Raw genomic sequence first — 115,343 nt, 5'->3', positions numbered from 1 at the left:
TCAGCGGTGATATTTCCTGAGAAGGATGATCAATATCTTCAGTAAAGTTTATGGTAAGGTGACGGTGGCGGATTTTCTGGATCTGTATATAATCCTTAATGTTTTCAATATCCTTAGCTATGGAAATGCTTTTTTCTGCGGCTTCATAGATATTATAACGCATTACCTTGGAAAGCTGAAGAATAACATCAGGAGTTTCATCGGCTTTTTTCAGAGCCATTCCGTAGATGTTATTAAGTGTATTGAACAGAAAGTGAGGATTGATCTGTGCTTTCAGCATAGTGAGTTCCTGATCCAGCTTTTCAGACTTTAATTGGGAGATCTGTTCTTTCAGCAGATTTTTCTGCCGGGTAATTTCAACCCCGAAAATCAAACCCACCATGAAAATCAGATCCATAAAAGAGTTGAATGCCACATAACCATTGATAAACCCCGACGGATACTTTCCATCCAGAGTTTCTGTAACCTCATAGATATAAGGATAAATGATATAATGCGTTAAAAAACGGTGCCCAAAAACAGCAGTTATTACAATGAAAATATAGAGAAGGTCTTTGAAAATTCCTTTCATATTGACCTTTTCAAAGACATACAGCAAAGCATAGGCAAGCGGTATTTTAATCAAAAGATAACCTAGCTCCAGGATCAGGGTATTTTGAAGTCTTATTGGCCATTTGAAATCCGGAAACTGATATCTGGACCAGTAAAAGTCAAGGTAAACTTCCAGGATATAATACAATACCCAAAAAAGCAAATGAATCTGCCATTTAGATCTGCTGTCTGGTTTCAAGTTGATCATAATGTAAGAGTACAAAGTACGAGTTGTTCAATCAAATATAAAAATATAAGTTGATCAAATTAAGGTAATGATCTACAAACTACCATTTTGAATCGTCATCAGGGAAAAACTTACATAAAAACTAAAGATTTTCAGGAAGCTTACATATCTCTTGTATGTCGAAAACGATTCTTTTTAATCAAATAAATTTCAGGATACATCAGGTTCAGAAAACTGAAGATCAGTAAGACATTGAACTCAATTCCATTAGTTCCGCCCCCCACTACAAACCAGCCGTTTTGCCAATGAACGAAATAAATTCCACAAACAAAAATGAGGATATTACAAATAGCCACTGGCTTTACATATCGGTCAAGCCAAAGTAACGGCACAGAGAGAAGATGGGTCAGCTTTACAGCCCATGCAATATAAACTCCAAAGGGACTGAACCCTATAGTGTCCAGATAAAAATGCCCAAAATTGTTAACATCTCCACTGAAAATAGAAACTACACTATGCATCAGCAATATCACTGATAACCCCAAGCGAAGGAAGAAACTTTTTTTCATCCATCGAAGCTATAAAACAAAAGAAAGGATTGTTCTGTGCTGTATATCAATTACTTTAAAGTGTATATAAAAAATAAAGAGCAGTAACTTATTTACCGCTCTTTCAATATCTGTAAGATTTTATATTCTTAATTCTGACTTAAAGTTTTCTTTAAAAATTCTTCCAGTTCTTTACCATGAAGGTTTTTAGCTAAAATCGTTCCCTGTCCGTCGATGATGACATTAAAAGGAAGTTCATCAATTTCATAAAGCTTTGCTACAGGACTTTTCCAGAATTTTAAATCACTGATCTGTATCCATTTGATCTCAAATCTGTCAATTGCTTTCTGCCAGCTTTCTTTATTTTTATCTAAAGAAACACCCAGAATTTCAAACATATTGTTTTTACCTGTTCAGAATACGTATCATACAATGTTTTCAGCTCAGGCTGTTCTTCTACACAGGGAGCGCACCAGGTAGCCCAGAAATCTATCAGAACCACCTTTCCTTTTAATGTTGAAAGGGCAAATGAAGTTCCGTCTGCCTTGGTCATTGTAATTTCAGGAGCTTTCTTCCCTACTTCTATTGTACTTTGGGCAGCAATAGACACTGAGAATAATATTAAAAATAATAGGGTAAAACCAGTCTTCATATTAATCATTTGTAGGATAATCTTTATCTAGCCAATCTGTTTTGATGTTTTTCGGAAGATTTAAAAGCTTCGCATTTTTAAAGCCCATTTCCATTAGTAATGCAAACGCAGGACGTATATTAGGACATTTTACAAAAGGACAGCATCCGCAATAGATGACGATTTCCCTGTTCTTAGGAATATCTTTAAGGTAATTTCTCAGTTTTTCCAGATTTTCGGGCTCACGTGTTGGTCCGATATCTACAGAACCTTTGATGATAGCTTCCGGACCTACTGAAATAATCACCAGATCTTTTGTTGTATGCTTTACAATTCTGGAAGCTAATAATGCCGGATCCATCAGCTGACTGTCTTTCCACGGATCCTGTTTTTGCTGTGCCTGACTGAAAATGGAACAGACAAAGCAAGCAATGATAAACAAATACTTCATACTTCTATTTTTCACAAAGATAAAAATGTTTTATGGAGGGATTATAGGAAAATCAACATCTACGGGATATTTTGAAGAGATCAGATTTTTTTGGGAGTTACATGAATCACATTAGAGGCTCCAGGTTCTATAATGAACTGTGTTCCCCGTTCTCTTTCATGCTCTCTGCCCTGAATAGCTGATCCCGTAACGAGAGTTAATTTTCCCTGAAAGACAGGGTGTGGTACTAATGGAATTTCTATTTCCTCCTCTTCCAGCTGGATAATAATTGATTCTGCATCAATAGGCTGGCGTGTTCCGTCTTTTGCAACGGCGAATGCTTGATATTTATGGTTTTCTTTCATTTGTTTAGTACTATGTAAACCATAAAAGTATTAATATTTTGTCAGCTATATTTTTTTAATTTTAAATATTTAATACATTTATAGTTAAGTATCATTCAATAAAAACACCTAGAAAATGGAAGAAACATTCCAGCCTGATGCTATTATCATAGGAAGCGGACTGGCAGGGCTTACTGCTGCCATGGAAATTACCAATGCCGGGAAAAAAGTATTGCTTTTGGATCAGGAAACTGAACAGAATATCGGAGGACAGGCATTCTGGTCTTTTGGAGGCCTGTTCCTGATTAATTCTCCCCAGCAAAGGAGAATGGGAATTAAAGATTCTTATGAACTGGCACTTCAGGACTGGAAAGGTACGGCAGGTTTTGACCGTCCGGAAGATTACTGGCCTCGTCAATGGGCTGAAGCTTATCTGAAATTTGCTGCAGGTGAAAAGTATGAATACATTTCCAAATTAGGCATCAAGCTGATGTTTATGGTTGGCTGGGCAGAACGTGGTGACGGTTCAGCAACAGGGCATGGGAATTCGGTGCCTCGTTTTCATGTGAGTTGGGGAACGGGTACAGGCGTGGTAAAGCCTTTTGTGGAAAAAGCTTACAAAGCTCAGAAAGAAGGACTCCTTCAGATGAGATTCAGACATCGGGTGACAGAACTTGTAACAGAAAATGGAAAGATAAAAGGTCTTAAAGGAGATATACTGGAAAATGATACAAAGGAAAGAGGTGCTGAGACGAACAGAAATGTTCTCTCAACATTTGAATATTCTGCTCCAAACATCATCATAGCTTCCGGAGGAATTGGTGCCAATCATGAGCTGGTAAGGAAAAACTGGCCGGAAAGACTTGGTAAAGCACCGGAAAATATGGTTTGTGGTGTTCCTGCTTATGTAGATGGCAAAATGATTGGTATTGCAGAAAACTCAGGAGCTCATATCATTAATCCGGACAGAATGTGGCACTATACTGAAGGGTTGCAAAACTGGAATCCCATCTGGCCCAACCACGGAATCCGGATATTACCCGGGCCTTCATCTTTATGGTTTGATGCTAAAGGTAAACGGCTTCCCGCTCCCTTTCTTCCCGGATTTGATACGTTGGGAACTTTACAATATATACAGGAAACAGGATTTTCTTATTCCTGGTTTATCCTCACTCAGAAAATTATTAAAAAGGAATTTGCCCTTTCGGGTTCAGAACAAAATCCGGATATTACCAATAAAGATTACGCTCTTTTTGTGAAACGTATTTTTGGTAAAAAGGCTCCCGGACCGGTAGAAGCTTTTAAAGAAAATGGTAAAGACTTCATTGTTTCAGATAATCTGGAAGATTTGGTGAACAGGATGAATGAACTGGCTGGGAATAAGCTTTTGAACTATGAGAAAATAAAATCCCAGATTGAAGCCAGGGACAGAGAATTAGACAATAAATTTTCAAAAGATACCCAGGTTAATTATATCCGGAATACCCGGAATTATTTAGGAGATAAATTGGGGCGTGTAGCGGCTCCCCATAAGATTTTAGATCCTGAAAACGGACCTTTGATTGCTGTAAGACTCAATATTTTAACCCGTAAAACGTTAGGCGGTATAAAAACCAATCTGAATGGTCAGGTATTAAAAGATGATGACAGCATTATTGAAGGGTTGTATGCAGCCGGAGAAGCGGCAGGTTTTGGCGGTGGTGGAATGCACGGTTACAGAGCATTGGAAGGAACATTCTTGGGAGGCTGTATCTTTTCAGGAATGAAAGCCGGGAAATATATTGTGGAACTTAAAAATTAAATACTAGTAAAGTATGAGCAGTTATTTTGATGATAAAGTCATTTGGATTACCGGAGCATCATCAGGTATTGGGGAAGCCTTGGTAACAAGCCTGGCAAAGAACAGCCATGCAAAAATCATCTTATCATCCAGAAAAGAAGAACAGCTGCATCTGGTGGCTGAAAAAGCAGGATTGAGTACGGATCGGTATGCAGTGATTCCCTTAGATCTGAAGAATTATAAAGAAATGCCTGCCATTGCAGCGAAAGCATCTGAACAGTTTGGGAAAATTGATATTCTGATCAATAATGCCGGGCTTTCTCAACGTTCTTTAGCCATGGAAACGGATATTGAAGTGGATAAGCAGCTGATAGATATTGATTATATTGGAACGGTAGCTCTTACTAAAGCGGTTGTACCTTATATGATCAGAAATAAAGGAGGCCAGATTGCGGTTGTATCCAGTCTTATGGGAATATTCGGAGCTCCTATGCGAAGTGGGTATGCCGGAGCAAAACATGCTTTACATGGTTTTTTTGATGCTTTACGGGCGGAATTATTCAGTCAGAATATTAGGATTACGATCATTTGTCCAGGTTTTATACAGACCGATATTTCTATTAATGCTGTCACCGGAGATGGTTCGTCACAGGGTACAATGGATGATGCCACAAAAAATGGAATGCCGGTAGATATTTTCGCAAAAAAAATGCTCTATACCATTGAAAAACAGAAGAAACAAAAAGCTATAGGAGGTAAAGAAGTAATGGCAGTGTATCTGAAGAGATTCTTTCCAAACTTATTGGCAAATATAATCCGTAAGGCAAAAGTGGTATAATAAAAGCACCATTCAATACTGAATCGTGCTTTTAAATTAAAAGGTTTTCACCAACCCTATTCCTACCATTTTATTCTGATAAAATGGCATCACCATCGTAGATGACAAGGTATTTTTACTTTTATTTTTTCCCCGCAATAAATTGTCAATTTTTGGAAACAGCCAGTACGCCAGTTCGGTAGAAAGAATTCCAAATCCGGCTCCCGCTACAACATCTCCCAGCCAGTGTTTATCATTCAGCATTCTGTAGACCCCTGTGAAAATAGCAAATGGATATCCTGAAAGGCTCAGCCAGAAATTACTGTCTTTATATTCCCTGAACATAAACTGTGCTGAAGAAAATGCTGTCGCCGCATGTCCTGAAGGAAAAGATAAGGTATTTGACGTGTCCGGTCTTTCCTCCTTTACAAGATACTTTAAAGGCATTGTAAAGGCTGCCGCAATCAATTGTGAAGAAGCATAAATGATAGTACGGTCTCTCAGGTTATGCTTCCCTTTTATCCCTGCTGCATTCAATCCGTATACAATGACCGCAGGAGCATACTGGGTATAATTATCCAGTTTTATCTGGGTGGGCTGGTGTTCGTTAATTTCAACTTTTGTAGAGATATTAAGTTTCTTCAGATTATTCATCGACAGGCCTGCTACCCCATAGGCAATGAATGCGGTAGGAATAATCAGGCTTTTATAATTCAGTCTGCTCTTTTGAATGTCTGTAGTGATCATACTGTCTTGTGCTGATTTCTGAGCTTCAATAGTGTCATTTATATTCTGAGCGTTTATTGTGCTTAAAGCCGAGCTCAAAACCAGGACATACATCAGTGTTTTTTGAAAGTACTTTTTCATCCTAAATCACATTTATAATTATTCAATTCTGTATTAAAATTTATAGCTGTACCCCAGTCGAATCACTTGGGTTTCATAATAATCATTGCTGGTATAAGCAAATCCGCTGCCCTGAATAGACTTTCTGATGACCATTGTGTTGAGTAAATCAGAAGCATTTAAAAACAGTTCACCCTTCCCTTTCTGAATGGATTTTTTCACTCCTGCATCCATAGAAAACCTTGATTTTATTCTTCCCTGCGGAATAATATCCGGTGCCAGATAAACAAGCGTGAACTGCATATCCAAGCCTTTTGAAAAATGAAAAACGTTATTCATCTTGACATTCCCTGAGATGGCAGTCTGCAGGTCTGCTGAGAAAGTATTAGGTGCAGGATATAGGTTTTCTACAGAAAATGCATTGATCTGATTACGGTATAAATTCCCGTTGACATTCAAGGAATATACATCAGATATCTTTTGGTTCCATATCGTTTCAATTCCTGTATTATAGCTTTTTCCGGCATTCTGAAATAGGGCATAAATAAGAGTGCTGTTCGGGACAATACTTGAAATTCTTGTAATAGTTCCTGTAGCAAAGCGGTGGTATAATGCAGAATATAAATATCCGTTATCCCAATTGTGTTTATATCCAAGTTCAATAGAGTTCGTAAATTGAGGACGCAGTGCCGGATTTCCTACCTTAATGATCTCTGCATCATCATACTTTGGAAAAATACGGATATCAACCTCATTAGGACGGTCTACCCTTCTGTTGTAAAAAACAGAGAACTTATTGCGGTCATCAAGCTTATAAGCAAGTCTGAAATTCGGAAATGGCTGGGTATAATTGTATCCGTCACTTTTATAAGTTGGGTGGTTAGGGTTTACATCATACTGAATTTTTACATATTCCAGCCTCAATCCGAGTTCTGCTTCCCATTTTTCATTTTCAAAAACATAATTTCCGTACACCGCAGGAATAAACTCTTTATAATCGGCTTTTCCTCCCGCAGAAACATCCAGCACAGAGTTGGCACCGGGAATAAAATTCATATTGGTAGGAATGCTTCTGTTTCGCAGCTTAATTCCGGTTTCTATCCGGCCATATTTCAGAGGTTTTACATAATCTACGTTGAAATCATACACCTGTTCATCAGATAGTAACTTGAAGGCATCAGTTCCTGTGGAAGAAGGAAGAGTATTATCATAGAAATACTTTTAATCCTCTCTGTGGAAAGTATAATTGAATCCTACATTCAAAACATGCCCGGCATCTTTGAATTTATGTTGATAAGAAGCGGTTCCCATCACGGTTGTTTTCAGTTCATCTTCCAAAAACTGCCACAGGCGCAGACGTTGCGACATATCACCATTGAAAAACGGCTGATCTCCCCTGTCGATGATCTTTTCGCTTCCATACATTCCTGAAATGGTTAATGTATTTTGCGGATCAATGCTCCAGTCTATTCCTGCTTTGGTGGTAAAGAAATTTGTATTTCTGTTTCTTTTCAGCTGAGAATTAATAACGGTTCCATCATCATAAGTACGGGTTACAAATTCATTTTTATTAAGTGTTTCGGTATATAAATTATCGGCCTGCAAAAATATATTTACCTTGTTTTTTCTGTAATTAACAGAAAGTGAAGGATTTATTTTAGGCGTTAGTGTATACTGTGGTCTTATCGTGGGAAGATTTTCTTTTCTTATCCAAAGAGAACCTAAACCTGTTGTAAATCCTGCTTTTCCGTTCCATCCGTTCTGTTTATTTTTTTTCATGATAATATTGATGATTCCTGCATTTCCATTCGCATCATATTTTGATGAAGGATTGTTGATGATTTCAATTTTATCAATAGCAGAAGCCGGAATATTATCTAACCCTGTCTGGCTTCCAAACCCGGTGAGAGCAGTCTGTTTACCGTCAATAAGTACCGTTACTTTATCATTTCCTCTCAGCTGTACTTTACCGTCCTGTACAGTGATTCCGGGAAGGTTCTGCATGCTTTGTAATACCGATCCGCCACTTTGGCTGATGTTGTCTGCTACAGAATACGTTTTTTTATCAAGGCGGCTGTCTATCTCATTCTTTTTAGATGCCGTAATGGTGATGGCTTCTATATTGGTTTCATTTTCCTGTTTCTGAGCCAGTTCAATAGCGGGGATTTCCAGAAATTCTGAAAGACTTCCTATGAAAACAGGCTGTGTGGAAGTATTATATCCGGTGATAGAGGTTTCCAAAAGATAATGGTCCGGTTTTATACCAGTAATAGAAAATCTTCCTTCTTCATTGGTAATGGTTCCGGCTGTAAAAGTGCTGTCTTTTTCTTTTTTTAAAATAATATGGGCGTAAGGTATTGCTGTTTTATCTTTATTGATGATTCTTCCGGATGCCGTCACAGAAGCTGTCTGCGCAGAAACGAGAGAAGAGATTACCATACAGGTTGGAAAAAATAACAAGGCTGTTTTATTCATTCTGCTAGTCTTTATTTTCTTTAAAAAGTTTGTTATAAGGAGAAATATTAATTATTCGTTTTGAAGAGGTAATTCCCGGCTGTGCTTTCTTTGTGAAATGACAATCATCAAAACCATCAGAGCAAGAGATATCAGGGAAGCATTCAGTGTTCCAAGATCCAGACCTCCTTTAGCTAAAGGTTTTGTTAAAAGATCTCCGAATGTAGCACCAAAGGGTCTGGTAAAAACAAAAGCAATCCAGAACAGGACAACATGATTGATCTTCGTAAAATAGTGAAGCGCCACCACCACTATTATGATCAGCCCTGTAATCAAAGCTCCTGTCATATATCCGAGTCCTAAATTATCACTCAGAAAATCCCCAAAAGCTGTCCCCAGACTATTGGAAAATAAAATTGCTGTCCAGTAATAGAATTCTTTATTTCTTTCAAAAATCGGATAAACCTCGAGGTTTTTATATTTTCTGTACCATAAGAATAAGGAGGTTAAAAGACCCAAAAACAAAATCAGACTTCCTATAAGATATCCGGTTTTTAAGGTCCGGTCGATAAAATCGGAGATTTCTGTTCCCAAAGTTGTTGTTCCGATAATCACAATCCAATAGACAGCCGGAATATATTCTTTTACCCGAAGCTGTACTGATAGTATGAGGATGAAAAATGCGAGTGTAACCAAAATTCCTACAACATACCCCAGATTAAGAGTCATAGAAATAAAATCTCCTAAGGTTTCCCCCAATGTAGTGGCTACAATCTTCATAAGCCAGAAAAGGAGTGTAACCGCTGCTACTTTGTTTGCTGTTCTCATTTTGCTTTGTTTTTTGATGCCACAAATGGCATTGATTCAGAAAACCAGATAGTTCCTGTGAATGAAAGGTTTGTTTTCCAGTCATTTGCAAATAAATATCTGCCTCAGTATTTTCTATACAAAGGTGCAATGCGATTTAGAAGAAATTTTGAATTGTCGGAACCGTGAAGTTTTTTAACTATAATTTAACAGTGAAGATATGACGATGGTTTTCAAACCGATAGCTGATCGCCCAATGGTGAAACCTGCAGATTTCCTGAATGATAGAAAGTCCCAATCCGCTTCCGTTGTTATCTGTTGAAAGTTTTGAAAATCTTTTGAACAGGAAATCTGTATTCAGTTTTTCAGCCCCTGAATTGGAAACTTCAAAGGATGAATTTGTAAGCTGTATAGAAATAGAACCTCCGGGAGAAGTATGGCGAATTGCATTGATGATGAGATTGTTGATCAGTATTTCTGTGAGAATGCTGTTTCCATTCACCTGCACACTACCTGAGATCTCTTCCTGAACGGAAATGTTTTTTTGCTCAAAATGTTCCCCGAGAGTATCAATACTTTGTTGAAGTAAATGGTCAAACAAAACAGTCTCCGAACCATCAAACTGGTTATTCTCAATTTTAGCAAGCAGCAAGAGGTTTTTATTGATGCGGGAGCTTCTTGTAAGAGCTTTGTTCATATCTTCAGCGATTCTGTACTGCTTTTCAGTAAGATTCTGATCCTGAAGCAAAAGATCAAGTTTATTCTTAATGATAGCCAACGGAGTCTGCAGCTCATGGGAAGCATTTTCTGTAAATTCTTTCTGGGTTTTATAAGTAGAAATATTACGTTCTATCAGTTTGTAAAGAGACTGATTAAGCTCTTCAAATTCTGTGGTGTCAGAAGCCGGAAATTGTATGGTATTCTGACTGTTAAGATTGAAAGTTTTCAGTTGATCCAATGTACCTCTGAATGGTTTCCAGATAGATGAAGAAAGCTTTCTGTTCAGATATAAAAGCCCTAAAACAATGATTACAAAGAAAAAAATGGTAATCATTGCAATCACTGCTATCGTCTCGTGTGATTCTTCAATATTAGTCTGTATTGTAAACAAATAAGGTTTTTTTTGCAGATAAATGACCTTTTTCAGGCATCTGTAACGTTCATTTTTTTGTTCTGAAATAAAAGGTAAATGCTTTTCATAAATATAAACCGTATCCCGTTTTATTTGTTGAGTTGAAATTTTCTCAATATTCGTTTCAGGCTGAATGTGATTCCATAGCGCAAGACTTTTGTCCAGTTCCTCTTCAGACAGCTTTAGCTGGTTGAACTCATAAGCTGTTTTCTCTACAATTATCTGATTATGTTCATCCAGTTCACTTTTCCAGATGGTGTCCACCACAAAATAATATACAGGAATACTTATCATCAGCACAATAAGTACGTAGATGAGAAAGGGTTTTGTGGTTTTTGTTAGTAGAGGTTTCAAGATAATGATGAATTATGAATTATGAATTGTTTTTTACGGAAGACTATTTGTTTTTTGATGTAATGATGATGCTTCGGATTATTTTTAATATTTCTATGGCTTCATTACTTATGCTTTCAAATTCAGTAGATGATAAATATTTAGTATGATATAAAAGCTCAATCCAGTAAATAGATTCATCACATTCTTTTTGAGCAACAGCGAGCTTATGAATAAAGTCTGCTTTACTTTCTGCATTCTGTGACTCTCTTATCAAGGCTCCTACTGCTGTTCCACTTCTTAATAGCTGTTTACTCAGAACATATTCATTCTTAGAAGTAGAAAGATATTTATAAAGATTAATAACCCTAATTGCAAAATTAAAGCTTTTATCTTTCAGCACATTTTTCTTTTCACTCATAATTTATAATTCATCATTCATAATTAATCTAGCTTTCCCACTTATACCCCGTTCCATACACGGTTTTCAGATAATGTCCGCATCCGGCATCATACAGCTTTTTCTTAAGGTTTTTTACGTGAGCATAAACAAAATCATGATTGTCGAGCATATCTGCAAGGTCTCCGGAAAGATGTTCTGCCAGCGTACTTTTGGAAATGACTTTATTTCTATTTCCGATAAAATAAATTAAGAGGTCAAATTCTTTTTTGGTTAATGAAATGGTTTCATCGTTTACAGCAACTGTTTTAGCCAGCAAATCAATCTGAAGTTCATTTTGTTTTACCACATTAGAACTGCTGAACTGCTTCCTGCGGATAATAGAATATACCCTTGCCATAAGCTCCGAGAGATGAAAAGGTTTGGTAAGATAATCATCTGCACCCAGTTTCAAACCTTCAATTTTATCGTCCAGCGCATTCTTGGCAGAAATGATAATAACGCCGTCCTGCTTCTGTTGTTTTTTTATTTCTTCCAATATTTTCAGACCATTTCCGTCAGGAAGCATAATGTCCAGTAAAATACAGTCATAATCAAATGTCTCTATTTTGTTCATCGCTTCACTGAATGTACTGGCAGCTTCACAGAGATAATTTTCTCCGGACAGATATTCGGAAATACTTTGGGTAAGTGCTGCTTCGTCTTCAACGATTAGGATTTTCATGGCATAAAACTATCATTAAATTTTGAAGAAATTTTGAATTTAAGAAAAACTCCATCTTAAGTTAATAAAAAAACAGTGAATTTATTCAGTTTCGATTCCTTTTTATAGTAGATTTTTAAATTATTAAAAACTTAAAAATAATAAGGTTAGCCAAGGTCTTGAGCTTTTTTTGAAGCAACTTGAATCGTAATGATATATTTTGAAGAGGACTCTTGTAGGTGTTTTTGTAAGATATTTCATAAATTTACGGAGCTGTATCCATTCACAACAGCATAAAAATGTTCCTAAAGTGAAAATTCACAACAAAAAAAAGTACCTGAGCTTCCTTAAATTTAAAAGAGATTTCCAGAAATACGGATTAGAAAAAGCACGCAGTTATGAGCTTATTCTGCATTGGCTGAACAACAGGCTGAGCCGAAATCAGTTTCTTGTTCTTTCCGGGATTCTGGTAGGCTGCACAGCAGGTCTTGCAGGAGTTATTCTGAAAACTTTAGTACACAGCATCCACAATTTTATTACCAATAAAGTCCACTTTGAATATCAGATATTATTCTATATTGTTTTTCCTTTTTTAGGAATTGTTCTTACTACCATGATCGTTTTAACTTTGTTCAAAGGACAGGATCGTAAAGGTATCGGAGCTATTTTATATGAAATTGCACAAAATTCCAGTATTGTAGCTTCCGTTAAAATGTATTCCCAGGTGATACAAAGTGCTGTTACCGTAGGATTGGGAGGTTCGGCTGGACTGGAGAGCCCTATAGCCGTTACCGGAGCTGCTATAGGCTCAAACTATGCGCAGACCTACAGATTAAGTTATAAAGAACGTACTTTATTACTGGCTGCAGGCGCTACAGCAGGGATTGCCTCTGCATTTAATGCACCGATTGCCGGGATTATGTTTGCCTTTGAAATTCTCCTGACGGGAGTGGTTTTTACAGATTTTATTCCTCTGGTGGTGGCAGCAGTTTGCGGAAGTCTTTTGTCGAGGATTTTGCTTCAGGAAGATGTTCTTTTCAGGTTTTATACAAGAGATCCGTTCAACTATAAAAATGTTCCTTATTACCTTATCTTAGGAATTGTAACAGGCTTGTATGCCCGTTATTTTGTAGTTATTTCTCAAAAAGTAGAACACTTTATAAAAGGCCTTCAGCTGTCCAGAATGCGTAAAGCAATGTTTGGAGGAGCTGTACTTTCATTATTATGTGTGCTTTTTCCACCTCTATTTGGAGAAGGTTATGAAACTGTGAAAGCCTTTACCAACGGAAATACCCATTCTATTATTGAAAACAGTTTTTTCAGATATTTTGAGATCGGAGACTGGACGATTATTGTATTTTTAATTCTGGTATTGCTTTTAAAAGCATTCGCCACTTCTTTTACCATATTCAGCGGTGGAAACGGAGGTAATTTTGCTCCGTCTCTTTTTGCAGGAGGAACCTTGGGGTATTTATTTGCTTTGGTTTGCCAGCACATAGGTTTTACAGATGTTCCGGTGACGAATCTTGTTTTGGTAGGAATGGCTGGAGCAATGAGCGGCGTATTGTATGCTCCTCTTACAGCGATATTTCTGATTGCTGAATCCAGCTTCGGGTATGATTTGTTCATTCCTTTGATGATTGTTTCTGTGATGTCTTACCTTATTGCCAAATGGTTTTCCCCAATTTCTCCGGAATTGAAATCTTTAGCGGATGAAGGAAAGATATTGACCAATAAACATGATAAAAACCTTCTTTTTGCTTTGAGAACAGAAGATTTTATAGATCAGTATTCTCAAACTATTAACGAAAATGCTTCTGTCACTGAACTATTTGAAATGGTAAAGAATGGAGATAAAAATATTTTTGCCGTTGTAGATGATAACAGAAAGCTGAAGGGAATCCTTACTCTGGATGATATACGACCTTATCTTTTTAACAAAGAAATGGATGCTTCCCAGCTGGTTATTCAGATTATGAAAACGCCACCAGCTATACTTCATCGTGAAAACAAGCCACTGGAAATTCTTCAGACTTTTGATGACACAGGCGTATGGAATCTTCCGGTAGTCAGCGAGAATAATGATTTTATAGGCTTTATTTCAAAATCTTCAATTTTAATGAGCTACAGACAGTTGTTGAAAGAATATTCTGATTAGTTAATAGCTGAATAATCACAATAGAAGAACTAAAATTCCCCTCCATTGGAGGGTGGCGAAAATTCAAAGAATTTTTGACGGGGTGGTTAGCGTTGTTAAATAATAAAAAAATCCGTTCATCGCTGAACGGATTTAATTTTAGTCTATAATGAAAGTTGAAAAATTAGTTGCTCGCCTTATTCAACAGATCGATATCTTCCTGATCCAGAATAAGTTTTGGGGCATTGAATACCGTTTCAAGCTGTGATGCACTTGTAGCACTTACAATGGGTGCTGTGATCAAAGGATTGGATAACAGCCAGGCCAGAGAAACCGTTCCTTGAGTGGTATTGTGTTTTGCACTTACCTGATCCAATGCTTTTAACACTTCAAGCCCTTTATCATTTAAATATTTTCTTACGCCCTCACCTCTCGCACTTTTTGCAAGATCTGCTTCATCACGATACTTACCTGTTAGAAAACCTGCTGCTAAAGACCAATAAGGAAATACGCTTACATCAAACTGTTCTGCCAAAGGTGCATAGTTTCCCTCAAATCCTTCTCTTTCCATCAGGTTATAATGAGGCTGCAATGCAACATATTTGGGAAGATTATTCTTTTCTGCAGCTTCAAATGATGCTTTTAAACGCTCAGGTGATAAATTAGAAGCCGCAATATAACGAACTTTTCCAGCCTTAATGATCTCATCATACGCTGAAAGTGTTTCCTCTACCGGAGTGATATTGTCGTCAAAATGTGTATAATAGAGATCAATATGATCAGTCTGAAGCCTTTGCAGTGATTCATCTACTGATTGTAAGATATGTTTTCTGCTGATATCATAGCCATGTTCTTTAGTTTCAGAACCTACTTTGGTTGCCAAAACAATATCATTACGGTTGGAACGGCTTTTCATCCACTTTCCGATAATCTCTTCAGACTGTCCTCCTTTCCCGTTCACCCACCATGAATAGGTATCTGCAGTGTCTACAAAATTGAATCCTGCTTCTGTAAAACGGTCCAGTATATCAAAAGACTGTTTTTCATCCAGCGTCCATCCAAAAACATTTCCTCCGAAATTGATGGGTGCAATCGTTAAATCGGTGTTTTTGATCTTTCTTTTTTCCATAAAAATAATTTTACTAAGTAACCTCTAAGGTAAGGAATATTCAACCTGATGAATATTCAAAATAGCCATTCCTGTTATAGTTATTATTAATGGAAATACTGATGTTTACACAGTTTTTTTGATTAGTATTTTATAAACCTTTGCGCCTTTGCGATATTCCAACAATATGTAGAAAAAGAGCCAATTTGTTTTCACATTTTATGAAATGATTTTGGATAAGCGCAAAGACGCAAAGAATTTTATTTGTAATATCGTTTATAAGGCGCAAGGATTTTATCGGAGATAAAATTGTGCTGTAAAAATTAGACATACGCTTGCCAAAGATCTTTGATTTTCTAGCGCCTAAAAATTAAACAGTAGGATTATAAACCTTTGCGCCTTTGCGTTTTTCCAACAAAAACAGCTAAAAAAACAAAAACAGCCTCCGCGTTGAAAGCTGTTTTTATTATCTATCAATTAAAAAATACGGTTATTTTTCAACCTGCGGAACCTCAATAGCAGTAAGCTGAAGTTTATATTCCTGTAATTGCAGGTTGATAGTTGATAATCCGTTGCTGAAGAATGATGATCCTTTAAAAAGATCATGATAATATTCTATTCCTTCCAGTACATTTTTCTTGAAGGCATTCCATTTTTTTGTTTGGGAATGGGTAATCTGTACTGATGATTCTGTAATTTCCTTTCTCAGATAATCAATATACATTTTCAGTTCATTGATGAACATATTCGGGCGTTGCGTATGAGAAAGAATATTGGTATTTCCATAAATATGTTTTACCATTTCCGAAAGTGATACTTCTTTATCAAAAAAGGCAATATTGGGTCCGGGACATATCACAACACCTTGCTTTTCACCTTTTATTTCAAGATTCTGCTCCATATATGCTGCATTCACAAGTCCTACACATAAGCAGGCTTTATCAGTAATTTGAGACTTTCTTTGCTCGAATTCCTTTTCTGTTAAGGTTTCCCGGTCTGCATACAATTCTTTCAGTTTGATATCCTGATACTTTTTAGAAGCGGTGCAGGTTCCTTCCGGAGAAAATTCTTTGCTTAGTGCCAGAAGCTTTTTGGGACACGAACTTCCATATTTGCCTTTAGCTTCTTTTTCATGCTTCAATGTTTCATTTGAGGTCCCTTTTACGGTGTTGAAAGGAACTCCCAGAGGTGAAATATTACTCAGATACAAATCCTGTTCTTTTGCTTTTACAAGCAGATTTCGGGTTTCTGTGTCTACAGAAGTGGCTTCAGGCACCAGTAAAAATGGTGAACCCCATCCTACGCTGTCTACATTATAATTAGCCAATAGAAACTCATGTTCTTCAGAAGTTCCTACTCCGCCCTGAACGGTAATTTTCATTTCCAAAGGCTCTGAAACCATTGATTTTCCTTTCTGTTCCAAAGCAGCTGTCATTAAGGTATGCGCTGATTGTATCAGATCATTTTTTTTCTGCTTAAATTCTTCCATAATCGGACCAAGAAGCATTCCTTCTGTTGCAAAAGCATGCCCTCCGCAGTTCAATCCGGATTCTATTCTGTATTCTGAAACCCACAGTCCTTTTTTAGCCAGAAAATTTCCCTGGATCATTGCAGAACGGAAGTCGCTTACTTTAAGAATGATCTTCTTTTTGATCTTTCCGTTTTCATCCGGAAAAAAGTCTTCAAACTCTTCCATATAGCTGTAGAGACGAGGATTCATCCCTGCAGAAAGAACCATTGATGATGACAGTTTGCTCTTGGCAAATCCGCGCAATGAAGCATGGGCATCGTTATACATTACCGGAAGCTGTTCGTTGTTCTGATAATTGTCCTTATCCACTTTCGTCATGATATTGACGTCAATACTTCCCGGTTTCAGATTGGATTCTATGAAGTTTTTGATATTGGTGCTCCAGTTATCTTTTTGATTAATAAGATTCTGAAGGCTTGTTTTAAGATCCGAAGTATTCGGAAGTATGGCCATGAAATCTTTTAGTGCCTCTGTATTTTTGCTGATTTCCTGTTTGAAAGATTCAAATTTTTCATTCACGATATCATCCACCATATCCAGATAGGCAGTAACTCTTCTCGCTCTGTAATCGTCTGTCTTTGTTGAGATTCCAAAATAGTCAAGATTAAACTTTTTGTTATAAAAGTTTTTCATCTTTTCCAGGATTTCATCATCAATGATGGAGATCACAGAAGAAATTCCATATTGTGCAACACGGATTGGGCTGTCTATTGTGTAAGCCAGTCCCATTACCGGAATATGGAAATTGTGCAAAGGTTTTTTTGTCATAAATTTTCGATAAAAGTTCTTTTCTTATTCATCTAAAAAATCCTTTAAAAACTATTCACTTCTTAAATATATTATTTTAAAATGAATTATGCATTAAATAATATTTTCTAAAATGAAAAACATGTCAAATGTCATTTTTTTCAATTGATTCAAATAAAAAAGATCAGCCGACTGACTGATCTTTTCGTATTGTGGTATGTTTTATTTTGACCACAGAAGGCACAAAAGTTTTGAACATTTCAATTTTTTAAGAGCCAGCTTTATGTATCATAAGTACACCTAAGTTTTATGAAAATCTTTGATTTTCGTCTTATGTGAAGTTATTTACGTTAGTATTTTAACCTTACTTGGACTAAAGTGTTTTAACATGAAAGCTTTTGTGACTTTTGTGGTTATATAAATTGAATAAAAAACCTTAGCTTAAATTATTCCGCTTTGTTTTTAAGCATCATCAAAAGGCTGTACGCCCCTTTCTGCACAATTTTTTTATCCTTTAAAGCATCTGCTTTTACAATCTCTGTAAACTGATCATCAGAAATTCCGGTTACCACTGGAATCATTTTGTAATTGGACTTTCCAAGATCTTCAAAAACATAATTTTTATTTTCAAAAGATACTACTGCTTCGTTTGGAAGTCCTTGTGTGTAACGGCTGCTGATATTGACTTCCGCATTGATATACATTCCTTTTACAAACTCAGAATTCACCGAAGACAACTTAGCAATTGCCGTTGCAGATCCCCCATTTTCAATACTTGGAACTACACTTACAATTCTGGCACTGGATTTCATATCTGGATTCTGATTGTTGTACACTAAAATTTCCTGGCCTACTTTTACATCATTCACATCATTTTCAAAAATTTTTAATTCCAAAAGCAGTCCTGCGGGGTTGATGAGCTCAAATAAAGTATCTGCAGGATTGATGTATTGTCCGTTATTCACAAGAATCTTACTTACAAAACCGGTAAACGGTGCATAAATATTGATCTTACTTCTGATATTCCCGGTATGTAAACCTTTGGCATTGATTCCGATGATTCTCAGCTTTTCTTCAAGCCCTCTTAAAGTGGCATTAAGAGTAGAATAATCTGCCTGAGCGGTCTGCATCGTCTTATCACTGCTTGCTTTACTTGTATTAAGGTCTTTCTGGCGGTTAAAGTTCAGTCTTGCGGCTTCAAGCTGTGCTTTTGTCACCAGATAATCCTGCTGAAGCTGTATAAACTGTGGATCTTCTACCACAGCAAGAACCTGTCCTTTGTTGAAATGACTTCCATTAATCACATTAATAGATTTGATATGTCCGCCCATAATACTGGAAACCGAACTGATGTGGGAAGGGGCAATTTCGGCTTTTCCATTCAGTCGTACCAGCTTTTCCATATTCCTTTTCTGAATGGATGTGGTGGTAATTCCTACAGACTGAACCTGTTTTTCCGTAAGATGAACCGAATTTTCATTGTTTTTGGTGAATTTTGTGTTCTCGTAAACTGTTTTTTCTTCCTCTTTTTTTCCTGAACATGAAGATAAAGTAAGGAGTAAAGCAAGGCTGTATATTGATATATTCTTGAAATGCATGACGTTATTATTTTGAAATTAAGAAATTAAGTTCGGCACTGATCTGATTCAGTTTTTCCAGCTGATCGATATAATCTGCCTTGGTTTTTACGGCCTGGTTCACCAATATGACCCAATCCAGATAATCAATTTCTCCTACTTCCATCTGTTTCTGAGCCGTTTTTAAAATAGTTTCAGATTTTGGGAGCTGTTTTTGTTGATAATTTTCAATGATTCTCTGTTGGTTCATATAATTATTCAGTTGTTGTCTCAATCTGTTTTTAAGTTCAATTTCTTTTCTCTGATATTGATTTTCAGAGATTGCGATTTTTGCCTGTGCAGCCTTTGCCATAGCCCTTTGCCCCTTTGTAAATAATGGAATTCCTACTCCCACCTGAACCGAATTGAAACGGTTGTTATTGATATTTTTCATACTCTGATTGGTATATCCAACAAGAAGATCCGGAAGAAGTTTGCTTTTCTCCAGCTGTACTTCGGCCTCTCCTACTTTGATCTGTTGCTGCAGATACTGAAGTTCGGGATGTTGTTTTACCATTTCCTCAGAAATCTGAAGGCCCATATTCATAATTGGTTGTTCAGAAATCGGCTGGTAAGAAGTTTCGGACTGAAGTAATAACTGAAGCTGAAGTTTCACCATATTCAGGTCATTTTCAAGACTGTTCAGCTGCACTTTTACCTGTTCATTCTGTATTTCAGCGGTTGATTCTTCCAAAATATTGGCTTCTCCTTTTTTTAATCTTAATCCCGCTTTATCAGCAAAATTATTGTACATCTGGCTGATATATCCCAATACTTTTTTCTTCTCCTGAAGTACCAATATTCTGTAGAAAACGTCTGTAACCTCTTTGGTGAGCTGTGTTTTGGTCAGATTCTGATTGATGATACTCGCAGACCATTCTGCATCCAGCATTTGTTTTCTTTTTGAATAGACTGTAGGGAAACTAAATCTCTGAGAGATTCCAAAAGAATTATCGGTTTCCTCTCCCTGAATCTGTCCAAATCCACCCGTAACTTCCATCTGTGGGATATCCAGATAGCTGGCTTTCAGTTTTTCCTGATATTCAGATACTAATTTTGAGTTTTTAAGGGTTCCATTTTGCTGATAAGCCTTTTCCAATGCCTGGTCATAAGTAATATTTTCCTGAGCCTGAAAACTTCCGAAAGAGATCAGTAGTAAGAAAACAGACAGTTTTTTATAGTTGGATTTTTTAGAGAATTTCATTTTATCTTTATTAATATTTTCGAATAAAACATAGAGAATAGGAAGTACAAAAAGGGTGAGAAGTGTAGCGAGCATCAATCCACCAATAACAACGGTGGCCAAAGGTCGCTGTACTTCTGCTCCGGCACCGTTGCTGATCGCCATAGGAAGGAATCCTAATGAAGCAACAAAAGCAGTCATTAAAACCGGGCGAAGTCTGATTTTTGTCCCTATCAGTACAATTCTGTTTGTGTTGGATATCCCGTTCTTTTTCAATCTGTTAAACTCTGATATCAAAACAATTCCATTAAGTACGGCAACTCCGAATAAAGCGATGAATCCTACCCCCGCACTGATACTGAAAGGCATTCCTCTCAACGCCAGAAAATAAACACCTCCAATGGCTGACAATGGAATGGCAGTATAGATCAGTAAGCTGTGTTTTACAGAACCAAAAGCAAAGAACAGCAACAGGAAGATCATCACTAATGAAATAGGAACAGCTACTCCGAGTCTGGCTTTGGCTTCATTTAAATTTTCAAAAGCTCCTCCATAAGAAACAGTATATCCAGGAGATAGCTTCAGGCTTTTACCAGCCTTTTGCTGAAGTTCTTCCACGATACTCTGAACATCTCTTCCTCTTACGTTAAATCCTACAATGATTCTTCGTTTGGTGTCTTCTCTCTGAATCTGATTTGGGCTGTTTTTAAGCTCTACATTAGCCAGCTGTGATAATGGGATCTGCTCTCCTGAAGCGGTCGGTATCAAAAGATTCCGGATACTGGTGATGTCTTTTTTATGTTCATTATCCATTCGGACAACGATATCAAACTTCTTCTCGCCTTCATATAAAGCACCGGCCGTCTGTCCTGCAAAAGCCATATTGACAGCCCTGTTAATATCAGCTACAGAAATATTATAACGGGATAGCTCTGAACGGTTATAATCAATCACAACCTGCGGTGCTCCTACAACGGGCTCAATATAAAGATCCTGAGCTCCTTTTACTGTATTGATGATACTTCCTATCTTTTTTGCGTAAGTGGCAAGGCTGTCCAAATCTTCTCCATAAATTTTACATACCACATCCTGTCTGGCTCCGGTCATCAGCTCATTGAATCGCATTTGTACAGGAAACTGGAAACTGGTGGTCAATCCTGGGATAACGCTTAATGCTTTACTCATTTTATCAGATAGTTCTGGAAATGTTTTTGCAGAAGTCCATTCCCTTTTTGGTTTTAAAACAATGATCATATCTCCGGAATCCATGGGCATCGGTTCTGTAGGGATTTCTGCGCTGCCAATCTTCATGACCACCTTCTCTATTTCTGGAAACTGGGTTAAAAGGATATTGGCTGCCTGAGTGGTTGCTTTTTTGGTTTCGTTAATATTGCTTCCCTGAAGGATTCTCATTTCAACCGCAAAATCACCTTCTTCCAAAGATGGAATGAATTCACCACCCATTCTGGAAAGGGTAAAAACAGCACCGGCAAACAGTATTAATACTCCCAGAATAATGGTTTTTCTGTATTTAAGAGCTTTTATCAGGAATTTCTGGTGGCCTGCTTCCACTTTGCCCATTACGCGGTCTGAAATATTTTCTTTTGCTTTCTTCTTTCTGCTCAATACCAGAGCGCTCATCATAGGAATATAAGTAAGGGAAAGAATAAATGCACCAATCAGGGCAAATGCAACGGTCTGAGCCATTGGTTTAAACATTTTTCCTTCAATTCCCTGAAGCGTAAAAATCGGAAGATATACAATTAAGATAATGATCTGCCCAAAAACCGCACTGTTCACCATTTTGGTAGCAGAACCGGAAACCTGGTCATCCATTTCTTTTTTGCTGAGCATATTGTCTTTTCCGAAATGCTTTTTGTGGGCCAGCTGATGCAGCACCGCTTCTACGATGATGACGGCTCCATCTACAATAAGTCCGAAATCAAGTGCTCCAAGACTCATCAGATTTCCTCCTACGCCAAAAATATTCATCATGATGATAGCAAAAAGCATGGCTAAAGGAATCACGGAAGCTACCAATAATCCTGCTCTGAAGTTTCCTAAGAATACAACCAGAATGAAAACAACTATCAAAGCTCCTTCCATCAGGTTTGTTTTTACCGTACTGATGGTATTATTTACCATTTTAGCACGATCAAGGAAAGGTTCAATGACCACGCCTTCAGGTAATGATTCCTGTATTTTTTCCAGTCTTTCTTTAATATTTCCAATCACTACGTTGGCATTCTCCCCTTTCAGCATCAATACAATAGCTCCGGATACTTCTCCGGTATCATTATAGGTCATGGCGCCATATCTTGTTGCATACCCTATCTTCACGGAAGCAACATCTTTAATGTGTACCGGAATACCTTCTTTGGTTTCTGCCACCTGAATACTTCCGATATCTTCCGTACTTCCCAGAAGTCCTTCACTGCGGATAAACAGAACGGTTTCTTTCTTCTCAATATAAGCACCTCCTGTATTTTGGTTATTCTTCTCCAATGCCCCAAAAACATCGTTGATATTGATATTGAATGCCTGAAGTTTGTTAGGATTAATGGCAATTTCATATTGCTTCAGTTTTCCACCAAAGCTGCTGACATCAGCCACTCCTTTAGTTCCCAGAAGCTGTCTTCTGACTACCCAATCCTGAATGGTTCTGAGCTCAGTTTCATCATAAACATTTTCATATCCTTTTTTGGCTCTTACAACATATTGAAAAATTTCCCCCAATCCTGTGGAAATAGGTCCCAGTTCCGGTTTTCCGATTCCGGCCGGGATATTGTCCTGAACAAGCTGTAAGCGCTCCTGAACCTGTTGGCGAGCCCAATAGACATCCGTTTTGTCGTCAAAGACTACCGTTACTAATGAAAGTCCGAAACGGGAAAAACTTCTAAGTTCAGTAATTCCACTGATATTGCTGGTAGCCTGTTCAATAGGAAATGTAACAAGACGTTCTATATCTGCAGCACCGTAAGAAGGCGCTGTGGTAATGATCTGTACCTGATTATTCGTAATGTCCGGCTGAGCATCTATGGGGAGTTTTGTGGTTTCATAGACCCCCAAAAGGATAAGCCCCACTGTAAACAGAGCAATGATGAGTTTATTCTTTACAGAAAACTCAATAATTTTATTTAACATGGAAAAAATTATTAATTGATAACCCGGAGTGTCTTATAAAAGTTGCTGAAGTCTTTATTTGTACAGTTACAGAAGTAAAGAAGATATCATACCATTCAGTAAGAATATCTACTTGATACTCATCTGTTTTGTTGTAAACTTATCATTCTGAAAAATTTAAACAAAATGTAGTAAAGACATCATAAACAGCGTTATAATGCACGAAAGGCTAAATTGATATGTAATAATAAATGGACTGCTTTAAAGCTAAAGCAATGTCAGTATAAAATCAGTTAAGAAAGCCGTGGAGGCTGGAAAATCTGAGAAAGGTAATGATTGGAAAAATCTTTTTCCTTATAAATACTGTTTTTTGGGGAAACAGTAATTTCTTTAGGTTTTTTTATTTCGAATGTCAGTTCCGGAAGCTGGGCATGTACAGTCAATACAATGGGAGGATTGATAAACGGCAGTTTCTGATCAGTATCCCAGTCAGAATCCTGTTTGTGATTATCATAATGTTCCATGACAAATTCTGATAAACTTCCGTGGTATTCCATAAAATGTTCCACAAACATAGGTACCTTCAGTACTTCCCCCGCATTGGTGGTAGCCAGCACATACATCATTGAGCATAATATGGAGAACCATTTTAACATGGCTGCAAATATAAGGCTTAAATTTTTCTTAAACAGGCTCCAGTATTAATTTTTTGATAATTTTAGCCAGTTTAAAAGTGGTTTAAATAAATACTAGCTATTCCTAAATAATGTTAGGTTTATCAAACAAAAAATCAAAGTCTTGACTTCAATCTGCTTAGAGTTTCCTGGGAGATATTAAGATAGGAAGCCACCATTTTATTAGAAAGTCTTCTTACTACAACAGGATTTTCATCCAGCAGCTGACGGTATTTTTCAAGGGCATCCTGAACCAGGAAAGACATCAGTCTCTTCGTATTATTCACATAAGCAGTTTCCAGATATATTCTGTAAAACTTTTCCCATTGCGGAATAATATCCAGGAGATGATAAAAATTTTTATGAGTGATATAATATACTTCGGAGTCCTCCACGGCTTCAATGAATTCATCGGAGGGTTCAGAAGTAATAAAGCTGGTAAGTGCTGTTGCAAACTGATTTTCAAAGGCAAAATAGCGGGTGGAATCCTGCCCTTCTTCATTGATGAAAAATATACGGAGACAGCCATTTACCACAAAAAATGTTCTTTGGCTGTATTGCCCATTAGAAAGGAGGATCTCATTCTTTTTTAATTGAGCAAGCCTGAAATAAGAAAGAATGGTTTCCAATTCTTTATCCGTTACTGATATTCTATTTTTGATATATGAAGTTAAAAGTTCCTGCATGTAAGCAAAAATAGCAATAAATGGCTTTGCTTACCTCTTTTATTCCATACTGTCTATGGGTTTTCTGCCTGTCCGGCTTTCCAGTATGAACAAATATACAAACCATGTGGATCCCACTGCAGAGTTGTTTTGAAATGGGTACGAAGTTCCTGTACGGTTGCATATTCTGCAGCGATATAGACATATTCTTTCAAAACTCCTGAGGGAAACTGAACAGATTTTACAACTTCTGCGAGCCGGCTTCCCTCTTCCGGATGAGGATTGTGAAGCCATTCAATTGAAATATTTGCTGCGGAACACAGAATAAGTTCATCATCCTTATCTGTAACTTCCAATATTATTTTTGCGGTCACATAAGGAGGAAACTGCTCTGCAATGGCACAAATAACGGGTAAGGCTGTTGCATCTCCTGCCAGCAGATAAAAATCGGCATCAGGAATCAGAGGCCTTGTACTTTCTTTCATTCCTATTTCCAAAGAATCGCCGGATTTCGCTTGTGATGCCCAGGCAGAAGCAGGTCCGTTATCACCATGGGCAACAAAATCTATACTTAATTCCCTATTTTCCAGATCAATTTTTCTGTTGGTATATGTTCTGATTAAAGGAACGTTTCCCTCTTCAGTTGGAATAAGGATTTTATTATTAGAACCTGAGCGTACATTGGCTAGCAGTTCAAGCTGATGTTCATTGATTTCAAATACTACACGGATAAGATGTGGAGTAAGATATTGTTTATTTTTAACGATAAATGCAGAACGTATTTTTTTAGTTTTCTCTGCCTGAGTGATTATAGATTTTTCCATTTTTATTTTTTATTAAATAGTAAAATAAGCATAGACAGAACACAGCTGATTCCTCCGAACAGATACACCGTCTGATAATCAAACCAGCCCGCAATCAGTCCTGCTATTGGCCCTGCCAGTCCTAATGAAAGGTCAACGAAAGCCACGTAGGCTCCTAATGCGGTTCCTCTCATTTGTGGTTTTACTTTTTGAATGGCAAGAACTCCCAAAGCCGGAAAAACCAATGAAAATCCCACCCCGGTTAATCCACATCCGATAATGGCTAATGTTTTGGAAGCAGATGTCCAGATCAGCAGCTGCCCTGCCACTTCGATGATCAGAGAGAGGAATGCAATCTTAAAACCTCCGTATTTATCAGGAAAAGAAGCAAAGAAAATTCGGGTAAGAACATAGCATATTCCGAAGACCATAAAAGTAAGTGAAGCATCTCCCCAATTCTTTTGTGAGAAAAATAAAGCAATAAAAGAAGCAATGCATCCAAAAGCCATTGATGAGAAAGCAAGACTCAGCCCCTGACCTGATACTGCACCAATTACTTTGTAGAAAGGCGTTCGTACGTGATCTTTATCTACAGGAATAGAAGGCAGTTTGGCGGTAGAAAGCCAGCTTACAAGAGGAAGCAGGGCCATAAGGATAAAGGCAGGCAGCATATTGTATTCTTTACTCAACCAGATGCTGACAGGAGCTCCCACCGCAATTCCTGCATACATGGCAATACCGTTCCAGGTCATTACTTTCCCGGAATTGGAGTGTCCTACCAGCCCTATTCCCCACGTTAATGCTCCGGTAACCAGAAAGCTCTCACCAACACCATGGATGATTCTTGCAAGTAAAAGAAAGATAAGTGCCATGAGCGGATGAGCCTGAAATAGTACCGCAAGTACATAAACAATCCCGGCAATAACAGCTAATACCATCCCGGACATTTTACTTTTCTTGGCACCTTTAGTATCTGTAATCTTCCCGGAATACGCGCGGGTCAAAAGTGTTGACAATGACTGGAGACCAATAACAAGCCCCACGATAACGCTGTCAAAACCTAATGTGTTCTGGACAAACCCGGGAAGTATTCCCAAAGCAATTCCTATCGTAAGGTAAACTCCGAATACCGAAATGATAATGGGAGCGGTCGCCTGATAAAAATTAATAGTCTGCCCTTTTTCTAATGTTGTACTCATAAATTTTGTTTAAAATATTCGGGTGCAAATGTCCCTGTACAACAAATACTAAACTTTGATCTAGATCAAAAAAGGCAGAAAATAGTTATTCAAAATCTAAAAAACCATCGGTAAGCTGTTTCCATTGTATTTTGGCGGCTCCCATCATTCCTCCTGCAGCGGTAACAAGATTCCTGATGATATCAAGGAACTTTGCATTCAGATTAGGTCTTTCATTTCGCCCGTATACTGCTGCTTTTAAATGAGCCGGACTTTTCGATATCATAAAGGTAGAGCTTGCTCCGGAACTGTAAAAATGAGCAATATGGCGGTTTTTTTTATTTTCAGGATTTCCGGATGGCCTGCAGGTCATTGTTATGCTTTCAGCAAAGCTGTTCTGGTAGAAGCAAATATCTGTAATCTCTACCCAATCATATCCTTTGGCCTCAGGTTCTCCCGGTCCCGGAATATCAATCCTGATGAAATCTCCTTTTTGTGGTTCACGATCTACCGGATTGCCACTGAAGTCATAAAGCTTAAATGCTGCAAATGCCTTCCCACAATAGCTTTCCCATTTATTGACTGAGAACAATCTTTCTTTTAATATTTCAAACTTCAACGACATCAAGTCCTGCTCAAATAACTTTCTGGTTTCTGTATCATGGAAACCTCCGAATTTTTGTTTAGGAACTCCTTTGAATTTTTTTGGACTCATGCAATAGGTTTTTTGAAAAAATACTGCAAAAAACTTATAGATTTTATGAGTAGAGTCATGAAAAAGTTAAACAATTGTTTGAGTATTGGTTTAAAGAGTCCTTTGTTTTGATCATAATTCACTTTTTGGGACTTCTCTGTTTGAACTAAAAAACAGTTCACAATTCATCAGGGCGCGAATTATATTTAACCGGATATGTTTTTGTATAAATAATTTCGAAATCCTAAGTAAAACTAAAATCATTTAGAGAATAATTTTTTTTACTTAAAATAAATAATTTTTAAAAAAAATAAGCTTATGATGTTTTGCATAATGTGATTTTTGTTTATATTTGTGAATCGAAATAATTTTTTTTCATCATTTGTGTTTTTTTAAGGTCTCCATTCGTGGAGACCTTTTTATTTTAAATTATGTCATAATAGAATATTGACTGCTGAAGTGGAAAAATTGACTAAATGTGAAATATCTCTTTTTTTTAACAAGCCAATTGCTTTTCTACAAAGGATTACTCAAAGTTTTAAGATCTCAATAAGTCTCTTTTTCTATATATTTCGACCCCCTCTGGAATTGCTTTAAACGGCTATTGAATCGTTTTAATAAAATCTGTAGGCCTGAACTGCATCACAGACAAAAAACTTCTGGTATAGGCCTGCACGCTCTTGTACCCTACTTCATAAGCTGTCTCTGAAATGGTAAGATGGCCAGCGCTCAGAAACTCCAGACTTTTAATGATACGAAGCATCTGTTGATATTTACTTAAGGTGAGCCCGGTTTCTTTTTTGAAAATACGCTCCAATGTACGAAAAGATAAAAGAGCTGTATCGCTGAGATCTCCCATCTTTATTTCATCCCGGTAGTGATTATGCAGATGTTCAATGACTTTTGTAAGGCGCTGATCTTTTGGAAGAATAATGTGAAGTGTCAATGAATGTTCTACAAATCTTGGAAGTTCGTTGAAGAGTGCTTTCAGAAATAGATTTTCATTATCATCTGAAATCATTTGCTTAGACCATTTTTCTGCATATTTTATCATTTCTTTTAAAACTGGAGGAACAGAAAACACGTTGATCTCGTGATAAAAGGGATTCTTTGTACTAATATCTGCAAACATGATCATCAGTTTGATCTTTTCGGAATGGGAATTGGTTTTGTGAACGGCATTCGGAGGAATCCATACGGCATGGTTTTGTGGGAGAAGGTAGATTTTCTCTTCAATGGTAATGTACTGAAAACCGCTTTCCACATATACCAGCTGCCCTTTCTGGTGGTTATGGAAAACATCATCATGAACCCAGTTTTCTTCAAACCAAACAAAGTAAGGCTTCTTCAGATCATCTATTTTTATATTGTCGATAGCATCCATGTCGTTTTAGGTTAAAACTTTGGCAAAATTAAACAAAATTACTATACTAATTTTGTGCAAAAGTTTTTATTATGATGAAGAATGAAGTAAAAAGGAATGCTTCGTATGTTTTATTAATCATTAATGTTCTGGTGGTTATATTAATTTCCAGCAACCTCCGTTCACCCATTGTGGCTGTGGCTCCAGTGTTGGGCGAAATAAGAGATGCATTGAAGCTGGATAATTTTCAGGTGAGTCTCCTTACCTCTATCCCACTGTTTATGTTTGCAGCCTGTTCTGTGCTGGTGAGTAAGTTTTCCAATAAGTTTGGAATCAGTAAACTCCTGATGTATTCCCTGATTATTTTAAGTTTTGGTTTATTTTTAAGAATCAGCGGATCTCTTTGGCTGTTGTTTTTAGGTTCTATATTTATTGGCTTAGGAATATGCATTGGAAATGTGGTCACTCCGGGATATGTTAAAAATAATTTCCCGAAGCAGATTGGGCTTATGACAGGAATTTTCGCTGTATCCATGAATCTTACAGCGGCTTTGGCTTCTGGTTTCAGTGTAAAAATCGGGGAACTGACCGGGTTTGGATGGAAAGGTTCTTTGGGAATCTGGCTGGTTATTGCAGCATTGGGTTTCCTTGTTTTAGCATTGGAATTTATCTTTAATAAAAGAAATCCGAATCAACCAAAAACGGCACTCAGTACTTCTGATTTTAATATGTTTAAATCTGCCCAGGCATGGAATATCAGCGTTTTTATGGGTCTGCAGTCTTTATTTTATTACTGTCTTGTGGCCTGGCTGCCTTCATTTCTTGCAGATTTTCATATGCAGGGAGAAAGCTCCGGATGGGTCTTCTTTGTGATTCAGATTACAATGATTCCGGTGACGTTCTGCTGCCCGATTATTGCCAGTAAAATGAAAGACCAAAGGGTAATGATACTTTTCATATGCGCTCTGATGTTTGGAAGTACGATGATGTTTGTGTTTCTGAAATCTCAGTGGATCTATGTGAATGCTGTTATCATCGGGATTTCTAACGGATTGTCTTTCAGTTTGTCTATCCTGTTTTTTTCTACGAGAACAAAAAGCAGTATCAATGCTGTTAAAATATCGGGAATGGCACAGTCTGTAGGATATATGATTGCTGCATTTGGACCTCCATTATTTGGAAAACTGCATGACTGGGATATTTCCTGGAACAGCTCCTTTTATTTGTTAAGTTTCGCGGTAATACTGATGTTGTATTTTGGACTGAAGGCTGCAAGAAATAAATGTGTAGAGGATTAAAAGTGATTATTCATACAATAAAAAGGATAGAATTCTGATTCTATCCTTTTTATATTTTGAGTGTCTTTAATTTTTACAGTATCAAAGTAAAAGACCTGTATATAAGTTAAAAATGAAGCTCCACTTCTTCTCCATTATCAGGAACAAAACATCTTTTGTCTAATCCATTTTCATTGATCTTTTCCCGGATGAATTTCCGATCTTCTTTACAATGGCTTACTGCTTCCAGGTGAGTGACCCAAACAGTGGATTCTGGAGCGTATTCACAGACTTTCATAATATCTTCACTAGTCATAATAATAGAATCTCCCACTGAAAAAGTGGCTGCTCCTCCTGCAACAATAATATGTTGTGGCTGATGCTTATCAATTTCCTGTGCAATTTCGTCATACCAGATGCTGTCACCTGCAATATAAACGGATTTATTTTCTGTTTTAAAAACAAAACCATTCACGAGTCCCATTTTTTCTCCAATTTCTCCGGTTCCATGCTTTCCTTTGGTTATAGATATTTCAATGTTTTTCCATTGGAGTTTATTATTTACAGCGATAACATTTGTAAAACCCTGTTCTATAATTTGTTCCGAAATAACATCCGAACAGATGATCGGAATATTTTTGTCAAGAAATTCAATAGCTGCGGTGTCCCAATGATCGGGATGAAGATGGGTAACCACTACAGCATCTACTGTTTCCAGTTTTAGCTTTAATTCTTCCTTGCTAAAAGGCAGGTCTACCAGAGGATTCAGTAATTCGTTGTCTACCATTGGGAATTTGCCAAGAGACCCTTTTTCGCCAAGCATTGGATCTACGAGGATAGAAAATCCATCAATATTCAATAGCAATGTTGCATTGCGCCATAATTGTAATTTCATTTTGACTAAGTTTGTACAGCAAAGCTATTGCCGGATTGAAGTAAAACAATCGAAGGTTACCAAAAGGTTAACCATAAATATTCATTGACTTATGAATTTTGAAGAATTTAAAAACTGTGGATTGAGACGGAGTCTGAATATCCTTTCAGGGAAATGGAAACCGTTGATTCTGCACAATCTTTTTGAGAAAGATAAAGTACGTTTTGTGGAACTTTGGCGAAGCATGCCCCGGGTTTCCAAAAAAGTACTTGCAGAGCAATTGAAACAGCTTGAAGACGACCTTATTATTGAACGGATTGAAGTCTACAATTTTCCGCCCGAAGTATACTACAAGTTAACCGGAAAAGGAAAAAAACTTGGTCCTATTCTTTCTGAGTTACATTTATGGGGAAATGGACTTGGGTAAAGATAGGTCTTGTAAAGCAAAAATCTAAGCTTCTTTTTACTTTTATAAAATTTTATCATACATTTGAAAACACAACCTAAAAATTATAAACTTACACAGGTTACATTATAACCTCAAAAATTTTTATTAAAAAAACCAAACAATGAAAAAACAATTATTATTTGTGCTTACTCTCGTGGCACAAGCTTCCTTTGCACAAATTATTTCTAAAGATCCTACGTTTGCTTCAAACGGAATTCATACTCTTCCAGTAGGAAGCTCATATTTAGGAACGGGAAGCACTTATGCAGGAGAATTAACTGCAGCAACAACTTCAGTATTTTATAAATCCTATAATACCAGCACTAACCAATTAACTATTTCTAAAGCGACAACTTATAGTGGCCTTTTAGATTTGACTTTTGGTACGAATGGTAAAATTGCCTTGAACTACAATGACGGTTCTCTTGTTGGATTTCTAAGACATACCGATGATAAATTAACTTTACTACTCAAGCGATATGACTCTACAAACAGTACATATTATTTGGATGTAGTTCAATTACTTTCCAATGGACAATTAGACCCTTCATTTGGAAATGGAGGAATAAAGGCATTGGCCAATTTATCCGTTTCTTTTGAATCAACTAATCTTATACAGCAGGGAAATAAAATTCTTGTTTCAGGAATTAGTATGGATTCTTTTGGTCAGACTGATTCGAAAACTCATACATTGAGATTAAATTCTGATGGTACATTAGACAATAGCTTTGGGAATAACGGAGAAATACTGACTTATCAACAAAATCCTTTTCAAAGCTCTTATCTTCCTCGTATCATTTTAGATAATCAGTTTAATCTTCTTTTTTTCGGAAATGGCACAATAAAAAAATACACTGTTAACGGACAGCCTATGATTGGCTTTGGTAGCAATGGAGAAGTTTTGTTTAGTGGAGAAGCCAGTATTGTAAAAGTAGATTCTGCTGATAAAATTGTATATGCAAAGAATGATTTATCGTGGCAGACTCCACCTGTTTTAGGAAGACTTAATGCCGATGGTACACCAGATACCACATTCAATTATAATGGGATTGTTGGCCTTGAATTTCGGGATATCTATGAAAAAAATGGTTCTTATTATATCGCGGGCTATGCTGAACTCAATAACAGCGGATACACTTATTATTATATCTCTAAGCTTAATCAAAATGGAGCTGTTGATCCTGTATTTGGAGAATATATAGAAAATGATCCTAATTTAATTTATCACAGCATTAATTCAATAAAGGTTTTTGATGATAATATCATGGTGAGCACTGATGGAGAAACATTTAATATTGTTAAATATCTTGTAAATGGTACTGCCACATTAGCAACAAAAGGAATTATAAAAAATAATCCTGAAATTACTTTTGAAAGTCCTGTAGAACATCATTTAATGTTCCAATCAAAAGAAAAAATTGATAAAATAGAGATCTATTCTGCTGGTGGAAAATTAGTGAAAACAGTAATAGAAAATAAGTCTGATATTTCTGAACTTTCTGAAGGGGTTTATTTTGCAAAAGCTATTTTTGAAAATGGAAGATTTTCTACAAAAAAACTAATTAAGAAGTAGAAAAAATATATATTTAAAAAACTAATAACAATTCTATTAATGAAAAGAATCATCATTGTGATTTCCTTTGTATCAAGTGCATGGGCAGCTGCTCAAATCACACCTCCTCCTATTCAAAGATCTATACCGACATCTCGCGGGCTTACCATCAATTCAAGAAAAGGGACATTAATTGAGAAGAAAATTATTGATGTAGGTAAGTTTAAAAACCTAAATATTCAAAAAATTGCAACGAAAGATGCTTCGGATAATTCATCAGAAACTTTTCTGGGGATGATGTATGAATATGAAACTTTTGATGAAATATCGAAAAGGACTCTTACAATAGATAAGAATGAACTAGGAAAGCTCATTCAGGCTCTTCAGACTGTAGAACAGAAAGAAAATGAAAAATCAAATCAGGAAACCAAATATAAGTTTGTCACCATGAGTGCTATTGAATTCGGAAGTGTTTATCGGGAGAAACGTTCATCCTGGGTCAACTATATAAAAATTCCGTCAAGTCATTATAATCAGAATTTACTTGAATTCAGTAAAGAAGAATTGAGAGAATTGATTGGCATTTTAAAGAAAACGGAGCAAGAGCTTTAAATGATCGGGTTAAGATAATCTGATTAATCGCTTTATTATTAAATAATTACACATTAAAAACCTTATAGATTTTAGAAATCTATAAGGTTTAAAAAATTAAAAAAAATTATTACCTGAAGGGATCTGTTTAATCTCTAAACTGATCCAGAACTTCCATAATATTCTGATATACAAAATCCAATTCTTCGGATGTAATACAATATGGCGGAACCAGATAGATTACATTTCCCAACGGCCTCATAATAATCCCTCTCTGCAAGAATTCATTGTATAGCTTCTTCCCTATTTCATTGAAATAAGAAGTACCATTTCCGGTTTTAAAATCGAAAGCAAGGATAGTTCCGATATGACGAACCTTTTCTACATGAGGATGAAAAGCAAGTGCTTTTGCAAACTCTGAATGTTGATGAGTGATGCGGTTGATATTCATTTGAGTTTCATTTGTCAATAGTATTTCCATACTGGCCAAAGCCGCTGTACAGGCTAAAGGATTGGCTGTAAACGAATGCCCATGAAATAAAGTTTTATAACGGTCATCTGAAAGAAAAGCGTTGTAAATTTCATCAGAACAGGTGGTGATTCCCATTGGCATGGTTCCTCCCGTTAACCCTTTTGAAAAACACATAATGTCCGGCTTTTCTGTAAGATAATCAGCGGCAAAAAGTTTACCCGTTCTTCCGAATCCTGTAAAAACTTCGTCCTGTACCATAATAACACCTTCTTCTCTGCAGAATTTCATCAGTTGGCTAAGATCTTCTGCTTTGTACATCAGCATTCCAGCTGCACCCTGAACCAATGGTTCATAGATAAAACACGCTGTTTCATCAGCCAGTTCTTTAATTTGTGACTGAAGACTTTCCAGGTTTTCAGCATTGGGTGTATCAATGAAAACGACTTCAAACAGCATGCTTTCAAAAGGTCTTGTCCAAAAGCTTTTTTCACTTACAGACATCGCTCCGAAAGTATCTCCGTGATAAGCATTTTTAAAAGCTAAAATCTTCGTTTTCTTCTTTTCCTGATTGTATGCATATTGAATACACATTTTTAAAGCTACTTCAACTGCCGTGGAGCCATTATCAGAATAAAAAATCTTCTTCTGGTTGGTTGGCAGAAGCTGTAATAAGTTTTCCGAAAGCTGTACAGCCGGTTCGTGAGTAAATCCTGCAAAAATAACCTGTTCCAGTGTATTTAACTGCTCAAAAACACGTTGTGCAATATAAGGATGAGAATGCCCATGCAAAGTAACCCACCATGAAGAAACGACATCAAGGTATTTTTTTCCTTCGTTATCATACAGATAAATTCCTTTTCCTTTTACAATAGGAATAGCATCGTCTGCCGTTTTCATCTGCGTATAGGGATGCCAGTTGACCTTTTTATCTCTTTGCTGGAGGCTGGTTTCTTTTGTTATTGTATTCATGTAATGATGTAAAATGGGGTAATGAGTGATAAGATAATTTGGTTTAATGTTGGATAATTGCAAGGGCGCAAAGTTTTATCATGATTATGATGAATTAAGGTGCAAGAAAATCGAAGATTTTCAGCAAGTGTATGAAGATCGTTTTGGTGTTTCATATAGACCCGTATTCAATTTTATCGGAGATAAAATCCTTGCGCCTTAAAACATTACTTATTACATTTTTTTTTGCGTCTTTGCGTTTTCCAACCTATATCAGATTCATACAGGTTATAAAAATTCAAAAACCAATTTTGCAATAAACCCTATAATACCTGTAATCCAACTCATCACTCATTATTTATAATTCATAATTGTCTAACAGCATGTTTCTTTTTTCATCATAGGTTTCAGCCCTAAAGTCTGAAGCATCTGCATATCTTCAGAAACTCCCGGATTAGGCGTCACCAATAATGTTTCTCTTTCTCCCGTAAAAATAGAATTAGCACCTGCCATAAAGCACCATGCCTGCTCTGTTTCTGACATTTCTATACGGCCGGCACTTAGTCTTACCATAGAAGAAGGCATTACAATTCTTGCAGTAGCGATCATTCTCACCATTTCCCAGGTATCTACTTTTTCATTATCTTCCAATGGAGTTCCTGCTACTCTTGCTAATGCATTGATGGGAACAGATTCCGGATGTTTTGGCATTGTTGCCAACGTCAGAATCATTGAAATTCTATCTCTGTGCGTTTCACCAAGCCCGATAATTCCTCCGGAACATACGGTGATTCCTGCCTTTCTTACATTGTTAATGGTATTGATTCTATTGTCAAAAGTTCTGGTAGAAATGATTTCTTCATAATACTGCTCAGAAGTGTCAAGATTATGATTGTAAGCATATAATCCTGCTTCCTGCAGTCTTAAAGCCTGTTCTTCTGTAAGCATTCCGAGCGTACAGCAAACTTCCAGCCCAAGTTCATTTACTCCTTTTACCATATCAATCACCCTGTCAAAATCACGGTTATTACGAACTTCACGCCATGCTGCAGCCATACAGAATCTTGATGATCCGGAATCTTTTGCTTTCTGAGCGTGCGCAATTACTGTTTCTGTAGGTAATAAAGCCTGTACTTTGATATTGGTGTGGTAACGGGCAGCCTGTCCGCAGTATGAACAGTCTTCCGGGCAGCCTCCGGTTTTGATGGATAATAACGTAGAAATCTGTACTTCGGAAGGATCATGCCATTCACGGTGTACAGTCGCAGCTTTATAGATAAGTTCCATTAGAGGTAAATGATAAATTTCTTCAATTTCCTCTTTGGTCCATGTGTTTCTCAATGTTGTTTTAGTATCCATTATCATATTTTTGCTATTGTTAATTGCTTTGCAGCATTTTGTATTGATTCCTTGTCGGTATGATCGATCTCTGGAATCCTTATAATTTTTGTTTCTTTTTTAATAAAATTGCAGATCACTCTTTCTGTATCAGCAGGAAAATCTCCGTTAAGGATCAGGTATTCCAGTTTTATTTTCCTTTGTTGTAAAGCCATGATCGAAAGCAAACTGTGATTGATGCAGCCTAGATAGTTTCTTACAACCAATGCTGTGGGAAGGTTTAATTTTTCTATCAGATCAATCATAAAAGTAGTATCCGAAATGGGTACCATCAGGCCGCCTGCACCTTCTACAATTAGTGGGTTTTCTGTTTCAGGTAATTGAAAATCATTCAGATCTATTGTGATATTTTCTTCTCTTGCAGACTGATGTGGTGATGCGGCCAGCTGTAAACGATGAGTTTCCGGATGACAGGTTGTATGATCTGTCCATGCTTCAATCTTATGACTATCTGTATGATGCAGGTCACCGGATTGTATAGGTTTCCAGTATTCTGCCTTAAAATATTGAACCAAAACAGCTGAACAAACTGTTTTTCCTATTTCGGTTCCTATTCCTGTTATAAATAATTTCATGGGTTTGGGTTCGGGATTCGTGTTGCGGGGTTTGAAAAATTATACTTTAAATAGATTCTTTAACAATCCCTGTCATTTTAATAATTTCTTCTTCTGTATTAAAGCTGTGGAGGCATATTCTAAGGCGTTCACTTCCTGGCTTTACCGTCGGACTGTATATGGCATAAGTTAAAAATCCTTCCTCAGATAAAGTATTCTGTAATGCTTTCAGTTTTTGGTTATCCGAGATTAAAATGGCTTGAATAGGGCTTATTTCTGATGACGGGGACTGTAAATTTCTACTTCGGAAAATTTTGATATTATCCTGAAGCTTTTTTGCCAGTTCCTGATGCTGATCCAGAAATTCATACCCTGTTTTTATACTCACCCACTGGAAATCCTGCGCTGAAGTGGTATAAATAAAAGGACTTGCAAAATTCACCAGATAAGATTTTACCGTTTCATTGCAAAGAATTGCTGCTCCATGAGCTCCAAGGGCTTTTCCATAGGTAGCAACTGCTGCAGAAACCTTTTGCTGTAACTGATATTTTTCAATCAATCCATATCCAAAAACTCCGAATGCATGGGCTTCGTCAATAATCAAAGAAGCTTTATACTGATCGGCAATCGCTGCAATCTCCTGAACGGGAGCAAAGTCGCCTTCCATCGAATAAAGACTTTCTATGGCGATATAACAATGTCCTTGCCGTCTTTTTAAAATATTCTCAAGATCTTCAAGATCATTATGTTTGAACTTCAGCTTTTTAGCATTTGACAGTTGGCAGGCATCATGCACAGACCGATGAATCTGTTCATCCACAATTACCACATCATGACGGCTGGGAAGTGCGGAAAACAAAGCCAGATTAGCATTATATCCAGACGGAAAAAGTAACGCTGATTCAAACTGATGTTTTTGAGCAATAAAACGTTCCACCGAAGTGGCTACATCGCTGTTTCCACTGATCAACCTTGAACCAGTACTTCCTGAAAGCAGTTGAGGATTATCCATAATCTTCTCCAGCAGAATGTTTTGAAGCTCTTTACTTTTGGCAAGCCCCAGATAATCATTGGAATAAAAATCAATTCCATCAGATTGAAACCGCAAACGCCTTAATGTTCCTTCCTCTTCCCTTTTATCAAGGGACTCCTGAAAACGACAGCTATTGTTAAGCATAATCTAACTGAGCCACTTCTTCTGTAACAGCATTAATCCACTCTGTATGCAGATCTTTTTCTATGGTCAGGATATGATCTGCGTGCTGCTGCCAGTCTGGAGCAAATTCGTTAAGCTGATTGATCATTTCTTCCAGATGTCCTTCTTCTTCAAGGATAATAGATTTTACCATAATTTTAGAAGAAGCTTCGGTAAGAGCCTCCTGATATACAGGATAAAGCTCATCAGCACGAACTTCAATTGCATATGTTACGAAAAGATAAGCGGCATATCTCAGGTCTACTTTATTGAGTTTAAAAGCCTCCTGAAGATATCTGCAGGCTTTAATATCCAACGAATGAAGATACTGGCTTGTTGCGATAGGAGCCAGAAGCTCGGTGCTTTCATAAGTTTTGCATAATTCAGGATCTATTTTTCCAATCTGTTTTTTAAGGTAGTAAGCATGGCGATGTTCTTCAGCAGCGTGTTTCAACTGGATCTGAGAAACCAAAGTGGGATGTTCACATTTTGATATTTTTCTTGCCCCGGCATTTTCCATAAAAGAAAGGGTGTTCAGCCATTTGGCGTGGATACTTCCTTGCTGCACAATTTTTTTTAACAGATGCTGAAATTCCATAGATTTTTATTTTGATGTCAAAAGTAGTATATTGCCGGATGGTTACATGGTGCCAGTTTTTATATTATGGATAGTCCGGTTAAGATTCCTTATGAAAGTTTTATAAAGATTGATAGAAAATCAGAGACTTCTATTTATCTGCAGATCGCCAATCAGCTGATCAACGCTATTCAGCGAGGTTTTCTACCTTTCGGAACAAAGCTTCCGGGGACAAGAACCTTCAGTGAAATGCTGGAAATCCATAGAAATACAGCGGTTGCGGTGTACGATGAACTGTCGGCTCAGGGCTGGACAGAGACTTTTCCGAATAAAGGAACATTTGTCATAGGAAAAGATCAGGAAAAACCTGTAAAAGTAAACGATTTTGAGCATAATAACCTTCAAAATTATCCAATAACAACTGGTTTTTCATTCAAAACATCCAATATCTTAGATAATCCTTTTGAACATTCGGACTGTGAGTATATCTTTAATGATGGGGTGCCGGATATCCGTTTAACACAAATCGGGCAGCATTCCCGGTTTTACAGTTCTATTCTGAAACGTAAATCCAACCAAAAAGCTTTAGGACATTATAATCATGACGGAAGTGAATTTTTTAAGGAACATTTATCTCAATACCTGAATCTTTCCCGAGGACTTCCTATTTCTAAGAATAACCTCTTGATCACCCGAAGTACGGAAATGAGTATCTATATTGTTTCCGAAATTCTTCTTTCTGCTGGTGACACTGTATTGGTGGGAGCTTTGAGCTATTTCTCTGTCAATATGATCTTTATGAAAGCCGGGGTTGATATTGTTTCTATTCCCATTGATGAGGAAGGAATTATAGTGGAAAGTGTAAGAGAAGCCTGCAAAAAGCAGAAAATACGGATGCTTTATCTTACTCCGCACCACCACTATCCTACTACGGTTGCATTGAGTGCTCAGAGGAGATTTGAATTGCTGGAATTGGCCAATGAATACGGATTTATTATCCTGGAAGACGACTATGATTATGAATTTCATTATGATAAAAGTCCTATTCTTCCTTTGGCTAGTGCTGATACGAACGGAATGGTGATCTATATTGGTTCTTTCGGGAAATCTTTGGCTCCGGGATTCAGGACAGGATTTATTGTGGCTCCAGAAAATCTGATGACAGAAATGCGTAAATATCTGGGAATTATTGACCGTCAGGGCGATATTCTGATGGAAAGAGCGCTTGGAGAAATGATTGCAGAAGGAGAAATCAACCGCTATCTCAAGAAATCTTTAAAAGTTTATCAGGAAAGGCGTGATCATTTTTCCGGACTGCTGGAAGAAAATCTGGGTGAGCTTATTACCTTTCAAAAACCCTCCGGAGGGTTGGCGATTTGGATGGAATGGAATATTCCGCTGAATCTGATGCAGCTTAGCCGAAATTGTGCGAAAGACAATCTTTTCATTCCTAAAACATTATTGTACCAGAATAAAGGGCTTACTGCAATGCGATTGGGTTTTGGAGATCTTAATTTTGAAGAAATGAATAAAGGGATTGAGGTTTTTTCGAAAAACGTGAAGGGATTGATAAGCTGATTATTTATTAGTTGGACAACGCAAGGGCGCAAATAAAATTCAAAACAAGATGTTTTAAGGCGCGAGGATTTTATCTTCGATAAAATTGATTGAGGGTATTTAAAAATAGAAATTGTACAATCTTTTACATTAATTATTTTTAACCACAACAGGCACAAAAGTCTTGAACAGGTAAGTTTTAAGAGCCTGATTTACGTTAAACAAGTACACATGAGTTTATAGAAAATCTTTGATTTTCATCTTATGCGAACTTTTCTGCGCACCTTTTTAAACTTATTTAAACGGTTAAAATAAAATCTTTTGTGACTTTTGTGGCTTAAAAAAAAAGCCCCTTTCCAGAGGCTTTTATTAATGATGAGAAGGATAAACTATTTTGTTTTTCTTATGTTTTGGTTTCTTCTTTTTCTTATTTAAATAAATAATAAAACCGGTAATCGGGAGTGATGCTGCAATGATAGCAGCGAGAAAATAAATAATTCTGCTGGTCAATCCTAAGATACTTCCGGTGTGAAGATCATAATTTCTTTCTCTTAATGCGGTTCCATATCCGATATTTTTGTTTTTATAAGACTGAGATTTTAAAACGTCTCCTGAATATTGATCAAAATTAAATTGTTCGTTGCGATATTGTCTGCCGTCATAAGTCAGCTCTGCATAATAAGTCCCTTCTTCTGATCTCGGGAAATTGATAAGCGCTGATTTTTTACCAGGAAGACCTTTTTCCATAGTATTTCCAATCAGGTTGAGGATATTTCCCTGGTTGGAAAATTCTTCGGAAGGAACGGTACTTTTGGCTTTCTCTTCTATAGGAGTATTTCCGTTTAATGTATTCTTTACCCATTTGTCTACATCTTCAAAGCTCCATATCAATGCGGAATAAGAGATTAAGAGTAAAGGAATTACGGCATAAAATCCCAATACATTATGAGCGTCATAGTTGATTCTCTTCCAATTGGCGGATGTTTTAATGAAAAACATACCTTTCAGCATGGCTTTACTCATTTTGCGGGGATACCATATCACAAGCCCCGATAAAAGGATTACAGCTAATATCAATGTGGAATAACCGGTAATTGTTTTCCCGATTTTTTCGCCCAGTAAAAGTCTTCTGTGAAGATCCAGCACAATTTCAAAGAAATCCTTTTTGGCATCTTCCACTTCCTGTACTTTTCCGGTGTAAGGATCTACATAAATCCTATAATAATAAAGATAAGTTCCCCAATACGTCCATGCTTCGTCGTCCATTTTAAGAGTTCGGAAGATATAGGTTCGGGAGGGATCGGAAGAGATCACTACTCTTTTGATCTTCAATCCTTCTGGAAGTGCTTTTTCTGCTTTTTCCGTAAGTTGAGACAATTCAAGTTTTTTTCTTCCAATGTTTTCAACGTAATATCTGTTGGGGTGAATAATATGTTTTAATTCTTCTTCAAAAGCCAGGATACATCCGGTAGCGGCCATGATAACAACTATAAGCCCGGACGTTAGTCCGAGCCATAGATGTAACTGATATGCAATTTTTCTAAACTTTAACTTCATTCTTAAAATTTAAAGCTTACCTCAGCAACAAAATTACGAGGCATCTGAGCTACTACAACTCCCTGTCCTGCAAAATATTGTACATTACCCAGATTATTCATTTTAAATCCTAATCTGTATCTTTCTTTTTCAAGGGAAATGGAAGCATTGACTAAAGTATAGGCAGGGAATGCAAACTGTCCCGTAACGACTTTATTTCCGGTAATCTGCTTTCCTACACGGTTTACTCCAAAACCTACTCCCAGTCCCTGAAGACCTTTGATAGGAAGAATATAGCTGATCCATGAATTGAACACATTCGCAGGACCTGCAGATTCTGGACGACGTCCTTCTACAGCCGGATCTGCTTTTTCATATCGGCTGTGGTTATAGGCATATCCCGCCATAATATTTAATCCCTGAATAGGATTCATGATGGTTTCGATTTCAATACCTTTACTTCTCTGCGTCCCATCCTGGACCACAATATTATATTCCTTTCCATCACGGATAACTCCGCTTCCTCTCTGTATATTATCTACTAAAATATCATAGTAGCTCACCGTGAAATTAACTTTGTTTCTCCAAAGATTCCCTTTGATCCCTACTTCCCACTGGTTAGCCATCTGTGGTTTCATATCACCGCTATAGTCGGCTAACTGTTGTGTAACAGGTGCTGTGTAGCTGAACCCATTCATATAGTTCCCATAGGCTGATAACTGATCTTTAAGGATCTGGTATACGATTCCCACTTTTGGAGACCATGCAGTCTGTTTGAATTCACCCGCACGTTTGTTATCATTTAGATTAAGCTGTCCTTTACTTTCATAATGGTCCATACGCAAACTGATCAATGTAGTCAAACGGTCGGTAATATGGGTTACATTTGAAATATAAGCTCCATAAAGATTGGATGCTGTGGTATTTCGTACCAATGGAGATTTACCCACCAGCATTGCAGCCTGGGTAAAAGCCTGAATTTTTTGCAGTGCAAGATCTTTGGATATGTTACCATATATTCCTGTTACTGGTGCTACCACTGGTCCTGAAGGATTTGTCCCATCAATATAATCATATACCACAATCGGAGAATGGTTATTATTGATGGTCTGATTGAGATAATCTAATCCAATCAACACTTTATTTTTAATTTTTCCGATATTAAATTCTCCATTAAAGTTCTGTTGAACACTTGTAGAAGAAGCTTCTGAGTTCTGCCACTGTACATTACGTTCCAGCAAAGCATCACTGGTTGTTCCTCTGATAAACTGATATTGATACAAACCTTCCGTTTTTCTGAAGTTTCTTGAAAGCAAGGTTTGTGAAGTCCATTTGTCTGCAATTTTGTAGACAGCCTCAGCTTTTACATTGATAGATGGAGCTTTTAGGGTCATATCATTGTTGGAGTATGACCTTTTCCAGTCGAAGCCAAGTTCATCAGGATTGTGAGCAACATAAGGCCTTGTTCTGGTCAGGAAAATAATCGGAGTGTTTGTTCCTTCATAATTGTAAATCTGAGCTCCTAAATTAAATTTAAGCCTTTCGTTAACCTGATAACTAATTGTAGGGGCTACAAAGAATGATTTTCTGAATTCAGAATCTCTGAAACCATTCTGATACTGGTAAGCCGCATTTAAACGGAATAACATATTTCTGGATTCTGTAATGGGTCCGTAAACATCAGCTGTTACACGGTTCAGGTTGTAACTTCCCATCAAATAAGAAGCTTCTCCTCCGAAATAGTCTTTCGGTTTTTTGGTTACAGCATTGATCAAACCTCCAAAAGAAGTTACCGCACCTCCATACAATGTTCCTGAAGGTCCTTTGATCACTTCCAGACGTTCAAGATCGGCAGGATCTATTTCTCCGTTGGTCGTTGCCGGAACACCATCAACCATTGACACTTTGGTAGGGAAACCTCTAAGGCTGTAATAGAAACTTCCGTCTCCGGAACCTCTTCCCGGACTTCCCTGCATTTTTACCATTCCCGGAACATTTTTCAATACTTCCGAGATATCGTAAGTAAGCTGTTCTTTCATGATCTGCTGGTTGATGCTTGTATAAACCTGTGGATTTTCAAGAACTTTTAAAGGCATTTTGGCCACTGAAGTACTGTCTTTATCCAAAAATTTATTTCTGCTCACTGCATATACGGTAATTCCCTCTATCACATTATTGTGTAACGGGGCGTAGATTGCAGGAATTTCATTGACATCTTTCTGAATGTGGATGGATTCCCTCATTAGTTCGATGTCATTTAAAACCACCTGAAGCGTATATTCTCCAGGTGGTACATTTTCAAAGTAATATTCTCCTAAATTATTGGTTTTTGCTTGATAAGACGTGTTGACAAGTCTTAAAATAGCATTTTTTACTGGTGCCTGTTCAGTCAGCATGATCTTACCATGAATTCTGTCGCCCTGTTGTGCAGAAAGCGAGTTTGAAGATAAAGCAAGACCAAGAAGTAATATAAGGGTTTTAGATGTTTTCATGCTGTAAGTTTTGTAACAGGGGATAGTTTATTTTACCGTTTTGTGATAATGGGAATGATTCTATACGTTCTACGCGTACATATTGTGGGTTGATACGCAGTTTATTTTTAATGGTTTCGGTGATGATCTGAGGATCAATGTCCGGATTGTCATACAGCACAACGATTTTTTTATCATTGGCATTCAGACATACGAAGGTATTGCCCTGCATTTCATTTTTAAGAATGAATTCTACCTCATCCAGATTGAGACGTATTCCGAAAAGCTTCATGATACGTTTTATCCTTCCTGTGATATAATAAATTCCGTTTTCACCTTTTCTGGCGGTATCTCCGGTATGCAGTACAGAAGGCTGCTCATACGTTGTCAAATCTTCCAGCTTATTGGCGTAACCTCCGAAAATACTGATGTGTGAAAAGAGAAGTTCATCGGTTTCAGGATCAATTCTGAAGTTTCCGTTGTGTACAGGAGTTCCGATAGAAGTTTCTCCCTCCAGCAATCCTTCTGTTGCAAGATAAGCCATTCTTCCACCTGCTTCAGTCTGGCCGTATTGTGCAAAGAAATCTTTCTTAAATTCATGACAGTAAGAGAAAATAGTTTTTCTCAATTCAGCGTTAATTACTCCGCCAGTATGGGTAAAATATCTCAGACTTGGAGAATCTTTTCTGAAGAATCCTATTCTGTTCAAATTTTCATAGAGGAAAGGTACTCCACCCAAAGTACTGTAGCCGTATTCTTCCATTTCATCCCAGAATGCTTTCTGCATAATGTCTTTATCTGTACAGACAATTCTTCCGGCACGCATACAGTTGGTGGTGAAAATAGAGAATCCGTATACAAAGTTGATAGGAACGTTTAAAGGAACCACATCGGATTCCTGAACGGGCATGTACTGAAGGATGCTCAAAGCATTTTGATAAAGACTTTCATCAGATAATTTAACCAGCTTCGGAACACCTGTAGTTCCTGAAGTACTCAAAAGGATTTTGATATCAGGATGAATCGTAACTTCACTCTTATAATCATCCTTTGTAAAGATTCTGATATGGTCTGAGAATTCTTTCAGGCTGTATCCTTCAATTTTTTCTCTTTGCTGATCAAAGATGTATTTCGGACGGTACTCTGCCTCAATACGTTCTTTGAATTCCTCATGCAGTTTTTGTCCCAGTACTGCAATCGTGTGGGCTGTTCCGTAAAAATTGAGAAGTACCTCAATGCCGGGCAGCTGATTGTCATTGTACAAAAAGAGCAGGCCTTTTTCTACGGGGTTTAAGCCTAAAGACCGGTACAGTGTTCCCACCGGTATTGTTTTACCGGTGGAAGCATCTGTAAACTCCAAGTTCTTATTGGCAATTACATTTTCTAAAATTTTCATATGCTTAGTTTTCTACGAATACTTCGTATTTTTTCATTTTTTCGCGGATCTTTCCGACGGTTCCCATCTCAAGAATATCGTTAAAATCAAATTTGATCTGATAAAACTGTTCAAGCGCTTCTACGATAAGAAGATGAGACATAGAATCCCATTCCGGGATTTCCTGATACGTTAGTTTTTCATCTACCAGTTCTTTTTTTATAGCGATGGCAGAGGCGATAATTTCATAAAATTCTTCTGTAGTGTTCATTTTAAATTTTTATAGTTTTCCATTTTCCATTTCTAAAAATCATTAGGAATAACACGGCTAAAACAATTTCCGAAGAAACGATAGCGGTAAATATTCCTCTCAGTTCCCACTGAAATCTTACTCCTAAGAGATATGCCAGAGGAAGCTGAATCACATAAAACATCACCAGGTACAATAGTGTAACCTGCAGAATGTTTCCGGCAGCATTCAGAGCACGACTGATCACCATCGTGAATCCTAACAGCAGGTAAGCCATAGAAACCACATGGATATACTGCACCGCATATCTTGCAACTTCAGGTTCAGTAGTGAAAAATTTCACCACATATTCAGCAGCAATCTGCCAGAATAAAGCTACAATTACGAGATAAGTCATGTTGATGGCTCCTGCTCTCCATACTGTTTTTTCTGCACGTTCCGGTTCTCCGGCACCCAGGTTCTGTCCTGTAAGCACTCCTGCTGCATTCCCTATTCCCCAGGCAGGCATCGTAGCTACCGAAGCAATACGCTGGGCAATAATGTATCCTGCCAGAGCTGTTGTACCGAAAGTAGAGATGATTTTTACCATAATCAGCCAGCTGGATGTGGGAATGATATACTGAACCAATCCTCCAAAGGCTATTTTCAGAATCTTCTGCAGCAATGGAATGTCAACATGGAAAGGAACTCTGATGCTGATGCTGGTTTTCCCCGTAGCCAATATGAAAGCCTGGTATAAAACCCCTAATGTTCTTGATAAAACAGTAGCATATGCCAATCCCATCAATCCGAAAGCAGGAATAAATCCTAATCCGAAAACAAGGATCACGGCAAATATGATATTGGAAATATGGCAGATCCAAAGGGATTTCATGGCAATATCTGCATCACCGGCCCCTCTGAAAAGTCCATTTACCGAAAGTCTTAGAATCACAAGTCCTATACTCAGGAAGACCAATTTTGAAAATGATATTCCATCAACTACTGCACTGGCGTTTACTCCCAGGAAATCGACAATTTCTGATGCGAAAATACACGAGATCCCACCAATAAATAAAGCAAAGAATAAAGCCAGCAGGATAATGTATTGAGCCGTTCTCCCCATTCCTTCTTTATCCTTTTCACCCGCTCTTCTTGCAATAAGTGTAGCTGCTGCAATACCAAGTCCTACTGCAATGGCATAAGCAAAATTGATGTAGTTGTCTGTGATCCCTACAAGTCCCAGAACTTTGTCTCCTAATTTGGCAATAATCAATAAATTGACGCTTACAAAGACAGACTCCATCACAAGCTCCATCACCATAGGAATGGCAAGGCTAAAGATGGAACGGTTGATGCTTCCGGAAGTCAGCTCGACTTTTTTCCCGGCGATAGCTCCATAGGCAAAAACCGCTCCTTCTTTTAGTATATGCAGGAATTTCCTCATACTGCTGCTACTGAATTTTTATTGGCAATCTGATACAGTGGATTGGGCAGTGCTCCATCTTTTCTTGGAATCGCAAAAGCCTTATTTTCACTGTAACCATTATTTTTCAGACGCAGACTGTTGATATAAAATCTTTTGAATGTCGGCACGTACAAGTCATACTTTTCGTAACGTTCCTGAAGGTGGTTATTTTCAGCTTTATAGTTTTCTATGCAGTTATGAACCAATTCCCAGAATGTCTCTTCTTTAAAATCAGAATACGTATGCAGAGCATTTGACAGATATCTGAAGAAAGCATCAAAAACGCCCAGCAAAATGAACAACGGGATATTTTCTTTGTTGGAAGACTGAATCAAACCATCTGCAAGGTGTGCAGGAAGCTTTTCTCTGGCTTCAGTGGTCAAAACAATATCATCTACAAAGTCTTTAATCACAATTCTTTGCGGAACTCCGTTTTTCAACACAACCATAATATTTTCTCCGTGTGGAGTTACACATAATGAATGCGTGTAATAGATATGCAGCAAAGGCGTAAGATATGCATCGAGATAGCTTTCAATCCATTCTTTGATACTCACACCTGCTTTTTCTGCAAATGCCTGAACTAATGGAACTCCGTTTTCGTCTACATACAGTAAAGAAGCCATGGTTACCATTTGCTCATCTTCTTTCAGATAATTTTCAGCACTTTCTCTCCATAATGCTCCAAGGAATTCATTATATTGATAGGGAACGCTGGCAATAGCTCCGTATTGTGGGTGCAAATAAGTGATCGCTGCTTCTTCTCCTAAGAAAATAGTTTCTTTATTTTCCAGATATGCATCACCTTTGATTAAGCCTTTTACCCAATCCGTAATGGCTGGAGCAATTTTCATCTGCTTAGGCGATAATCCTCTGATATTTCCTGTACTCAGAATAGAAACAGCTGTTTTCAAATATCTTTTCTTCGGATGATCTACATTGAATAAAGTACGGATACTCTGCTGCGGACTATAGGTATCACTACCCTCTCCCAATTGGATTAAAAGTCCGGAAGCAATATCTCCTGTAAAATGAATCTGAAGCTTGTGCTCCCATTGCCAAGGGTGGACAGGAATAAAGTGATAATCTTCAACATTTTTACCTTTACTGATCAGTTGCTGCTGAAAATCATTATATAGCAAGTCTCCTATTTCAGAACGATAAAACTGCTCTCTGTCAATATGTTCCAAAGATTGGAATGAAGATCTGCTTTTATGGGATGCCAGCCAGATTACTTTTAAATTCTCATCTGCTTCAGGGGCAAATGTTTTCAAATCTCTTGGAGAAAAACCTAATCGGCTTTTATTTACAATTACCCACGGATGTCCGGTCATATTGTGTTCTACCGTTTGATAATCTGCATCAGCAAGGTCTTTTGAAGACATTACTCCTTTTGATAAAATCAAAGAATCACAATACAGCGTATGCAGTAACTCTTCTGTATATCTTGCAATGGTATAAGGATCTAAATCAAAAACAGACTGCATTTCCAGGAAGAAAGCCGCTACATCTACTGAAGACAAATCTTCACCGTTTTCGGTTTTTGTAATACTGTTTTTATCAATATGCCAGTAATCCATCATTCTTTCCTGTCCGCGGAAGCTGTAGGTAATATTTTCAAATCCTGTTTCAAGTTTGAAAACGGTATATCCGTCCTGATCTTCAAAAGTTACCACAGGTTTCAGAAGTTCTTCATGCATCAGTTCTGCGATGGTTTTGGCCATTAGATTTCTGTTAGCCTGATTCCAGTTGTCCTGGCTTATTGTATTTTTTAAGTTGGTGTTCATTTTTTGATTAAATTTTGGCAGTTGGTAAATCAGCATATTTTTCCACATCAAAGTCCTGGAAAGCAATTTTCTTTTCAATTTTATAATGTTCTCTTCCCAGAATATCATTGATGATGTAGGAATTACGGTAAGCCGCCATTCCCAGATCGGTAGAAATATAACTGTGGGTGTGTACTTCAGCGTGAAGTACATAGATTTCCCCTCCGTTATGATCTATTGAATAATTCCTATTGACATCAAACAATCCGCTTGAATCTCTTTTGATTCTGGACTGAATATTCTTCAGGAATCCAGGCTCATGATAGCGATATCCTGTCCCAAGAATCAGATAATCCGCTTCCTGATCATAAGGAACTTCCTGCTCAAGTTGGGTGAATTCCAGATTAATGAAATCAGGGTTGCTATTGTCTACTTTATTTAACTGGCTGTTAGGAATGATTGTAAGATTAGGATCTTCATTGTCTATATTCAGATCGTAGATAAAATCATAGATATCATTGATCAGATCGTAGTTGATTCCTTTGAACTGAGCTTGCTGTTTGCTTAAAATGATTTTCCTTGCAGACTCACTTCTGTTGTAGAAATATTCTACGTAATCAGGTGAAGTAAGTTCCAGTGTCAATTTAGAATATTCCATTGGGAAAAATCTGTCCGGACGGGAATACCAGCCCAGTTGTGTCTCTTCATTTCTGTTTTGAAGAAGGTCATAAAATACCTCTGCTGAACTCTGGCCAGAACCGATAATCGCAATTTTTTTACCCTGAGATAAAAGTTCTTCTTTTCTGTACAGATAAGAGCTGGTATGAATAACACGTGAATCATCTTTAGGAATGAAAGAAGGAATATGAGGTTGTGTCCCCGTTCCTAAAATCAGTCTTTCTGTTTTGAAAACTGTCGTTTCTTTGGTTTTTGTATGAACAGTAGTCACGTGATATAAACCTTCTTCATAAGTGATATCAACTACCTGCGTTGAAAAACGGCACTGTGGAAGCTGTTCTATGACCCATTGGCAGTAACGGTTGTACTCTTTTCTTGGGATGAAGAAACTTTCACGGATAAAGAATTTGTACAGCCTTCCGGTTTCTTTCAGGTAATTCAAAAGACTTAAAGAGTTCGTAGGATCAGCCATAGAAACGCAGTCGCATAAAAATGGAGTCTGCAGGGTTACATGGTCAATCATCAATCCCGGATGCCAGTCGAAACCATCTCTTTGGTCAAGAAAAAGAGTCTTCAGTTCCGGAATTGGGTTAGATAATGCGGCAAGTCCCAGATTGAAAGGGCCTATACCTATGCCTATTACATTGTATACGGCTTCGTTAGTCATTTTTTGTGATGTTTGTGGTGATTTGTACCTCCTTATTCTGTGGAAATTTTTCCCAGTACCATTCTCTGTAACAGAAGTTCAGATTGGCTTTTTTATGAGGCATTTCAATTACTTTATCTACTTTGAAGCCTACATGGGCTTTATTCATCATAGAAGCAAGCGAGTCTACAGATCCTTCTCCTACCATTTTTCCTACCTGCGGCTGTGCAAAAACATAGTCAACCATAGATTGTGTAGATGGAGATACAAATTTTTTCTTAGGATCAGTAGGTGCTATGAACTGGTGCGTTCCGTAATCTGTAGGCAATACTTCGTAATAATCGCCTACAATATCTCTGCATGCCCAATAGATCTCGATATTACATGAAGGTTCATCATTGCCAGCAACGATATAACTATGAGCTTCATCACTTGGAAGCATCAGTCTGTAATAGGTTTCCAGTTCGTCAATAGGCCAGTTCATCTGCCAGATTTTTACCGCATGTTCACGGTTGAACCATTCATGAAGCATTTCAAGGTCATTTTCAAGATCTATAGGACGCATACTCATGGTTACATCTTCTTTCTGGAAATACCTTTTAAAGAAAACTTCTGTTCCTTGAGGATGAATCAGCTGATCTGAGAAGAAATGTTTGTGAAGAAGATTCGGAACTTTAGCATAAGAAATTGATGAAGCATTCACCCCGCCGTCTACATCAGCAACTGCCGACTGAAGATTTGATTTTACAGCCCAATATCTTTGATTTAATGCATATTCTGTTAAAGATGATGGTTCAGATTTATGAAGGTTTTCAAATTCTCTGTACAGAATGTTAATCAGTCTTCGTTCTTTTACCAGACCTGTTTTACCTAGTGATGAGATCAATGCACTTAGGTTACTTACCAAAAGATGGTGAGAAATAATGTCCAGAAGACGCTCATCTCTAATGAAAAGATCTTCAATTTCAGGATAATCTTTGATCAGATTCTGGTATTTTTCCTTAGAACTTTCTTTTATCAAATACCCTTGTCCGTCTCTCACATAGATAGATTGAGGAAGAAGTTGGTTATCCAGTTGAATAAGAAGGTTTTGCTGATGAACTTCCGGAGCCATGCCTAACTGACTATACAATCTGTTTAATGGAGAAAGCAATAGACTTACATATTTTTCAAACCAGATAATGGCAGCCTTTTCCGTTTCCATTCCCAGTTGATTCGCAACATTTTTAAAGAAATGTGTTGTAAAGTTGAACCCATCCAAAGATTCATCCTGACAAAGCCTTGCCAATAAAATAACTTTATCTTCAGCTGAAAAAGGATTTTCACGGATCAGTACATTCAAACTCTCCATATTCTTCCCTTCGTAATGAACACTTAAAGAAGAAGGTTCCAGCAACAATTTAAAATCAGGGAAATTATTTTCAAACGAAGCCTTTTCATGCTGCCACCATACTGCGGAAGCATACCCCCGGTTAAGGTCTTTTAAGCTGTTTGTTCTCACAGAACCTGTCATCAAAACATGCAAAGAAAACTTTAGCATCCAGCTGAAATCAGGATTATATACCGTTCTTATAGAAGATGTTGCATAGAAATCTTCTCCCAATGGCCCGATGTGAATGATTTTCCCAGACCCAAGCATTTCCGGATATTCTTCTGTTGACAAAAGATATTGTGCTTCCCATGGATGGCATGGAACAATGTAAAAATCATTGATGTTTTCAAAATCGTAACTTTCTGGTATGGATGCCCATTTTTCGAAGATTTCTTTTGCTGAAATCCCCGGAAGAGATTTTTCTGTGATACAGTCTTTATGAATCAGGAAGTAATCTAATTGGAATCCTTTGCCGAATTCAGGACCATATAAAAACTGCTCTTCCTCGGAAAATCCCATTCTTGATTTGGTGAAAGGATGCAGATTATGTCCTGCAGGAAGCATTTGTTCAGATTCCAGAAAAGAATAGGTTAAAAGCTGGTCGTCCTGAAGACATGCTTCAGTTGTCAATTCCAGATTTCTTAAACTGCTGTGAAGTCTTTTAGCAAACCGTTCCAGCCCTATTTCACTTGATGTTTCTGAAAATTCCAGATAGATCAGTTCAATCAGTTTTTCATTATTCACTTCAAAAACAGTCTGATTGTGATGATCAACAGCCCACAAAGCAGATCCGTATTCATGAAAAGCACTTTCCGAGCGATAAGAAACCGGAGCAAATAAAAACAGTCCGCTTTTCTTCATCTCAAATCTTATATGCAGCGGATAATCACTGTTCTGAAGAGCTTTTGCCGTAAGAAGATCATATTTTGGAACTCCCTGGTAAAATTTTCCATTTCCAAGTTCTCTCAACATTCCGTTAAGCAGGATCCTGAAGGTAATTTCACGGGCTTTTTCTCCTGTTTTATTTTTCTGTATTAAAGTCTTTTCCATGGTTTTTGATTGTAGTAAGAATTTGATGAACGTCTTCAGTTGTTGTGATTGGGTTCAGGAAAGTGAACTTCAGATAGAAATTCCCATCCACCTTTGTACTCGCTACAAGGATTTCTCCGCTGTAGAAAAGTTTCATCTTAATGTATTGATTAAGAGCATTCAGATCATTAATGTCTGATCTTAGATATCTGAAAACAAGAACACTTAAGTCCGAATCTGAAAGCAGTTCAAAATCTGCATCCTCAGTAATCATGGCTGCTACATCTTTGGTAAGATCTATAACGGTATCTGTATATTCTGCCAGCTGTTCTCTACCCATCATTCTCAGGGTAAACCATAGCTTTAAAGCATCAAATCTACGGGTACTCTGGGTAATCGATTTATTGATCTGGGCTGGAATTTCTTCTTCATCCATCTCTTTAGGGTTCAGATAATCAGCATGATGTTTAAGGATCAACAGTTCTTTTTTATTTTTAACAATAAAAGCACTGCTGCTGATAGGCTGGAAGAATGATTTGTGATAATCAATTGTAACTGAATCTGCTCTTTCAATACCATTAATCAGATCACGGTATTTATCACTTAGCAGTAAAGCACAGCCATAAGCCGCATCTACGTGCATCCAGATATTATAATGTTCTGCGATATTGGCGATATCTTCCATTGGATCAACATTTCCAAAGTCTGTAGTTCCTGCTGTAGCTACAATTCCAATAGGAATATTTCCTAATTGTTCTTCTCTCTTAATGTATTTTTTCAAAAGAGAGATGTCCATACGGAATCTTTCATCGGTAGGAACTTTAACAATGCTTTTCTCACCCAGTCCCATAATGGAAGCGTTTTTCAGATTGCTGAAGTGAGATTTATCTGAAACAAATATTCTGAAACGGCTTGCCTCTACCGGCAGACCATCCATTTTAATATTGTGATTATATCTTTTCTGAGAAAAACAGTCACGCATCATGACCAATCCCATTAAGTTGCTCTGTGAGCCTCCTGCCGTGAAAACTCCATCGCTTTCCTCGGTATTATATCCGATCTGATCGGCAGTCCAGTCGATCAGTTTTCTTTCCATGAAAGTTCCTCCGGCACTCTGATCATAAGTATCCTGAGAAGAATTGATTGCACTTACAAGAATTTCTCCTGCCAATGCCGGAATTACAACCGGACAGTTAAGGTGTGCTACATATTGAGGAAGATGAAAAGCCGTTGCATGTTTTACATAGATATCATCTACTTCAGCAAGAAGCTCATTATAATTGGAAAGTTTATGATTAAGATCAATCTGCTGTACCATTCCTTTCATTTCTCTTGCTTCTATACCGCTGAAAGGTTTATCGTTTCTGTAAAGGAATTCCTGTACAAGGTCTAAAGTGCTGTTGACTGCATTACGGTAGTGATCGTAATTGTCAGGGTGAAAAATATTCCCAAAATTCCCCGAATTGTGAGGCAAGGTTGCATTTGAAAGTGCTTCCAGGGATATTATTTTGTTGTTCATATAAGTATTTGTAAGGTGATTTTTTAAATCAGTGAGTTGTTATTACTATTCAGATATACGTATTTATATGTCTGAATGTCAGGTTTTTAATTTTGTCATTTTTTTTAAGTTTTTGTTTGGTGGTTGTTTATTTATTACTAAATTTGAACCGGCTATTGTTATTTAGAATAATTAAAAACAAAGATAAAAATTATTAGTTAACACCAAATTTTTTTTAATGAATTCTACAGAAATTTTAGATAAAGACTGTTTAACAGCGGTAAAACTGCTTCCTACGGTCATAGAAGTCACTTCTCAGGAGAAAAAAATGATAAGAGATGCAGCGGAACATCTTCAGAAAAAATATGACAGTTATGAAAATCGTGATTTTATAAGACATGTGCATCAGCTGGCTTCTTATTTCTTACCTGAAAGAATTTTAAATATAGCGGCTGATTTTGCGAGTGACTTTTCAAAAAATCAGTATGGCGCATTGATCTTTACCGGATTAATGGATATAGATCAAGAGGATATAGGCTCTACTCCATCCAATTGGCAGTCGGCAGATTACTCAAAGTTCAATTTATATGGTTTCGCATGTGCGCTTATTCATGGGGCACTTCCATCCAAGCCTGTACAATATTATTCGCAGCGTAAAGGTGGAGGATTAATTCATGCTATAATTCCTGATGAACGAATGAAAGAAACCCAAACGGGGTCAGGATCTTCAACAGATTTGTATGTACATACCGAAGATGCATTTCTGAAACATCAGGCAGACTTTTTAAGCTTTATGTATGTGAGAAATGAAGAACAGGTTCCTTCCACTCTTTATTCCATCCGTTCTCATAAATCTATTGGCGAAAATTACAGACCTCTTTTTCAGCGTATTTATAAAATACCAAAAGATGCCAACCTGGAGACAGAAACCACTGAAGAAGAAGCATTAGATTCTGTTTTATATGGTAATTACAGTCTTCCGTTTATGAGATTTGATGCTGCTGAACAGCTGTTCAATTCCAGTATCAGGCAGTCGGATGAAGCGCAGAATTCTCTGCATGAGTTTTGGGAAGAGGCCAGACATTTGATCTATTCCGGGTTTACCCCTCAGGCAGGAGATGTTATTTTGGTTAATAATCATTTATGTGCCCATGGAAGGTCCGCTTTCCGCGCGGGAGTAAGAAATATTGACGGTATAGAAGAGCCGTGTGAAAGAAGAATCATGCTTCGCATGATGAGTAAAGTAAGCCTTATTGACATGAGAGCGCATACTCTCACAGAGGATCCGTTCTTTGTCATAGAGGAACATCTGGGAAAAAACTTTAAACATTTTTAATATGATGCTTAGTTAGCATTTTTGAACATCAATCAATCGTAAATCCTTTTTAAGCACAGCTTAAAAAGGATTTTTATTTTACTTATATTTTCTTATTTAAATTCAGGAATTATTTTGACTTTCTTTCATAACCATGTTAAGTTTTAAAACCTTGACATGGTTATATTGATACTAACCTATTCAATAGGAATGGGCTTTAGCCGAAACTTAAAAAATATGTTCATTGCTTAAAAAACCTGTCAAATAAAGACAGTTGTTCAGATAATGATCTGCTCCAATATTCAGGAACATGTCCTCCCAAAGATTCTATGTAGAGATGCTGGATCTTCATTTCTGTTAGTTTTTTATGAAAGTTTCTGTTCATATTGATCATTTGAGTATCTTCCGTACCACAATCGAAAATATACTGCTGCCCTGCTCCGGACATCAATTTTATTTTACTGTCTGTCAGGAAATTCGGGTTGATAAATTCCAGTGGTCCCAGAACGTTGTTCACCATGTATTTCTGATATCCTTCCCCAAACGAATTGAAATCCAGGGCTCCGCATGAGCTTCCCACGATACCGAATGTTTTGTTATACGTAACTCCGATATTGGTTGCGCCATAGCCGCCCATACTCCATCCCAAAATACCACGGGATTTCTTTTCAGTTTTTGCGGGATAATTTTTATCAATAAATTCTACCAGTTCTTTCCCAATAAAAGTCTGATATTGTGAGTCTTTGATAGTGGGACTGTCTACATACCATGAACTGTAATTTCCATCAGGAAGTACATAGATTGTCTTGTATTCCTGAGCTTTCTGAACCAGATCAGGAATATCCTGCTTAATGATTCTATCCGGATTACCACTGAAACCATGAAGGATATAAACCGTTGGATAAGTCGTATTAGGTTGAAGATTAGGTGTAATGATGATCGTTTTGATCTTTTTATTCATTTTTGGACTGAATATTTCCTGATGAATAATTTTTTGTGCTGATATCTGTATAAAGGCAGTCAGTACAAATACAATGTTGATGAGCTTCTTCATGCTGAATAATGTTTAATTAATGATAATCACTGGTGTCTTATTTCTTAAAACATATTGTGTACCAATGATCTTATGACAAAGCAAAATTGTGGCATAAAAAAGAGAAAAGCTTCAACATATGTTGAAGCTTTTGTTAATGTATTTCATTCAGATTTTGGAATATCAGCTAAGTTCCTTCTTTATACGGCTAAGCTGCGTAGGCGTAATCCCGAGATAAGAAGCAATATGATGCTGTTTTAATCTATTGTAAAGAGATTTGTTTTCAAGCAATTGTAAATAACGTTTTTTTGCTGTTTCAAACTTTAGGGAGACTTCCAAAGGTTCTTTTTTTACCACCCAGTTTTTCTCCAGATAATACATATGAAAAAGTGCGAGATCATGATACTTTTCAAGCAGCTCGCGGTACGCTTTTGCAGGATATTGTATGACAGCGCAGTCTTCAAGCGCAATAATTGTGAAATCACTGGGCTCATTTTTAATAATGGCAGCTGTGGAAGCCACAAAACTGTTTTCTTCAAAGAAAATTTTATAAATATTATTTCCCTGTTCATCTACCGTGTAATACCCTATCATTCCGGATTTGATAAAATAATAATACCTTGCCATTGCCCCGGATTCCAGCAGTATATCATTTTTGTGGTAATGCTTTTCAGTACAGATATTGAGTAAAGCTTGTACCGTTTCATCAGATAACGGGTAATATTTGTTGATTTCTTGTACGAATTCTGAGTTGTTCATTTAAGGATGTTTATTCTATGACATAATCGCTTGTGAAAACCTGTGCCGTCTGTGGGCAAAAAAATTAATCCAGAATTTTCTTCATCATCAAATCTGTCTGCTCTTCTTCTCCCAACCTGAAAATATGTTTGTCGAACTCAACAAATCCGTTTTTTATGTAAAAGTTCAGAGCCCTTACGTTTTCTTCCCAAACTCCAAGCCACAGGTATGATTTCCTGAGCTGTTGTGCTGTTTCCAAAGCCTGGTTATAAAGAAGCTGGCCTACTTTTTTTCCATGATGGCTTTTCTTTACATAGATTCTTTCAATTTCCAGGCTGGTTTCGTCCTGAAGTTCTGTCTGTGCTTTTCCGGAATTGACTTTCAGGTAACCCACCGGATTGTCTTCTTCCCAGGCAATATAGAAAAAGGAGTCAGGATTATTCAGCTCTGATTTTATCTTTTCAGTATTAAAACTTTCTTCCAGATATTTTTTCATAGCCTCTTCAGTATTGTCTTCTGCAAACGTTTCAGTGAAGGTTTGTATTCCTATATTTTGAAGCGTTTCGAGGTCTTTTTCGCCGGATATACTGATGATTATTGATGACATAACAGGTATTTATGGTTCTAATGTATTAATAAGTTTTTTTATTTCGGGTATGGTTAATTCTGTTTTTGTTTCTGTAAGTATAATATTTTTTAAGCTTTTACTATGAGCGGCCTTTAAAGCATCTCCACTTTTCATTTCCTGATCAGGAGTCACACCTACATGTTCCCAGTTTTTTTGTGTTATTAAAGGTGTTATTTTTCCTGCCGGAACAAGCAGTAAATATTGATCTTGGATAATAAAATGATCCACAGGATTGGCTGCACCGCCTGTTTTTTCACCTATTACTTCAGCAAGTTTATACTGCTGCAAAAAATAGGCTACAGCTTCTCCAGCCGAAAAAGTCTTTTTACTGGTAAGAATATAGATCTTTTTGTGAAGATATTTCTGTCCGGAAACTGTAGGCTGAGTACTGTTTACAACGGTCTTGTTATCATGTCTGAAATAGGTGGTATAAAGATCTTTTTTTTGATCAAAAAAATAGCTTAAAAACAAAAGAACCATCCCGTTTTCTCCACCTCCGTTTTCCCGGAGATCAATAATCAGAGAATTCGTATTCGCAACAAAATTCATGGCAGCAGCTAATGTTTTTTCACTGGCTTCGGGAGAGGCAAAGCCTTTAAAATTGATGTAACCAATATTACCCGGAAGTCTTTCAACGGTCTCAAATCCAAAATTTTCAAGACTGTTATGATCATTATTCAATTTCTCTTTTTTTTTCTCACTCATCTGTTTCTCAGGGGTGTAGTTTTCGAGATATTTAACGAAAAAATGTCCGTCTTTAATAGTGGTTCTTAGCTTTTGAGTGAGAAGTGCCGCAAAATCTTTTTTATTAAGAGGATTATATGTTCCGTTTTTCAAATCACTCCGGAATAATGAATCTACTTTTTTATAAGTCTCTTTATCAATATAATGACTCTTTACTTTTTCTGTAATATCAGCAAGTACCGTTGAAGTATCATTTCTCTGGGCATAAGAGAGCAAGGAGGCAAAAAAGAAAAGCCCAATACCTATTTTTTTCATTGAAATAAGGGTTTAATATTTCAACAAATGTATTTCAATGAGATCTGTGTAAATTGTAAAAATGGAAACTCAGATAAATAGCCAGATATTATTTTTCTCAGTATCTACATTCTCAAAGAATTTTCCAGGACTTATTCTGGTAAGTTCTTTAAAATCTTTAATAAGATGGGACTGGTCATAAAACAGATTTTCGTAAGAAAGTTCCGTGAGATTTCTGGATTTTTTATTTGATATTAAAACCTTTCGAAACCGCTGGATTTTTCTGAATTCTGAAGCGGGTTTAGCCAGATATCGTTGAGAAATTTTGTTTACATACTGCCTTGTGATTTTATTTTTTGCAGCAATTTCTTCAATGCTCAGTTCAGTTTCAAAATCATCCAATATTGTATAAGCCAACTGTAAATCTCTTTTCTGGAATTTAGAAATACAGTAATTTTCCAGTATTTCAATTTGTTTTCTTCTGTCAGACTCTTTTAAAATAGTTTTCATAATGTCTGTAAAGTCTGAAAGAAGAATTTCCTGTTCAAGATCCTTGCTTTTATCAGCATTAAAAAAATGATAAATTCCTAATGGTTTAAAGTAAATCGTAAGCTCATTAATCGATTCCCGATAAAAAATTTCAGTAGGAATAGAACATCTGAATACAAAATCAACCTCGATATTTTCAGACGGAGATCTGGCAATTTCTACCCACCCTTTATCCTGCGTAACAGAGACATCCTCACATGCTGAAACGATAAAGTAATTGTCTGGAAATGTAAGATATTTTACAGGTTTCTGATCATCATCTTTTTCTATAAAATAATATCCTTCAATATAATCTTTCAAAACAGAATGCACCGGTTGATAAAATGTAACTTTCATATGAGTGATAGGTTGAAATAGAAAACAAAATCCTGAAGCTTTGTTCAGGATGATAGTGTTTATGAAAACAGTATTTTTTTAAATGCTTCAGAGGCCAGGTGCACCTGTACGCTCCAGTCGTCTGCAGCATCACTTCCTGCATCGTCAGAAATATATTTCAGACATAGAAACGGAATGTTTTCCTGCTGGGCAATCAATGCCAGTGGATAAGCTTCCATGTCTACAATATTGTAATCTGTTTCAGAATGATTCATTTCAAAACTGTCGCCGCTACCACAGATTCCTTCTTGCAAAACATCCATTTTAAGGCCATATTCCAATACGGGAGGTACTCCGGAAAGCGGGGTTTCATAGAGTTTAAATCCAAGCCCTCTCACATCCATATCTCTCTGGATGAACTTTGTACAGCATACCACTTCTCCTTTGTGAAATCCTTTGCTTCCTGCAGAACCTAGGTTCACAATCAGTTTAGGTTTTCTTGTGTGAATTTCTTTAGTTAATTCTATCGCTGCATTTACCTTTCCGATGCCTGTAATTAATTTATTTTTATCATCAAATACAGTTCCTGCTTCAGAATCTAATGCAAAAACAAAAAGGGTATCGTCAATTGAATAGTGAGTTTCGTTGTTAATTTTTATCATTGAGAAATCAGATTTATACAGCTGTTGGTACTGTATGACAAAGATACAAGAGTTTCTTCTAATATATTAAATTAAAACCCCAAAACAATTGATTTGTTTTGGGGTTCTATTATCTTAAATACTACATCCGTCAGCATCACAGGAAGCTCCGCTGCCACCGGAAAGATCCTTAAACGGACTTACAGTTTCTTTGTAAGTCTGCTGAAGTGCATTTTCAAACGTCTCTACAGGCTGAGCCCCGGAAAGAGCATATTTACCGTTCAGCACAAAGAAAGGAACTCCGGAAACACCATTATTTCTTGCTTCAAGAATATCCTGGTTTACTTCATAATCCAGTTGATCTGTAGTAACGGCTTGTCTTGCTTCCTCTTTGTCAATTCCTAAGTTTTCAGCAAGAGTTACCAAAACTTCTGTATCTCCTACATTTTTACCGTCAATAAAATGAGCGATAAACAATGCCTCTTCCATTTCATTAGATTTGTTATGCTTTTTAGCTAAATGAAGCAATTTATGGGCACTGAAAGTATTGGTGATCAAAGTTTTTCCAAAATCAAAATCAATTCCTGCGCCTTTTCCCATCTGAGTAACCTGACCCAGCATTTGTGTTGCCTGAGCTTCCCCGACTCCTTTCTTTTCTCTAAAATACTGAATGGTATCCTGAGTTTCTTTTGGATCTAAAGTTGGGTCCAGCTGAAAACTCTTCCACTCTACTTCTACTTCATCTTTGAAAGGCAGCTTGCTCAAAGCCTGTTCAAAATTATTTTTTCCGATATAGCAAAACGGACACATTACGTCCGACCAGATTTCTATTTTCATTGTATTTATTTTAAATCAAGAAACTGTTTAAACTTAAAAAATATTCTATATATATTAAAACCATTAAGAATTGATTTAAGAAATAAAGTATAGTTAAGATGAATCATTCTGATTTTTAAGCCTAAAGCGAAGCTTATCTTAATATTCTCAACAACTTAATCAATATTAATGTTTCAAAAATAAAAATTTAAACAAGTTTCAAATTAATAGTACAAAGTTACTAAAATTTACAGAATGTAACAAAAATTGTTACAGTTTAATTCTGACAAGTGGAAAGTACCTGACTGCGCTTCTCTACTATTACTTTTAAGATCATCATCAAAAAGGCAAGAAGCCCGAAAACAAGACCTATCCACGGGATATACTCTACTCCTTTTGTAACGATCACCCATCCTCCGATTGTAGTTCCAACCGTTACTCCCAGGTTTCCGAATGAGGTCGCAAGACTGTTGGCAAATTCCAGTGAGTCCGGTGCAGAAGAAATCATATAAGTAGATGCATTTAAAAAGCTTGGGGAATACAAAAATCCCCAGATTCCAATGACTGCAATCGTTGCCCATACATTTCCATCAGAAAAATAGAGAAGTAAAGGCACTACAATGGTTCCCGAAAGAAAAATAGCTGTAGTACCAGCCACATTTTTATTAAGCATTTTCCCGGCTACTCCATTGGCTGCAACTCCTATAAGTCCAAACAAGAGCAGCATATAGCTTACCATTGATGTATCCATTCCTTTGGCTTTATTCAGATAATCTGCAAAATAGCTGTAGGTAGAAAACCATGCCGTAATCATGAAAAAGTTAGTCAGGGTACTCAGAATAAATGGAGGCTGCTTCAAGATTCTGACCTGGTTTCCATAAGATTTCTTTTCTTTAACAGGCATTGCGGGAAGAACAAAATAAATGACAACTAAAGCAATCAAACTTACTGCAGTCTGTATCATAAATGAATATTCCCAGGACCAGAGCCCTGCAATCCATGTTGCAAAAGGAACCGTTGTAACCATGGCAATGGCTACTCCATTGAATACAATTCCCATCAGCTCATTCTTTTTCCGGTCATCTGCCTGGGAAACGGCCACAGATAAGGCTGTTGCAATATACACAGGCTGTAAAAATGCCGGCAAAATCCTAACCAGCATCAAGAGCCAGAAAGGAGGTGAAAAAGAAGACACAAATCCTGTAATCAGAAACATGAAAATGGCTGCAAGCATTATCTTTTTACGATCAAAACCTGAAGTAAATAAGGTCATAAAAGGTCCTGTAAGAGCAATAATTAATGCAAAAGCACTCAATAGATACCCTGCTTTATCTATGCTGATTTTATAATGTTCTGCAACTTGCGGGAGAATTCCTATGACTCCAAATTCTGTTGTAATAACGGCTATAAACCCCAGACATCCGATGTATGCATATTTTTTCATTATTCTTTTTCTATGGCAGAATTTAGATTTTGATGAGCAAAAGCAGCCATTTCACCTACTGCGGACTGTACCTCTTCCAGAATTTCTCCCATATGCATAAATCCGTGAACCATATCTTTATAAAGACTTGTTGTAAGTGTAACACCTGCATTTTTCATATTTTCAGAAAGCTGTTTTCCGTCATCAAGCAAGGGATCATGCTCTGCAAGAATCACTAAAGTGGGTGGAGTTTCTTTAAAATCTTTTATTAAGACAGGAATCGCCAAAGGATTATCTTTTTCATCTTTTGGAAGATACCCTTCCCATGCTTCAATACCGCCTTGCTTATTAAGAACAGGCCCGTTTTCATAGGTTTCCCATGATTTTGAATTAAGCTGATTATCAGCCGCAGGATAGATTAATACCTGAAACTTCAGCTGTTTTCCTATTTGGGTAGACACAGCCGCAGCCAGTGCTCCGCCAGCGCTATCTCCTATAATTCCTATTTTATCTGGATCAATTCCTAAAGATTCTGCATTTGCTATGACCCATTTTATGCCGTTAAGAGAATCGTTTAAACCTGCCGGAAAAGGATGTTCCGGTGCAAGACGATAATCTATAAAAATAACTACAGATCCTGTTTTATTAGCCAGTTTACGGACTACAGCATCATGGGTTTCATATCCTCCAGCGATAAACCATCCTCCATGAATATAAATAATAGCCGATGAATTCTGAACATCCTTTCCATTAGGACGATAAATCCGCATGGGAATCTGATGACTTTCCTGTTGAATCTCCAATTCTTCAATCATTGCAACGGATTCTTTTTTACCGCTAAGCTGAAGGGACATTGTTTCAAGATATTTACGGGCTCCGTCTAAGGAACTCTGTGGATTGAAGGGTTGTATTTTTTCTAAGTGATTTAAAATCTGTGTTATATTAGAGGTTAACTGCATTTTTATTTTGATTTAAGTTACTATTGTTTTGCAGGGAACGTAAGCGCTATGGTTCCTTACTGCCGCATATTTTCTGCTTTCTGTGTGTAAAATTAAATCTCAAACCTTACATTTGCACTGTATACAGCTAAATGTATGGTACTAACAAATTTGTAAGTAATGGGAAAGCTAAAAGAAAATTCAACGAATAATATCAACAGAAAGTACATACAAGGATGTGATCTGAGCTATGCTGTATGTAAAATCGGAGGCCGATGGAAACTGATTATTTTAAACAAACTAAAAGACGGAAAATTACGTTTCAGCGAACTTAGAAACTCTATTTCAGGAATAACAGAAAGAATGCTTACCCTACAGTTGAGAGAATTGGAAAAAGAAAGCTTAGTAAAAAGGACTGTTCATGCAGAAGTTCCTCCAAGGGTAGATTATGAACTTACAGATATTGCCCGGGAACTGATCCCTATATGGAAACAGCTTGACGAATGGGGAGGAAAACATAGGGAAATGATGCAGGCACAGGAAGAAATTGAATAGATTTAAAAATAAAAGGAGCGGGATTTTATCAAAGATAAAATCCCGCTCCTTAAACATCAGAAATATAAAAATTTACAACTCTGCGTTTGCTTTATTTACTTTTTTGCAAAAAAGAACGTGTGCAATGAGTGCCAAAACACCAAATACAGTTCCTACAAAACATACTCCACTCCATTGAGCCTTCTGCCATGCAACGGAAGCCAACCAGGTTCCCAGTGACCCTCCTATAAAATAAGATACCATATACACCGTATTCAGTCTGTTTACAGCATTTGATTTGATCAGGAAATAATTAGTCTGGTTCATAATATGGCTTGACTGTACTCCAAGATCTACAAGAATAACGCCTACAATCAGTCCCCAATAGGTTTCTCCGGCGAAATAAGTAAAGCCCCAGCTTCCAATAACGATCAGTAAAGAATACAATATAATGCGGTTAATATCCAGATACTTTTGAAGCTTTCCTACTTTTGCAGCGGCTAAAGCTCCTACAGCTCCTGCTAGTCCAAAACTCCCTACTACAGATGATCCGGCATTAAAAGGTGGTTTCTCCATATGAAAAACCAACGTTGTAAACAAAGCACACATAGACCCAAATGCCATTGCCCCGCGGAAAGATGCCAGCTGAAGAACAGGTTGTGTTCTGGCAAGTTGGGCAACAGAACGCATCAGTTCTTTGTAAGTTCCTTTAAAATTAGGAGAAAGCTCAGGAAGCATTTTATATACTGCAAGCCAAACCAGGATCATCAATCCTGCCGCGATGCCAAACATAGCCCTCCAGCCCCAGACTTCACCTACTATTCCTCCTATAAAACGTGAAAGAAGAATTCCCAGCAACAATCCGGACATTACCAACCCTATATTAGCCGATTTTTCTTTATCTGAAGAAAGTTCTGCGGCAATAGGAACAAACAATTGCGGAATAACCGATGTAGCTCCAATCAATAAACTGGCAGCATACAGCATCCACAACTGAGTGGCAAAAGTCATCCATAAAAGAGATCCGAAAACGAGAAACAGATCTATTAAAATCAGTTTCTTACGAAAAAATTTATCACCCAACGGAACAATTAGCAGCAGCCCCAATGCATACCCGATCTGAGTAAGTACAGAAATTTTACTTGCTGCGCTCTCAGAAACCTGCAGTTCTTCTGAAATAAGTGCCAGTAAAGGCTGATTATAATAATTATTGGCGACGACCAGTCCGGAAATAACGGCCATAAGCCAGATAACAGTCCGGGAAATACCGTGGGAAGAACTCTCCTGCATTACGTATAAGTTTTTATTTGAATTGAAAAGTGATTGACAGGGATCATAAATGGTCCGTCAGATTTTTAAGAGATCAAAGATAATCATTAAAAAAAGAAATTATTCGTCCCTTGGCTTTACATTTCTATGAATAATATAAGATTCTGCGGTAAGTAGAATGATTTCAACACGCTGTCCGTATCATTGTTTTTATTGATGATATATATCGATGGAAAACCTTTTGAATGTTAGAAATATTAAAGAAATTTGCATCATGAAAATCATTCCGCTCAAAGAAGGCAATTTCTCGGCAAGCAAAACCAAAGACTTCACCCTTTTAACAGAAGAAAATTTTGATACAATTGGAGGAATCAAGATGTCTGTACAGCCTTTTCTTATCATCACTGATAATGATTATATCCTTTTGGATGCTGGAATTGGCTGGAAAAATGAGTCCGGGGAAACTGTTGTTTCAGAAATTCTGAAAAGAGAAAATATTCATCCTGATCAAATCACGAAGTTATTGCTATCCCATCTTCACAAAGATCATATTGAAGGCGCAGTAACTCTTACGGATAATGGCTTTGAAGCCACTTTTCCAAATGCTCAGATTTATATCCAGAAACGTGAACTTGATTTTGCGATGGAAAAGAAAGGCAACCCTTCTTTTGATTTTACTATTCTGGAACAGCTAATTCAACTGCCTAATATTACTTGGATGGATGAAGATCAGGGACAGATTACAGATGAGATTTCCTATGAAGTAGTGGGCGGACATACTCCTTTTATGCAGGTTTTCTGGATCAGGGAAAATGGGGAAACAGCTTTCTATGGGGCTGATGATCTTCCACAGGCTTCTTATTTAAAATACCATGTAGCCTATAAAAGTGATTTCGATGGCAGAAAAGCAATGGAATTGAGGCTTAAATGGGAAAAAGAAGCAAAAGAAAACCGTTGGAAAATTCTTCTTTATCACGACCTGGATAAAGCCGTAATAGAAATTTAAATACAAAAAAAATGGTTTAAATTTCATTAAACCATTTATAAATATCAAATTCAGAAGGAATATTGAGTTTCTTTCTGATCCTGTTTTTCCTGTTTTGTATTGCCTTTGGTGTCACAAAAATACATGTTGCAATTTCCTTCGTGGTCATATTGAGCTTAAGGTAAATACAAAAGATCAATTCAGAATTTTTAAGGGCAGGCTGTATAGCGGATAACTTTTTAAAAAAATCAGGATGAACCAGTCTGAATTTATTCAGTAGACGCGGGGAATTTGCCTTGGCTAAGGCCATAATTTCGTCTTGTACAAGAATTTTCTGCTTCAAATCCTCTAAGTTGGGTTCAGGTTTTCTATTTTTCATAATACTTTCTCATCTCTACTCATTTCAGATACCACATCTTTTGTGAATCTGTACAAAGTCTTTATTTTCTCTACTCAATTTTGTGTTTTTGCTGATTTAATATCGGGAACAAAATAATTTTTATGTATTCAAAATTCCATTGGTTTTCATTAATATATTGCAATAATTCATAGCATATAGTTTGTATTTATTGAATGATTATGTTAAAAAAATCAGACCTATGAATTTTATTTCATTTTTATACTGGCAAAGAAAGAGAAAATGATTAAAATTTTATAAAAACCGTGTACCACATAGATACCACGTTATATTTTAAGCAAAAATATCTTAACTGCTTTTATCAGCCAGTTTCCCTTTATTTACACTTTAATTTTGAGTAGGATGTAAATGTAACGTCTTATTACCTTTACTTTTTATGATCTCAGTCAATGTTTTCCAGGCCAAACACGCATAAAAAAATGAATATATGTGGTATGTTAATGGTACCACATGATAAGAGAAATCAATAAAATCGGTGTTTCTTTATTTTATAAATAAATCACAATCATGATTACTGAAAGTTTATTAATTTCTTTTGGGGCAGAAACAAGAACTTTTCATACAGGCGAGATGATCTTCCATGAAAAAGAGTTTCCAACTCATTATTACCAGATTGAAAAAGGGAAAATTAAACTCAATAATTATACAGAAGACGGGAAAGAGTTTATTCAGAATATATTCTCAGACGGTCACAGCTTTGGAGAATCTCTACTGTTTGTTGACCGGCCTTATCCCATGAATGCTGTAGTAATAGAAGATTCCGTCATTTACAAAATGCCAAAGCAGAATTTTTTGGACCTGATCAAAAGTAATCCTGAAATTTCACTCAGCATTTATGAATGTCTTGCTGAAAGAATGTACTATAAATACATTATGTTTTATAATCTTTCTTTCCAGAATCCGGTTGCTAAACTGAAACTGCTGATGGATTACCTGAAAAGTTATCATGAGGATAAAACGCCTTATTCTTTTCAGATTCCTCTTACCCGCCAGCAAATGGCTTCACTCACCGGATTATGTGTAGAAACAGTTATACGGACCATAAAGCAGATGGAAAAAGATCAGGTTGTGAAAATAGAAAAGCGAAAGATTCATTATTAAAAAGCAAAAGCCGGATATGTCCGGCTTTTAAAATATTGTTGAAAGATCTGTTTCTCATTTCCCTCGAATTCCACAACCTTCTCTACTGATCAAGCTGTCTTTGAAATTCTTCCAAGTATTTGGCAAGGTGAAGACCATCAGCCAATCCGTGGTGTGCTTCAATAGAAACCGGAAGATATTTTCTGCCGTCGCGGATATTGAATCTTCCAAAAGCAATTTTAGGAACCGATTCTGTGGTATTAAAATCTGTAGGATGCAGTATAGCACTGAAGGAATTCCATGGAATAGTCGTATGTCTCACGTGGTCTTTTCCCAGCCTTTCATTGCTTAATCTTAATCCTGAAGTCTGATGCACTCCTTTTATTTCCTCCTGAAGCGCTGCATTAAAGGTCTCAAAATCTTCTGAGAAATGCGTAAATGAAAATCCGAAAGTACCATCAGGTCTTCCGATCGTACTGCCGGCATGCACGGTATCAAACTGTATCACCTGCCCGTCAATGATTCTTAGTTTTAATTCATCAATGGTATTGATTGCTGCCATAGACTTGTGAAAATAATAGGCAAAAAATGAATATCCTTTTTCTTTAGCAGTATCATAGGCTCTTGTACAGTCTACCTCCGTTGTAAATCCAAAATAAGGGCTTGCCATGTTAGAAAAAAAATCAAAATGTTCTTTTCTGTTCCAGTTCTCTATATCTACAATCTTCATTACTTCTTATTTGCTGCAAATTTCGGGATTTTTTACCGGTTTTAGGGACTTACTATTCAGAAATGTTAGGAGAATTAATACATTTTTTACCTAAAGTTTGACCAAAGCATAATTATTGTATGCATTACCTTTAAATCTTAGTATTATGGAGGTTCAAAATTATAAAGGAAATAATTGGTCCGCAAGAAAAGCAGGTTCAGTATATGTGATCAGTCTTGATAATCACTCTAATATTGTAGAAACTTTAACTGATTTTGTTCGGAATCAAAATATGCGGGCAGGAGAAGTTACAGGAATAGGAGCTGTAAGTGAAGCAACACTTCGTTTTTTTAATCCTGCAACCAAAAAGTATGTTGACAAAACCTTTAAAGAACAGATGGAAGTCACCAATATCTCCGGAAATGTCTCTGAAATAGAAGGAAAACTAACCCTTCATCTTCACATTACTTTGGGAAGAGAAGATTATACAGCTTTAGCCGGACATCTGTTGGAGGCAAAAATCCAGGGAGCCGCAGAATTTATTATATATCCGCTGGATGCCAGAGTTGTAAAAATTAAAAATGAAGAAATAGGAATCAATCTTTATGATTTTGAAAAATAAAATTTCGGTTGGTATTGAAAGTGGTATTTTTGATGAAATATTTATGTGATGTTTGAGGTTCTTCTTTCCCATATTGAGAATAAAGTTGATATTACTGACGACCAGAAAAGTCAGGTTCAGTCTTTTTTTACCCTTAAAAAACTTCGTAAAAAACAGTATCTGCTTCAGGAAGGAGATATTTGTAAAGCTTTGTCTTTTGTAAGCAAAGGGCTGCTGAAATCCTATTTTCCGGATGAAAAAGGAAATGAGCACATCAATATGTTTGCCTTTGAAGGCTGGTGGATCTCAGATTTCAATAGTTTTATCAATCAGGAAAAATCAGTTCTGAATATTGATGCTGTTGAAGAAACAGAAGTATTGATGATTACATTGGAAAATTATGAAAAAATGTTATTGGAAATCCCTGTAATGGATCGTTATTTCAGAATTTTATATCAGAACAGCCTTGTTACCAAAGATTACAGGCTTATTGTTTCCAATGGCTACACTGCAGAAGAAAAATATCTTCAACTGGCACAGAAGAACCCGGAAATGATTAAAAGAGTACCCCACAATCTTATTGCCTCATATCTTGGCCTTGCTCCTGAGACCGTAAGCCGGATCCGTAAAAAGAATTCCCTGAATAACACTTGATCCAGATCAACCCAAATGCATGATCCAAGTCAAGGATAAAAGCCTGTTACCAGCCATAATTTTGTACAAGAAATTTTACAATACTTATGGAAAATATTGCATTGGTAGTAGGCGCTACCGGAATTACAGGAAGTAACCTTGCAGAAGAATTAATCGCTCAAGGCTGGACAACATACGGATTGTCCAGGAATCCAAACGCCAATATTCCAGGCCTCAACCCTATTAAAGCAGACCTGATGAATGAACAGAATCTTGCTGAAGCCCTGGAAGGGATCTCTCCCACTCATATTTACTTTACCACCTGGATGCGTAATGATACCGAAGAGGAAAACATCCGTGTCAACAGTATGCTCGTGAGAAATCTGTTAACTGTTTTATCTTCTAAAAAATCTGTGAAACATGTCGCTTTGGTTACAGGGCTTAAACATTACCTTGGACCATTTGAAGCTTACGCTAAAGAAGGCGTTTCACCTGAAACTCCTGTCAGAGAAGAACATCCAAGACTTCCACTTCCCAACTTTTATTATGCCCAGGAAGATGAAGTGTACAAAGCTTCCGAAAGAGACGGCTTTACATGGAGCATTCACAGGCCTCATACCGTTGTCGGATATGCAGTAGGAAACCTGATGAATATCGGGACAACATTAGCTGTATACGCCAGTATTTGTAAAGAAACAGAGCGAAAATTTATCTGGCCGGGATCTGAAGCACAATGGAATGGTATATCGGATGTAACAGACGCAAGAGTCTTAGCTCAACAACTGGTTTGGGCATCCACCACAGAATCAGCAAAGAATCAGGCATTCAATATTGCCAATGGAGATGTTTTCCGATGGAAATGGCTATGGAAAAGATTGGCAGATTGGTTTGCTATAGAAGCCGAAGGCTTCGATGGTACGATAAAACCTCTTGAAAAAGAACTGGAAAACGACCACGAAATCTGGGCTGCAATTGCAGAGAAATACAATCTGAAAGAAAAAAATATTGACCGTCTGTCTTCAGCATGGCATACTGATCTGGATCTGGGAAGACCTCTGGAAGTAATGTGTGATATGTCAAAAAGCAGAAAACTAGGCTTCACAGCTTATGTAAACACAGAAGATTCTTTTACAGATGTCTTTAAAAGATTAAGAGCTGAAAATATGATTCCTTAATAGAAATTGTCGGAAAATGCAAAGACGCAGAAAATCATAGCGGTATCTAATTCTTACAACTCAGAGAGAATATGCAGAGCCAAATTTTATCGGAGATAAAATCTTTGCGCCTTATAGCAACCTTTTTGATATTATCTTGCGTCTTTGCATTTTTCCAACAATGAAGTAACTCTTATAGTAAAAATTGTGTTTTTTTATTGATTTACATTAAACTTCTGTAGTCGTTACGCCAAATTTCTTTTTAAAAGAAGAATAAAAATGGGATAAATTCTCAAAACCCAGATCAAGATAAATATCTGAAGGCTTTTTATCCCTGTTTTTAATTAAATAATAGGCTTCCTTTAACCTTTTTTCTTTCAGCCATTGTTTCGGGGTCATCTGAAATGTCTTATTGAAGTCCCTTTTAAAACCTGATAAACTACGGCCTGTAAGTCTTGCAAAAGCATCTACTGAGACATTGAACATAAAATTTTTGTTCATAAACTCTGCAAGGTCAATTTTATAGGGATCAGAAAAATCAAAAAGGAGATTTTTAAGATCAGGATTACTCAGCAAAAGGAGTTCTATGGCTTCTTTGACCTTTAACATAGCTAGTTTTGGCGGGATCTCCTGTGTTTTATTAATGTAAGGAATAAGAGATGTAAAATAGCTCTTAAAAAAATCATTAGGCTCAAAAAATAACCGCTGATTCCCTGAAAAATTACTATTTACAGTGATTTTGTTTTCATTGGCATATTGTCTCAGCGTTTCATCATCAAGTGTAATGGAGATAAACTGATACTTTTCATGTGCTGAAGGATATTTAATAGTCCTGATCAGTTGATTTTTTCTGACCAGAACTACTGTATTTTCTTTGATCACAGTCTTACCATGCTCATGAAAAGCATGTGTTTCTCCAGAGATCTGAAATCCCAGAAAATGGTCCGGAATAAACTCTTCATGACCTCTGTAAGATTCAAAAGCACAAGAATAAACCAGTTTATCGAATATGATCTCAGAAGTGTTTTCCATCATACAAATATCTGAAATTAACCAATAGCCTGAGCGCCTGCTTCTGCAATTTGTTTATCCTGCTCGGGAGTTCCGCCTGAAGAGCCTATCGCCCCAATGACATCTCCATCTGCATTCTTAAGGATAACACCTCCTGCAATAGTCAGAAGCCCCTCATTTGAATTCAGCATTCCGTAGCCGTGAATACCGGTTTCTGAGATAATTCCACCCATCAAATCACTGTTTACTCCAAACATGACGGCTGTTTTTGCTTTTTTAATGGCAAAATCAATCACTCCGTAGACGCTATCCAGTCTTGCCAGTGCGACAAGATGCCCCCCGGTATCTACCACAGCAATGCTTACCGGAATATTCATAGATAATGCTTTTTCCTTTCCTGCATGCAGTGCTTTTTCTGCAGTTTTATAATTCAGTTTCATGATATTAGCTTTTTGCGGTCCATGCATCTGCCTGAAGCTGTTTTACGAAATCTTCAGTTTCTTTTGGATGTACATTTCTGAAATGACTCTCATCATCTAAAGCAACATTCACAATCACCTCTGCCATAGACTGTGGATCCAGTTGATGCGCTAAAGATTCTGCAGCTCCGTCAAAAGCGGATTCCGGCGTGAAGTTAACTTTCGGATCATACCAATGGAAAATAGAATCCACTCCTCTGTCATTAAATCCTGTTCCAAATACCCCTGGATTACAAGTTGCAATTTTGATATTAAACGGAGCAAGTTCAGTTCTCAACCCTTCAGCGATAGATTCCAAAGCATGTTTTGATGCACAATAAGCGGCTACATAAGGAACCGTCCATAAACCTCCCATGGAAGAAGTGAAAACAATCTTACCACTTTTCTTTTCAACAAACTTTTTGATAAATCCCTGTGCAAGATTCAATGCACCAAATACATTCACATCAAACATAGAACGGATAATATCTACCGGCTGTTCAGCAATTGGGCCGCCTTCCATGATTCCGGCATTGCTGATTAAAACATCTATTTCATACTTTTTTAAGATATAATCAATATCTCTTTGGCTGGTTACATCCAGTTTATCAACCGTAAGGTCAATTCCCTGTTCATTAGCTTCACGGATTAAATCACTCATCTGAGGATAGACCTGTGCAGTAGCAATTACCTTATGTCCTTTTTTTGCAAGATCAAAAGCAGCAATCTTTCCGAATCCACTTGCTGCACCTGTAATTAAAATTGTTTTACTCATTGTATTCTTTTTTAATGATGATACAAATTTCTGAGATTTCGGAAAGTTCAATATTGCTGCAGCGTTCAATTTTATATTGCTGAAAAGTTCAGATAATCCAGTAAAAAATAGATCGTATTATTAAATAAATTCCCTTTTAAAATCATAAAAAAAGAGATTTATCGTTAGATTTACAGTTTTCAAACTAAAAACCAATGTATGCTCAAAATTAAGACACTCCTTTTAATTTTTTTATCCACTTCTTCTTTTAGCTTTGCTCAGACCTGTACTTGTGAAAGCAATTATCAATGGGTAAAAAAAACGTTCGAGGAAAATGACGCAGGATTTCAATATGTAATTGATAAAAAAGGACTCCCGGCTTATCAGGCTCATAATAATGACTTTCTGACTAAGATCAAAAATTCAAAATCAGATACTGAATGTACACAGACTATTTATGAATGGCTTAAATTCTTCAGATCCGGGCATATTTCCATTAAAATGATCGAAAAAGAGAATCAGCCAGCCCAGCCTCAGCCAGCAGCCGCAATCATAAATAATAAAACAGAAACCGTAAAAGTAGATATTGAAAAGTTTAAAAAGGAAGTTCTCTCTAAAAAAGATTCTGATATTGAAGGGATCTGGGAAGTCCAGCCTTACACAATAGGAATTAAAAAATTTGGAGAGGTTTATAAAGGGTTCATTATTCAATCAGGAGCAGAAAACTGGAAACCTTATGATTTGAAACTGACTTTTAGCGCTGATAAAACAAAAGGAACGTTCTACTTAAGAAACAAATCCGGGCAGGAAATCACCAATGTCAGATTCATTGGAAAAAATTATCTTGAAATCAATGACTTTACCTTGAAAAGAGTTTCCCCGAAATTTGAAAGAGAAGAAGGTATTGAAACTTATTTTGAGGCAGCACAGGCAGAAATGCCTTTTCTAAAACAGATTAATAAAACTACCCTGCTTTTAAGAATTCCTTCCTTCAATGGAGCTTTAAAAAAGGATATAGACAGTGTCATTACAGCCAACCAATCTAAAATTGAAAGCACAGAAAACCTCATTATCGATATAAGATATAATGGTGGTGGAAGTGACAACAGCTTTGCCAAAATTATCCCATATCTCTATACCAATCCTATCCGAAGTATCAGAACACAGTTCTATTCTACAAAACTGAATAATCAGAGAATGCTGGACCTGTATGAGAACTATCAAAAATATGGAATATCTGCGGAAGACAGAGAATATCTAAAAAAATCATATGATAAACTAAGCCAGCATCTTGGTAAGTTTGTAAGCCTTAAAGACGATGGAAATATGGTAGACATCAAAAAAATGGATAAAATTTCACCTTATCCAAAGAATGTTGGAATTATCATTAATGAAGGAAACGGCAGTACGGCAGAAGAATTTTTACTGGCAGCCAGACAAAGCAAAAAAGTAAAACTTTTTGGAACTACAACAGCTGGTGTTTTGGATATCTCTAATATGTATTTCGTGGCTTCTCCTTGTAACGAATTTAAGCTCGGATATTCACTTTCTAAAAGCTTCCGTATTCCGGAGATGGCCATTGATGGAAAAGGGATTCAACCGGATTATTACATCGACAAAACAATTCCTGATTATCAATGGATAGATCATGTAAGCGATATACTTAACGAAAAATAAAATAAGAGCTGTTTCTATTTGAAACAGCTTTTTTAATACTTTAATACCACGATTAATCTGTCAATGAATGAGCTTTAGCCAAAGCCTATTAATAAAATTATGCATTTAATAGAAATTTGGCTTGATCTTTCTGCTTTCAATCAATAAAAAACAAACTGGTTATTGTAAATTGGTTAAGTTTTTGAAGCTTATTCTATAAAACCAGTCACACCATTGAAATTAATCACATTTACAAAAAAAGGAATTTACTGTCCCCAGGGGAAATTTTATATTGATCCATGGAGACCTGTAGATATGGCGGTTATCACCCATGGCCACGCTGATCATGCCCGTTGGGGAATGAAAAAATACCTTTGTCACCATTTCACAAAACCTATTCTCCATCAAAGAATCGGAATGGATATCGAATGCCAGAGTCTGGAATATGGAGAAGTTTTAAGCATCAATGGGGTAAAACTTTCCCTTCATCCTGCCGGACATATTATTGGTTCTGCACAGATCAGACTTGAATATAAAGGATATGTGACGGTCATTTCGGGCGACTATAAAGTTCAGGATGATGGATTGAGCACTCCTTTTGAGCTGGTAAAATGTAATGAATTTGTTACAGAAAGTACTTTTGGACTGCCCATTTACAACTGGCTTGAAGTTCCGGATTTAAATAAAAAACTTCAGAATTGGGTGCTGAAGAATAAGGAAAATAATAAAACATCAGTTTTTATCGGGTATTCTTTAGGAAAAGCCCAGCGCATTATGAAGGCGGTGGAAGGTCTGGGAAAAATATACGTCCACTATTCCATCGGAAAGCTGAATGAAGCTTTTGAAACCGTAGGAATTGACCTTCCGGACTATACCATTGCCGATTTCAGGGAACGCCCAAAAGAGATGGAACATGAAATTGTAATTGTTCCTCCTGCTTTACTCGACAGTAATATCATCAAAAAAATTCCTGATCCGGCTACTGCCATATGTTCCGGCTGGATGCAGGTTCGTGGTGCCAGAAGATGGCGGAGTGCAGATGCAGGCTTTGCAATGAGTGACCATGCAGACTGGAAGGGATTATTACAGACTGTAAAAGCAACCGAAGCTGAGCTCGTACACGTTACGCACGGACAAACCGAAGTTTTTTCAAAATATTTGAATGAAATCGGAGTCAAAGCAGATGTTGTGGAAACCTTATTTGGAGAAGACGAAGAAGAATCTGAAAAAGAAACCCCTGAAACCCCGGAATCATGAGACATTTTGCAGACCTTATCAACGCTTTGGAAACTACCAATAAGACCAATGCTAAAATTGATGCCATCATCGATTATCTGGAACGTGCCCCTGATGAAGATAAAGTATGGTTTATCGCCTTGTTTATCGGAAAAAGACCCAAAAGAAATGTGAATACCAATTATATGAAAGAATGGGCACTGGAAATTACAAAACTGCCTTATTGGCTGTTTCAGGAGTCTTATTCTTCCGTAGGTGATCTTGGGGAAACATTATCATTGATTCTTCCGCCTCCGCAGGAAAATATAGAGCGTACCTTATCAGAATGGATGAATGATATTGTCAGTTTAAAAGGAAAAACAGATACAGAAAAAAAAGATTTTGTATTAAACTCCTGGAACGGTTTGGATTATACTGAACGATTGATTTTTAATAAATTAATTGGCGGAAGTTTCAGAATCGGAGTGTCAGATAAAACCCTGATCAATGCTCTGACAAAGTTTTCAGGTCAGGAATCAAGTGCATTGATGCATAGTTTAATGGGAAAATGGCTGCCGGATGAAGTCTCTTTTAAAGAGCTGATTGATGCTGAAAATGTAAATCCTGATAATTCAAAACCTTATCCTTTCTGCCTTGCCTATCCTTTGGAAAAAAAGCCTGACGAACTGGGAAATCCTGATGAATGGCTTGTAGAATACAAATGGGATGGAATACGCGGACAGATCATCCGGAGAAATGATGAAGTTTTCATCTGGTCAAGAGGGGAAGAACTCATCACAGAACAATTTCCGGAAATCACCGAAGTCGTAAAAGCCATGAAAGGCAGCTTTGTGATAGATGGAGAAATACTTGCGGTAAAAGACAATAAAGTTTTAAATTTCAATGAATTACAAAAAAGATTAAACAGGAAAAGTTTAACTAAAAAAATGCTGTCGGAAATTCCGATAGAAGTCTTCGCTTATGATTTATTAGAGCTTGAAAATAATGATCTGAGGGAGAAACCTATCTCTGCAAGAAGAGCTTTGCTTGAAGAATTATTGTTAAATGAAAATCCTCAGAACATCAAAATTTCCAAAAGCCTTGACTTTGAAAAATGGGAAGAACTGGACTCTCTTCGTGATAATTCAAGAGAAGTAAACAGCGAAGGATTGATGTTAAAACAAAAAAATTCACCCTACCATTCCGGACGGAAAAAAGGCGATTGGTGGAAGTGGAAAATAAATCCGTTTACCATTGATGCAGTGCTTATTTATGCCCAGAAAGGGAGTGGTAGGCGAAGTGCTTACTATACGGATTATACTTTTGCTGTAAAAAACGGTGATGCTCTGGTAACCATAGCCAAAGCGTATTCTGGGCTCACAGATAAAGAAATCATGGAAGTAAGCAGATTTGTAACCAAAAATGCCATTGAGAAATTTGGGCCTGTGAGAACCGTAAAAGCAGAACTGGTTTTTGAAATTGCTTTTGAAGGAATCGGTTTCAGCAACCGTCACAAAAGCGGTGTTGCACTGCGGTTCCCGAGAATTGTACGATGGCGGAAAGATAAAACGGTAGATGAAATTGATAATTTGGAAGAGATAAAAAAATTAATACAATAATAACGCAATGACGCAAGGTTTTTTAAAGTGAAATATTGACTTTGCCAAGTGAAACGTCTTTGCGATCGAAAAATTAAACAGTTTCCTATAAACTATTAGCGAACTTAGCGTTAAAATTTATATAAACACTTAGCATCTTTTGCGTTAAAACTAAATCAAAATAAAATTGGCAACTTTCGAACATACCAACGGATTTAAGATCATTCAACAATGGATGACCGATAAAGATATTGCCCCTTTTAAATTCCAGCTGGAAACCTGGAAGAAATTTGGAAACGGCTACAGTGGAATGGTAGTCGCTCCTACTGGTTTCGGAAAAACTTTTTCGGTCTTTTTAGCCTTGATTTCAGACTTTTTAAATCATCCTGAACAATACAAGAAGGGCTTGAAAATGATTTGGATTACTCCATTGCGGTCTTTATCCAAAGATATTGCAAAAGCCATGCAGGAAGCCATTGATGAAATTGGGCTTGATTGGACTGTAGGCGTAAGAAACGGAGATACTGATCTGAAAGTAAAACAGCAGCAGGTCAAGAAAATGCCTGAAATTCTTGTTGTAACCCCCGAAAGTCTCCATTTGCTTCTCGCTCAGAAGAATAATGACCGTTTTTTCACAGATATGAAATGTGTGGCTGTGGATGAATGGCATGAATTATTAGGTTCAAAGCGGGGTGTTATGGTAGAGCTGGGAATCTCACAGCTTAGAAAATATGTTCCGAAGATAAAAATATGGGGCATTACAGCAACCATCGGAAATCTGGACGAAGCCATGGAAGTTCTTATTCCTTATGACAGTAAAAAGACAAAAATTACAGCCAAAGAACAGAAAAAGATAGATATTCTCCCGGTTTTCCCGGACGAAATTGAAATATTACCATGGGCAGGACATCTTGGAAACAAGCTTGCTGATAAAGTAGTGCCTATTATTCTGGAATCAAAATCTACCATTGTTTTTACAAATACCAGAAGCCAGAGTGAAATATGGTATCAGCTTTTATTGGATGCTCACCCTGATTTTGCAGGTCAGATCGCCATCCATCACAGTTCCATTGATGCCCATTTGAGAATCTGGATTGAAGAAAATCTAAGTTCCGGCAAATTAAAAGCAGTCGTTTCCACCTCATCGCTGGATCTCGGCATTGATTTTAAACCTGTAGATACTGTTATTCAGATCGGATCTGCGAAAGGAGTTGCACGCTTTCTGCAGCGGGCCGGGCGCAGTGGGCACTCCCCTTTTGAAACCTCCAAGATCTATTGTGTTCCCACCCATTCTTTGGAACTGATTGAAGTTTCAGCTTTAAAAGAAGCCGTAAAACAAAAAGTAGTTGAGCCCAGGGAGCCACAGGTCTTATGTTTTGATGTTCTGGTTCAGTTTCTGATGACATTGGCTGTTGGTGATGGTTTTTATCCTGATGAACTCTACGAAAGAATCAAAAAAGTATATGCTTTTCAGGAAATGCTAGATGAAGAATGGAAAGCTATTCTGGAATTTCTTACCATTGGCGGTAGTGTTTTAAAAAACTATGAAGAATTCCATAAGATCGTTATCATGGAAGATGGTCTTTATAAAGTGACTTCAAGAAAGATAGCTATGCTCCACAGAATGAATATGGGAGTGATCGTAAGTGATGCAATGCTGAAGGTGAAGTTTATTTCCGGAGGGTATATCGGAATGATTGAAGAATATTTTATTTCAAAACTGAAAAAAGAGGAAAAATTTATTTTAGCCGGACGAACGCTGGAGGTCGCAATGATCAAAGATATGACCGTGTATGTACGAGCAGCCAAAGGAAGAGCTCTTGTTCCGAGTTACCTTGGCGGAAGACTGCCTCTAAGTACCAATCTTGGACATTTTTTAAGAGAAAAGCTGTCCCATGCCTTAAATCCGAAAGCTTCAGAAAAAGAACTGAAGTTTTTACATCCATTGCTCGTCAATCAGGAGAAGAACTCCCATATTCCCAAAGTAAATGAATTTCTGGTTGAAATGATTAAGAACCGTGAAGGAAATCATTTGTTTATGTATCCTTTTGAGGGCCGTCTGGTGCATGAAGTAATGGCTGCTTTGATTGCTTACCGTATTTCAAAACTGGCACCTATTTCATTTTCGATGGCGATGAATGATTATGGATTTGAGCTGTTCAGTGATAAAGAAATTCCGTTGAATGAAGAAAATCTGCAGCAGATTTTAAGCAGAGATAACTTGATGAATGATGTGATTGCAAGTATCAATTCTGCCGAAATGGCAAGAAGAAAGTTCAGGGATATTGCCGTGATTTCAGGAATGGTGATTCAAAACTATGCCGGGCAGCAGCGCTCCAATAAATCTTTGCAAAGTTCAGCCGGACTTATTTTTAAAGTGCTGGAAGACCATGATTCCAATCATTTTTTAATAAAACAGGCTTATACGGAAGTCTTTAATATGCAGCTTCAGGAGCAGCGGCTTGTAGAAGCTTTTAAAAGGATAGAAAAATCTGAAATTATTCTAAAACATTCCCGTTCCTTTACTCCACTCAGCTTCCCGATTAAGGTTGACAGCTTAAGGCAGACTCTTTCAAGCGAAGGACTGGATGCAAGGATTAAAAGAATGCTGAAGCTATCCAATATAAGTGATCTTTTATAATCAATTAATGTGTTTTCTGTAAGAACATATATGCCGACGAATATTTGTTTATCGCAAAGACGCAAAAAATTGATAATAATAACGTTTTAAGGCGCAAAGCTTTTATCTCTGATAAAATTTAGTCACGTTAATCTTGCTGAAAATCTTTGATTTTCTTGCGCCTTACATAAAAATAGATAATATAAAATTTGCGCCTTTGCGAGATTCTAAAATTTATAAAATCAAATAAAAAGCCTATCGTTTTAATCTTATTCTTAGCCTAATATTCTAAGTTAATTTTCTTGATAAATTTAAATAATCACCGTAACTTAGAGTATACCTTCTTAGAAGTTGTAATAAAATTTAAATAATGGAAAAATTGTTCTTAGTCCGTCACGGACAGTCACTCTGGAATCTGGAAAACAGATTTACGGGGTGGAAAGATATTGATATAACCGAAGCCGGTATTGAAGAAGCCAAAAAAGCAGGCCTTGCTTTAAAAGGAGAAAGAATAGATATTGCTTTTACCTCGGCGCTCATCAGGGCACAGCATACCCTATCCATCATTCTGAATGAGATAGGAAATCCTAACATACCAGTTGTCAAAGATAAAGCTCTAAACGAACGTTCTTACGGAAATCTGGAAGGATTAAATAAAGCTGAAACCGCTTTGAAATATGGAGATGAACAGGTTCATACCTGGCGCAGATCCTATGATGTGGTTCCTCCCGGAGGGGAAAGCCTTAAAGACACATACAATAGGGTAATTCCCTATTTTGAAAGTCAGATAAGACCGTTATTAAAAAAAGGTGAAAATGTATTGATTGTTGCCCATGGAAACAGTCTCCGTGCACTGATTATGTACCTTGAACATCTGTCTCCTGAAGAAATTTTAGAAAGGGAAATTGCTACAGGCTTTCCTCTGACGTATGTTTTTGATGAAAAGTTTCATGTAAGCCGGAAGGTAGGCTGATTCAATTAATATAACGTAACTTTAAGCATTAAATATTCAATTATAAAGCGTGTTTATAGCAACCAAAAGCATTTCTGTACAAAATGAAAATTTCATTCTGACCAATCAGCGTGCTGCATTCTGGGAACGAGAAAAAGCCCTTATCCTTTCTGATCTTCACATCGGAAAAACGGCTCATTTCCGCAAAAATGGTATTGCAGTCGCCAATCATATTATGAAAAGTGATCTGGAAAGATTATCAGCTTTGATTGAATTTTTTAACCCTGAAAAATTTATTGTAGTTGGCGATTTACTGCATGCAGGAGATAATTCTGATGTGGATGAATTTTGTACATGGAAAAACCAATATCCTAATATTCAGTTTTATCTCATTGAAGGTAATCATGACCGGATTTCAAAATCTCTGGAGAAAAAGTTATGTTTTAATCATAAAGTGGAGTGGCTGGAAATAGATGATATTACTTTTATTCATGATTTTGATCCGTCCAGATCCGGATTTCAGGTTACCGGACACATTCATCCCGGAATTGTCCTGAATTCTGCTGTAAAAAATATCAGACTTCCCTGTTTTGCTCTCAGCAGCAACCAATTATTGCTTCCGGCTTTCAGTGAATTTACAGGATTGGATACCAAAAATCTGCCTAAGAAAAGTACTTTTTTTGTATTTACAGATGCGGATATTTATGAGATTTAAAACATATTAATCCTTGTCAAGGATAGGAAATTAATACAAAATAAAGGCAGATAAAAACCTGCCTTTATAACACCATCCACTTCATGTCATCTACCTGTTGATGACTCCTTCATTTACTTAAATCTAACATTTGATGTTTACTCTGTGCGTTGAACACATGGTATGAAATCAATATAAAAATCACTTAATTGTGCTTATTCTTTCTTGCTTAAACGGATACTGTATAAAGTAATGAATACTGTAACTACCAGAAATAAAGCTCCTATCCATGGTGTGCTTCCCAATCCTAAAGAGGATGTCACAATCATTCCTCCCACATAAGATCCGATCGCAATACCCATATTAAAAGCAGCAATATTAATCCCTGAAGCCACATCCTCAGTTCCCGGAAGTTCTTTTTCTGCAATTTGTACCACCAATAACTGAAGTCCTGGAACGGAAGCAAATGATAATGCGCCTAAAAAGAAAAGCGTAATAATACTTAACACCGGACTGCTTACGGTAAAATAAAACGCAAGCAATACCAATCCTTGAGCAGCAAACATCCATAGAAGTGCTTTCAGAGGATTTTTATTTGCAACTTTTCCTCCAATCAGATTTCCAAGTGCAATGGCAATTCCATAAACAAGCAGGATAAAAGTGACTGTAGACTCCTGAAATCCAGTGATTTTCTGTAAAATGGGTGACAGATAGGTAAAAACTACAAATGTACCTCCATATCCCATGGCTGTCATTAGAAAAGCGAAAATCAGACGCTTGTTTCCCAATACTTTAAACTGACTTTTTAAAGAAGCAGTCTTTCCGTTTTTCAGATTATTAGGAACCAATAATAAGCTGGCTGCTAACCCGATGATTCCAAGGATTGAAACGCCTATAAAAGTTGCTCTCCATCCGAAATGCTGACCAATAAAAGTTCCTAGTGGTACTCCGGTTACAATGGCAAGCGTAAGTCCGGCAAACATAATGGATATCGCTGTCGCTCTTTTTTCTTCAGGAACCAATGAGGCCGCAATGGTAGAGCCAATGGAAAAATAAACCCCATGGGCAAACCCCGTAAGGATTCTTGCCAGCACTAAAGTAATAAAACCGGGAGCAATAGATGCCAGGCCGTTTCCAATAACAAATAAAAGCATAATGGAAACCAAAAGCATTTTACGCGGAATTTTTCCTGTTAACGCCGTTAAGATGGGAGCTCCAATAGCTACTCCTATTGCATACAGGCTTACCAGCAATCCCGCTGAAGGAATCGTGATCGCAAGATCGGAAGCAACGGTTGGAAGAAGCCCAACAATCACAAACTCTGTAGTTCCTATCCCGAAAGCACTTATTGTAAGAGCCCATAATGCTGCAGGAAGACCTTTTTTCACAGTGTCTGATGCAGTGTTTATCTGTATTTCTTTTTGATAATTCATTGTCTTGTATTTTGTTGATATTGACAAGGCAAATTTCCGACGAATAATTGTATTATAAAAATTATTTAAATTGTATCAATATATCAGAATAATGATAGTTTATTTTTAAATTTAAAATTTGTTCCTTTGTATAATAATCATCCATTTTTAATGAAAAAATCAGAAGCAACCCGTCTTACTATTCTCCAAAAAGCGTTTGAACTGATCTATGTGAAAGGTTTTCAGACCACAAGCATTGATGAGATTATCGCAACGACTCAGGTGACTAAGGGTGCTTTTTATTATCATTTTAAAACCAAAGATGAAATGGGACTGGCTATTATCAACGAACTGATGAAGCCCAACTTCAGACGTAATTTTATTGAATCTCTTCAGAATAACACAAATCCATTGGACAATATTTATGAGATTATCTACAATCTCCTGATGGAAACAGACTTTTTAAAAGTTGAATACGGCTGCCCTACTTCTAATTTTATACAGCAAATGGCACCATGGCATACCGCCTTTACCCATGCTTTGCATGAACTTTCAAAAGAGTGGGAAAATGCTTTCACAGAAAGTATAGAAAAGGGCAAAGAAACTGGAATCATTAAGCAAGAAGTAAGTGCCAGAGAAGTAAGTGTTTTTGTGATTTCCGGATATTGGGGCATCAGAAATCTAGGAAAAGTTGAAAATTCAAAAGAGGTGTATCTTGTTTATTTAAAAGGACTTAAATCATATTTGAAAACCCTGCAATAATTTTTTTGATTAAAAACATACTAATTAGTATGTTTTTATTATACCTTTGCTCTGTTCTAAAAAATAAACAATGTATCAAACCCTTACTTTTTTACATTCTCAAACCCGCTGGCTGGTTTTAATAAGTTTAATTTATGCGATTTACCGTTCTTTTAAAGGATATTATTCAGGTAGAAAATTTACCGGAGCAGACAATTCTGGAAGACATTGGACAGCTACCATAGCTCATGTTCAATTGATTATCGGAATGATATTTTATTTCAAAAGTCCAGTTATCCAATATTTCTGGAAAAATTTTAATGAAGCCAAAGAATCTTTTGAACACCTGTTTTTTGGGTTGATTCATATTTCATTGATGATTACTGCTGTTGTTGTCATCACAATTGGTTCCGCTTTAGCCAAAAGAAAACTTTCAGATAAAGACAAATTCAAAACCATGGGCCTCTGGTTTTCTCTTGCCCTTATCATTATTTTCATTGCCATTCCATGGCCTTTTTCTCCTTTAGCAAACAGACCTTATTTCAGATAATTATGATAGATTTATTGAAAACAAAAATCGGCCGGCTAAGAATTCTGGCTATTCTGGAAGGCATTTCATTGCTCAGTTTAGTATGCATTGCCGTTCCTATGAAATACTGGATGGGAAATCCTTTATTTGTACGATTAATAGGCCCTGTTCATGGAACGTTATTCCTGCTCTTTCTGTTCAATACACTGAGCATTGGTGTTGAACAGAAATGGAAATTTAAAGAGATAACATGGAAGGTGATTCTTGCCTGTTTTATTCCTTTTGGAACATTTTATATTGACTGGAAAATTTTAAGCAAGCTATGAGAAACGTTTTGATAGTCTGCGGAATAGCTATTTTGATGTATGTTGTCTATAGAGTTTACCGTTTTCAGACCTTAGATAACGGATTACCTGAACTGATCAAAAAAGGAGCAGTAATTCTTGATGTAAGAACTGAAAAGGAATATGAAACGGGACATATAGAAGGTTCGGTTAATATTTCATTAGGAACAATCAGAGAACGGTATGTGGAATTGGATCCCGATAAAACATATATCACAGTATGTTCACATGGACTCCGCAGTGTAAAAGCAGAAAATATCCTGAAGGAAAGAGGTTTCAAGCATATTTATAATGGCGGTGCCTGGAGTGATCTTCAAAAAACAATCAATCCATAAGATAATAAACCCTCCCCAGACTGTGTCGCGGGAGGGTTTTATATTTTTAAACAGTCTTATCATCCAGCCATACTACTTTTTGTTCAGATGAATGCTCCTGCCCTATGATATCTCTGTATAATTCAGGTCTTCTTGCTTTAATATACCGATTTCCTCCTGACTGGTTAAGCTTTTCAGAAGTAATAATTGCAGATTCAAAACTGTCTTCCCATGACCTGCATTCTGCAATAACATCTCCGAAAGGATCTATAATCATAGAACATCCGTTTTTCAACTGGTCGTCATCCATCCCAACAGGATTTGAAAAAACAATATATGCTCCGTTATCATAAGCTCTTGACGGAAGCCATTTCATCAACCAGTCTCTGCCTTTCATTCCATTAAATTCTAAACGTAAAGATGTAGGATCTGATTCTCTGTTTTCCCAAAGCTGAGGATCTACAAAACCTGCTCCCGGTCTTGTGGAAGGGGTACACATTGTAACATGGGGCATAAAAATAATTTCTGCACCAAGAAGCCTTGTAGCTCTAACATTTTCAATGATATTATTGTCATAGCAAATGAGAATGCCGCACTTCCAGCCCATAATATCAAATACACAATACTCATTACCTGGTGTAAGATGAGGATTGATAAAAGGATGTAATTTTCTGTACTTAGCTTTCAGCCCTGCTTTATCAACACATACATACGCTTTGAAAAGATTATCATGTTCATCTTTTTCAAATAATCCGGCCAATATGGTGATGTTATGCTGGGCTGCAATTTCCTGCAGTTTTTGAATGCTCTCTCCTTCCGGAATACGTTCTGCAATATCGAGAAGCTGTTTTCTAGACAGTTTCCGGGCAAAAGTATACCCTGTAATGGAACATTCATGAAAAGCAATGACATGAGATCCCTGAGAAGCAGCCTGGCTGGCCAGTTTTTCTATGACAGACAAATTGTAAGCCTTATCCCCGCTTTTGTTTTCAAATTGTGCCGTTGAAATTTTAATATTCATTGATTTTTTTTAAGCAAAACTAGATGACTCTGCTTATAAAAAATTGTATAAAACCGACATGCTTATTTACAGCTGAATGAAATTGACAGCCATTTTATTTTCTGTTTTCAAATACTGTTTGGGAGTAAGCCCGATATTGTTTTTAAATTCCCTGATCAGATGAGACTGGTCAGAATAACCTGCTTCATAAGAAAGTATCGTCATACTTTTATGATCAATACCTCTGTTTATAAGGCTTAAAAAGTAATGAAGACGGATTATATTTCCATATTTTTTAGGAGATATTCCCATATGAAATTCAAACTTTCTTTCCAGATGACGTTCAGAATATCCTGTGAATTTTTCCAGGTCTTTGGATGCTACAACCCCTTTATTTTGAAGAATATATTGCTGTGTGGCCGCAATAATATGATGATCTGTATCTATTTTTTCAGATAAAAATTCAGTAAAAAAAACATTCAGATCATTGATAACAGTCAAAGGATCAACTTTATTAAAAAGTTTTTCCTGAAATACTTCCAGTTGATCTTTTAAAACATCTTCCACAGAAACAATCTGATTTCTAACTTCTTTAGCGGATGTTTTTAAAAGAATATTTAAAAAATAGGGTTGAAGTACAATGGCAATCAAGGAAAATTTCCCTTTTGAGGAGAAATCTTTATAGCTATTTAACGTTCCATAAAAAAAAGAAAGCGGCATCTGGTCTTCCAAAATACCTGAATACAGATTCATATCTCCGGATAGAATAAGTCCGGAACTGCCATCTGTAAACAGTCTTAAACTCCTTATGTTCTTTTCAGAATTTTCCAAAAAGATATAATGCCTGATAAAAGGAGCCAAATGTTTAGGAGGCGAAATCTGCATGCATCAAATGTACATAAACTTTTTGGCAGAAAAAGAAACTGTTTACTATTCAAATTCTCTCACTGATCAGATAGATTACACAGATGATTCTGAAAAGAAATCTACTCCAGATACCACACTTTATTGCCATTTGGTCAGGTATTTGAATGGTTTAGCCTACATCAATCACTTAAAATATTATATTATGTCAACACAGAATCTCAGCCATCTTGAGGCGATCAAAAAAATCAAAGAACTCTCGGAAAGTGCAAGAATATGTATGTTCTGTACAGAATTGGAAACCGTTCCTATCAACTCAAGGCCAATGACCTTGCAGGAAACGGATGACAGTGGAAATCTCTGGTTTATCAGCAGTGGAACCAGTAATAAGAATTTTGAAATCAAAGAAGACCGCAGGGTACAGTTGTTTTTTATGAATAACAGTAATTCTCAATATCTTTCGGTATACGGAGAAGCTTCTGTTTATCGGGATAAAGCTACCATAGAAGAAAAATGGTCTCCCTTAGCAAAAGCCTGGTTCGACGGAAAAGACGATCCCAATGTTACTATTATCCGTGTAGAACCTAAGGAAACTTATTATTGGGACACTAAAGCAGGAAAACTGGTCAGCCTGTTTAGCTTTGTTGCTTCTGCAATCACAGGGAATAAAACTAACAATTCTGACGGTGTAGAAGGAAATGCAACGATATAAAAGTTTTAAACAAAAGATAATAAACGGCTCAATTTCTTGAGCCGTTTGATTAATATTCTATTTTTTCACATCCTCCATAGATGCTCCAAAATTAATATGAAGAACGTTACCATTAGGTGTTACTAAAGCAGGTACAGACTTTACGCCTGCCTTTTCAGCCTCTTCAATTTTGTTTCTGTCATTTCCTAAATGGATAATGTCAACATTTTCAAGACCTATCAGGTTGGTAATGTCATGTTCTGCGCTGATACATACAGGGCATCCTGCATGATAAAAAATGGATTTTTTCATAAGATGGTATTAATTAACAAGGGTTTTAATAATATTTTTCAATTCTTCAGTTTCTTTTTCCTGAAGTGGTTTTAAAGGGCTTCTCAAATTTCCGCCGTCTTCGCCCAGAATCGTAAGGCCTGATTTTACAGCTCTAGGTAATCCTTTATTGACAATAAATTTTAAAAGATCGAACTGTTGGTAGAAAATAGCTTTTGCTTTCTCAAGATTTCCTTCCTCAACGGCATTATAAAGGCTGATCGTTAGTTCAGGAATAAGATTCGGGGCAGCGGTACACCAACCTCTTGCTCCGGCAGAAAAGGCAGCCAGCGCCAAAGGATTGGAACCGTTATAGAACGCGACTTCTTCTCCCAATTCTCTTCTTAAAAAGTGCATTCTCTGAATATCTCCCGTGCTTTCCTTAATCATGGTAACATTAGGGATCTCCAGGAGTCTTTTCAATAGGGCTGGCGACATGTCTACTCCACTCGTTGCCGGATTGTTGTAAGCCATAATCGGAATAGATATTTTACTTGCTACGGCATCATAATGCGTTACAATTTCGTCATCCGTAAGTTTCCAGTAACTCATCGGAATAATCATAACCGCATCAGCGCCTGTTTTTTCTGCAAACTGAGCATGATGAATGGTTTTCTCTGTCGTAAGATTGGAAACTCCTACAAGGGTCGGAATTCGTCCTCTTACCTGCTGCAAAGTAGCTTCTGTCACTTCTTCTTTTTCCTCATCAGATAAATAAGGCATTACCCCTGTACTGCCCAATGGAGCAATTCCATGGCTTCCGGAAATAACCAGTCTTTCTACCAGATGCTTGAAAAGAGGAATATTTACTTTTTCATTTTCATCAAAAGGTGTTATGGGATAAGCTATAATCCCTTTAAATGGAACATTTTTCATTTTTTACTGATTTAAAAATTTAAAATAATTTTAAACCATTAAGAGAACTTAAGATGTTAAGAATATTGAGTTGAGCTTCGCATTGAAAAAAATCATATCCGCATCAATAGAATTTAACAATGAAAGTATCTTAATGGTTTACCTATTGATTATTAAAGATCTCTGCCTTCTTCTTCTCTCAAAGCAACACCCAGATTCTGCAATTGGGGAGCATTTTCGCAGGCAATATATTTGGCAGGTTCTGTATCGCTAAGATTCTGATGCTTATGCCACGCCCATGAAGGAATATATACGGCATCTCCAGCTTCCCAATGTACTCTTTCATCTTCTACTTCTGTCCAGCCTTTCCCTTCTATCACATATAATACGGTTTCATAGGTATGGCGGTGTCTGTTGGTTTGCTGCCCTGGAGTGAGCCCGCCAATCGTCATACTGACATTCTTACTTGGAAGATCTACAAAGAAAACAGGATGCTTTCTTTCTGTTGAAAACTGATTGTGTTCTCCTGCATTTTCTACATTTTTATGAATCAAATGGCTTGGTTTTACATACTTTGGTCTTGCAAAAGTTTCGTGGAAATCTTTAGAACTGAATTGTTTCTTATCCATGATTTTAAAATTATTATGGTTTTGTGCTTTATTGCATGACAAAATTATTTTATATTTGGACTATTAAAGTGATTCAGTTTTTACATAAATAGATAGTCCAGATGTTACGCCCTTGGAAATTAGAATTGGAAATTGATAAAAAGCTTGATAAAGCCGTTTATCTACAGATTGCAGATACCATTATCAGTGATATCCGCTCAGGAAGATTAAAAGCCGGAGATGCACTCCCCGGAAGCCGAAATCTTGCACAAACCCTAAAAATCAACAGAAATACCGTGGTAGAAGCTTATCAGGTACTGATCAATGAAGAATGGGTGATTTCAAAAGAAAGGAAAGGAATTTTTGTATCCGAAAGACTACCTGTTTTGCATGAAAGAAATGCAGATACCACTCATCATTCCCCACATCAACAGGGCCAACCTACTGGAATTTTAATCAATTTCGATGATGGTCACCCGGACAGCAAAATTGCTCCCGTAACAGAGCTGGCAAGGGCCTATAGACAGATTTTCAGCATCAAGGCAAAGTGGCAGATGATGGGCTATGGAGATGAACATGGTGATAAAGAATTTCGAAAAATGATTTCCCAAATGCTCAATCACCAGCGCGGAATGCATATTCATGAAGATGAGCTTTCTATAACAAGAGGCAGCCAGATGGGAATGTTTTTGACCGCTCAGACTCTTTTTACTTCCGGTGATGCTGTTATTGTAGAAGATCCTGGATATCAACCAGCATGGCAGGCTTTTGAATATGCAGGAGCACAGCTTTTACCTGTTACTGTAGATAAAGAAGGAATCAGTATTGAAGCCATTGAAAAGCTTTTAACAAAGCATCAGAATATAAAAGCGATATACATTACGCCTCACAGACAATATCCTACTACTGTTACCTTGAGTTTATCCAGAAGATTAAGGTTAATAGAATTATCAAACCAATACAATATCACGATCATTGAAGATGATTACGATAATGAGTTTCATTTCGGTTACCGCCCTATCCTGCCGATTTCAAGCTTTCCGGAGCTTCAGAATTATGTTTATATCGGAACGTTGAGTAAGGTTGTTGCACCTGCTTTGAGAATTGGCTATCTGGCCACTGCCAATCAGGAATTACTGAAAAAAATAGGAAATCTGAGAAAGATAATTGATGTACATGGAGATGTCATTATGGAACAGGCCGTTCTTCAACTGATAAAAGAAGGAGCTGTAAAGAAACACATCAGAAAAGCAACCGTTCATTACAAAAATAAAAGAGATTATGTTTTTGAGCTGCTGAAAAAGCATATGACAGGTATTGCAGATTTTACACTGCCTGAGGGCGGACTTGCCTTTTGGATTGTGCCTAAAGTAAAATTAGATTGGGATGCCGTAACCGCTCAATTATTGGAAAAAAACATTAAAATCATTCACCCGAAACAGTACAGTCAGCATCATGTAAATGGATTCAGATTGAGCTATGGAGCCCTTTCTGAAGAACAGCTGGAACAAAGTATTCCTCTTATTTCAGAGGTTTTTTCTAAGTTTTTTAATACTTAAATAGCATAAAAATGATAAAATCTGTGGCCCAATAGTAACCACAGATTTTATTTTTTTGAAATCTATTCTACTTCAAAAACCGCCTGAATTTCAACAGAAGAGTTCACCGGAATTGAAGAGGCTCCAAAAGTCGCTCTGGCATGTTTTCCTTTGTCTCCGAAAACTTCAACGGCAAGATCAGAAGCAACATTCATCAAGTCTGCATGTTTTGTATAATCGTCTTTTGTATTGAAAATTCCTGTAAGCTGCACACATTGTTTTACTCTGCTCAAATCTCCTCCTACTGCTTCATTCAAAACAGAAATAACATTCAGCATGGTAACCTTTGTAGCGTCTTTTACCTGTTGTTCATTTACTTCAACTCCTAATTTCCCGGGATTGAAAATTTTCCCGTCTTTCAAAGCAACCTGATTAATAAATACCAAATTTCCGGAACGTACAAACGGCTGATAATTTCCTGCGGGTTTAGGAACCTGTGGAAGCATAATATTTTTCTGTTTCAGTAGTTCATTGAAGTTCTGATGATTTTCAACGATTGGTGTACTTTTTTTCGGACGGGTATCTTTCAAAGCCAAAGCTATTTTTGCAAAGTTTTTTCCCTGAAGCTCAGCAATATTTCTTTCTCCTTTGGTAGGTCTTTCAACGTCTTTTAATGAAGCCATACTCGTTATTCCTAAAACAGTATTTCCCTGTGGAATAGCTTTATTCAGTTCTTCTGTTCCACGAATTCCGTTAGGTACCAGTACCATTCCATGTACAGCAAGGCTGTTCCAGAATGCCTGAAGTGCAAGTTCTTTTCCTGCACCGCTTCCCGCTGACATGAAAACAACAGCCGGAACTCCTTCCAAAGCGTGATTGGTCCAAAGCTGAACGGTTTTAGATAAAAATTCACTCATTCCTGTACTGATATTCCCGAAATAAACCGGTGAACCAAAAGCAATTCCATCATAATTTGTCAGTTCATCTACGGTAGCTACAGGCAGATTTTTCAGATTGGGATGTTGGGAAGCTTTGACTAATTTGATATAAGGAACTGCATTATTTTCGCTTTCAATGCCTTTGGCGATCTCTTTGGCCAGTTCGTAGGTTCCTCCATTATCAGAATGGATAAGAACCAGTATTTTAGCTTTATTTTGTGCCATGATATTGGTGATATTAGATAATAAAATTAAAATAAAAAAAAGACATAATTTTTTCATTCAGAATAAGATATAAGTTAATATTTTTTTTTGAGACTATTGTTTTTTAAGGTCTGTTATCTTGATGATACAAAATTACTATTGTCGTTTTTATTAAATTTGCCAAAATATACATACAAAACGACAACATGAAATGTGGACTGATTGAAAAAACGGAAAGCCAGTTTGTAGATTCCATCGAGAAGGAAGCTTACGTATGGTGTGAAAAAGACTGGAAACATGACGATTATGAACATCAACATAACCGTGCCCAGCTTACGTTTGTGGAAGAAGGGTACCAATATTTCCATATTGACAGGAAAATCTATCTTGTCCCACAGCATCATGTCATCTGGATTCCTTCAGAAAAAGCCCACAAAATAACTTCTGAAGCACAAACGGTGAACCTGATGGTGTTTCTGTTCAAGTCAGTTTTTGAAGATGAATTTTATAAGAATGTACAGGTATTTGCTGTTCCTCCTGTTCTAAAGGAAATGCTTTTGTATGCTTCAAAATGGAACCAATCGTTGGATGAAAATGAAGAACAGGATTTGTTTTTCAAAGCTATTTTAAAGAGTCTTCCCAACTTCTGCAAAGAAAGCAGCGGACTAGAAATTCCTGTTCCTGCTGATGTAAGGTTGATTCCCGTATGCAATGATATCAATGCTCATTTTAAATATAATCTGGACATTGATTCGTTAGCTGAAAAAGCGCAAATGTCTGTGAGAAGCCTTCAGCGAATTTTTAAAAATGAAACCGGAATTACCCTGCAAAAATACCTGCAGCTGACAAGGATTTTAAAAAGTATAGAATTGATAGATACCAAACAGTATACCTTGAGTGAAGTTGCCTATAAAGTAGGTTATCAAAGCTTATCAGCTTTCACATCATCCTATTTTGCGATCATGCAGGTGAAGCCAAAGCTCAATAAAAATCAAGGGGTTTTATCATGAGGCATATCAACGGGTTTTGATTCCGGTGAGCCTTTTTCACGAAGCCAGACAGATAAAAGTACAAGAGAAGCTACAGCCAGAAATTCACTCTGCCAGTTCTGAAAAGATTCAAACCAAAACCTTGATTCAGAAATATATTGCATTGCTGTTACCGCGGACTTACTTTTCATCATCTGTTCATTATTAAAATCTTTAAGACTTCCATAGAAATGCAAAATAAAACTCGTCAGGAAGAGGATTGCAAACGCAAGTGATAGTGAATGTTTGTAGAGTTTCAGCCAAATTCCTCCTTTTTTAACGGGCCATGGTGCTTTGGAATGTACCACAGGTTCTCTGTCAACATCTTCCTTGTCTGTCAGAGATTTTGATTCGCTGGAACCTTTTTGTCTCAGAGAAATCGTTAATAAAACATAAAGCATCATTTGAAGAAATTCGCTTTCCCAATTTTCAAAAGTAGCCTGTATAAAATGACCGCTACTGATGTATTCACTCATCTTTAAAACATTCTGTCCGTTTTCAAGCAATTCTTTGTTTTCCGTTTTCCAACCCATAAAAAACTGTGCTATGAGAAAAATGATCATCAGAGAAATCAAAACAATACTTAAGCTGTTGCGATAAAAGAAACCGGAGCGTGACATATTTCTAGGTTTAAAAGTTTTAAATTCAATGTTTAAAGTCTAAGATTCATCAATCACGTTTTTGATAAGGAAATACCTTCTGCAAGCTCTTTGTTGTGGGACCTGTAAGAATTTTTCCATTGACATTGAAACGGGATCCATGACACGGGCAGTCCCAGCTCAACTCAGCACTATTCCACCGGACTTCACATCCGGCGTGTGGACAGGTACTTTTAAGCAGATGCAAAGTCCCGTCATTTTCTTTGTAAAGCGCATAGGATTCTGATTCATAACGGATCACTTTTGCCTCGCCTTCTCCTACTTCTGAAAAGGAATCAATTTTCTCGGTTAATATCTTGTCTTTTATAAAATCAAAAGCTACGGTTGCAGCTTCTTTCACGAAATCTGAAAATCCGGCAACAGGTTTGATTCTTGAAGGATTGAATAAGTCTCCATATTTACTTTTTCCGGTAACAATAAGGTCATGCAGTATCTGTGAAGAAAGAGTCCCGAATATCATTCCGTTACCTCGAAAGCCTGTTGCTACAAAGATTCTTTTTTTAGTTCCAGGAAGCTTTCCTATATAAGGAAGCCCGTCCACAGGCTCATAGTATTGGCTGGACCAGGTGTAATATACGGTTTCCACCTCGAAATATTTTCTCACATAGTTTTCAAGCCTTGAAAAGCATTCTCCGGTATCGTCTGCATGCCCTGTTTTGTGATCTTCACCCCCGGCAATCAATAGATTTTCACCATTGATGCTCTGAATACGGTAATAATGATAAGGTTCACAAAGATCATAGCCAAGTTCCCATGGATATTTATCATTTTTCATGGTAAATGCCATAACATAACTTCTGTAAGGAGCATTCGTAAAATGAAGAAGATTAATGCCAGGCGGAATGTGGGTGGCATAAACTACATTTTTTGCTTTTATTTCTCCTTTTGAAGTTTTTAAAATTACATAGTCATTGTGCTCATCATGAGTTTCACAGAGACAGTTTTCCTGAATAGATCCACCCAGCTTTATAAAAGCGTCACAAAGTCCTTTGATGTATTTTATAGGATGAAAATGTCCCTGTCCGGGAATAAGCACCGCTTCTTTGAACGGGATCGGAAAAGGAATTTCGTTCACATAGTTCATTTCATGGCCTACATTAGCCGCACCTTCTACAATATCTTTCAAACGGTCTTCCTGCTTTTCATCCAATGCAAAAAGATAAGCAGACTTTCTTGTAAAATCACAGCTGATCTTATACTGATGGATGTTATCTTCAATGATTTTGATGGCATCAGCACCGGATTCTGAATACAATTTGGCATTATCCAAACCAAAATCACGGATGACCTGAGTAAACGTTGTATCAAAAAAATCGTTTAAATGAGCCGTTGTTCCACCCGTTGTTCCAAAGCCTATATTGGCAGCCTCAAGGATAATACATTGCTGCCCGGATTCCTGAAGTTTCAGCGCTGTGGAAACTCCGGTAATTCCGCCACCTACTATGGCAACATCAAATAGTGGATTGAGATCAGTTTCTGCAGAAAATTTTCTGACCTCTTCCTGCCATATACTTTTTCTTGCACCGTCTCTGTACATAACCAGAATATTTTGTTGTTAAACTTATCTGATACTCAAGGTATCGCTTTCGGGCAGACCAGTTTTACCAGCATTGGCCGGGTTATTCTTTTGGTCTCTTTTTTTGTTTTCATCTTCGTCAATATTACACCTGCAGGAAGTAAAAGCAAATAAGCTTATTACTCCCAAAATAAATGCTGTAGTTTTCATATTATAATATTTTGATGGGGTTACTATTTTAGCCATTTACAATTAATCCTCCATTGGGATGAAGTACCTGTCCTGTCACCTGCGAGCCATCTGTAGCTGCCAGAAACAAAAAACTGAAGGCGATTTCTTCCGGTGTGGCATTTCTCTCCAGAGGAGGCTTGTTGGGATTTTCTTCTTTTTCGTCAAATGTTTCTTCAGTAAGCGGAGTCGCAACGGGGCCTGGAGCAACGGCATTCACACGGATTCCTTTTGGTTTTGCCTGTAATGCCAGTGAGCGTGTAAAGGAAACAATAGCTCCTTTTGTTGCTGAATAATCTAGCAGTTCAGGATGTCCCTGGTAAGCAGAAACAGAGGTCGTATTGATCACAGAACTTCCTTCTTTCAAATAAGGGAATACGACCTTCGTTAACAAAATCATTCCAACAATATTAGAATCAAAGGTCTCTCTGATGTTTTTCTCTACAAGATCTTCAATCGTATCCGCAGGAAACTGAACCCCAGCATTATTGATAAGAATATCAATCTTCCCGAATGCCGAAATGACTTCTTTTACCGTCATTTTACAGAATTCATAATCATTGATATCACCTTTGAAAATAATGCATTTTCTATTCAGATTTTCAATTTCTGCTTTTGTTTTTCTGGCGTCATGATCACTGGAATGATAAATAATAACAATATCAGCTCCTTCCAATGCAAAAAGCAGGGCCACTGCTTTACCGATTCCGCTGTCTGCTCCGGTAATCAAAACGGATTTATTTTCTAATTTTCGCATCGCATCATCTTTTTATTTTTCTTCTGCAGGTTTCTTGTTATTTTAAGATTAAAAGCCTGTTGAGTTCACTTTTAAAACACCCTAAAATAAATTCCGTATAATACAGCTGGGCGTTCAGGGCTTGTGTTTTAGGATGCAGTTCCAGTTTTTTAGTCAGAATAATTTCCCCTTTATAGGAGAATGCGAAATAGGCAAAAATTTTATAGCCGGAACTCCGGTTCGGTGTACAGTAGCCGGTTGTAGCGATAGACCAGTCTGATTCGTAAAGCCTGGCAACGTTTAATGCCATAGTTTGTGCAATATTTTCTGAAACACAGTCACATTCTTCAGCTTCCTGTCTGTTGACTTTTAATAGTCTTACTTTCTCAGGTAAAGAATAGGTTGTCATGCCTCCCTTATAAAACATTGAGGCATTGGGCATCTGTGAAAAAGCCAATTGCAGGCATCCTGAAGTGACACTTTCAGCAACTGAAATGGTTTCATCAGTAGTCATCAGGGACTGACTTATATATTCTAAGAGATTTTGTTGAAAATTCATAATATTAATATTTGGATAATGATGGTTAAAATTAATTTGAGAAAATGAAAAGAAAGGCTCAAAAAGCTGCTGAATGGATCAATACAGCAGCTTACTTACATATTTAAATTGGTGTGAAGGTGTTGTGATTAAGCGTTTCTCTCCATTTCAAGATCCCAGACTCTGTGTTTGGCAATAGCATTAATAAATTGATCTGCAGGATTTGCATCTTCCCATGTAATAATCCCCGGATCATCATGCTGTTTGGACGATACATTAGAATTATGATAAAGAGGCTGCGTATCTGTTCCGAAATAAATGGCCTTGCAATGCTTATAAGCTTCGTTGATAAAATGCAGGACATGATGTTTATTTTCTGAAATCATCAGTTCTTTTACGGAATCTGTACCAGAACAAATGAATAAAGCATCAAAACAGACACTGGCAGTATTCGTCAGAGAATATTTCGGAGTCAGGTCTGTACCATCATTAGTTCTTACAGGAGCAAGACTTGGTGCAATCAATTCCACTTTGGCTCCTTCTGCTTCAAGTTTTGTTTTAAGATCGCTGACAGCTCCACCATCAGCACCGTTGGCCAGGATAAATCCTATTTTTCTGGTTTTAATCGTGTTTTTAACGGTATGTCTCATACTTAAGGCATCAGAAACCTTGGTATTAGGCTCCCTTTCTTCGCTTTGAAGCTCTACAACATTACCGTCTGCGGGCAGACTTTGGTTGGGAAATTCTAATTTTTTGACTTCTACCCCTAGTTTTTCTGCAACTCTCCAGGCCAAAATCGTATCAATATATGCTAGCTGTCCTACCATTCTTTCTCTAATTTCAGGACGATTCACTTTAGACAATTCAAAGATCAATGCATTCTGGAGGTGCGTTTTCTCCGGTGTCGACTGACTATTGTAGAATAGTTTAGCCTGTGAATAATGATCTACAAAGCTTTTACTTCTTTCTCTGATCTTTACCCCTGAAACTCTTTCCTCTTGTGAAGTAAACCCACCTTCAGACATCATCGCCTGAAAAGGACATCCACCGCCTATGGAATTGGGTTCGTAGCTCGTTTTTCCTTTGACGATCTGCTGTCTCATATGCCCGTCCCGTTGGTTATTATGAACGGTATTGAGTGATCTGTTAATCGGAATTTCATGGAAATTGGGTGATCCCAACCTTGACAGCTGAGTATCGGTATATGAAAATAATCTTCCCTGCAGCAGTGGATCATTCGTGAAATCTATTCCGGGAATAATGTGTCCGGGATGGAAAGCTACCTGTTCAGTTTCTGCAAAAAAATTATCAGGATTTCTATTAAGCGTTAATGTTCCTACAATTTCTACGGGAACTTCTTCTTCAGGAACCAGTTTGGTAGGGTCAAGAAGATCAAAATCAAATTTGTGCTCATCTTCTTCAGGAATCAGCTGTACCCCAAAATCCCATTCAGGATAATCGCCGTTTTCAATGGCTTCCCATAGGTCTCTTTTGTGAAAATCAGAATCTACTCCGGAAATAATCTGAGCCTCGTTCCAGGCTACGGAGTGCACTCCCAGTTTTGGTTTAAAATGAAATTTCACAAAATGTACTTTTCCTTCCTCATTGATGAATTTGAAAGAATGGACTCCAAAACCTTCCATCATTCTCAGACTTCTCGGAATGGCTCTGTCACTCATCACCCACATGATCATATGCATACTTTCCGGCATGAGTGAGATAAAATCCCAAAATGTATCGTGAGCGGAAGCAGCTTGCGGAATTTCATTATCCGGTTCAGGTTTTACCGCATGTACCAGATCCGGAAACTTCATAGCATCCTGAATAAAGAATACAGGTATATTGTTGGCTACAAGATCATAGTTCCCTTCATCAGTATAAAATTTCACAGCAAAACCTCTTGCATCTCTGGCCAGATCTGTACTTCCTTTACTTCCTGCAACAGTTGAAAATCGTACAAAAACAGGAGTTTCTTTTCCCGGTTCTGTTAAAAATTTAGCTTTGGTATAAGCTGCAAGACTTTTGTTAAGTTTAAAAACGCCGTGTGCACCGGAACCTCTTGCATGAACTACTCTTTCGGGAATCCTTTCGTGATCGAAATGGGTAATCTTTTCTCTCAGAATAAAATCTTCCAGTAATGAAGGACCGCGCTCTCCGGCTTTTAAAGAATCCTGATTGTTATTGATCTTTAAACCCTGATTGGTAGTCAGTTTTTCATTTTCATTGGAAGTAGTGTGTACATCCAGCTGTTCTGCTTTTTTGTTGTGTTCGTTGGTTTCCATATTCATAATCTTTTGTGGTTGGTGTAGGGGTTCAAAGCAGTGAGATAAAGAAATATTTTGCAGAATTAATCTGCTCTTTTCTCAAGAACTTCAAGAAGCCTGTTGATGTATTCTTCTTCCTTCAGCACTTTATAGTAAGCCGTTTTAGCATACAAAGTAAAATCCGGAGATTCAAATCTTATTTCATCATCCATATCAGAAGTTTCCATCGTGTTTTTAGTATGGAATTCCCGGATATGAAGGATATATTCTTCCATATAGGCATCTATTACTCTTTTCAGAACCTCGCATTGAGCATTATTTTTAATCTTTTCCAATGATTTGATCAGAAAAGCAGTCACTCCGTAAGAATTGATAATAAGCGGAAATAAAGATTCATTCTCCAGCGCGTTGTTTTTATCATTCAGCCCGGAATGTTGTAAAGTGTCGTTTTCAAATATCATGTTTAAAAAGGGTATTAGTTATGGGAAGCTTTTAAATATTGCTCAAAATAATGGAGGTCGTTTTTATCTTTGATGGACAGATAAAACATGATCTGTTCCGGCTCTTTTAATCCAATGCTGTTGAAACAGTCGAAATGAGCGATTAATGCCTGTATATTCTCAATATCAATATCTTTCAGGATAATGAATAAAAGAAAGATATTATCCCTGATCTCTTTGGCATAAATTGCCGCTCCATCCTCAAAACACGTTCCTGTGTGGGTTACTTTTATAAAGTCCTTGTGTCTCAGGGTTTTTATTATTTTCTGACCGTCCATATATATTTTGATTTCATGGTTAAAATAAGCCATATAGAACAAGCTATATGGCTTATTATGTATTTTTAATCTTCCTGTTCTGCATCAAAATTGATGGATGTTTCCGCAATATCTGTAAGATGCGAATCGGTATCTTCTTCTTCCTGAAGTGTTCTTTCAAGGAGATCGGCGACTTTATCATGTCCCATGGTAGTAGCAAGCTGGGCAAGTCCGCCATAGGTTGCAATTTCGTAATGTTCTACTTTTTGTGCAGCAATAATCAATGCCACATCTCTTGTTGCAGAGCCGTCTTCTGTAGACTTAATGACTTCTTCCCCTTCTTCAATGATTCCTTTTATAGCCTTACATTCTTTTTTTTCGGGCTTTTCGTCAATAAGCTTGAAAACTTTCTCCAGACGTTTTACATGTTTTTGGGTTTGAAGATGATGATCTTCAAAGGCTCCCTTCAGTTCTTCCGTAGTAGCAGCTTCCTGCATTTTCTCCAATGCTTCAAGAATAGCATTTTCAGCATAATAAATATCTTTCAGGGCACTTACAAAGAATTTGTGAAGCGGAGCATTTTTCATTTCATCCTTGTTGACAGTCGTCTTGTCTGCAGTTCCTTTCTGGGTAATAGAAACTGCATTATTGGTTTCTAATATTTTATTGGGCATGGTGTAAAATGGTGTTTGTATTAAAAGGATTACCTCTTTATATAAGTCTAAAGAGGCAATCCAGGAAAAAGAATTATGAATTACGTCTGCCTGGAATACCTGGCCTCCTAACTATGGTTCCTGAGTTTCTAGTACATAACTAAATTATTAATATTTAGAGATGAGTATTACAGTCCGTGACTAGTATTAGACGGCAACAATTGGGTGTCGGTAATGTTAAAAATGATTATAAAAGCAAATGCTTTTTACGTGCCTTTTACTAAGGTCTTAAGTAATTTGAAACGTTTACATATCAAATATACGTCTTAATAACTCACTTTTTTATGACCTGAGTCATGTTAAAGCAGATTAATACAAAATTTTTCGGTCTTGTAAAGTGATATGCCCTTCTTTCTCCATCTTTTTTAAGGTTCTGATGACAGTTTCCACACGCAGACCCGTGAGATTGGCTATCTGCTGTCTTGTAAATGCAATGTGAAAACAGTGATGGCAGTCATCATTATGGTAGCTTTTAAGGTAATCCAATAATCCTCTCAGCCTTTGCATAGGGTTTTGAGAGGCCAGGCTCTGCATCATTTTTAATTTGTAATAAATTTCCTGTGAAAAGCAGGCATTCATTTCCAGAGAAAGATCAGGATGCTGACTGATCATTTCAAAGAAGTTATTTTTGGGAAGTCTTATAATTCTGGAAGCTTCAAGGCATACGGCATTGATGGGATAATCCTGGCTGAGGAAAAGCATCGCCTCCCCAAAGCTCTGTTTTTTGCCTAAGATATTATGAATAAACTCTTTTCCGTCTTCATTGTAATTATTAAGTTTTACTTTTCCCTCGCTGATCTGAAAATAATAAAGTGCATGATCTCCTTCCTTAAAAATCGTCTCACGGTTTTTATAATCCTTGCCTTCTGCACCAAAAGAGTACAGAAGGTTTTCATCAATATTCATGCAGCTTATTGTTTTCATAAATTCACTAGATTTTAATTGGAAAAATCACAAAATCGTATACTTGAAATTGATTCTAATATAAGATTTTGCGATTTTCAATTCTTAGGATTTTATCCCTTTCCATATGTTTGATCGTCCTTATAGCGGTTTCCACACAAAGACCTGTAAGGCTTGCCATCTGCTGCCTCGTTAATGGGATCAAAAAAGAATAAGGACTTATATCCTTTTGAAAGCTTTTAAGATAATCCATCAGTCCTTTCAGTCGTATAGAAGGGTTTTGGGATGAAAGATTCTGCATCATCACAAATTTGTAATAAAGGCGTTCGGAAAGAAAGTTGCTCACCTCCATGTACAATTCCGGAGATTGGTTCAGTAAACTGAAAAAAACGGTTTTATGAAGCCTTAGAACAGTACATTCTGTAATGGCTTCAGCATTCATTGGATAAGGTTTTTCTATAAAAAGGATAGATTCTCCACAGCTTTCTCCGTCGGATAAAATATTTTGAATAAATTCTCTCCCTTCCTCATTATAATTATTGAGTTTTACCTCTCCTTTAATAATCTGGTAATAATAATTACATACATCCCCTTCACAGAAAATAGTTTCTGAAGGGGTATAGTGTCTCGTTTCTGCTCCCGCTGAAATCAAAATCTTTTCGTCGATAACCATAATAGTTGTTTTTGGCGTTGTTTTCTTCTTCTTTTTTTCCTCTTCCTAGTCTTAGTAAAAATATCATTGGGAACTGATAAAGATATACATACAAAAATCGCACCCTTGTGATTAATTAAAAAGTTAAATAATGTTAAATTAATTATCAATTTTAAGTGCTTTCAATTTTATTTGCTAAAAAATTATCAATAAAACCATCTTATCTTTAATATTTCGTAAATTTAATATTTATCCAATGGTTTGATTATTAATGCTTAAAACCTCCATTCCTTTTTTATGGAATGGAGGTTTTGGTCCTTAACAAAGAAATATTATTTCGTTGTAGTTATTATTTTATTTTAAATTATTTTGCGAACTTCTTAGTTCCTACAACGCATAAGATCACTCCTACTGTCACCCCCAGCATTCCCATACTCACCTGCTCATTAAGAAGCCAGGCAGCCAAAGCTAACCCAAAGAAAGGCTGAAGCAGCTGCAGCTGTCCCACAGTGGCAATACCACCCTGCGCCAATCCTTTGTACCAGAATATAAAGCCAATAAACATACTGAAAAGAGAAATATACGCCATCCCGAACCATCCCTGAAAACTGACATTTTGAATATCATCAGGAAAATAAATAAAAAATAAAGGAATCATAACAGGAAGTGCCAGTACTAACGCCCATGAAATCACCTGCCATCCTCCTAATGTTTTAGATAATTTAGCACCTTCAGCATACCCCATACCACATAAAATAACGGCTAGCAGCATCAGAATGTCGCCAATGGGCGAGGCAGATATCCCTTGGGAAACGGCATATCCAATTACTAAAAGACTTCCTACAATTGAGAAAAACCAAAATACAGGATGAGGCCTTTCACCACCACGCATTACCCCAAACACAGCGGTTGCCAAAGGAAGCATTCCCAGAAATACGATAGAATGGGCGGAAGTAAGGTATTGCAGAGCCAATGCTGACAAAAGCGGAAAACCTACCACACAGCCAAGCGAAACCAAAAGTAAAGGAGTTAACTGTTCTTTAACAGGACGTTTTTCTTTACCCAGCCACAATACCACAAGAGCTAGTATCCCAGCCACCATTGCACGAACTATCGTTACAAAGGTAGGACTCATTTCCATTACAGCTAATTTGGTAGCGGGCAAACCACCGCTAAATAATACAACACCTATAAAGCCGTTGATCCATCCACTTATATTTTCATCTTTTGATATTTGTTTTGTCATCATTGTATTGAAACTTTTAATTGATGGTTCAAAATTAGAAAGGATAATTAAATAAACACAGTATCAGTTTTGTATATTTGCATGAGCACAGTTTAATAATATGAATAAAGAATTTTTATATACAGAAATTGCAGACGGTATTGCAGGACAGATCAGAAATGGTATTTTAAAGGCCGGAGACAAACTTCCTTCAGTCAGAATGCTATGCCAGGAACATCAGGTAAGTATGAATACAGCCAAGCGTGTTTTCCTTGAACTGGAATCCCAGTCTTTGGTAGAATCCAAGCCGCAATCCGGTTATTTTGTAAGCCAGTTATTATCCGCAAAACTTCCTTTGCCGGAAGTGAGCCGCCCATCATTGATCGCTAATAATGATGAACCGGATGAACTGATCAGCAAAATATATGAAAATATGGGTAAAAAGGACCTTACTTTTTTCTCTATTGGTGTTCCGTCCGGAGATCTCTTACCTCAGGCAAAACTGAAAAAAGAAATTGTAAATGCCATCAGAGAATTAAAAGAAGGTGGTACAGAATATGAAGAACTTCAGGGAAATCTGAAGTTGAGAAGAATGATTGCCATACGTTCTTTGCAATGGGGAGGAAACCTGAGTGAAAACGATCTGATTACAACCAATGGCGGAATGAATGCTTTATCTTTTTGTTTAATGGCCTTAGGAAAACCAGGTGATACAATTGCCATTGAAAGCCCTTGTTACCCGGGAATTCTACAGCTGGCTAACGGATTGGGTCTGAAAGTGCTGGAACTTCCCACGCATCCTACTACCGGAATAGAAATTGACGCTCTAAAAAAAGTAATCCCCAAAATAGATATCTGCCTGCTTATTCCCAACTTCAACTCACCTTTGGGAAGCTGTATGCCTGACGAAAATAAAAAGGAAATTGTTAAAATACTTTCGGAGAATAACATTCCTCTGATTGAAGATGATGTGTATGGAGATTTGTACTTCGGCTCTACCCGTCCTAAATGCTGTAAATCTTTTGATAAGGACGGGAATGTGTTGTATTGCAGCTCTATTTCAAAAACTTTGGCTCCGGGATATCGTGTAGGCTGGATTGCTCCCGGAAAGTATAAAGACAAGATATTGAAACTTAAGCTCCTGCATTCCACATCCTCTATTTCAATTGTCAATGAAGCTGTAGCCAATTTTCTGAAATCCGGAAAGTATGAAAAACATCTTCAGCAGCTCCGCAGAACGCTGCAAAACAATTATCAGAATTATGTTCAGACGATCGCAGAATCTTTCCCTGAAGGCACTAAAACCAGCCGTCCACAGGGAGGATTGTCTTTATGGGTAGAATTTGATAAAAAGATACGGACAACAGAACTATATGATCTGGCCATCAAGCAAAACATAAGTATTGCTCCCGGAAGAATGTTTACCTTTCAGGAGCAGTTTGAAAACTGTATGAGACTCTGCATAGGACTTCCGTGGTCAGAAGATACGCAGGCAAAACTCAGACAGATTGGGAATCTTGCGAAAAAGATCTGATAGCTATTTGTTATCCGGAACGAAATTTTTTCTCGCCAGTTCTTTTCTTACACGGCTCAGACTCTCAGGAGTAATTCCGAGGTAAGAAGCAATCATCCATTGCGGAACTCTAAGCAGTAAATCCGGATACATTTTAATGAATTTCATGTATCTTTCTTCTGCAGTCTCACCAAGCAAGGAGTTGATTCTGTTTTGAAGACTTCTGATATGTTTCTGAAGCAGAAAATCACTTCTTTCAATACTGTTTGGAAACTGTTCCACCAATTTATTAAAGAAATCAGGATGCAGAAACAGAACTTCCGAATCTTCCACTGCTTCTATATAATAAATGGATTTTTCATTGAAATAAAGACTGCTTCGGTCAGAAATCAGCCAGCTTTCAGGAGCGAACTGTATAATATGTTCCTTTCCGTTTTTATCAATAGAATACATCTTTATCAGTCCTTTTTCTACAAAGAAAATATGCCGGCATATTTCGCCATACTGAAGAAGAAACTGGTTTTTAGGAATTTTCTTTACTTCATAGTGCAAACTACAGGTGTTCACATTTTGAAGAGGAACATTTAAAACTTTGGCTAAATAATCATTTATATTCTTCATGATACAATCTGGCTTAAAGAAATATCCTGGTGTGATGCATTGTTTACAGGTTTTCCGTTCTCTATTACAATCAACTGCGGGCTTTCATGTCTGATCTCAAAATCTGCAGCTATTTTACTGGAAATAGTTCTGTGAGCCAACAGATCAAGGTAGTATACATTGACCGGCTGATCTGAGTTTTCAACTTCTCTCTCAAAGTTCTTCAGCACAGTTTTGCTGATAAAACAGCTTGTTGAATGTTTAAATATGGCAATCTTATTCTGAAAAGAGTCTTCTATCGCTTTTGTAAGGTCTTCTTCAGACTCTATCTTTTTCCAGAATGTTTTTTGGTCAGGGGTTTCGTTTTTTCCACCGAATATTTTATCAAAAAAACTCATACATTAAATTGTTTTAGATGATGATTAAGATGTTTGTACTCTAAAAATGTCCAGTCTTTTTCAGTCATGTTTCCGAATAGTCTGTGATGATCCGGCAAGTTGTTTTTTTCACAAGCTTCCCGGAATTCCTCCAGTGTTTTCAGCAGATTGGTTTTTGATTCATCAAAATCACACTCAAAATTAACGATTAGTTTTTGAAAAGTAGGCATGTTTCTGGGAATTCCATTATTGAAGACATACATTTCTGCTTTTGTGATGATTCCTATTGTCTTATACACAACATTGATACGGGGAAGTTCCACCTTTCTCAAAGCGACCTGAAGAACTAAATCACAATGCTTTAACATTTGACATACGTCCATTTCTCCCCACTTTCCAGGGGAATTTTCAGATAACATGGAAATTCTGTCTACAATTTCCTTATAGTATATGGGATTATTAAGATTCTTCCTTACCAACCTTTTTCTATCTTCAGATTTTCAATATGGGCAAAATGATGATGACAATGCCAAACGTATAAAGCAAGGCTGTCCCTTAAATTATAATCTCTATTATGCTCAGGATGATGAAAAGTTCTTTCAAACTGCTTATTGGTAAGGCTTTTAAGGAGTACAACCCATCTTTGGTGTGTTCCTTTCAGCATTCTCATGGCCGGCTTTACAGGCATATGGAAACTATCCTGAAGCTCTGCCCATTTAGCTTCATCGTAAGGCTTTATAGTAGGATTATCTTCTGTAAGAGCAAGCTTAAAACGTATAAAACTATTCATATGACTGTCTGAAAGATGATTCACAAGTTGTCTTACAGTCCAGCCTCCTTCTCTATAGGGAGTATCCAATTGATCGTCTGTAAAATGTTCAATGAGATTTTTTAACCTGCCTGGAAAGTCTTTAATCACTTTGATGTAAGTATCCAATGTGGTATCGCAGATGTTTTCGGGAACTTCAAACGGGCCTATTGGAAACTTTTTTTTCTCTAAATCACTCATTGCTCAAGGTTTTTTAATTTTTAAATATTGCCGATTTGTCCAGTCATTACCTTTTGGGACAATTTTCGAATATCATTGGTGTAAATTTATCAAAAATTCAAGAATCTAAGGTGAATAAAGCATTAATTGTACTCATAACAATTTATAAAATTGAATGTACCACCAAATAAAAAGGCTTCAATTCTATAAAACTGAAGCCTCTGTTATGGTAAAACAGGTATTAATATCCATGTAAATCAATACCTTCTGTTCTTTGCAAGGTTACTTTTTTTCCCATTTTCTTTTGAATCACTCTGAAATGCTGCAATTCATCATCCGTCAGAATACTGATTGCTGTTCCTTTCTCGTTTGCACGTCCCGTTCTACCGATACGGTGAATATAATCCAAAGGAGAACGTGGCAATTCGTAATTGATTACACATGGTAACGATTCGATGTGTATTCCACGTCCAATCAGGTCTGTTGCTACCAAGATCTGAGCTCCGTTTACCTTAAACTCTTCCAGGTTATTTCTTCGGGCCCCTTGTGATTTCTGGCTGTGAATAGCCACTGCTTTAATTTTATTCTTTTTAAGTTTTTCAACTAGATTATCTGCAGATCTTGTAGACGAAACAAAAATTAAAGCCTTTTCAACTTTTTTCTCTTTAATTAAATAACGTAAAAAAGGTCCTTTATCTTCCGGAGAAACATGATATGCCAACTGTTCGATGTTATCAATTTCAACTTCTTCTTTCTTAATTTCAATAATCGTAGGATTGATGGAAAGGCGTTCTTTCATTTCAGAAACCTTATCATTTAAAGTCGCTGAAAACAAAGTGGTTTGTTTGACAACAGGCATCATTGCGAAAAGTTTATTCATTTCTTCTCCAAAGCCCAGCTGAAACATTTTATCCGCTTCATCAATCACCAAATGCTGAATTCCTGAAATACTCAATGCATTATGATCAATTAAATCTAACAAACGTCCGGGAGTAGCAATAAGAACTTCTACCCCAAACATTCCTTTCATCTGCGGATTGATAGAAACACCACCATAAACAGCCATTGTACGAATTTCCCGCTTCAGATTTTCTGTAAAAGCTCTGAAAACTTCATCAATCTGAATGGCCAATTCACGTGTAGGAACCAATATTAAAACCTGAACATTACGGTCTTTTTTAACTTCCGAATTCTGTAGCTTTTCTAAAATCGGCATTACAAAACATGCCGTTTTTCCGGAACCTGTCTGTGCAATTCCCATCAGATCTTTCCCCTGCAAAATAACAGGAACCGCCTGCTCCTGTATTGGAAATGGCTTTAAATACCCCAGCTTTTTAACGGAACGAATAATATTGTGTGATAATCCTAACGATTCAAATGACATAAAAATACTTATTTACTGCAAAGATAAGCTATTGATATTTGGTTTATATCCCAAAATCCAATACTCTGTAAACAAAGTTCAATTATTTTGAGGCTTGAACCCTCATTTTATCAGTCTTACAAATTTATTTTGCCGATTTGTCCGATAATTCGGTTTTGGACAAATTTTTGAAGATTAGTTTTGTAAATTTATCAAAAATTCGAGAAATCAAAATATGAAAAAAGCGTTAATAATAGTCGATGTACAGAATGATTTTTGTGAAGGCGGAGCACTTGCAGTCCCTGGATCCAGCGAAATTATTCCGTATATCAATCTTCTGATGGAGGAAAATGCATACGATCAGGTGGTTCTTACACAGGACTGGCATCCTGCAGGCCACAAAAGCTTTGCAAGCAGCAATGGCAGACAGGTTGGAGAAAGTATTATTTTAAATGGTGTTCCACAGTTTATGTGGCCGGATCACTGTATTCAGGGAACTTTCGGAGCAGAATTCCATAAAGATCTGAACAGAGACAAAGTAACCCACATTATACAAAAAGGTAAAAATATTGAAATCGACAGCTATAGCGGCTTCCAGGATAATAATCATTTTATGAAAACCGGACTGGATGATTTCTTAAAATATCACGATATTCAATTGGTAGAAATCGTAGGATTGGCATTAGATTATTGTGTTAAATTCACTGCTCAGGATGCTGTAGCCAACGGATATGTAACCTGTCTTCACTTCAATGGAACACGTGCTGTAAATGTAAAACCAGACAACGCCAGAGATGCCATCTACGAGATGATTGAAAAAGGGGTAACAGTGCTTGGATAATAATGAATTATAAATGATGAGTTGAATTGTAATACTATTGAAATTCTGAAACTCATAGCCCGATATAAAAAAAGCGCAGAATTACTTTCTGCGCTTTTTATTTTTTACACTTAAATGTACTTTTAAAAAATGAAATAGGTTACAAACCTGAATCTAATATTAAAGCATTTTAAGGTTATTCACTTCCAGTTCTGTAAGGATTCTCCAGTGTCCTCTCTTGATATTCTTCTTCGTTAATCCTGCAAACATTACTCTGTCTAAAGATTCCACTTCGTACCCTAATCTTTGGAATATTCTTCTGATAACACGGTTCCATCCGATATGAATCTCAATTCCAATCTCATTTTTAGGTTTCCCTTCAATGTACGAAATCTGATCAACCACTGCTACTCCTTCATCAAGACGGATTCCTTCTGCGATAAGACGTAGATCTTCACCTGTAAGCTTTTTATCCAACGTTACATGATAAATCTTTTTAGCATCAAAAGATGGATGCGTTAATTTTTTAGTCATGTGTCCGTCATTGGTCAATAAAATAACCCCTGTTGTAGAACGGTCCAATCTTCCAACCGGGAAAACTCTGTAAGGAGAAGCATTCGCTACAAGATCCATTACTGTTTTTCTGGCTTTGTCATCTTTCGTTGTAGAAATATATCCTTTGGGTTTATTCAAAAGTACATAAACAGGTTTTTCCGGAGTAATATTTTGTCCGTCGAAAACCACTCTGTCTGTTTTTTGTACCTGATAGCCCATTTCATTGACTACTTTTCCATTTACTTCTACCAATCCCTGGGTAATAAGCTCATCAGCTTCTCTCCTGCTGCAGATTCCTGAATTGGCAATATACTTATTAAGACGGATAGTGTCTTTATGAACATCTTTGTCAATTTTGTTTAACCTTCTTTTTTGTACAAAAGATTTTGCTCGGTCTTCTCTTTCCTCTCCATTAGAGGGTCTTCTGCCATATTTCAGACTACCTCTTTCATATTTATCTCTTGCATCAAAGCTATTTCCTCCTCTTTTTGGTTTTCCGAAAGATTTTCTCTCAAAACTCTCACTTTTATTCGTGATGTAAGGTTTTCTTTCAGATTTTGAACCCGTATCTTCGTTGGAACCCTCAGAGCTGTCTGTACTTCTCTTGAAAGGTTTCTTTTCAAATTTTGAGTTAGACCCTCTATGTTCTGGAGCTGGTTTGCCTCCGTCTTTAGAAAAAGGTTTCTTAAAAGGTTTTGATCCTGAAGAATTTCCAGATCTGGAAGCACGAGAATCATCAGAACTTTTCTTAGTTGAAATTCTTGGTCTCTTTGATCTGTCTGAATTATTATTATCTCTGCTCATTCTAAAAATTTTTGCAAAGATAGTAATTTAGTTACGAGTTAAAAATTAAGAATCATAACTTTGCAATATAGTTTACATTTTAACTTTACAAATATTAGAAGATGATAACAATATTAAACGATAATTTTTCTCAGCTTAACGAGTTTCTTCATGAAAAATCTTTCAGTAAAATTTTCATTCTGGTAGATGAAAACACTCATGAATACTGCCTTCCTATTCTTTTAGGAAATATGGAAACTGATCTGGGCTTTGAAATTTTAGAGATTGAAGCAGGAGAAGAAATGAAAAATATCCAAACTGCCAACCAACTTTGGGAAATTCTTACAGAGATGCAGGCAGACAGAAAAGCACTGGTTATCAACCTTGGCGGCGGTGTAATTACGGATATGGGAGGATTTGTGGCATCTACTTATAAAAGAGGAATACAGTTCATCAATATCCCTACTACCCTTTTATCAATGTGTGATGCTTCCATAGGAGGAAAAACAGGTATTGATCTAATGCACTATAAAAATATGGTGGGAACATTCGCTTTCCCGGAACAGATCTTTATTTTCCCGAAATTCCTAGAAACATTACCATTTAAGGAATTAAGAAGCGGATTCGCTGAAATGCTGAAACATGGACTAATTGCTGATAAAAATCATTGGGACCAGCTGATTCAGGTTCGTAAACTGGAAGTAGAAACAGTAATTCCACATATTCAGACTTCTATGAATATCAAGCAGGATGTTGTAGACAAAGATTTCCACGAACAGAATATCAGAAAAACATTGAACTTCGGGCATACCATAGGCCACGCTGTAGAAAGTTTATGCTTACAGCAGGGAAATCCTATTCTTCACGGGGAAGCTGTTGCAATGGGAATGATTGCGGAGGCTCATCTGGCTTATCTGGAGAATCTTATTTCTGAAACAGATGCAAATATGGTCATCGAAAATGTTCAGAGATACTATCCTTACCTTGATATCAATGATTTTAAAGATGAAGATATCACGGCATTATTAATGAATGATAAAAAGAATACAGACAGTAAAATCAACTTTTCATTACTTTCCGGAATCGGTGCTTGTACTTATGATCACCAGTGCAGCCAGGAAAATATCCTTGAATCTCTATCTTTTTACAGAAAATTGAATAATGCTTAACGGTTTTTTGGAAAAATAAACCCGTTTAAAAGGTTGTTTTTAACAAAATTGTCAATTTAGACACCTTCTAAACAAATGTTTATTTAAATTAATAATCAACTGTAATTCAATTACATATTTCAAAAATCACTTAAACACTAAGTGATTTTTTTATTGATTTTAATCATAAAAAATATTTTTGGCAAGCAATTTGAAAGATACTCTGCGTTCAACTGAAAAGCTGAACAAGTAGTAAAATTTAAAATTAAGAAAGAGTAAAATTAAAAAAATTAAAGTTATGAAAAAGTTAATTTTAGGATTAGCGTTAACTGCAGGAACATTCGCATTCGCTCAACAGACAGGAAACACATCTTCTAATCCAGTAACATTTGGGGTAAAAGGAGGAATGAACGTTTCTTCACTTTCAAAAGACAGTGGTCTTGATGATCAGAAATCTAAAATCGGGTTCAATGCAGGTGTATTTGCCAACATCCCGTTAGCAGCTTCATTCAGCGTTCAGCCGGAGGTTCAATATTCACAATATGGTAATAAATCAGATTATACTTTAGGAGGAACAAAGTTCTCAGCTTCTACTAAACTAGATTATATTACAGTACCGGTAATGTTCCAGTACAACCTGATTCCTAACCTTTATGTGGAAGCAGGACCAGAATTCGGTTTCATGGTAAGTGCTAAAAACAAATTCAAAAATGAATCAAACGGACAATCTAATACTACAGATAACTATAAAGACAACTTAAATACTTTTAACTTTGGTATTGGTCTTGGTGCTGGGTATTATTTCACTCCTAACTTAGGACTTACAGCAAGATATGTTGCAGGTTTAACTGATGTAGCGAAAAACAGACCTAGTGGATCTGATGCTACAAGAAACAACCTATTCCAGGTAGGTTTAGCTTATAAATTCAAATAAGCTTACACATTCACTAACAAATTTTATATTCAATAGAAAAGATCAGATTAATTTTTTAATCTGGTCTTTTTTTATGTTAAAAAATAAAATTTTAAGACTTAATTTTTAAATAAAGAAAAATTCGTTCTTCACACCATACAGTAAACAACTGGCTAACAGCTAATTTCAATTTTGGCACACCATTTGATTCTTAATAAAATGTTAAATAAAACTTAAAAACTATTAAAATATAAAACTTATGAAAAAGATTCTTTTAGGCCTTGCCTTAGTAGCAGGTACTTTCACTTTCGCTCAGAAAACTTCAACTTCTACGGCTTCATCTTCACCAGTTAGGTTTGGTGTAAAAGCTGGTCTTAATGTCTCTACTGTTTCTAACAGTGAGCTAAATTCAAAAGCTGGATTTTATGGAGGTGTTTTTGCAAACATTCCAGTAGCACAAGATTTCTCTGTACAGCCGGAAGTATTATACAGTGGTATGGGAGGTAAAGCTAAATCTAACAGCAGTGCAAAGCTGAATATGGATTATATCGCAGTACCAGTAATGTTACAGTACAACCTGATTCCTAATCTATATGTAGAAGCTGGTCCTCAATTCGGTTTCCTTATCAGCGCTAAAGCAAAGAATAATAGTGCATCTGCAGACGTTAAAGACAATTTAAAAACTTTTGATTTTGGTATTGGTATTGGAGCTGGATATTATTTCACACAAAATATCGGAGTGAATCTAAGATATACCGCAGGATTATCTGATGTCCCTAAGCATAACAATGGTGATGCTGCCAGAAACGGTGTATTCCAGGTAGGTTTAGCTTATAAATTCTAAGAAATAGGTTAGCTTTTAAAGCAAAATTTTTAATCAATACAAAGCCGGATTATATTTAATCCGGCTTTTTTATTTTGCAAATGTTCTTTGGCAAGAAATTTGCGTATTGAGTAGTGATTGTACTCCATTGCGGAAATTTCCAACTTACGGTTTCTGTTTTTACAATGAAATAGTATGGGTTCAGCTGATAAATCAGTTAAATTTCAATACTAAAATCTAACTATTACCATATAAAATTTTAACAGAAGCTGCATTGAGTTGGTCCACACCTTAAAGTGCAAAGCAAAATATGAAGAGTATTTTGCTCCATAATTAGATACATTTTGATTTCAATAGAAAAAGTCAGGTTTATTAGTTTAAGCCTGACTTTTTCGCTTATTGCATGATTTTTATCACTTCTCTCCTTTGTGGCAGATATTTTGCCACAATGAAGAAAATTAAATTAAAACTTTAAATCATGAAAAAACTCTTTATAGTACTGGCAATCGCTGGTTGTCTTTTCGCCAATGCACAGGAAAAAACTCAGTCAAAATCTTCTTCTCCCGTTACTTTTGGTGTTAAAGCAGGTTTGAATGGATCTACACTTACCAGAGGAGACGGTTATGAGTATGATAACAATGAGAAAATGAAAGTAGGTTTTCATGCAGGAGTATTTGCAAATATTCCGATTTCTGAGAAATTCAGCATCCAGCCGGAACTTCTTTTCAGCCAGTTGGGATCAAAATCAGATTATAACTACAGAACAAGTTCAGGGAATTACAGAAGAACACAGCACTATGATTATAGTACAACCTTAAATTACCTTTCTCTTCCTGTAATGGTTCAATATAACATTCTTCCCCAGCTTTATGTAGAAGCAGGTCCTGAATTTGGATACCTGTTGGGAGGAAAAACAAAAGGAGATTTAACTACCATTGAAACTTCTGGAAATTCAATAACGGTTGATCATACAGACCATATTTCAAAGAGTATTTCAACACAACTTTTTAACCGTTTCAATGTGGGATTAGGTATTGGTGCCGGATATTATTTTACGAAAAGCTTTGGTGTGACAGCAAGATTTACCGCTGGTCTTACTGAGGTTTACAAATATAATGAGGAGGATAAAGTAAGAAATAATGCACTTCAAATAGGAGTAGCTTATAAGTTTAAATAGAGATATTTATTATTTTCAAAATCGATACCGGGCCTTTTAGAGGTTCGGTATTTTTATTTCAGCCTTACCATCATCCCGGATATCTTATTTCTGTTATAAAAATAGTTTCTGCTTTTAAATTTTTTATCATTTCAATTATCAACAATAAAACTTTTTGAGTCTTCAACTCTTTTCATAAAATAGTCCGTTTGGAATATATTTATTCATTAAAAAGGGATAAATGATAAAAAAAATCTTTCTAAAAACCTCTTCAAAACCCCTATAAACAGGGATTTTTCAACTTTGGCAAGCAATTTGCAAAATAATTGGAGTCTGATTGAGAAATCATTCGGCACACAAATAGTAAAATTAAAAAAATAAAATTATGAAGAAGTTATTTTTAGGATTAGCATTAACTGCTGGTACTTTAGCTTTTGCTCAAGAGACAGAAACAAAAACGGTAAATGCATCACCACTAAAAAAAGATGTTCAACCTATTAGATTCGGGATCAAAGCAGGGGGAAATTCAGCGTATTTCAGTCAGCAGAAGTTTGGGATCAATACTCAGCAATTAGGTTTCCACGCAGGTGCATTCGTTAATATTCCAATTTCAAAACAATTCAGCTTCCAGCCAGAGGTATTATTTAACCAAATGGGGGCTAAAGA

At 36.8% G+C, this 115,343-nt stretch carries 112 protein-coding genes and 1 pseudogene (2 of these 113 only partly in view); 35 read left to right on the top strand and 78 right to left on the bottom strand.

Translation table 11 applies throughout. The features are described from left to right. The 6 genes from AC57AW_RS14125 to AC57AW_RS14100 form a co-directional block, all read right to left on the bottom strand. On the bottom strand, window positions 1–799 hold the 5' portion of the coding sequence (locus AC57AW_RS14125; RefSeq protein ID WP_496352395.1) for a sensor histidine kinase. It extends 284 nt beyond the left edge of the window; the window shows 799 of its 1,083 coding nt (coding positions 1–799); the start codon lies at window positions 797–799; the stop codon falls past the left edge of the window. A gap of 140 nt (window positions 800–939) precedes the next feature. Continuing rightward, window positions 940–1,347, bottom strand: a complete 408-nt coding sequence (locus AC57AW_RS14120) for a DoxX family protein (protein ID WP_496352394.1) — start codon at window positions 1,345–1,347, stop codon at window positions 940–942. A gap of 128 nt (window positions 1,348–1,475) precedes the next feature. Beyond that, complete coding sequence (locus AC57AW_RS14115; protein WP_496352393.1) at window positions 1,476–1,724, bottom strand: TlpA family protein disulfide reductase; 249 nt, start codon at window positions 1,722–1,724, stop codon at window positions 1,476–1,478. Beyond that, window positions 1,697–1,978, bottom strand: coding sequence for a TlpA family protein disulfide reductase (locus AC57AW_RS14110; protein WP_496352392.1), 282 nt, complete (start codon window positions 1,976–1,978; stop codon window positions 1,697–1,699). Before AC57AW_RS14110 ends, AC57AW_RS14115 begins: the two co-directional genes overlap by 28 nt. A gap of 1 nt (window position 1,979) precedes the next feature. Further along, entirely contained in the window at window positions 1,980–2,408 is a 429-nt protein-coding gene (locus tag AC57AW_RS14105) for a rhodanese-like domain-containing protein (protein WP_496352391.1), read from the bottom strand. Between the two features lie 80 nt (window positions 2,409–2,488). Then, a complete protein-coding gene (locus AC57AW_RS14100; protein ID WP_496352390.1) occupies window positions 2,489–2,752 on the bottom strand; it encodes a hypothetical protein in 264 nt (87 codons plus the stop codon). 115 nt (window positions 2,753–2,867) lie between these two features. Here AC57AW_RS14100 and AC57AW_RS14095 point away from each other — a divergent pair, with 115 nt between their 5' ends. Both AC57AW_RS14095 and AC57AW_RS14090 read left to right on the top strand, forming a co-directional pair. Continuing rightward, entirely contained in the window at window positions 2,868–4,532 is a 1,665-nt protein-coding gene (locus AC57AW_RS14095) for an FAD-binding dehydrogenase (protein ID WP_496352389.1), read from the top strand. Between the two features lie 13 nt (window positions 4,533–4,545). Beyond that, window positions 4,546–5,349: an SDR family oxidoreductase gene (locus AC57AW_RS14090; protein ID WP_496352388.1), complete on the top strand. Its 804-nt coding sequence runs from the start codon at window positions 4,546–4,548 to the stop codon at window positions 5,347–5,349. Between the two features lie 36 nt (window positions 5,350–5,385). Here the strand turns inward: AC57AW_RS14090 and AC57AW_RS14085 are convergent, their stop codons facing one another. The 7 genes and pseudogenes from AC57AW_RS14085 to AC57AW_RS14055 form a co-directional block, all read right to left on the bottom strand. After that, on the bottom strand, window positions 5,386–6,195 hold the full coding sequence (locus tag AC57AW_RS14085; RefSeq protein ID WP_496352387.1) for a phosphatase PAP2 family protein: 810 nt from the start codon (window positions 6,193–6,195) through the stop codon (window positions 5,386–5,388). A gap of 33 nt (window positions 6,196–6,228) precedes the next feature. Next, a pseudogene (locus tag AC57AW_RS14080) lies at window positions 6,229–7,326 on the bottom strand (outer membrane beta-barrel family protein); the annotation flags it as partial. Window positions 7,327–7,395: 69 nt separating this feature from the next. Then, complete coding sequence (locus AC57AW_RS14075; RefSeq protein ID WP_496352386.1) at window positions 7,396–8,649, bottom strand: TonB-dependent receptor; 1,254 nt, start codon at window positions 8,647–8,649, stop codon at window positions 7,396–7,398. 51 nt (window positions 8,650–8,700) lie between these two features. Further along, a complete protein-coding gene (locus tag AC57AW_RS14070; protein ID WP_496352385.1) occupies window positions 8,701–9,456 on the bottom strand; it encodes a COG4705 family protein in 756 nt (251 codons plus the stop codon). 178 nt (window positions 9,457–9,634) lie between these two features. Beyond that, window positions 9,635–10,921 carry a sensor histidine kinase gene (locus AC57AW_RS14065; RefSeq protein WP_496352384.1) on the bottom strand — a complete coding sequence of 429 codons (1,287 nt, stop codon included), beginning with the start codon at window positions 10,919–10,921 and terminating at the stop codon, window positions 9,635–9,637. 43 nt (window positions 10,922–10,964) lie between these two features. Continuing rightward, entirely contained in the window at window positions 10,965–11,321 is a 357-nt protein-coding gene (locus AC57AW_RS14060) for a four helix bundle protein (RefSeq protein WP_496352383.1), read from the bottom strand. Between the two features lie 28 nt (window positions 11,322–11,349). Beyond that, on the bottom strand, window positions 11,350–12,024 hold the full coding sequence (locus AC57AW_RS14055) for a response regulator transcription factor (protein WP_496352382.1): 675 nt from the start codon (window positions 12,022–12,024) through the stop codon (window positions 11,350–11,352). 289 nt (window positions 12,025–12,313) lie between these two features. Between AC57AW_RS14055 and AC57AW_RS14050 the strand changes: the two genes are divergently transcribed. Next, complete coding sequence (locus AC57AW_RS14050; protein ID WP_496352381.1) at window positions 12,314–14,161, top strand: chloride channel protein; 1,848 nt, start codon at window positions 12,314–12,316, stop codon at window positions 14,159–14,161. A gap of 163 nt (window positions 14,162–14,324) precedes the next feature. On the opposite strand, the gene AC57AW_RS14045 is transcribed toward AC57AW_RS14050, so the two are convergent. From AC57AW_RS14045 to AC57AW_RS14000, 10 genes are all read right to left on the bottom strand, one after another. Continuing rightward, a complete protein-coding gene (locus AC57AW_RS14045; RefSeq protein ID WP_496352380.1) occupies window positions 14,325–15,269 on the bottom strand; it encodes an aldo/keto reductase in 945 nt (314 codons plus the stop codon). Window positions 15,270–15,738: 469 nt separating this feature from the next. Then, on the bottom strand, window positions 15,739–17,547 hold the full coding sequence (locus AC57AW_RS14040; protein ID WP_496352379.1) for a hypothetical protein: 1,809 nt from the start codon (window positions 17,545–17,547) through the stop codon (window positions 15,739–15,741). 425 nt (window positions 17,548–17,972) lie between these two features. Then, entirely contained in the window at window positions 17,973–19,124 is a 1,152-nt protein-coding gene (locus tag AC57AW_RS14035) for an efflux RND transporter periplasmic adaptor subunit (protein WP_496352378.1), read from the bottom strand. A 7-nt stretch (window positions 19,125–19,131) separates the two neighbouring features. After that, complete coding sequence (locus AC57AW_RS14030) at window positions 19,132–23,469, bottom strand: CusA/CzcA family heavy metal efflux RND transporter (RefSeq protein WP_496352377.1); 4,338 nt, start codon at window positions 23,467–23,469, stop codon at window positions 19,132–19,134. Window positions 23,470–23,741: 272 nt separating this feature from the next. Further along, on the bottom strand, window positions 23,742–24,104 hold the full coding sequence (locus tag AC57AW_RS14025) for a hypothetical protein (protein ID WP_318845811.1): 363 nt from the start codon (window positions 24,102–24,104) through the stop codon (window positions 23,742–23,744). Between the two features lie 134 nt (window positions 24,105–24,238). Continuing rightward, window positions 24,239–24,808, bottom strand: coding sequence for a Crp/Fnr family transcriptional regulator (locus tag AC57AW_RS14020; RefSeq protein ID WP_496352376.1), 570 nt, complete (start codon window positions 24,806–24,808; stop codon window positions 24,239–24,241). Window positions 24,809–24,861: 53 nt separating this feature from the next. Beyond that, on the bottom strand, window positions 24,862–25,611 hold the full coding sequence (locus tag AC57AW_RS14015) for a siderophore-interacting protein (RefSeq protein WP_496352375.1): 750 nt from the start codon (window positions 25,609–25,611) through the stop codon (window positions 24,862–24,864). A 2-nt stretch (window positions 25,612–25,613) separates the two neighbouring features. Further along, window positions 25,614–26,789, bottom strand: a complete 1,176-nt coding sequence (locus AC57AW_RS14010; protein WP_496352374.1) for an MFS transporter — start codon at window positions 26,787–26,789, stop codon at window positions 25,614–25,616. An 85-nt stretch (window positions 26,790–26,874) separates the two neighbouring features. Continuing rightward, the gene (locus AC57AW_RS14005; RefSeq protein WP_496352373.1) at window positions 26,875–27,483 is read right to left on the bottom strand and encodes a hypothetical protein; all 609 of its coding nucleotides are present in this window, start codon (window positions 27,481–27,483) and stop codon (window positions 26,875–26,877) included. Window positions 27,484–28,063: 580 nt separating this feature from the next. Beyond that, window positions 28,064–28,846, bottom strand: a complete 783-nt coding sequence (locus AC57AW_RS14000; protein ID WP_496352372.1) for a helix-turn-helix domain-containing protein — start codon at window positions 28,844–28,846, stop codon at window positions 28,064–28,066. A gap of 71 nt (window positions 28,847–28,917) precedes the next feature. Here AC57AW_RS14000 and AC57AW_RS13995 point away from each other — a divergent pair, with 71 nt between their 5' ends. Next, window positions 28,918–30,123 (top strand): CynX/NimT family MFS transporter, encoded by a 1,206-nt coding sequence (locus AC57AW_RS13995; protein ID WP_496352371.1) that lies wholly within the window; start codon window positions 28,918–28,920, stop codon window positions 30,121–30,123. A gap of 106 nt (window positions 30,124–30,229) precedes the next feature. On the opposite strand, the gene AC57AW_RS13990 is transcribed toward AC57AW_RS13995, so the two are convergent. Next, window positions 30,230–30,997, bottom strand: a complete 768-nt coding sequence (locus AC57AW_RS13990; protein WP_496352370.1) for an MBL fold metallo-hydrolase — start codon at window positions 30,995–30,997, stop codon at window positions 30,230–30,232. Window positions 30,998–31,088: 91 nt separating this feature from the next. Here AC57AW_RS13990 and AC57AW_RS13985 point away from each other — a divergent pair, with 91 nt between their 5' ends. The 3 genes from AC57AW_RS13985 (at window position 31,089) to AC57AW_RS13975 (ending at window position 33,588) form a co-directional block, all read left to right on the top strand. After that, window positions 31,089–31,403: a winged helix-turn-helix transcriptional regulator gene (locus AC57AW_RS13985; protein ID WP_496352369.1), complete on the top strand. Its 315-nt coding sequence runs from the start codon at window positions 31,089–31,091 to the stop codon at window positions 31,401–31,403. Between the two features lie 142 nt (window positions 31,404–31,545). After that, the gene (locus tag AC57AW_RS13980; protein ID WP_496352368.1) at window positions 31,546–32,997 is read left to right on the top strand and encodes a T9SS type A sorting domain-containing protein; all 1,452 of its coding nucleotides are present in this window, start codon (window positions 31,546–31,548) and stop codon (window positions 32,995–32,997) included. A gap of 39 nt (window positions 32,998–33,036) precedes the next feature. Then, window positions 33,037–33,588, top strand: a complete 552-nt coding sequence (locus AC57AW_RS13975) for a hypothetical protein (protein WP_496352367.1) — start codon at window positions 33,037–33,039, stop codon at window positions 33,586–33,588. Between the two features lie 127 nt (window positions 33,589–33,715). On the opposite strand, the gene bioA is transcribed toward AC57AW_RS13975, so the two are convergent. The 5 genes from bioA to AC57AW_RS13950 form a co-directional block, all read right to left on the bottom strand. Next, window positions 33,716–35,008, bottom strand: a complete 1,293-nt coding sequence (gene bioA, locus AC57AW_RS13970; RefSeq protein ID WP_496352366.1) for an adenosylmethionine--8-amino-7-oxononanoate transaminase — start codon at window positions 35,006–35,008, stop codon at window positions 33,716–33,718. 354 nt (window positions 35,009–35,362) lie between these two features. Next, complete coding sequence (bioB, locus tag AC57AW_RS13965; protein WP_318845823.1) at window positions 35,363–36,346, bottom strand: biotin synthase BioB; 984 nt, start codon at window positions 36,344–36,346, stop codon at window positions 35,363–35,365. A gap of 2 nt (window positions 36,347–36,348) precedes the next feature. Then, window positions 36,349–36,960 (bottom strand): dethiobiotin synthase, encoded by a 612-nt coding sequence (gene bioD / locus AC57AW_RS13960; protein ID WP_496352365.1) that lies wholly within the window; start codon window positions 36,958–36,960, stop codon window positions 36,349–36,351. 46 nt (window positions 36,961–37,006) lie between these two features. After that, window positions 37,007–38,116 (bottom strand): aminotransferase class I/II-fold pyridoxal phosphate-dependent enzyme, encoded by a 1,110-nt coding sequence (locus AC57AW_RS13955; RefSeq protein ID WP_496352364.1) that lies wholly within the window; start codon window positions 38,114–38,116, stop codon window positions 37,007–37,009. Continuing rightward, window positions 38,109–38,732 carry a hypothetical protein gene (locus AC57AW_RS13950; protein ID WP_496352363.1) on the bottom strand — a complete coding sequence of 208 codons (624 nt, stop codon included), beginning with the start codon at window positions 38,730–38,732 and terminating at the stop codon, window positions 38,109–38,111. Before AC57AW_RS13950 ends, AC57AW_RS13955 begins: the two co-directional genes overlap by 8 nt. A 66-nt stretch (window positions 38,733–38,798) precedes the next feature. On the opposite strand from AC57AW_RS13950, the gene AC57AW_RS13945 reads away from it, so the two are divergent. Further along, the gene (locus AC57AW_RS13945; RefSeq protein WP_496352362.1) at window positions 38,799–40,289 is read left to right on the top strand and encodes an aminotransferase-like domain-containing protein; all 1,491 of its coding nucleotides are present in this window, start codon (window positions 38,799–38,801) and stop codon (window positions 40,287–40,289) included. A gap of 348 nt (window positions 40,290–40,637) precedes the next feature. Here AC57AW_RS13945 and AC57AW_RS13940 read toward each other — a convergent pair whose 3' ends face one another. The 9 genes from AC57AW_RS13940 to AC57AW_RS13900 are packed head-to-tail and all read right to left on the bottom strand — an operon-like array spanning window position 40,638 to window position 54,357. Then, window positions 40,638–41,825, bottom strand: coding sequence for a PepSY-associated TM helix domain-containing protein (locus AC57AW_RS13940; protein ID WP_496352361.1), 1,188 nt, complete (start codon window positions 41,823–41,825; stop codon window positions 40,638–40,640). 2 nt (window positions 41,826–41,827) lie between these two features. Then, window positions 41,828–44,296 (bottom strand): TonB-dependent siderophore receptor, encoded by a 2,469-nt coding sequence (locus AC57AW_RS13935; RefSeq protein WP_496352360.1) that lies wholly within the window; start codon window positions 44,294–44,296, stop codon window positions 41,828–41,830. Then, a complete protein-coding gene (locus tag AC57AW_RS13930; RefSeq protein WP_496352359.1) occupies window positions 44,283–45,671 on the bottom strand; it encodes an AMP-binding protein in 1,389 nt (462 codons plus the stop codon). Before AC57AW_RS13930 ends, AC57AW_RS13935 begins: the two co-directional genes overlap by 14 nt. Before the next feature lie 4 nt (window positions 45,672–45,675). Beyond that, window positions 45,676–45,921, bottom strand: coding sequence for an acyl carrier protein (locus AC57AW_RS13925; protein ID WP_047374822.1), 246 nt, complete (start codon window positions 45,919–45,921; stop codon window positions 45,676–45,678). A 1-nt stretch (window position 45,922) separates the two neighbouring features. Next, window positions 45,923–47,326 (bottom strand): MATE family efflux transporter, encoded by a 1,404-nt coding sequence (locus AC57AW_RS13920; RefSeq protein WP_496352358.1) that lies wholly within the window; start codon window positions 47,324–47,326, stop codon window positions 45,923–45,925. Then, window positions 47,323–49,134: an IucA/IucC family protein gene (locus tag AC57AW_RS13915; RefSeq protein ID WP_496352357.1), complete on the bottom strand. Its 1,812-nt coding sequence runs from the start codon at window positions 49,132–49,134 to the stop codon at window positions 47,323–47,325. Before AC57AW_RS13915 ends, AC57AW_RS13920 begins: the two co-directional genes overlap by 4 nt. Before the next feature lie 7 nt (window positions 49,135–49,141). Continuing rightward, window positions 49,142–50,458, bottom strand: coding sequence for a lysine N(6)-hydroxylase/L-ornithine N(5)-oxygenase family protein (locus tag AC57AW_RS13910; RefSeq protein WP_496352356.1), 1,317 nt, complete (start codon window positions 50,456–50,458; stop codon window positions 49,142–49,144). Beyond that, complete coding sequence (locus AC57AW_RS13905) at window positions 50,451–52,859, bottom strand: GNAT family N-acetyltransferase (RefSeq protein WP_496352355.1); 2,409 nt, start codon at window positions 52,857–52,859, stop codon at window positions 50,451–50,453. The genes AC57AW_RS13910 and AC57AW_RS13905 overlap by 8 nt, the downstream gene beginning before the upstream one ends. Then, the gene (locus AC57AW_RS13900; RefSeq protein WP_496352354.1) at window positions 52,831–54,357 is read right to left on the bottom strand and encodes a pyridoxal phosphate-dependent decarboxylase family protein; all 1,527 of its coding nucleotides are present in this window, start codon (window positions 54,355–54,357) and stop codon (window positions 52,831–52,833) included. Before AC57AW_RS13900 ends, AC57AW_RS13905 begins: the two co-directional genes overlap by 29 nt. 217 nt (window positions 54,358–54,574) lie before the next feature. On the opposite strand from AC57AW_RS13900, the gene AC57AW_RS13895 reads away from it, so the two are divergent. Beyond that, a complete protein-coding gene (locus AC57AW_RS13895) occupies window positions 54,575–55,672 on the top strand; it encodes a TauD/TfdA family dioxygenase (RefSeq protein WP_318845837.1) in 1,098 nt (365 codons plus the stop codon). A gap of 220 nt (window positions 55,673–55,892) precedes the next feature. On the opposite strand, the gene AC57AW_RS13890 is transcribed toward AC57AW_RS13895, so the two are convergent. The 9 genes from AC57AW_RS13890 to AC57AW_RS13850 all read right to left on the bottom strand — a co-directional run bounded on the left by AC57AW_RS13890 (window position 55,893) and on the right by AC57AW_RS13850 (window position 63,731). After that, window positions 55,893–56,705 carry an alpha/beta hydrolase gene (locus AC57AW_RS13890; RefSeq protein ID WP_496352353.1) on the bottom strand — a complete coding sequence of 271 codons (813 nt, stop codon included), beginning with the start codon at window positions 56,703–56,705 and terminating at the stop codon, window positions 55,893–55,895. A 162-nt stretch (window positions 56,706–56,867) separates the two neighbouring features. Beyond that, on the bottom strand, window positions 56,868–57,443 hold the full coding sequence (locus AC57AW_RS13885; protein ID WP_496352352.1) for a Crp/Fnr family transcriptional regulator: 576 nt from the start codon (window positions 57,441–57,443) through the stop codon (window positions 56,868–56,870). A 64-nt stretch (window positions 57,444–57,507) separates the two neighbouring features. Beyond that, window positions 57,508–58,029, bottom strand: coding sequence for a GNAT family N-acetyltransferase (locus AC57AW_RS13880; RefSeq protein ID WP_496352351.1), 522 nt, complete (start codon window positions 58,027–58,029; stop codon window positions 57,508–57,510). A 9-nt stretch (window positions 58,030–58,038) separates the two neighbouring features. Next, window positions 58,039–59,049, bottom strand: coding sequence for a S41 family peptidase (locus tag AC57AW_RS13875; RefSeq protein WP_496352350.1), 1,011 nt, complete (start codon window positions 59,047–59,049; stop codon window positions 58,039–58,041). A 69-nt stretch (window positions 59,050–59,118) separates the two neighbouring features. Next, window positions 59,119–59,913, bottom strand: coding sequence for a helix-turn-helix domain-containing protein (locus AC57AW_RS13870; protein WP_496352349.1), 795 nt, complete (start codon window positions 59,911–59,913; stop codon window positions 59,119–59,121). 59 nt (window positions 59,914–59,972) lie between these two features. Further along, complete coding sequence (locus tag AC57AW_RS13865; protein WP_318845843.1) at window positions 59,973–60,554, bottom strand: 5'-methylthioadenosine/S-adenosylhomocysteine nucleosidase family protein; 582 nt, start codon at window positions 60,552–60,554, stop codon at window positions 59,973–59,975. Window positions 60,555–60,668: 114 nt separating this feature from the next. Next, window positions 60,669–61,370, bottom strand: coding sequence for a DsbA family oxidoreductase (locus tag AC57AW_RS13860; protein WP_496352348.1), 702 nt, complete (start codon window positions 61,368–61,370; stop codon window positions 60,669–60,671). 256 nt (window positions 61,371–61,626) lie between these two features. Continuing rightward, complete coding sequence (locus tag AC57AW_RS13855) at window positions 61,627–62,793, bottom strand: MFS transporter (protein ID WP_496352347.1); 1,167 nt, start codon at window positions 62,791–62,793, stop codon at window positions 61,627–61,629. Continuing rightward, window positions 62,793–63,731: an alpha/beta hydrolase gene (locus AC57AW_RS13850; protein WP_496352346.1), complete on the bottom strand. Its 939-nt coding sequence runs from the start codon at window positions 63,729–63,731 to the stop codon at window positions 62,793–62,795. Before AC57AW_RS13850 ends, AC57AW_RS13855 begins: the two co-directional genes overlap by 1 nt. 159 nt (window positions 63,732–63,890) lie before the next feature. On the opposite strand from AC57AW_RS13850, the gene AC57AW_RS13845 reads away from it, so the two are divergent. Next, a complete protein-coding gene (locus AC57AW_RS13845) occupies window positions 63,891–64,265 on the top strand; it encodes a winged helix-turn-helix transcriptional regulator (RefSeq protein WP_496352345.1) in 375 nt (124 codons plus the stop codon). Between the two features lie 72 nt (window positions 64,266–64,337). Here AC57AW_RS13845 and AC57AW_RS13840 read toward each other — a convergent pair whose 3' ends face one another. After that, on the bottom strand, window positions 64,338–65,534 hold the full coding sequence (locus AC57AW_RS13840) for an MFS transporter (protein WP_496352344.1): 1,197 nt from the start codon (window positions 65,532–65,534) through the stop codon (window positions 64,338–64,340). A gap of 253 nt (window positions 65,535–65,787) precedes the next feature. Between AC57AW_RS13840 and AC57AW_RS13835 the strand changes: the two genes are divergently transcribed. Then, window positions 65,788–66,519, top strand: a complete 732-nt coding sequence (locus AC57AW_RS13835; protein WP_496352343.1) for an MBL fold metallo-hydrolase — start codon at window positions 65,788–65,790, stop codon at window positions 66,517–66,519. 16 nt (window positions 66,520–66,535) lie between these two features. Here AC57AW_RS13835 and AC57AW_RS13830 read toward each other — a convergent pair whose 3' ends face one another. Further along, the gene (locus tag AC57AW_RS13830) at window positions 66,536–66,877 is read right to left on the bottom strand and encodes a helix-turn-helix transcriptional regulator (protein WP_223600592.1); all 342 of its coding nucleotides are present in this window, start codon (window positions 66,875–66,877) and stop codon (window positions 66,536–66,538) included. A gap of 546 nt (window positions 66,878–67,423) precedes the next feature. On the opposite strand from AC57AW_RS13830, the gene AC57AW_RS13825 reads away from it, so the two are divergent. After that, window positions 67,424–68,017 carry a Crp/Fnr family transcriptional regulator gene (locus tag AC57AW_RS13825; RefSeq protein WP_496352342.1) on the top strand — a complete coding sequence of 198 codons (594 nt, stop codon included), beginning with the start codon at window positions 67,424–67,426 and terminating at the stop codon, window positions 68,015–68,017. 82 nt (window positions 68,018–68,099) lie between these two features. Here AC57AW_RS13825 and AC57AW_RS13820 read toward each other — a convergent pair whose 3' ends face one another. Further along, window positions 68,100–68,726: a CatA-like O-acetyltransferase gene (locus tag AC57AW_RS13820; RefSeq protein ID WP_496352341.1), complete on the bottom strand. Its 627-nt coding sequence runs from the start codon at window positions 68,724–68,726 to the stop codon at window positions 68,100–68,102. A gap of 145 nt (window positions 68,727–68,871) precedes the next feature. Between AC57AW_RS13820 and AC57AW_RS13815 the strand changes: the two genes are divergently transcribed. The 3 genes from AC57AW_RS13815 (at window position 68,872) to AC57AW_RS13805 (ending at window position 71,114) form a co-directional block, all read left to right on the top strand. Beyond that, entirely contained in the window at window positions 68,872–69,327 is a 456-nt protein-coding gene (locus AC57AW_RS13815) for a PPC domain-containing DNA-binding protein (protein ID WP_496352340.1), read from the top strand. Between the two features lie 48 nt (window positions 69,328–69,375). Further along, window positions 69,376–69,960, top strand: a complete 585-nt coding sequence (locus tag AC57AW_RS13810) for a Crp/Fnr family transcriptional regulator (protein ID WP_496352339.1) — start codon at window positions 69,376–69,378, stop codon at window positions 69,958–69,960. An 86-nt stretch (window positions 69,961–70,046) separates the two neighbouring features. Further along, window positions 70,047–71,114, top strand: a complete 1,068-nt coding sequence (locus tag AC57AW_RS13805; protein ID WP_496352338.1) for an SDR family oxidoreductase — start codon at window positions 70,047–70,049, stop codon at window positions 71,112–71,114. A gap of 207 nt (window positions 71,115–71,321) precedes the next feature. Here the strand turns inward: AC57AW_RS13805 and AC57AW_RS13800 are convergent, their stop codons facing one another. Genes AC57AW_RS13800 through AC57AW_RS13790 form a run of 3 tightly spaced genes read right to left on the bottom strand, consistent with a single transcriptional unit; the run spans window position 71,322 to window position 73,337 of the window. Then, window positions 71,322–72,128: a helix-turn-helix domain-containing protein gene (locus tag AC57AW_RS13800; protein ID WP_496352337.1), complete on the bottom strand. Its 807-nt coding sequence runs from the start codon at window positions 72,126–72,128 to the stop codon at window positions 71,322–71,324. A gap of 14 nt (window positions 72,129–72,142) precedes the next feature. Next, window positions 72,143–72,544, bottom strand: coding sequence for a GlcG/HbpS family heme-binding protein (locus AC57AW_RS13795; protein ID WP_496352336.1), 402 nt, complete (start codon window positions 72,542–72,544; stop codon window positions 72,143–72,145). A 4-nt stretch (window positions 72,545–72,548) separates the two neighbouring features. Then, window positions 72,549–73,337: an SDR family oxidoreductase gene (locus AC57AW_RS13790; RefSeq protein WP_496352335.1), complete on the bottom strand. Its 789-nt coding sequence runs from the start codon at window positions 73,335–73,337 to the stop codon at window positions 72,549–72,551. A 198-nt stretch (window positions 73,338–73,535) separates the two neighbouring features. On the opposite strand from AC57AW_RS13790, the gene AC57AW_RS13785 reads away from it, so the two are divergent. The 6 genes from AC57AW_RS13785 to pdeM all read left to right on the top strand — a co-directional run bounded on the left by AC57AW_RS13785 (window position 73,536) and on the right by pdeM (window position 82,072). Then, the gene (locus AC57AW_RS13785; RefSeq protein WP_496352334.1) at window positions 73,536–74,993 is read left to right on the top strand and encodes a S41 family peptidase; all 1,458 of its coding nucleotides are present in this window, start codon (window positions 73,536–73,538) and stop codon (window positions 74,991–74,993) included. 213 nt (window positions 74,994–75,206) lie between these two features. Next, on the top strand, window positions 75,207–76,229 hold the full coding sequence (locus AC57AW_RS13780; protein ID WP_496352333.1) for a ligase-associated DNA damage response exonuclease: 1,023 nt from the start codon (window positions 75,207–75,209) through the stop codon (window positions 76,227–76,229). Then, window positions 76,226–77,806, top strand: a complete 1,581-nt coding sequence (locus tag AC57AW_RS13775) for an ATP-dependent DNA ligase (RefSeq protein WP_496352332.1) — start codon at window positions 76,226–76,228, stop codon at window positions 77,804–77,806. The genes AC57AW_RS13780 and AC57AW_RS13775 overlap by 4 nt, the downstream gene beginning before the upstream one ends. Window positions 77,807–77,972: 166 nt before the next feature. Next, on the top strand, window positions 77,973–80,426 hold the full coding sequence (locus AC57AW_RS13770; protein ID WP_496352331.1) for a ligase-associated DNA damage response DEXH box helicase: 2,454 nt from the start codon (window positions 77,973–77,975) through the stop codon (window positions 80,424–80,426). Window positions 80,427–80,775: 349 nt separating this feature from the next. Further along, complete coding sequence (locus tag AC57AW_RS13765; protein ID WP_496352330.1) at window positions 80,776–81,378, top strand: 2,3-bisphosphoglycerate-dependent phosphoglycerate mutase; 603 nt, start codon at window positions 80,776–80,778, stop codon at window positions 81,376–81,378. Window positions 81,379–81,427: 49 nt separating this feature from the next. After that, window positions 81,428–82,072, top strand: a complete 645-nt coding sequence (gene pdeM / locus AC57AW_RS13760; protein ID WP_496352329.1) for a ligase-associated DNA damage response endonuclease PdeM — start codon at window positions 81,428–81,430, stop codon at window positions 82,070–82,072. 194 nt (window positions 82,073–82,266) lie between these two features. On the opposite strand, the gene AC57AW_RS13755 is transcribed toward pdeM, so the two are convergent. Next, window positions 82,267–83,484: an MFS transporter gene (locus tag AC57AW_RS13755; RefSeq protein WP_496352328.1), complete on the bottom strand. Its 1,218-nt coding sequence runs from the start codon at window positions 83,482–83,484 to the stop codon at window positions 82,267–82,269. A 150-nt stretch (window positions 83,485–83,634) separates the two neighbouring features. Between AC57AW_RS13755 and AC57AW_RS13750 the strand changes: the two genes are divergently transcribed. From AC57AW_RS13750 to AC57AW_RS13735, 4 genes are all read left to right on the top strand, one after another. Further along, window positions 83,635–84,225 (top strand): TetR/AcrR family transcriptional regulator, encoded by a 591-nt coding sequence (locus AC57AW_RS13750; RefSeq protein WP_496352327.1) that lies wholly within the window; start codon window positions 83,635–83,637, stop codon window positions 84,223–84,225. Between the two features lie 70 nt (window positions 84,226–84,295). Continuing rightward, window positions 84,296–84,754 carry a hypothetical protein gene (locus tag AC57AW_RS13745; RefSeq protein ID WP_496352326.1) on the top strand — a complete coding sequence of 153 codons (459 nt, stop codon included), beginning with the start codon at window positions 84,296–84,298 and terminating at the stop codon, window positions 84,752–84,754. A 2-nt stretch (window positions 84,755–84,756) separates the two neighbouring features. Continuing rightward, window positions 84,757–85,059 carry a DUF3817 domain-containing protein gene (locus AC57AW_RS13740; RefSeq protein WP_318845867.1) on the top strand — a complete coding sequence of 101 codons (303 nt, stop codon included), beginning with the start codon at window positions 84,757–84,759 and terminating at the stop codon, window positions 85,057–85,059. Next, entirely contained in the window at window positions 85,056–85,412 is a 357-nt protein-coding gene (locus tag AC57AW_RS13735; RefSeq protein WP_318845868.1) for a rhodanese-like domain-containing protein, read from the top strand. The genes AC57AW_RS13740 and AC57AW_RS13735 overlap by 4 nt, the downstream gene beginning before the upstream one ends. Window positions 85,413–85,458: 46 nt before the next feature. Here AC57AW_RS13735 and AC57AW_RS13730 read toward each other — a convergent pair whose 3' ends face one another. Together AC57AW_RS13730 and AC57AW_RS13725 are read right to left on the bottom strand one after the other, a co-directional pair. After that, on the bottom strand, window positions 85,459–86,412 hold the full coding sequence (locus AC57AW_RS13730) for a nitrilase family protein (protein ID WP_496352325.1): 954 nt from the start codon (window positions 86,410–86,412) through the stop codon (window positions 85,459–85,461). A gap of 66 nt (window positions 86,413–86,478) precedes the next feature. Then, complete coding sequence (locus tag AC57AW_RS13725) at window positions 86,479–87,276, bottom strand: helix-turn-helix domain-containing protein (protein ID WP_496352324.1); 798 nt, start codon at window positions 87,274–87,276, stop codon at window positions 86,479–86,481. Window positions 87,277–87,460: 184 nt separating this feature from the next. Here AC57AW_RS13725 and AC57AW_RS13720 point away from each other — a divergent pair, with 184 nt between their 5' ends. Then, entirely contained in the window at window positions 87,461–87,967 is a 507-nt protein-coding gene (locus AC57AW_RS13720; protein WP_496352323.1) for a pyridoxamine 5'-phosphate oxidase family protein, read from the top strand. A gap of 57 nt (window positions 87,968–88,024) precedes the next feature. Here the strand turns inward: AC57AW_RS13720 and AC57AW_RS13715 are convergent, their stop codons facing one another. The 3 genes from AC57AW_RS13715 to AC57AW_RS13705 all read right to left on the bottom strand — a co-directional run bounded on the left by AC57AW_RS13715 (window position 88,025) and on the right by AC57AW_RS13705 (window position 89,760). Continuing rightward, window positions 88,025–88,258, bottom strand: a complete 234-nt coding sequence (locus AC57AW_RS13715; protein ID WP_318845872.1) for a thioredoxin domain-containing protein — start codon at window positions 88,256–88,258, stop codon at window positions 88,025–88,027. 9 nt (window positions 88,259–88,267) lie between these two features. Continuing rightward, window positions 88,268–89,152 carry a dihydrodipicolinate synthase family protein gene (locus AC57AW_RS13710; protein ID WP_496352322.1) on the bottom strand — a complete coding sequence of 295 codons (885 nt, stop codon included), beginning with the start codon at window positions 89,150–89,152 and terminating at the stop codon, window positions 88,268–88,270. A gap of 152 nt (window positions 89,153–89,304) precedes the next feature. Then, window positions 89,305–89,760 carry a cupin domain-containing protein gene (locus AC57AW_RS13705; protein WP_052198582.1) on the bottom strand — a complete coding sequence of 152 codons (456 nt, stop codon included), beginning with the start codon at window positions 89,758–89,760 and terminating at the stop codon, window positions 89,305–89,307. A gap of 101 nt (window positions 89,761–89,861) precedes the next feature. Between AC57AW_RS13705 and pdxR the strand changes: the two genes are divergently transcribed. After that, window positions 89,862–91,298: a MocR-like pyridoxine biosynthesis transcription factor PdxR gene (pdxR, locus tag AC57AW_RS13700; RefSeq protein ID WP_496352321.1), complete on the top strand. Its 1,437-nt coding sequence runs from the start codon at window positions 89,862–89,864 to the stop codon at window positions 91,296–91,298. Between the two features lie 62 nt (window positions 91,299–91,360). On the opposite strand, the gene AC57AW_RS13695 is transcribed toward pdxR, so the two are convergent. Then, entirely contained in the window at window positions 91,361–92,497 is a 1,137-nt protein-coding gene (locus tag AC57AW_RS13695; protein ID WP_496352320.1) for an Atu1372/SO_1960 family protein, read from the bottom strand. Window positions 92,498–92,625: 128 nt separating this feature from the next. On the opposite strand from AC57AW_RS13695, the gene AC57AW_RS13690 reads away from it, so the two are divergent. Further along, complete coding sequence (locus tag AC57AW_RS13690) at window positions 92,626–93,429, top strand: AraC family transcriptional regulator (protein WP_496352319.1); 804 nt, start codon at window positions 92,626–92,628, stop codon at window positions 93,427–93,429. On the opposite strand, the gene AC57AW_RS13685 is transcribed toward AC57AW_RS13690, so the two are convergent. The 12 genes from AC57AW_RS13685 to AC57AW_RS13630 all read right to left on the bottom strand — a co-directional run bounded on the left by AC57AW_RS13685 (window position 93,411) and on the right by AC57AW_RS13630 (window position 103,662). Continuing rightward, complete coding sequence (locus AC57AW_RS13685; protein ID WP_496352318.1) at window positions 93,411–94,067, bottom strand: DUF6766 family protein; 657 nt, start codon at window positions 94,065–94,067, stop codon at window positions 93,411–93,413. The two genes, AC57AW_RS13690 and AC57AW_RS13685, sit on opposite strands and share 19 nt — an antisense overlap. A gap of 49 nt (window positions 94,068–94,116) precedes the next feature. Continuing rightward, window positions 94,117–95,643, bottom strand: coding sequence for an FAD-dependent oxidoreductase (locus AC57AW_RS13680; RefSeq protein WP_496352317.1), 1,527 nt, complete (start codon window positions 95,641–95,643; stop codon window positions 94,117–94,119). A 24-nt stretch (window positions 95,644–95,667) separates the two neighbouring features. After that, window positions 95,668–95,832, bottom strand: a complete 165-nt coding sequence (locus AC57AW_RS13675) for a hypothetical protein (protein WP_413958577.1) — start codon at window positions 95,830–95,832, stop codon at window positions 95,668–95,670. 28 nt (window positions 95,833–95,860) lie between these two features. Continuing rightward, window positions 95,861–96,607 carry an SDR family oxidoreductase gene (locus AC57AW_RS13670; protein WP_496352316.1) on the bottom strand — a complete coding sequence of 249 codons (747 nt, stop codon included), beginning with the start codon at window positions 96,605–96,607 and terminating at the stop codon, window positions 95,861–95,863. A 37-nt stretch (window positions 96,608–96,644) separates the two neighbouring features. Then, window positions 96,645–97,145: a CinA family protein gene (locus AC57AW_RS13665; RefSeq protein ID WP_496352315.1), complete on the bottom strand. Its 501-nt coding sequence runs from the start codon at window positions 97,143–97,145 to the stop codon at window positions 96,645–96,647. 128 nt (window positions 97,146–97,273) lie between these two features. Continuing rightward, window positions 97,274–99,412 (bottom strand): catalase, encoded by a 2,139-nt coding sequence (locus AC57AW_RS13660; protein ID WP_496352314.1) that lies wholly within the window; start codon window positions 99,410–99,412, stop codon window positions 97,274–97,276. Between the two features lie 59 nt (window positions 99,413–99,471). Then, a complete protein-coding gene (locus AC57AW_RS13655) occupies window positions 99,472–99,849 on the bottom strand; it encodes a hypothetical protein (protein ID WP_318845882.1) in 378 nt (125 codons plus the stop codon). 14 nt (window positions 99,850–99,863) lie between these two features. Next, the gene (locus tag AC57AW_RS13650; protein WP_496352313.1) at window positions 99,864–100,166 is read right to left on the bottom strand and encodes a hypothetical protein; all 303 of its coding nucleotides are present in this window, start codon (window positions 100,164–100,166) and stop codon (window positions 99,864–99,866) included. Window positions 100,167–100,231: 65 nt separating this feature from the next. Then, window positions 100,232–100,819, bottom strand: coding sequence for a YciE/YciF ferroxidase family protein (locus AC57AW_RS13645; protein ID WP_496352312.1), 588 nt, complete (start codon window positions 100,817–100,819; stop codon window positions 100,232–100,234). A gap of 348 nt (window positions 100,820–101,167) precedes the next feature. Beyond that, the gene (locus tag AC57AW_RS13640) at window positions 101,168–101,782 is read right to left on the bottom strand and encodes a Crp/Fnr family transcriptional regulator (RefSeq protein ID WP_496352311.1); all 615 of its coding nucleotides are present in this window, start codon (window positions 101,780–101,782) and stop codon (window positions 101,168–101,170) included. A gap of 55 nt (window positions 101,783–101,837) precedes the next feature. After that, window positions 101,838–102,434 (bottom strand): Crp/Fnr family transcriptional regulator, encoded by a 597-nt coding sequence (locus AC57AW_RS13635; protein ID WP_318845886.1) that lies wholly within the window; start codon window positions 102,432–102,434, stop codon window positions 101,838–101,840. 343 nt (window positions 102,435–102,777) lie between these two features. Next, window positions 102,778–103,662, bottom strand: a complete 885-nt coding sequence (locus AC57AW_RS13630) for a DMT family transporter (protein ID WP_318845887.1) — start codon at window positions 103,660–103,662, stop codon at window positions 102,778–102,780. A gap of 97 nt (window positions 103,663–103,759) precedes the next feature. Here AC57AW_RS13630 and AC57AW_RS13625 point away from each other — a divergent pair, with 97 nt between their 5' ends. Next, entirely contained in the window at window positions 103,760–105,172 is a 1,413-nt protein-coding gene (locus tag AC57AW_RS13625) for an aminotransferase-like domain-containing protein (RefSeq protein WP_496352310.1), read from the top strand. Between the two features lie 3 nt (window positions 105,173–105,175). Here the strand turns inward: AC57AW_RS13625 and AC57AW_RS13620 are convergent, their stop codons facing one another. From AC57AW_RS13620 to AC57AW_RS13600, 5 genes are all read right to left on the bottom strand, one after another. After that, window positions 105,176–105,772: a Crp/Fnr family transcriptional regulator gene (locus AC57AW_RS13620; protein ID WP_318845889.1), complete on the bottom strand. Its 597-nt coding sequence runs from the start codon at window positions 105,770–105,772 to the stop codon at window positions 105,176–105,178. Continuing rightward, on the bottom strand, window positions 105,769–106,149 hold the full coding sequence (ytxJ, locus tag AC57AW_RS13615; protein ID WP_318845890.1) for a bacillithiol system redox-active protein YtxJ: 381 nt from the start codon (window positions 106,147–106,149) through the stop codon (window positions 105,769–105,771). Before ytxJ ends, AC57AW_RS13620 begins: the two co-directional genes overlap by 4 nt. After that, on the bottom strand, window positions 106,146–106,607 hold the full coding sequence (locus AC57AW_RS13610; protein WP_496352309.1) for a DUF1569 domain-containing protein: 462 nt from the start codon (window positions 106,605–106,607) through the stop codon (window positions 106,146–106,148). Before AC57AW_RS13610 ends, ytxJ begins: the two co-directional genes overlap by 4 nt. Further along, a complete protein-coding gene (locus AC57AW_RS13605; protein ID WP_496352308.1) occupies window positions 106,601–107,137 on the bottom strand; it encodes a YfiT family bacillithiol transferase in 537 nt (178 codons plus the stop codon). Before AC57AW_RS13605 ends, AC57AW_RS13610 begins: the two co-directional genes overlap by 7 nt. Window positions 107,138–107,357: 220 nt before the next feature. After that, window positions 107,358–108,500 carry a DEAD/DEAH box helicase gene (locus tag AC57AW_RS13600; protein WP_496352307.1) on the bottom strand — a complete coding sequence of 381 codons (1,143 nt, stop codon included), beginning with the start codon at window positions 108,498–108,500 and terminating at the stop codon, window positions 107,358–107,360. A 214-nt stretch (window positions 108,501–108,714) separates the two neighbouring features. Between AC57AW_RS13600 and pncA the strand changes: the two genes are divergently transcribed. Continuing rightward, window positions 108,715–109,320: a bifunctional nicotinamidase/pyrazinamidase gene (pncA, locus tag AC57AW_RS13595; RefSeq protein ID WP_149832152.1), complete on the top strand. Its 606-nt coding sequence runs from the start codon at window positions 108,715–108,717 to the stop codon at window positions 109,318–109,320. A gap of 159 nt (window positions 109,321–109,479) precedes the next feature. Here the strand turns inward: pncA and AC57AW_RS13590 are convergent, their stop codons facing one another. Further along, window positions 109,480–110,391 (bottom strand): pseudouridine synthase, encoded by a 912-nt coding sequence (locus AC57AW_RS13590; RefSeq protein WP_318846248.1) that lies wholly within the window; start codon window positions 110,389–110,391, stop codon window positions 109,480–109,482. Window positions 110,392–110,759: 368 nt separating this feature from the next. Here AC57AW_RS13590 and aroB point away from each other — a divergent pair, with 368 nt between their 5' ends. The 5 genes from aroB to AC57AW_RS13565 form a co-directional block, all read left to right on the top strand. Next, window positions 110,760–111,806, top strand: a complete 1,047-nt coding sequence (aroB, locus tag AC57AW_RS13585) for a 3-dehydroquinate synthase (protein WP_318845893.1) — start codon at window positions 110,760–110,762, stop codon at window positions 111,804–111,806. A 277-nt stretch (window positions 111,807–112,083) separates the two neighbouring features. Next, window positions 112,084–112,719, top strand: a complete 636-nt coding sequence (locus tag AC57AW_RS13580; RefSeq protein ID WP_318845894.1) for a porin family protein — start codon at window positions 112,084–112,086, stop codon at window positions 112,717–112,719. 238 nt (window positions 112,720–112,957) lie between these two features. Beyond that, window positions 112,958–113,542: a porin family protein gene (locus tag AC57AW_RS13575; protein WP_496352306.1), complete on the top strand. Its 585-nt coding sequence runs from the start codon at window positions 112,958–112,960 to the stop codon at window positions 113,540–113,542. 457 nt (window positions 113,543–113,999) lie between these two features. Beyond that, window positions 114,000–114,698 (top strand): porin family protein, encoded by a 699-nt coding sequence (locus AC57AW_RS13570; RefSeq protein ID WP_496352305.1) that lies wholly within the window; start codon window positions 114,000–114,002, stop codon window positions 114,696–114,698. A gap of 364 nt (window positions 114,699–115,062) precedes the next feature. Next, window positions 115,063–115,343: the beginning of a porin family protein gene (locus tag AC57AW_RS13565; RefSeq protein ID WP_496352304.1), read on the top strand. The gene runs 427 nt beyond the window's last position; only the first 281 of its 708 coding nucleotides appear in the window; the start codon lies at window positions 115,063–115,065; its stop codon lies beyond the right edge, outside the window.

The organism is Chryseobacterium sp. BGA-UO-ETr-SB22 (assembly GCF_059567885.1).
This window is presented reverse-complemented; position numbering and strand designations above follow the sequence as displayed.

What these genes read in the sequence shown, in the direction of transcription:
- AC57AW_RS14120 (WP_496352394.1), bottom strand. Translation starts at nt 1,347, where the DNA reads ATGAAAAAAAGTTTCTTCCTTCGCTTGGGGTTATCAGTGATATTGCTG.
- AC57AW_RS14115 (WP_496352393.1), bottom strand. Translation starts at nt 1,724, where the DNA reads ATGTTTGAAATTCTGGGTGTTTCTTTAGATAAAAATAAAGAAAGCTGG.
- AC57AW_RS14110 (WP_496352392.1), bottom strand. Translation starts at nt 1,978, where the DNA reads ATGAAGACTGGTTTTACCCTATTATTTTTAATATTATTCTCAGTGTCT.
- AC57AW_RS14105 (WP_496352391.1), bottom strand. Translation starts at nt 2,408, where the DNA reads ATGAAGTATTTGTTTATCATTGCTTGCTTTGTCTGTTCCATTTTCAGT.
- AC57AW_RS14100 (WP_496352390.1), bottom strand. Translation starts at nt 2,752, where the DNA reads ATGAAAGAAAACCATAAATATCAAGCATTCGCCGTTGCAAAAGACGGA.
- AC57AW_RS14095 (WP_496352389.1), top strand. Translation starts at nt 2,868, where the DNA reads ATGGAAGAAACATTCCAGCCTGATGCTATTATCATAGGAAGCGGACTG.
- AC57AW_RS14090 (WP_496352388.1), top strand. Translation starts at nt 4,546, where the DNA reads ATGAGCAGTTATTTTGATGATAAAGTCATTTGGATTACCGGAGCATCA.
- AC57AW_RS14085 (WP_496352387.1), bottom strand. Translation starts at nt 6,195, where the DNA reads ATGAAAAAGTACTTTCAAAAAACACTGATGTATGTCCTGGTTTTGAGC.
- AC57AW_RS14075 (WP_496352386.1), bottom strand. Translation starts at nt 8,649, where the DNA reads ATGAATAAAACAGCCTTGTTATTTTTTCCAACCTGTATGGTAATCTCT.
- AC57AW_RS14070 (WP_496352385.1), bottom strand. Translation starts at nt 9,456, where the DNA reads ATGAGAACAGCAAACAAAGTAGCAGCGGTTACACTCCTTTTCTGGCTT.
- AC57AW_RS14060 (WP_496352383.1), bottom strand. Translation starts at nt 11,321, where the DNA reads ATGAGTGAAAAGAAAAATGTGCTGAAAGATAAAAGCTTTAATTTTGCA.
- AC57AW_RS14055 (WP_496352382.1), bottom strand. Translation starts at nt 12,024, where the DNA reads ATGAAAATCCTAATCGTTGAAGACGAAGCAGCACTTACCCAAAGTATT.
- AC57AW_RS14045 (WP_496352380.1), bottom strand. Translation starts at nt 15,269, where the DNA reads ATGGAAAAAAGAAAGATCAAAAACACCGATTTAACGATTGCACCCATC.
- AC57AW_RS14040 (WP_496352379.1), bottom strand. Translation starts at nt 17,547, where the DNA reads ATGACAAAAAAACCTTTGCACAATTTCCATATTCCGGTAATGGGACTG.
- AC57AW_RS14035 (WP_496352378.1), bottom strand. Translation starts at nt 19,124, where the DNA reads ATGCATTTCAAGAATATATCAATATACAGCCTTGCTTTACTCCTTACT.
- AC57AW_RS14030 (WP_496352377.1), bottom strand. Translation starts at nt 23,469, where the DNA reads ATGTTAAATAAAATTATTGAGTTTTCTGTAAAGAATAAACTCATCATT.
- AC57AW_RS14025 (WP_318845811.1), bottom strand. Translation starts at nt 24,104, where the DNA reads ATGTTAAAATGGTTCTCCATATTATGCTCAATGATGTATGTGCTGGCT.
- AC57AW_RS14020 (WP_496352376.1), bottom strand. Translation starts at nt 24,808, where the DNA reads ATGCAGGAACTTTTAACTTCATATATCAAAAATAGAATATCAGTAACG.
- AC57AW_RS14015 (WP_496352375.1), bottom strand. Translation starts at nt 25,611, where the DNA reads ATGGAAAAATCTATAATCACTCAGGCAGAGAAAACTAAAAAAATACGT.
- AC57AW_RS14010 (WP_496352374.1), bottom strand. Translation starts at nt 26,789, where the DNA reads ATGAGTACAACATTAGAAAAAGGGCAGACTATTAATTTTTATCAGGCG.
- AC57AW_RS14005 (WP_496352373.1), bottom strand. Translation starts at nt 27,483, where the DNA reads ATGAGTCCAAAAAAATTCAAAGGAGTTCCTAAACAAAAATTCGGAGGT.
- AC57AW_RS14000 (WP_496352372.1), bottom strand. Translation starts at nt 28,846, where the DNA reads ATGGATGCTATCGACAATATAAAAATAGATGATCTGAAGAAGCCTTAC.
- AC57AW_RS13995 (WP_496352371.1), top strand. Translation starts at nt 28,918, where the DNA reads ATGATGAAGAATGAAGTAAAAAGGAATGCTTCGTATGTTTTATTAATC.
- AC57AW_RS13990 (WP_496352370.1), bottom strand. Translation starts at nt 30,997, where the DNA reads ATGAAATTACAATTATGGCGCAATGCAACATTGCTATTGAATATTGAT.
- AC57AW_RS13985 (WP_496352369.1), top strand. Translation starts at nt 31,089, where the DNA reads ATGAATTTTGAAGAATTTAAAAACTGTGGATTGAGACGGAGTCTGAAT.
- AC57AW_RS13980 (WP_496352368.1), top strand. Translation starts at nt 31,546, where the DNA reads ATGAAAAAACAATTATTATTTGTGCTTACTCTCGTGGCACAAGCTTCC.
- AC57AW_RS13975 (WP_496352367.1), top strand. Translation starts at nt 33,037, where the DNA reads ATGAAAAGAATCATCATTGTGATTTCCTTTGTATCAAGTGCATGGGCA.
- bioA (WP_496352366.1), bottom strand. Translation starts at nt 35,008, where the DNA reads ATGAATACAATAACAAAAGAAACCAGCCTCCAGCAAAGAGATAAAAAG.
- bioB (WP_318845823.1), bottom strand. Translation starts at nt 36,346, where the DNA reads ATGGATACTAAAACAACATTGAGAAACACATGGACCAAAGAGGAAATT.
- bioD (WP_496352365.1), bottom strand. Translation starts at nt 36,960, where the DNA reads ATGAAATTATTTATAACAGGAATAGGAACCGAAATAGGAAAAACAGTT.
- AC57AW_RS13955 (WP_496352364.1), bottom strand. Translation starts at nt 38,116, where the DNA reads ATGCTTAACAATAGCTGTCGTTTTCAGGAGTCCCTTGATAAAAGGGAA.
- AC57AW_RS13950 (WP_496352363.1), bottom strand. Translation starts at nt 38,732, where the DNA reads ATGGAATTTCAGCATCTGTTAAAAAAAATTGTGCAGCAAGGAAGTATC.
- AC57AW_RS13945 (WP_496352362.1), top strand. Translation starts at nt 38,799, where the DNA reads ATGGATAGTCCGGTTAAGATTCCTTATGAAAGTTTTATAAAGATTGAT.
- AC57AW_RS13940 (WP_496352361.1), bottom strand. Translation starts at nt 41,825, where the DNA reads ATGAAGTTAAAGTTTAGAAAAATTGCATATCAGTTACATCTATGGCTC.
- AC57AW_RS13935 (WP_496352360.1), bottom strand. Translation starts at nt 44,296, where the DNA reads ATGAAAACATCTAAAACCCTTATATTACTTCTTGGTCTTGCTTTATCT.
- AC57AW_RS13930 (WP_496352359.1), bottom strand. Translation starts at nt 45,671, where the DNA reads ATGAAAATTTTAGAAAATGTAATTGCCAATAAGAACTTGGAGTTTACA.
- AC57AW_RS13925 (WP_047374822.1), bottom strand. Translation starts at nt 45,921, where the DNA reads ATGAACACTACAGAAGAATTTTATGAAATTATCGCCTCTGCCATCGCT.
- AC57AW_RS13920 (WP_496352358.1), bottom strand. Translation starts at nt 47,326, where the DNA reads ATGAGGAAATTCCTGCATATACTAAAAGAAGGAGCGGTTTTTGCCTAT.
- AC57AW_RS13915 (WP_496352357.1), bottom strand. Translation starts at nt 49,134, where the DNA reads ATGAACACCAACTTAAAAAATACAATAAGCCAGGACAACTGGAATCAG.
- AC57AW_RS13910 (WP_496352356.1), bottom strand. Translation starts at nt 50,458, where the DNA reads ATGACTAACGAAGCCGTATACAATGTAATAGGCATAGGTATAGGCCCT.
- AC57AW_RS13905 (WP_496352355.1), bottom strand. Translation starts at nt 52,859, where the DNA reads ATGGAAAAGACTTTAATACAGAAAAATAAAACAGGAGAAAAAGCCCGT.
- AC57AW_RS13900 (WP_496352354.1), bottom strand. Translation starts at nt 54,357, where the DNA reads ATGAACAACAAAATAATATCCCTGGAAGCACTTTCAAATGCAACCTTG.
- AC57AW_RS13895 (WP_318845837.1), top strand. Translation starts at nt 54,575, where the DNA reads ATGAATTCTACAGAAATTTTAGATAAAGACTGTTTAACAGCGGTAAAA.
- AC57AW_RS13890 (WP_496352353.1), bottom strand. Translation starts at nt 56,705, where the DNA reads ATGAAGAAGCTCATCAACATTGTATTTGTACTGACTGCCTTTATACAG.
- AC57AW_RS13885 (WP_496352352.1), bottom strand. Translation starts at nt 57,443, where the DNA reads ATGAACAACTCAGAATTCGTACAAGAAATCAACAAATATTACCCGTTA.
- AC57AW_RS13880 (WP_496352351.1), bottom strand. Translation starts at nt 58,029, where the DNA reads ATGTCATCAATAATCATCAGTATATCCGGCGAAAAAGACCTCGAAACG.
- AC57AW_RS13875 (WP_496352350.1), bottom strand. Translation starts at nt 59,049, where the DNA reads ATGAAAAAAATAGGTATTGGGCTTTTCTTTTTTGCCTCCTTGCTCTCT.
- AC57AW_RS13870 (WP_496352349.1), bottom strand. Translation starts at nt 59,913, where the DNA reads ATGAAAGTTACATTTTATCAACCGGTGCATTCTGTTTTGAAAGATTAT.
- AC57AW_RS13865 (WP_318845843.1), bottom strand. Translation starts at nt 60,554, where the DNA reads ATGATAAAAATTAACAACGAAACTCACTATTCAATTGACGATACCCTT.
- AC57AW_RS13860 (WP_496352348.1), bottom strand. Translation starts at nt 61,370, where the DNA reads ATGAAAATAGAAATCTGGTCGGACGTAATGTGTCCGTTTTGCTATATC.
- AC57AW_RS13855 (WP_496352347.1), bottom strand. Translation starts at nt 62,793, where the DNA reads ATGAAAAAATATGCATACATCGGATGTCTGGGGTTTATAGCCGTTATT.
- AC57AW_RS13850 (WP_496352346.1), bottom strand. Translation starts at nt 63,731, where the DNA reads ATGCAGTTAACCTCTAATATAACACAGATTTTAAATCACTTAGAAAAA.
- AC57AW_RS13845 (WP_496352345.1), top strand. Translation starts at nt 63,891, where the DNA reads ATGGGAAAGCTAAAAGAAAATTCAACGAATAATATCAACAGAAAGTAC.
- AC57AW_RS13840 (WP_496352344.1), bottom strand. Translation starts at nt 65,534, where the DNA reads ATGCAGGAGAGTTCTTCCCACGGTATTTCCCGGACTGTTATCTGGCTT.
- AC57AW_RS13835 (WP_496352343.1), top strand. Translation starts at nt 65,788, where the DNA reads ATGAAAATCATTCCGCTCAAAGAAGGCAATTTCTCGGCAAGCAAAACC.
- AC57AW_RS13830 (WP_223600592.1), bottom strand. Translation starts at nt 66,877, where the DNA reads ATGAAAAATAGAAAACCTGAACCCAACTTAGAGGATTTGAAGCAGAAA.
- AC57AW_RS13825 (WP_496352342.1), top strand. Translation starts at nt 67,424, where the DNA reads ATGATTACTGAAAGTTTATTAATTTCTTTTGGGGCAGAAACAAGAACT.
- AC57AW_RS13820 (WP_496352341.1), bottom strand. Translation starts at nt 68,726, where the DNA reads ATGAAGATTGTAGATATAGAGAACTGGAACAGAAAAGAACATTTTGAT.
- AC57AW_RS13815 (WP_496352340.1), top strand. Translation starts at nt 68,872, where the DNA reads ATGGAGGTTCAAAATTATAAAGGAAATAATTGGTCCGCAAGAAAAGCA.
- AC57AW_RS13810 (WP_496352339.1), top strand. Translation starts at nt 69,376, where the DNA reads ATGTTTGAGGTTCTTCTTTCCCATATTGAGAATAAAGTTGATATTACT.
- AC57AW_RS13805 (WP_496352338.1), top strand. Translation starts at nt 70,047, where the DNA reads ATGGAAAATATTGCATTGGTAGTAGGCGCTACCGGAATTACAGGAAGT.
- AC57AW_RS13800 (WP_496352337.1), bottom strand. Translation starts at nt 72,128, where the DNA reads ATGATGGAAAACACTTCTGAGATCATATTCGATAAACTGGTTTATTCT.
- AC57AW_RS13795 (WP_496352336.1), bottom strand. Translation starts at nt 72,544, where the DNA reads ATGAAACTGAATTATAAAACTGCAGAAAAAGCACTGCATGCAGGAAAG.
- AC57AW_RS13790 (WP_496352335.1), bottom strand. Translation starts at nt 73,337, where the DNA reads ATGAGTAAAACAATTTTAATTACAGGTGCAGCAAGTGGATTCGGAAAG.
- AC57AW_RS13785 (WP_496352334.1), top strand. Translation starts at nt 73,536, where the DNA reads ATGCTCAAAATTAAGACACTCCTTTTAATTTTTTTATCCACTTCTTCT.
- AC57AW_RS13775 (WP_496352332.1), top strand. Translation starts at nt 76,226, where the DNA reads ATGAGACATTTTGCAGACCTTATCAACGCTTTGGAAACTACCAATAAG.
- AC57AW_RS13765 (WP_496352330.1), top strand. Translation starts at nt 80,776, where the DNA reads ATGGAAAAATTGTTCTTAGTCCGTCACGGACAGTCACTCTGGAATCTG.
- AC57AW_RS13755 (WP_496352328.1), bottom strand. Translation starts at nt 83,484, where the DNA reads ATGAATTATCAAAAAGAAATACAGATAAACACTGCATCAGACACTGTG.
- AC57AW_RS13750 (WP_496352327.1), top strand. Translation starts at nt 83,635, where the DNA reads ATGAAAAAATCAGAAGCAACCCGTCTTACTATTCTCCAAAAAGCGTTT.
- AC57AW_RS13745 (WP_496352326.1), top strand. Translation starts at nt 84,296, where the DNA reads ATGTATCAAACCCTTACTTTTTTACATTCTCAAACCCGCTGGCTGGTT.
- AC57AW_RS13740 (WP_318845867.1), top strand. Translation starts at nt 84,757, where the DNA reads ATGATAGATTTATTGAAAACAAAAATCGGCCGGCTAAGAATTCTGGCT.
- AC57AW_RS13735 (WP_318845868.1), top strand. Translation starts at nt 85,056, where the DNA reads ATGAGAAACGTTTTGATAGTCTGCGGAATAGCTATTTTGATGTATGTT.
- AC57AW_RS13730 (WP_496352325.1), bottom strand. Translation starts at nt 86,412, where the DNA reads ATGAATATTAAAATTTCAACGGCACAATTTGAAAACAAAAGCGGGGAT.
- AC57AW_RS13725 (WP_496352324.1), bottom strand. Translation starts at nt 87,276, where the DNA reads ATGCAGATTTCGCCTCCTAAACATTTGGCTCCTTTTATCAGGCATTAT.
- AC57AW_RS13720 (WP_496352323.1), top strand. Translation starts at nt 87,461, where the DNA reads ATGTCAACACAGAATCTCAGCCATCTTGAGGCGATCAAAAAAATCAAA.
- AC57AW_RS13715 (WP_318845872.1), bottom strand. Translation starts at nt 88,258, where the DNA reads ATGAAAAAATCCATTTTTTATCATGCAGGATGCCCTGTATGTATCAGC.
- AC57AW_RS13710 (WP_496352322.1), bottom strand. Translation starts at nt 89,152, where the DNA reads ATGAAAAATGTTCCATTTAAAGGGATTATAGCTTATCCCATAACACCT.
- AC57AW_RS13705 (WP_052198582.1), bottom strand. Translation starts at nt 89,760, where the DNA reads ATGGATAAGAAACAATTCAGTTCTAAAGATTTCCACGAAACTTTTGCA.
- pdxR (WP_496352321.1), top strand. Translation starts at nt 89,862, where the DNA reads ATGTTACGCCCTTGGAAATTAGAATTGGAAATTGATAAAAAGCTTGAT.
- AC57AW_RS13695 (WP_496352320.1), bottom strand. Translation starts at nt 92,497, where the DNA reads ATGAAAAAATTATGTCTTTTTTTTATTTTAATTTTATTATCTAATATC.
- AC57AW_RS13690 (WP_496352319.1), top strand. Translation starts at nt 92,626, where the DNA reads ATGAAATGTGGACTGATTGAAAAAACGGAAAGCCAGTTTGTAGATTCC.
- AC57AW_RS13685 (WP_496352318.1), bottom strand. Translation starts at nt 94,067, where the DNA reads ATGTCACGCTCCGGTTTCTTTTATCGCAACAGCTTAAGTATTGTTTTG.
- AC57AW_RS13680 (WP_496352317.1), bottom strand. Translation starts at nt 95,643, where the DNA reads ATGTACAGAGACGGTGCAAGAAAAAGTATATGGCAGGAAGAGGTCAGA.
- AC57AW_RS13675 (WP_413958577.1), bottom strand. Translation starts at nt 95,832, where the DNA reads ATGAAAACTACAGCATTTATTTTGGGAGTAATAAGCTTATTTGCTTTT.
- AC57AW_RS13670 (WP_496352316.1), bottom strand. Translation starts at nt 96,607, where the DNA reads ATGCGAAAATTAGAAAATAAATCCGTTTTGATTACCGGAGCAGACAGC.
- AC57AW_RS13665 (WP_496352315.1), bottom strand. Translation starts at nt 97,145, where the DNA reads ATGAATTTTCAACAAAATCTCTTAGAATATATAAGTCAGTCCCTGATG.
- AC57AW_RS13660 (WP_496352314.1), bottom strand. Translation starts at nt 99,412, where the DNA reads ATGAATATGGAAACCAACGAACACAACAAAAAAGCAGAACAGCTGGAT.
- AC57AW_RS13655 (WP_318845882.1), bottom strand. Translation starts at nt 99,849, where the DNA reads ATGATATTTGAAAACGACACTTTACAACATTCCGGGCTGAATGATAAA.
- AC57AW_RS13650 (WP_496352313.1), bottom strand. Translation starts at nt 100,166, where the DNA reads ATGGACGGTCAGAAAATAATAAAAACCCTGAGACACAAGGACTTTATA.
- AC57AW_RS13645 (WP_496352312.1), bottom strand. Translation starts at nt 100,819, where the DNA reads ATGCCCAATAAAATATTAGAAACCAATAATGCAGTTTCTATTACCCAG.
- AC57AW_RS13640 (WP_496352311.1), bottom strand. Translation starts at nt 101,782, where the DNA reads ATGAAAACAATAAGCTGCATGAATATTGATGAAAACCTTCTGTACTCT.
- AC57AW_RS13635 (WP_318845886.1), bottom strand. Translation starts at nt 102,434, where the DNA reads ATGGTTATCGACGAAAAGATTTTGATTTCAGCGGGAGCAGAAACGAGA.
- AC57AW_RS13630 (WP_318845887.1), bottom strand. Translation starts at nt 103,662, where the DNA reads ATGATGACAAAACAAATATCAAAAGATGAAAATATAAGTGGATGGATC.
- AC57AW_RS13625 (WP_496352310.1), top strand. Translation starts at nt 103,760, where the DNA reads ATGAATAAAGAATTTTTATATACAGAAATTGCAGACGGTATTGCAGGA.
- AC57AW_RS13620 (WP_318845889.1), bottom strand. Translation starts at nt 105,772, where the DNA reads ATGAAGAATATAAATGATTATTTAGCCAAAGTTTTAAATGTTCCTCTT.
- ytxJ (WP_318845890.1), bottom strand. Translation starts at nt 106,149, where the DNA reads ATGAGTTTTTTTGATAAAATATTCGGTGGAAAAAACGAAACCCCTGAC.
- AC57AW_RS13605 (WP_496352308.1), bottom strand. Translation starts at nt 107,137, where the DNA reads ATGAGTGATTTAGAGAAAAAAAAGTTTCCAATAGGCCCGTTTGAAGTT.
- AC57AW_RS13600 (WP_496352307.1), bottom strand. Translation starts at nt 108,500, where the DNA reads ATGTCATTTGAATCGTTAGGATTATCACACAATATTATTCGTTCCGTT.
- pncA (WP_149832152.1), top strand. Translation starts at nt 108,715, where the DNA reads ATGAAAAAAGCGTTAATAATAGTCGATGTACAGAATGATTTTTGTGAA.
- aroB (WP_318845893.1), top strand. Translation starts at nt 110,760, where the DNA reads ATGATAACAATATTAAACGATAATTTTTCTCAGCTTAACGAGTTTCTT.
- AC57AW_RS13580 (WP_318845894.1), top strand. Translation starts at nt 112,084, where the DNA reads ATGAAAAAGTTAATTTTAGGATTAGCGTTAACTGCAGGAACATTCGCA.
- AC57AW_RS13575 (WP_496352306.1), top strand. Translation starts at nt 112,958, where the DNA reads ATGAAAAAGATTCTTTTAGGCCTTGCCTTAGTAGCAGGTACTTTCACT.
- AC57AW_RS13570 (WP_496352305.1), top strand. Translation starts at nt 114,000, where the DNA reads ATGAAAAAACTCTTTATAGTACTGGCAATCGCTGGTTGTCTTTTCGCC.